The sequence below is a fragment of the Candidatus Accumulibacter propinquus genome (assembly GCF_056856495.1).
In genome coordinates this window covers 1263684-1379026 of sequence record NZ_JBSEHC010000003.1, presented here as the reverse complement: position 1 = coordinate 1379026, position 115343 = coordinate 1263684, and the positions used below count along the sequence as shown (strand labels likewise).

The window sequence follows — 115343 nt, the reverse complement described above, 5'->3', positions numbered from 1 at the left end:
ACCGGTTCGGACCCATGCTCCAGGACGCGCAGCCGCAGGCAACACCTGCGCCATGCCTTGGAGCCCTGTCGGCTGCCTCAAGGACTATCGGCGTTGCCGGGCAGCGGTCGATCAAGCCCCTGGTCAATCAATGAAACAGGATCCTCCAGCGGCTCCAGGTGGGTCGTCACGTGCGCATTTGGCAGACAATGGCGAATCTCCTCCTCGATACGCTCCGCCCAGTCGTGACCTTGCTGCACCGTCCAGTACCCCGGCACCAGGACGTGCACGATCACGAAGGTACGACTGCCGGCCTGGCGAGTGCGTAGAGCGTGGAAGGCCAAACCCTGCTGGCGGTACACCGCCAGCAGGGTTTCGAGTTGCGCCAGCTTGTCCGCGGGCAAGGACGCATCCATCAAACCGGCAGCCGAACGACGCATCAGATGCCAACCGGTCCAGAGGATGTTCGCCGCAACGAGCAGGGCGATGGCTGGATCCAGCCACAGCCAGCCAGTCGCCCAGACCAGAGCAACGCCGACAATGACTCCTGCGGAGGTCCACACGTCGGTCATCAGGTGCTGCGCGTCGGCTTCCAGGGTAATCGAATCGTGCTCGCGGCCAACCTTCATCAAGGTCCGGGCGGTGGCGAAATTGATGATCGAAGCGGCCATTGAAACCAGCAACCCCACTCCCACGGCTTCGAGCGGCTGCGGATCGAGCATGCGCACAATCGATGCATAGCCGATGCTGACGGCCGCCAACAGGATCAGGAAGCCCTCGAAGGCGCTGGAGAAATACTCGGCCTTGCCATAGCCGTAAGCATGTTCGTTGTCCGCGGGCAACGCCGCCAGCGTCAGCATCCCCAGCGCCATCAGTGCCCCCGCGAGGTTCACGAAGGACTCGATGGCGTCGGACAGCAGTCCGACCGAACCGGTCAGCCACCACGCCACGCCCTTCAACACGATGGTGGCAAGGGCCGCCGCGATGGATAACCAGGCGTAGCGGGTCAGTGATGTGGCATGCATGGCAAGGTGTTCCATTCCTCAGACAGATCAATGATGGTGAAAACCAGCGGCTTCCGGAACACTCATTGGTCAGGACTTGGCAGGTCAGAGACTCCTGACGTCACGCCTTGTGATTGAACCAATCGGCGAGGTGCGCAATGGTCAGCATGGTGTGCTCCGGATTCATGCCGCCTTCCCATCAGTTGGGTGGTCGAACCAGATTCGCTGCGGTCACTCATGACCACCGCGCTCCTTGCGGCCGTGCTTCCCCTCACGCTTGCCTGCACCTTCGCCGTGGCCGCCCTGAATATCGTGTTTATCGCCACTTCGGTGACACTCGACGCAGTTATCGAAATTGCGAATGCCTTCGTCGATATGCTCGCGACGGATGTTTGCCAGCGAGTGCTCGTGGCAACCGTAACAGGTGTAGCGGCTGTAGTCGTTGCTCAGATGACAGGTCACACAACGTGCGTTGTGGTCGCGATCGAGAACAAAATACTTGTTGTGGTCGAAGCTTGCCGGCGCCCATCTTTCCTGGCTGTGGCACTGACTACAGTTGCCGGTAATCTGCTGGTGCAGGGCGTCGGCAGGAGACTTGTGGCAACCCTGGCACTGCAGGAGCGTGTCCTTCTTCAGCAGGGCATGATTGAAACGCCTTTGCTGGCGAAAGCGCTTCACGCCGGCATGATCACTATGGCACGCGACGCAGTCCTGACTGACGAGTTGCTGGTGAAAGGGGATCGTGGACAGCGGTTTATTGACCGGCAAGCCGGTCGTTGTCAAGCGACCGATATCACCTGGCTTGTGACAGCTAGAGCAGCGCTCGGAACTGACACCCCGGAGAGGCGCGTGACAGGCAAAGCAATCGGCGTCCAGTTGCCTGTGGCCAGGAATCAGCTTGCCGGGCCCGACCATCAGATGCGGATAGACGAAAGCCAGAACCGCCAGCACGATCAGATTGGCCGCCAGGAGGATCTTGAAGATGCGGCTCATACCCAGCCCCAGAACAGGAAGGTGCTGATGATATGGCCCAGTGACAGTACGGCGAAAACGATGAAGATCGGAATATGCACTTTCCGCCACTGGTTCATGGTATCAAGCGTCACGGCATCCCAGAACACGGCCTGCTCCGCCTCTTGCCGCGACAGGCCTCGCAGTTGAAAGCGGTCGCGCTGACCCTGCACATGGCGGCGTGCGCGATTCAGCAGCAGCTTGCCGACCATGCCGCTGATCACATTGATGCCCATGGCCACGGTCGCCAGCCAGGGCAGGATGGCGTTGAAATGGATGCCGGCATGGAGCAGTACCATCAGCGAGCCGAGCCAGGCGCCGATTTCATGCAGGTGAAGCAGGGATTTCGCGCTTCCCGTCGTGATGTACTTGCGCTTGCGCAGCGAATAGACTAGCGAGCCAATAATCAGGATGGTTCCCGGAATGCCCAGATAGCGGCCGACCCAAACCAGATTCAAGCGGTGGAGAAAGTAGTCGCCTGCAAGGGTAGCCGCCGCCAGGAGACCCAGCAGCGCAGTGAAGGGAAGGATGTGCTGGCGCCAGAGCGAGGTCATCGATTACACCTCCAGAGTCACGTTGGCCCGGGGCACGCAAACGCACAGCAGGCAGGTGCCGGGTTCAGGATCGTAATCCGGTGATTGACGGTAGGCCACCTCGCCCACCCGGATAGTCGTCTGGCAAGTGCCGCAGCCGCCGGCCCGACAACCGGAATCGACGGCAATACCATTCGCTTCGGCGAATTCGAGCAGGCTGCCGGCAGCGGGTTGCCACGGAAACTGCTTGCCGGACTGCGCGAACGTCACGACGATGCCGGCATCCTCTGCCCCGTTCTGCGGAATCGTCGCTGGGCTTGTCGCGGCTCGCCTTCTTTTGATTGATGCTGGGCCGAAGGCTTCGAAGTGGATATGGGCGTCCGGCACGCCCCAATCTTCGAGCGCTGGTACCAGACTTTCCATCAGCGTGGTGGGGCCGCATATGTAGAAGTGGTAGGGCTTGAGTGCCAGTTCCATGCGCAACAACCGTACATCGATACGGCCCCGGTGATGATCGGCGCTACGGGCCGATTCTTCCGCACGAGGTCTGCTGAAGCAGAAGCGCAAGTGGAAGTTGTGGTGAGCCGCAGCCAATGCTTCGAGGCGGGCTTGCATCATCAACTCGCTGCCGTCACGCACGCCGTAGAATAGCCACACCTCGCGTGCCGGCTGTTCGTTCAGGCACCAGCTGAGCATGCTCAACATCGGCGTGATGCCGATGCCGCCGCCGATCAGAACAACCGGCGCATCGCTGCGATCGATATGAAAGTGTCCGGCCGGTGCCCGCACCTGGAGGAGACTGCCGACATCCACGTGGTCGTGGAAAAAACCGGAGGAGCGTCCTGGCGGAACTTGGCTACCGACGGGTGGTAGTAACCGCTTGATCGAGACGCGGTAGCCGTCGGGACGAGGCGCATCCGACAGCGAATAGCAGCGGACGATCTGTTCGGTACCTCCCGTCGCCGTCGGCAGGTCAAGGCGGAAGGTCAGAAACTGTCCTGGCCGGAAGGGCGGTAGCGCTTGTCCATCTTGCGGCATCAGGTAGAAAGAACAAACCGATTGCGCGGCATCTTCCACGACCTTACGCTCGACCCGAAACGTCCGGAACGCCGGCCAGGCAGCAGCAGGAGTGTCGCCTGCCTCGACAGGCGGAAGGGGGGCGACCGGCAGGTTGAACTCCGCGGCACGATGGCGCAAGGCCTGATAGTCTTGCCAATGGCGCCAGAAGCCGATGCCCAGATAGATCGCCAGTTGCAGCACGATTCCCGACACAATCCAGAGGAGCAGAGCGAGCGAGGTCATTTCACCATGCTCGCGATAGACGATCCGCAAGCCTCGCCGCAATGTCGGTCACACCACCAATACAACTGGATACCCGAAACACTGTGCTCTCCCTCGCTGGCCGACGGCACCCAGTTTAACAACCTCAGGTTAACAGGGGCTGAACGAACGAGAGCATGCTGTACGCGAAATCCGATTGGGGGGTTTTCGGCAACGCGCCGGTCGACGCACAGCGCTTACCTCTCAAAGCCTCGGCTTCACTGATCGACCGCTCACTCCTGCCAGTGCTCGGCGGCCTGATCGTCAGCCGCGCGGGCGTCGACCCAGCGCCCGCCGGCCGGGGTCACCTCACGCTTCCAGAACGGTGCACGGGTTTTCAGAGTGTCGATGATGAACTGACAGGCGGCAAAGGTTTCACCACGGTGTACACCGACGACCGCCACCAGGACGATCTGGTCGGTCGGCAACAGCCGACCGACGCGGTGAATCACCAGCGCATCGAGGACCGCCCAGCGTCGACGCGCTTCGCCGACAATTGCCTCCAGCTCGCGCTCGGTCATTCCCGGGTAGTGCTCGAGGGTCATTTCGGACACTCCGGCGCCTTCGTTCATCTCGCGCACGAGGCCGACAAAGGCGGTCAACGCGCCGATCTGCGGATCGTCCCGGCGCAGTGCGGCCAATTCGGCGCCGACTTCGAAATCCGCTTCCTGAACGCGAACGACCATCTCAGCCGCCGGTCACCGGCGGGAAGAAAGCCACTTCGTCGCCGGCCGCGACCGGCGTATCGAGCCGCGCCATTTCCTGATTCACCGCGTAGCGCAGGTTCCTCCGCGTACGCAGCACTTGCCACTTTTCATCCCGCGCCGCCAGGAAAGCCATCAGGCCGGCAATGTCGGCCACTCCGGCCGGCAACGCCACTTCCTCGCCGCCGCATCCGAGCGCTTCGCGCAGGCTGGCAAAATAGAGAATCTTCAACTGCCCTCCTTTAACCGAGCAACTCGGAGAAGGGGAGAAAACGAACCCCATCTCCACGCCGGATGACCTGTTGCGGAGGGACGTCGACCAGGCCGTTGCCCCACACGGCCGAGGTCAGCACTCCCGCACTCTGCTGGGGGAACAGTTCCAGGCCGCCATCGGCACGGGTTCTGGTACGCAGGAACTCGCGCCGCGCTCCCGGCTGCAACCAGTCGAAATCCGCGCGCAACAGGTAACTCGTCGGGGCGACCTGGCCAACCCCCTGCATCTTGAGCAGGAAAGGCCGTACCAGCATCACAAAGGTCACGAAAGTCGACACCGGGTTGCCGGGCAAGCCGATGAACGCAACGTCGCCGCCGGGCGAACTGATCTGCCCAAAAGCCAGCGGCTTTCCGGGCTTGATGGCGATCTTCCACATTTCCAGCCGACCTTCCGCTTCGACCGCCGCCTTGACATGGTCTTCGTCGCCAACGGAAACGCCACCCGAGCTGAGGATGAGGTCATTGTCGTGCGCCGCCTCGCGCAACACCTGTCGCGTTGCGGCCAGATCGTCGGGCACCTGACCATGGTCACTAACCTCGCAGCCGAGACGTTCGAGCAGACCCGTCAACAGGAAGCGATTGGTATTGTAGATCGCCCCTGCCGACAGCGGTTGACCAGGCATGCGCAGTTCGTCGCCAGTAAACAGCACGGCCACTCGCAAGCGGCGGAAAACCGACAGCTGCGCGATCCCCACCGATGCCGCCAGAGCCGTATCCTGGGGCCGCAAGCGCTGACCGGCCGCGAGAATCTCGCTGCCGGTGGCGATATCACTACCGGCGCGACGGATGTGGTCGCCCACTTTCGGCTGGTGATTGATCAACACCGCGTCGCCCGTGTGTTGGCACAACTCCTGCATGACCACCGCGTCCGCTCCGGCCGGGATCGGCGCACCGGTAAAGATGCGCGCGGCGGTTCCCGGTTGCAGCGTCGTGCCGACACTACCTGCCTGAATCCGTTGCGAGACGGGCAAGCGCGCCCCCGGGCAAGGTACGTCGGCGACAGCGAGCGCATACCCGTCCATCGCCGAGTTGTCGAGCGGCGGGGCGTCGATCGTGGCCCGCTGTGCCTGCGCCAGGACTCTGCCATCCGCAGCCAGCGTCGGCAGCCAATCGACTTCGGCAACCGGTGCTGCGCTGCGCAGCAGACCTGACAACGCCTCATCAACCGACAGCATGTTTCCCTCTCCGAGCTTCCAGCATCGTCATTTACCGTGTCTCCAGTATGAAACGGGCTATCGCCTCGGCGTCGTTGAGATCCAGCCAGACCGGGTCTGCCGGACCTCTCTCCGACGGCGGTTCGTCGCTCGCGACCGCCACGACATGCGGGTCACCCGGCCATAGCGGCGGCTTGCCGTTGGCCCGCCGATAGACTTCCAGTCGCGGAATCGCTTCGTGCTTGAAACCCTCGACGAGCACCAGATCGCAGGGCGAAAAGTGCGCGGCGTATTCGGCGAGCGACGGTTCGACGGCGCCGCGCAACTCGCTCATCAATACCCAGCGTGCGCTGGAAGCGAGCAGCACCTCGGCGGCACCCGCCTGGCGGTGACGAAAGGAGTCCTTGCCCGGCCGATCGATATCGAAATTGTGATGCGCGTGCTTGAGTACCGAAACACGCAGGCCGCAGGCAGCAAGGCGCGGCAACAGCTTCTCCAGCAATGTCGTCTTGCCGGCACCGGAGTAGCCGGCGATACCGAACAGTCTCATCGGCAGTTCCCCGCTTGAAGCTGACAGGATACCGGAAAGACGGCCGCAAAACCGCCACCCGGAGTCCGGAAGTTGGTCGTCTGCCCGCGGTACAGGCGCGCCGAAACAAGTTGTACGGCACCGCGATATACATAGTTGCGCAGATCGAGCTTGAAGTCCTGCTCGACGCCATCGATCCGCAGGCGCCGCTCGGATGGGGCGACCACCGCCTGCGCGACGTATCCACCACGCGATACTTCCTCGAAAACCCGCCGCGTCAGCTTGTCGCCGCGGTACGTCGCCTTGCTGCCGAAACCGGCTGCCGGTTTGAAGAACCATTGCTTGCGGCCTTTCCAGAAAGCTTCTGCCGTTTCCGGGAAGACCTCTTCGGTACGCGGAATGCTGCCGGCCAGCAAGCGCCGGTCTTCATCCTCGACGCCGATGCTTGCCAACCACTCGTCGTCGCCGAGGGCCACCAGATTGCGTTTGTCGGCAAACAGCGCGTGCTGCTGCGGGTGCGGGGTGAGGACCACGGCATCGGCCAGATAGGCCATGCGCAGGGCGGCATGCTGCGGTTCTGCCAGCGCGAAATCGGTCAGCCGGTTGTAAACCAGGTCGATGCTCAGTCCTCGACACGACAGGCACATGCCGTCAAACGTCAGCTCGGCCGGGTCGGCGATCATCGCCACAATGCCGTTCGCTTCGAATAGCCGGCGGAAGAGTTCGAACTCCGGCGCCAGATACTGCTGTTCCGGCAAGGCATCGACAATGGCGATACGCGCCAGTGGCCGGTCAACGCAACCGCGGCGAGCCAGGCGCCACTCTTCGCGGAACATGGCCACCAACGCCGCCTCGACCGGCGTCTCGACCGGCAGCATCTGCGCCACCGACGCACAACACGCACGCTGTGCGCGCAACAGGCATGCATTCAACAGCGCCCCGCCGGCATTGGAATTGATTTCGATCAGTTGCGGACCGTCAGGACCGAGATGGAAGTCGTAACCCAGGAAGACACCCGCGGCAAGCGGACTGTGACGGGCCACCGCCGGGGCATGGGCCAGCACCCTTTCGCGATAGGCGGGCATTGCCACCAACCTTTCGAGCACCTCGACCACTCGGGCCATGCGTGCAAGATGTTCGGCGCTGACGAAGACCATGCTGTCCGCAAACAGGTGTGGTCGGGTTGCCAGCAGTTGCGCGTGTGACAGCGTCCCGTCCCCGGCTTCGAGCGCCCGTTTCAGCGATTCGTGATCGACGGAGATGCTGGCGCAGCCGCGGTTGAGCACTTCGGCCGTCGTACGGCAGTCCAGCGGCAAGCGGTCGGGAACAGGCTGAAGCAGGCTGTGCATGCGTTTCAGGCCGTCGATCCAGCGGTGAAGAAAGCCAGCGCTTCGGCCAGTTCGCGCGTCCGTTTCATCGGCGGCAGGCTGCGCCAGATCCGCTTGCCGTAGGGTTTGCTGACCAGACGCGGGTCGCAGATCATCAGTACGCCACGGTCTGTCTCGTCGCGGATCAGTCGACCTGCCCCCTGTTTGACATTGATCACGGCGCGCGGCAACTGATATTCCATAAAGGCGTTACGACCTTGACCCTTGAGCCGCTCGATGCGCGCCGAGAGCACGGGGTCGTCGGGCGGCGCGAACGGCAGCTTGTCGATGACCACCAGAGACAAGGCTTCGCCACGCACATCGACGCCCTCCCAGAAGCTCTGGCTGCCGATCAGGATGGCGTTGCCGAGCCGGCGAAAGCGCTCCAGCAGTTCGTTCTTGCTGCGCTCGCCCTGCAGCAGGACAGGCAGTTCGAGACCCTCACGTGCCAGCCACTCGACAAGCAATGCATGTGTTCTGCGCATCGCGCGCAGCGAGGTACAGAGAAAGAAGGCCCGGCCACCACTCGCCTTGAGCACCGGAAATGCAGCCCTGACGACCGCTTCGGCATAGTCCGCGCTGTTCGGATCTGGCAGATTGCGGGGCACGTAGAGCAAGGCCTGTTGCGCGTAGTCGAAGGGACTCTCCCAGCGCGCCGAGCAAGCACCGACGAGTCCCATCTCGGCACAGTAGTGCGCAAAATCGTCCTGCACGGCAAGCGTCGCCGAGGTGAATATCCAGGCCCGCGGGTGCCCGCTCATCTGCTTCTGCATGATCTCCGCTATGACCAGAGGCGTCGCGTTGAGCTGTAGCGAATGGGTGTGCGTCTCGCCCCAGCGAACGAAATCGCCATTGGCACCAGCCTGCCAGGATTGCAGGCGGGCGAGCAACTCGGTCGCCCGCCGCCAGCAGCTTTCGAGGCCCTCGGCTCGCTGCGCCTGCGTTTCCAGCATTGCGGCGAGAGCTTGCAGTTCGTCGATGACGCGCAGCATGCCCGGCGCGAAACCCGGCCGCGCTTCGAGTTGCAACAGCGCATAGCGGGCCGGCTCCACCGGTAGTGTCAAGCGCAATTCGCGCGCCGCCTTTTCCAGCGCGCCACACACGTTGGGCAGATCGAGGCAGTCGCGCGCCGACGCGCGCGCTTCCAGTTGCGTATCGCGTGTCAATTCGAGAAGCTGCGCCGTCGACAGGCTGTCGCCAAAGAACAGACTGGCAACTTCCGGGAGTTGGTGCGCTTCGTCAAAGATGACGGTATTACAAGCCGGCAACAGCTCCGCCGTACCTTCATCGCGCAGCATCACATCGGCGAAGAACAGGTGATGGTTGACCACCACCAGATCGGCTGCCAGGGCCTCGCGACGAGCGGTCAGGACAAAGCAGTCCTTGTGCCGAGGACAGTCCTGGCCCAGACAGTTGTCACGGGTAGAGGTGACCATCGCCCACACCGCCGCATTCTCCGGGACGTCGGCGCACTCCGCCTTGTCACCGCTGTCGGTCTGTCTGGCAAAACGTGCGATACGCTGCGCGTAGGCGGCGTCATCGCGGGAAAGAAAACGGCCGTCCGCCAGCGAACGTTCGAGGTGGTGGTGGCAGACGTAATTGGCTCGCCCCTTGAGAAGGGCCACCTTGACCGGCGACTTCAGCGCCTTGCGGATGGTCGGAATGTCGCGTGTGAAGAGCTGGTCCTGCAGATTCCTGGTACCGGTCGAAACGATCACCTTGCCGCCGGAAAGCAGCGCCGGCACCAGGTAGGCGTAGGTCTTGCCGGTACCGGTACCGGCCTCGGCGACCAGAACGCGATAGTCGTTCATCGCAGCGGCGATGTGCTCGGCCAACTCAAGCTGCTGCGCCCGCGGACGATAACCGGGAATAGCGCCCGCCAGGGGACCATCGGCAGAGAAGACTTCGCAGAGCAGGGCGGTCATCGAGGTTTCGTCGGAAGCAAAGCGAATGCTAACAGAAGCTGGCGAAGCCAAACCTGCCGCCACCGCCACCGGGCGCAAATAATCCCGCCAACCGCAGTCGTAACTTCGCCTGCACTACCGAGGAACGCGCCTGCGTCTCAAGTGCCTGCACCTGTCCTGCAGGCGCCAGAGAAAAGCCCAACCCGACCTTGCTCGACTACGGGCCCTTCTGCATCAGCTCGCGCAGGAAGCGTACGGGAATGGCAAAACTGATTCCCGAGGGCTTGCTGAGGATCGACTCCTTGTTCTCCTTGACGAACACCATGTTGATGATGCCGATCACTTCGCCCCGGTTCACCTCGTACAGCGGGCCACCACTGTTACCCGGGTAAGCCGTGGCGTCAAGCTGATAGATATCGAAGCTGCCACTTCTGATCTGCTGGACGACCCTCGCGTTGAGCTGGCGCGCATTCGCACCGGGCAAGACGATCGGCGTGATCGACGAGATGATGCCGCGATGCGTGACCGGCGACAGGCCCAGCACGCCGCCGATCGGAAAGCCTGTAAACGCCACCGACTGCCCCTCTCTGACCGGTTCCGAATCATGCAGGGTCAGCGCCGGCAAGGCCTGGCCATCGAGTCGTAACAGGGCCAGATCATGCGCCTTGTCGACCGTAAACTCCCTGACCCGGCGTTGCTGCGTCGCCGCTGCGGACACACGCGCCACCACGACCAGCATCTCACCCGCCGCCGAATCCAGCGTCTCCTGGATCACGTGCGCATTGGTCGCCACCTCGTGACCGTCGCCAACGACGAAACCCGTACCCCGCATCACGAACTGTGGGCTGCGCGTGAGCTGATAGGTGCCAACGACAACCACAGAAGGTTTCACCCGTTCGATGACCTCGGGCAAGTCGGCCTGGACGGGTGCGCCAAACGACAACAAGCCGACCACCAACATCATGCCGACAAACAGCCGCCGCAAGCGCAGGATCACCGGCGCAGGCATCTGCCAACGCGCGTTGAACAGCAAAAACCAGAGTCGCACCTGGGTTCCCTCGAACGATGGTCGAACAAAAGCGTGGATGCCCGCCCGCAAGACTCTCGAACCGTGGCGGCAACCACCAGTGCTATGGGCGGCGCAAGAAATGCGCTCGCCCACTGCCTTCAGCCAGGCTGGCAAAGCCACCAAAGCCCTATGATCCCTTGGTCAAACGGATACGCTGCAGTTCCGGAGACGGCGTGGTCACACGCGCATCGTAGGGATGGTCGTCACGCTTGAAGAGGCTCATGATGCGCTGCACGTAACCACGCGTCTCGGCATAGGGGGGTACTCCGCGGTAACGATTCACCGCTCCCTCACCGGCGTTATAGGCGGCGGCCACCAGACTGACGTCACCTTCGAAATAGGCCAGCAGCCAACGCAGATAGGCCAGACCACCACGCAGGTTCTGCTCCGGGTCGAAAGGCTTCTTGACGTTGAAACGCGCCGACGTATCCGGGATCAACTGCATCAGGCCCTGAGCATTCTTGTTCGACAGGGCCATCGGGTTGAAATTGGACTCGGCCCGGATCACCGCCAGCGCCAGACGCGGACTGACACCGTACTCCGGCGCCAGTTGGTTGACCAGACCGAGGACCTTCTTCTGGGCTTCGCTGCTCGGCACCATGACATCCGGCGCCTCGTCGACAAAGACCACGGCGCGCATGCACTCCGGCACCGCTGATCCGGGTTCGCCGACAAAACGCTGCATCCTCTGCGACGGCGCATGCCCCTGCTTCGCCGCCAGGCTAAAGAAATACGCTGCCCGCGCATCGTCCCGTTCGATGCCGCGCCCGTTGGCGTACATCCACCCGAGACTGAATTGCGCCTCGGGATCGCCAAGGCGGGCACCATCGCAATACAGCTTGGCCGCCCGGGCGTAATCCCTGGGCACACCCTCGCCATGCTCGTGGGCCACGGCTTCCTTGCGCAAGGCCAGCAGACGCTCGGCATCCGCTTCCCTGGGAATCTCCCCGGCGACCAGCATTGACGCGCTCAACACCCCGAAAAAGACGACGCCCCCCCGCAGCAGCCGTGCCGAATAGTGAATAAACGAACGCTCCATCAACTGGCTCCCTCGACCACGGCGAACCGTGACACGTACCACGGCATCGCTGCTCTGATTCCGGCTTCGAGCCGGTGGCTCGGCAGATATCCAAGCAAGCGGCGGGCTTTCGCGATATCAGCCTGCGAGTGCCGCACGTCGCCCGGCCGAAAATCCCCGTACACCGGCCGCACGTCACGCAGGTCCGGCCGGAATTCGGCGAGCTCGTCGCGCAGAAGTTCGAAGAGCCGGTTCAGTGAGGTCCGGTCATCGACCGCGACGTTGTACACCTGATTGAGTGCCGCCGCATCGTCGATGGTTGCTGCCAGCAGGTTGGCTTGTACGGCGTTGTCGACGAAGCAGAAATCACGGCTTGTTTCACCGTCGCCATGAATGGTCACTTCCTCGCCGAGCAACATGGCGCGGGTCCAGCGGGGAATTACCGCGGCGTAAGCGCCCTCGGGGTCCTGGCGGGCACCGAACACATTGAAATAACGCAAACCGATCGACGGAAAGGCATAACAACGCGCGAACACCTCGGCGTAGAGTTCATTCACCAGTTTGGTCACGGCATACGGGGAAAGGGGCCTGCCAATGTGGGCTTCGACCTTGGGCAGAGCCTGATGATCGCCATAGGTCGAACTTGATGCGGCGTAAACGAAACGCTTTACGCCGGCATCGCGTGCCGCTACAAGCATGTTGAGAAATCCGTCGACGTTGGCCGCGTTGGTGGCCACCGGATTGGCCAGGGAGCGCGGAACGGAACCCAGCGCCGCCTGGTGCAGGACGAAATCGACCTCGCGGCAAGCCTCGCGACAAGCCCCCAGATCGCAGATATCGGCCTCGATGAAACGGTGACGACGCCACTGCTCGCGACTCACCAAAGATCGCACCTCATCGAGATTCCGCCGATGGCCGGTGGCAAAGTTGTCCACACCGACAACCGTCTGACCCCACCCCAGCAAGGTCTCCACGAGATGCGAACCGATGAAGCCGGCACTGCCGGTGACCAGCCAGCGTGCCGGCTGCGCCGACAACCGCTCGCCGAGCGCCGCCAGAGGATGGGGCAATGCGGAACTCAAAGACGCCACACCGTCACTCCATGCGAGACCAGTTGCGCTTCGTCGAACATGCTCTTCACGTCGGTCAGAACGCCGCCCTTCTGCAGTTTGCCGACGAAATCGCTCAAGGGTCGTTCCTTGAACTGGCGATGGGAAACGGCAGCGACAATTGCCGCTGCCGGTGGCAATTGCTCCCAGGCCTGCACTTCGACTCCGTATTCATGCTTGGCCTCACCCGCATCGGCAACCGGATCATGCACCAGCACCCGCGCGCCATAGGTCTCGAGTTCCCGGATCACGTCGATGACCCGCGAATTGCGGAGGTCCGGGCAGTCTTCCTTGAAAGTCAGGCCGAGCACGATGATCGGCGCATCCTTGACTTGCCAGCCATTGCGAATCAGTTGCTTGACGGTCTGTTCGGCGATGAACTTGCCCATCCCGTCGTTGATCCGGCGTCCGGCGTTGATCACTTCCGGGTGATATCCCAGCATCTCCGCCTTGTGCGTCAGGTAATACGGATCAACGCCGATACAGTGCCCACCGACGAGGCCGGGCCGGAAGGGAAGAAAGTTCCATTTACTGCCGGCCGCTTCCAGGACCTCGACAGTGTCGATGCCGATGCGATCGAAGATAATGGCCAGTTCGTTCATCAGGGCGATGTTCAGGTCGCGCTGGGTGTTCTCGATGACCTTGGCCGCCTCGGCCACCTTGATGCTCGAGGCCGGATAAACGCCGGCAGTGATCACACTGCCATAGACCTGGCTGACCCGTTGCAGCGTTTCCGGTGTATCGCCGGAAACCACCTTGACGATCTTCGTCAGCGTCCGCTGCTTGTCCCCAGGATTGATCCGCTCCGGGGAGTAACCGACGAAGAAATCCTTCTTCCATGTCATGCCCGAATACTTCTCGATGATCGGAATACAGATCTCCTCGGTCGCGCCAGGATAGACCGTCGACTCGAAAACGACCGTCGCGCCACGCTTCAGATTCCTGCCAACGGCTTCCGAAGATCCGATCAGCGGTCCAAAATCAGGCTGATGCGCCTGGTCGACGGGCGTCGGGACCGCGACGATCAGGAAATCCGCCTCAGCCAGGGCAGCCGGATCAGTGCCGACCTGCAAGTGAATCGCAGCCTTGAGATCGGCACTGCTGACCTCGCCGGTCGGATCGACGTATTGCCGATAGTGGGCGACCTTGCTTTCCGAGAGATCGAAGCCGATGGTTCGGCGCTGCTTTCCAAACTCGACTGCCAGAGGCAGACCCACATAACCCAGACCCACCACAGCAACAATAGTCATCAACTTCCCATCCTCTGAGTGTCATTCAATTTTCAGCCACAACTGCGTCCTACAGCCCCTTCAGCAGTTGCCCGACCTCCGCCTGCGCCGGGAATTTGTCACCCAGCTTCGCCAGTTGATCCAGCTCGCTCCGAGCCTCTGTCTTCTGCCCGGCCTTGAGCAGCGCCTTGGCATAGTTGAGACGAATCTGCGAGGCCTGCGGCGCCAGATCCAGAGCCTTCTTGAGCAGATCCAGCGCGCGCGCGCTATCTCCCTTGTCAAGCAGCAGGACGGCGAGCGTATCCATCACCGCAGGCTGATTCGGCGCCAGCTTGTTGGCCTTCTCGGCATACTCGATGGCCTTCGGATCCTTCATCTGTCCGGCAACCCACGCCAGATTGTTGAGCACCGCCGCGTTTTCCGGCTGCGCTTCGAGCAGAAGGCGATATTGCTTGGCAGCGCCGGCGTAGTCCTTGCGCGCTGTCGCCAGTTCCCCCAGCTGAAGGCGGAAACGGGCATCCTTCGGATGCTCCTTGAGCCAGGTCTCGGCAAACTTCTCGGCCTCGGCGGTATTGCCGCCACCCAGCAGTGCCGAGTACAGCTTGCCCGCCAGTTCGCTCACCGGGACCTCCTTGAGTCCGGCCCGATAGGCTGCGGCGGCATCCGCCCAGGCATTCTTGGAGGCGTGAGCGTCACCCTCCAGGCTGTAGCCGATGGCTTCCTTGGGTCTCTGTCTTTGCACCTCGCGGGCCACCACCAGCGCTTCCTTGACGCGACCGGCGTCGAGTTCGAGCATCATGATGCCGCGCTGAGCCTCTACCGAATCCGGCTTGACCTTCAGTGCCTTGCGCAGACTCTGCAGCGCCGCTTCCTTGTTGTTCGACGCCACCTCGATCTCGGCCATGCGCAGGAGGGGTATCTGGGAGTCGGGCTTGAGTGCTGCCAGCTTGCCATAGGTGGCGAGTGCCTGATTGTAGTCGCCTGCCGCCTGCTGGGCACGTCCGGCGGCATCGAGGATCTCCGCCCGCTCCGGCAGCACGGCGACGGCCTCCTGGGCCGCGACGAGCGCGCTCTTGACCTCCTTCTTGCTCAGATACATGCCGATCAAGGCCAGACGGGGTGCCGGATCGCTCGGACTTGCGGCAATCGCCTTGCCGATCAGCCCGGCCACCTCCTCGGTCGTACCACCCGCCCTGGCACGCAGGTCGGCAACCGCAAGGAGCGCCTGCACATTCTTGGGATCCTTGGCCAGAACCCCCTCGAAGCGCTTCCTGGCATCGTCGGGCTTCTTGTCGGCAAGATCCAGGCTGGCCAGATTGGCTGCGGCCGGGAAATAGGCCGGGTTCAAAGCCAGAGCCTTTTCAAAACTCTTCCGCGCCGCCGCCATATCCCGCTTGCCGAGCAGCGTTGTGCCCCGCAGGTTATGCGTCAGCGGATTATCCGGCTGTTTTTTCTCGAGCGCGGCGATGGCCTTCAATGCCTGATCGTACTCGCGTCGTTGCATGTGCGCGGCGATCAGCGCCAGATCGGCGCGGGTCCCGGTATCACCCGACGCCACCTGTTCCAGATCACGAAACGCCACATCGCTGTCGCCTTTCAGCATGTTCACCATCGCCAGGGAAGTACGTTTGCCGGCGTTCTTGGGGTCGAGTGTGGCGGCCTTCGCAAAGTACTGACCAGCTTTGTCGACCTGGCCATTCTGCAGATACACCTGACCGGCAAGCGCCAACATGTTCGAGTCCTTGTCGATCTTGTCGAGCACCGGCTCCAGGATTCCCAGCGCCTTGCCCGGCTGCGAGTCGCGAAGATAACTGGCAATCAGCACGCGGCGCGTGATACTCAGGGGCGGCGTCCGCGGAAGTGCCTTCAGCAGGTACGCCTCGGCCTGGGGATACGCCTTCACGTCGTACTCGATGAGCCCGGCCAACTGCAGACCGAGAGGACTCTCCGGATAAAACTTGAGGTGCAGCAGGATGGAGTCCCGGGCCGCCGCGTAATCCTTCTTCTGATACGCATACATCGCCTGCAGGTAGTGTGTTTGCGGATGGTTGGGAGCAGTCTCCTTCAACAAGTCGATCTGCTTGCCGGCCTCGTCGAGTTTGTTGTCCGCCAGCAACATCCTGATGATTGCCGAGTGTGCCGGCAGGTACTCGGGCTTGACTTCGAGGACCTTGCGATAGGCTGCCATCGCCCCCGCCGAATCACCGTTGGTAGCCAGCATGTCCCCCTTGAGCTGCAGGGCATCATGGAGTTTCGGCGATTTTTCCAAAGCCGCGTCAAGCAGTGCCACGGCGCCCGGCAGGTCGCCCCGGCTGGCTTGCAGCCGAGCCTGGCCCAGCAGTGCGGGCGCGTAGGCGGGTTGCGCGACCAGCGCCGCCGCGTAAGCGGCCTCCGCCCGGCTGTCCTTTTCCTGCATCAGGTAGGCCTGCCCGACCGAAGTCAGCAAGTCAGCCCTGGCTTCCGGCGTACTGAGTTCGGTCGTGGCCAGTTCATCGGTCACCTTTTGAGGCTGACCAAGCATGAGCATGGTCCGCGCCAGCAGCGGGGTCACCTGGTCGGCCGAATACTTCAGGTCGCGCGCCTTGCGCAGCTCGACCTCGGCGCCGGTCGGATCACCGCCTTCCAGCAGAGCCTTGCCGAGCAGGAAACGCGCTTCGGCCAGTTGCGGTTCCTTCTGCAAGACGTTCTTCAACTGGATGGCTGCCGCCTTGTGGTCGTTCTTGACCAGATATTCCTTCGCCGAGGCGAGCATGGCTTCCGGTTTTTCTCCACCGCAACCGACCAGGAGAAGGGTAGCCAGCAATGCCGAAACGCCTGCCCTGCGCAGTTTGTGCAGCGAGTTGCGAGTATTCATAAGGGTCCTCACGGAGTCGATAAATCGTCTTGGACAGGCGCTACTTCAGTCCAAACCTATGCATCATATCGTACAGAGTCGGTCGGCTGACGCCAAGCAGCTCGGCAGCCTTGACCACGTTGCCGTCGGCGCGCGCCAGGGCGGTGATGACCACCCGCCGCTCGGCGTCATCGCGCGCATGTCGCAGGTCCAGCACCGCCTCGTCTGCCGGCGCCGCGCCGGCAAGGCCGATGTCATCGGCCGTGATCTGGTTGCCATCGGCCATGATCACCGCCCGTTTGAGGCAGTTCTCCAGTTCCCGAACGTTGCCCGGCCAAGGATAGGCTTCGATCGTCCGCAAGGCATCCTCGCGCAGGGTCATCCCGCCGCGATTGTTCTCAGCGGCAAAACGCCGCAAGAACGCATGCGCCAACAAGTTGGCGTCGCCCGAGCGCGCCCGCAGGGGCGGAATGTTCACGACAATCTCCGCCAACCGATAAAACAGGTCCTCACGAAAACGTCCCTCGCTGATCAGGGTCTTGAGATTCTGGTGCGTCGCGCAAACGATCCGGACGTTTACCGGGATCTCCTGCCGCCCGCCGATCCTCTCGATGACCCGCTCCTGGAGGAAACGCAACAGCTTCGCCTGCAGCGAATGCGGCAGGTCGCCAATTTCGTCCAGCATCAGGGTGCCGTTGTTCGCCGTTTCGATCTTGCCCGGGGTGGTTCTCGCCGCACCGGTAAAGGCCCCCTTCTCGTAGCCGAAGAGTTCGCTTTCCAGCAGGTTTTCCGGAATGGCCGCACAGTTGATGGCCACGAACCGCTCGCGGCGACGCGGCGACGACTCATGCACTCCTCGCGCCAGCAGTTCCTTGCCTGTCCCGCTCTCGCCGAGCAGCAACACCGTCGCATCGGTCACCGCCACCCGCTCGATGGTACGACAGACGCGCAGCAGCTCCGGGTCTCGGGTAATCAGCCCGGCCAGCACGTCGGGATGCTGCATAGACTGCAGCCGCTCGTTTTCCTTTTGCAGTTCATAGAGACGGTAGGCACGCTGAATCGTCAGGCCCAACATGTCGATTTCGAACGGTTTGGCAAAAAAATCATAGGCGCCGAGGGCAATCGCACGCAAAGCGTTGGCGCGGTCGTTCTGTCCGGTCAGGACAATGACCTTGGTATCCGGCGCCAGGGTCAGGATCTCTTCGAGCAACCTGAAACCTTCGGAGACCGAGTCGGCGTCGGGCGGCAAACCGAGATCCATGGTGACCACCGGCGGCTGATAGCGCCGGATCAGCACCAGGGCGCTCTCTCGATCGTCGGCGGTCAGGGTCTCGTACTGGTCGAATGCCCAGCGGATCTGTTTCTGCAACGCTCGATCGTCCTCGACGATGAGCAGGTGCGGCAACTTCTCGGAATTCATGCCGACTCCTTCGGTGTCTCTGTGGGCTTCATGCCATGGCCGGTATCGAATAGGGGCAGCAGCAACGCCACTTGCGTGCCGACATCGACTGCGCTATCGACCGACAGTTTGCCGCCCAGTTCGTGAACATACTGGAAACTCTCGTAAGCGCCGATACCCATTCCTGTCGGCTTGGTCGTCTGGAAGGGCTTGAACAGCCGTTCGCGAACAAACTCTGGACTCATCCCATGCCCGGTATCGCCTACTTCTACCAGAGCATGCGTCCCCTGACGTGCCACCCGGATCCAGACACGCCCGCCCTGCTCGGTGGCATCCAGCGCATTCTGCACCAGATGACCGATCACTCGCTCAATCCGGTCTTCGTGCCCGCGGGCGACGACCCTTTCGTCGACCGTCAGTGCGACCTCCCGCCCCTGCCCAGCCTTGGCCGACTGGATCCGCCGCAGGACGTCAACCAGATCGATTCCCCTGGGACCGTCAAGCGGTGTAGCTCCTTCACGCAACTGCATCATCAGTTGCCGCATACGCTCGACAGAGTGTTCGACGGTCATCAACATGTCCTTCTGGAACTCGGGGTTGTCGCGATGACGCTCGGCGTTCTTGAGCATCAGCGACAACTGGGCAATGATGTTCTTCAGGTCATGGACCACAAATGCCGACATGCGGTTGAACGAATCGAACTTCCGCACTTCCAGCAGGGCTTCGCTGGCTTGCATCTGGCCAAGAAAGGCTCCTGCCTGCCGTGCCGCCGTCTTGAGCAGGTCGTTGACCTCCCAGTTCACGTCGATTCTTGTCCGCGCCGTGGCCAGCACAACGAAAGCGATCAGTTCGCTGCCCGTCGTCAGTGGCACCACCAACCAGGCATTCGGCACTTCGACGACCCAGGCCGGGAGTTTGAGGCCATCGTAGCGACGCGGCAGGGAACGATACTCTTCCAGATTGATCACCCAGCCACTTTCAAGCAGGAACTTGCACAAGGGGCTGTCGGCATCCTCCGTGACCACTGAAGCGGGCATGTTCCAGCAGGCCGCCTGTGCAAAGAAGCGACCGGAGGGATCCTTGAGCCACAGCGCCCCGCTCGGACTCTCGACCATGTCGGCCAGACCACGCACCACGTGCCGCCCCATGCCGGTGAAGCCGCCTTGCGAGGAAAGCGTCTGGGTAAAACGCAGCCACTCCTCGCGGTAGTCGTAACGGTAGCTGAAGAAATGCTTGCCGACCTGTACCCGCAATCTGGCGCGCATCGAACCCGACAGGGCCAGCCCCGCGAGGACCAGCAAGGCCGCAAAGAGTAGCGCCAGTTGCAGCGCCCTTCCCCATTCGCCACCAAAAAAACGGACGTAATAGCCGGCGGACGCCATGAACAGAAGATAGGCGCCGACGATCACCAGGGTCGCCGACTGCAGCGCGGCTCGCTGCGACATGACCAGCCTTCTCTTCCAGTCATGGCTACGGATCGCCGACAGCGCCACCAGCGGCAAGCCCAGGGCATGCGCAAAGCCGCGAATGCTGAAGGCGTCCACATCGACCCGATTGAACAGCAGCGCGTCCGAATACAGGTACAGGTCGAACAGGAAGACGCCCCCGAGCCCAAGACACAAGGGCTTGATGCTCCAGCGAAAGTCGGGAGAAACGGTGCGAAACAACTGCTCGATCAACACCAGGCCGAACACACTCATCGCCAGCGAGGCAAACAGGACCACCCGCTGCGACGGCAGCACCAGATCGATTCCCAGTACAGCCAGCAGCTGCGCGGCAAAGCCGACCAGACAGAGCAGCCATGCGATCGCGCCCAGCCAGCCGGGACGTGGCGTCGGACGCTCGCCTTCGGTCGCTTCCGGCTTCATCAGGATCAGGAGGAAGAAGTACCAGCCACCGAAACGTGGCGCATCGGCCAACAGACTACCGGCAAGAAACACGGCCTGCCCGGTCAGCGCAAATGCCAGGCCCAGCATTCCCCACAGGGCACACAGTGCAACCGCGAGAAACATGGCACGACTGCGACCACCGGCGCGCCAGCCGGAAGCCAGGTACAGCGTCAGGAAGGCCGCAAAAACCCCCGCCAGCCCGTAACTCCAGGCGGCAACCATCGCCATCTTGCTATCCATCACGGTCTGAAATCCTCGCGCATCGCCACCGGACGGCGCTCGTCAACTCGTAGCGGACTTCTCACCGGGCACCCTTGCCAGTCAAGACCACACCAACCGTCTGAAACAGAATCACGATATCCACGAACAGGGTATGGTTCTTGACGTAATACAGGTCGTACTGCAGTTTTTGCACCGAATCGTCAACCGTCGAGCCGTAGTGATAGCACACTTGCGCCCAGCCGGTGAGCCCTGGTTTGACACTGTGGCGCACGGCGTAGAAGGGAATGTCGCGGGTCAATTGGTCGACAAAATAGGGGCGCTCAGGGCGTGGACCGACCAGACTCATGTCCCCCGCCAAGACATTGCAGAGTTGCGGCAACTCGTCGATACGCAGCTTGCGGATCACCCGGCCGACACGCGTCACCCGATCATCATTGGTACTCGCCCAGCGCGGCTTGCCGTCACTCTCGGCGTCGTTGCGCATGCTGCGAAACTTGATGACCTTGAACAGGCGGCCATCAAGACCAACCCGCTCCTGCCGGTAGAATACCGGGAACCCGTCTTCGAGGATGATCAGGAGGGCGGTCACCAGCATCACCGGCATCGCCAGGAGCAGGAGCATCGACGCCACCACGACATCAAAAAACCGCTTGATGGTGGTACGCCGCCAACTCTGCCGGAATCCCTCGCCGAAGATCAGCCAGCCGACACGCAGGGAATCGAGACGAAGCTGACCGAGGGCGCGTTCGAAGTAGCTCGCCAGATCCAGCACCCTGACGCCGGAAAGTTTGCAGTCAAGGAGTTCGCGCAATGGGAGCGCGCCACCGCGACGCTCACGCACCGCGACGATGATCTCGTCGACCTTCAAGGCGTGCGCGGTGTCAGGTAACGACATCTGGCGCGACAACACCACCTGCGAGGGAACAACGATCTCGGTGTCGGTGGCACAGGGATAGAAACCGACGATCTCGATGTCCGGGTCCGACTTGCGCAGTACTCGCCCGACATTTTCCGCCTCGTCGCCGACACCGAAGACCAGCACGCGATGTCGCATCAAGGAGCCGCTGCGACTGTGCGCCGAATGCACGCGCCGCACCAGCGTCGCAAAGAGGGCGGCCATGCCGGACAGCAGAAGAAAGCCCTGATCGACCTCTTCCACCGAAAGCAGGGAAAAGACGACGTAGGCCAGCGGAATCGCCAGGTACAGCGACAACACTGCGCGTGCGCGCGTCTCGGTGCGGGTACGGCTATGCACGCGTTGATAGATACCCAGCCAGGCGTTGAAGACGATCGTCGTCACCGCGAAGATCACCGCATAGAAAGCCACCTTCTCCACGGCGAGATGTCCCGAATGTCCAATCCAGGCAGCGGCAAACAGCACGCACGCGACAGGAAACATCAGGTCTACGGCCACCTGGGCAACGGTCTTCCGATGGAACCAATGATTGAATACCTTGATCACGATAGACTCCTTGCAAGCACGAACCTGAAAACTTTCCGTTGATGACCGATGCTTGAAGAACCGCCCTCCCAATCAGGAAAGCGCAGCAAACGTCACGAAACGAAGGCTATCACTGCGGAAAACAGGAGACCGTGACCTAATGCACAAGGAGAGGGCAATGGCTGGGGAAGCAAGCCCTGCCGGGCTCGCCGAAGACTTGGGTACTACCAGATAAAAAACTTATAACCATATGATTGAAAAACATGTTTCTCGCAAAATAGAGCAGGATTATGCCGAAATTATACAGCGTGCGGCGCCTTTCGGGGAGCCTTGAGGGATCCGGACCGAGGGTTTGACGGGGCATCAGGGGGATGCCCATCGAGAAACAGGGCAGAGCATAGCAGCAAGTAGAACAGGAAAGCTGACCTCGGCATGTCCAGTACGTTTGAAAACACAGCGACCGCAAGACAGCCGCTCAGCGCCGCCAACAGGTAGGGCGCGAGCACATGCTCGCGCCCACGGCCCCACAGCAGCCTGGCGAAAGCCATTGCCAGGAGGGTGAGCAACAGTGACAGTCCAACCGCCCCCTGGTCGATCAGCACCTCAAGAAAGAGGTTATCGACGTGCCAGGGCAGGAAGTAGTGCCGAGCGGCAAAATACCACTGCCCCAAGCCGCTGGTGAAAGAGCCATTCGCCAGGAGTTGCCTGCCCCGCCCATCCAGAAGGCCCAGATTGTCGACATCGACGAAATCCGCCCCCCCCTCCAGATGCACGGCAAGAAATCCCAGCGCGGGCACCCACCGGCGATCGGGCAACTCGCTTCGAAAATCGAGCGGCAGCGAGAAGTGGCGCCATCGCGCTTCCCCATCCGTCACGACAACGACCTGTCGCGTACACGCCGCGACATAGAGCAGATGTTGCTGGCACACGCCGACGCTGACCCGCGCGAAGCGTGGCGCGCGCAGGTCAAAATTCAGCGTGTAATTCCCGTTGACCAGCGGTACCCGTTGCAGCAGTTCGAATGCGCCGGAAAGGCGCACGCCCGGTGCCGGCCCGAACAGACGCAGGTAGCTTTCCTCAGGGTCATCGACGATCTGCAGATGACCCGGCAAGCCACGCCCCGCGACCGCCTGCGAGTAGTTTGTGGGGAAACGCCCGAGACCTCTGCCCAGCAGGAACTCCGACGGCGTGCGCAGCAGGCTCAGGCCCTCGCGCCAGTGCTGCAGGCGCCCGCCCAGATCGCGTTCGCCAGCCGCAAGCCTGGTGCTCATGAAATCGCCCAGACCGAGAACCGCCGCGCCCTCACAGACGAGGAGCACGACCAGCACCCGATTCCCCCACACTCGCCAGCGCTCCGGTTGCGGCGCATCGCCCCGGAGGTCGTACCCGGTCGCCGCAGGCGGCCAAGAACGCTGCCGCCGGCGGCCCGGCAGCAGGCAGGCCAGTACGCCCAAGGCAAGCCCGACGCCGAGATAAACCCCGCGCGAGAAAGTGGTCAGGCAAGTATAACCGGCGGCGACCGCCAACGCGGCGGCGAGTACCCAGCGCCAGGGGTTACGGGCCTGCACCAGAGCATGCACGGCAAAGGGAACCGTCAGCACGAGGAAGACATCCAGTGCTGCGCCGCCGACATGCATTTCCCAGAACAGCGCCGTAGTGCGGTACGGTGTTGAGAAATCCAGCATGCCCGGATAGGCGGCGCGCTCACAGAGCACGACCAGGCTCACCAGCCCCAGCCCCGTCGCCATGCCTGCCGATAACCGGCGTACCACCAGAGCGGGTGCAGCCTGCTGCAAGCTGCGCAAGGACGGCAACAGCAGCAGCGCCAGCAAAAGACTCTTGCCGATACGCAGACTGTTCAAGGGATCTTCGTAAGCCTGGAACCACCCCAGATCCAAGCCATCCGCATCGGCCAGGCCACGCACCATGGCCAGCACGCTGGACGCGGCCAGGGCGGCCAGGCCGATCCAGGCAAACCGGAACGGATCTCGGGCAGCCGCAGCGTCCCGGGGCGCGAGAGGGACACGATTGGGGAACGGCGACTGGCAAGCCGTCAACGGGATTTCAGCACGGACGCCGGGCCTCCTCGTTCTTCGGCCCGGCAGGTTTTGCGGTGCCGGACGGAGCAACGCTGCCGGCGCAGGCACCGGCTCGCTGGTCCGGGTTTGGCAACACCACCTCACGCCCTGCAAGGCCATGCGCGCGTAGCACCCTGACGCCGCGCCGAGGGCCAGGAGGTCGAACTCCTCGACGCCGATCCAGCCAGTCCACGCCGAAAACCCGGCGATCGGCAATGCCGCAGGCAGCACAAAAAGCCAGATCGCCGGGCGCAGGCAAACGGCCAGCCCCCAGGCGACCACAAGACAGACCAGCAACCGCGGAGCCAGAGGATGATGCAGCGCCAGAAACACGCCCAGCGTTGCGGCGAGGATCGCCAGCGTGCCATGCAGTAGCCTCACCGCGTACTCCAGCAACTCATGTTCTGCAACGGCATCACGCCGCCACTGGCCGATCCTGACCGTATTGAAACCGCTGGGCTCACGCTCAGCAGCGATTCATCCTGCCGCGTTGCGGTCATCACGGATCTGTGTCAGGCCAGCCTCCTCCGCGCACCACCTGTGCGTCACCATCGCCAGCGAGGGATTCTGTCGTCTCGCCAGAACTCTGTCAATCGACCGCCCTTGCCCGCCAGCGCCGCCCTTCGGCAACCTGACAGCCGCCGCGCGTCCGCTGTCGGCGCATGCCCGGATCGACACGCCGCGCACTTGCCAGCGACGCGCTTATGGCGTCTAATCGTCAGGCATCCCGGCCCCGAAGGTGTGCGGTTCCAGGCATACCGCTGTGCTGCCGACATCCTTCGCTTCCGGGCAGACGGAGAATCACACCATGTTTCTGGCCGAATGGTGGCACTGGATGGTGCTCGGACTGCTGCTGGCGATGGCCGAAATGGCCATTCCGGCCTTCTTCCTGATCTGGTTCGGGCTCGCTGCCGCCGGCGTCGGGATCATCCTGCTGGCCATACCCGATCTCGACTGGTCAACCCAGATCCTGCTGTGGACCGGACTGTCGGCGGCGCTGGTGGCGATCTGGTTTCGCTATCTGAGGCCACGCACGATGAGCGCGGTCGGTACTTCGGCCGCGGCACTGGCCGGCGAAGTCGGCCTGCTGGTCAGCGACATCAGCCAGGATAGCCGTGGCCAGGTCCGTTTCCAGAAACCGATTCTCGGTGCCGACGTCTGGGAGTGTTATTCGGAAACCCGCATCAAGGCCGGCGAGCGCGTACGCATCGTCGCCGTTGAAGGCAGTTACATCAGAGTGGAGCCAGCAAAATGACCGGCATGACCGTATTCTCGATCGTCCTCCTCGTCTTCGTCGCAGTCACTGTCGCCAAGGGTGTGCGCATCGTCCCGCAGGGCGAAGAATGGATCGTGCAACGCCTCGGCAAGTACCGCACCACGCTGCTGCCGGGTCTGCGCTTCATCATTCCCTACATCGACATCGTCTCCTACAAGGTCACCACCAAGGACATCATTCTCGATGTCCAGGAGCAGGAGGTGATCACGCGCGACAACGCCGTGATTCTGGTCAACGCCATCGCCTTCATCAAGGTGACCGATCCGGTAAAGGCCGTCTATGGCGTACAGGATTACTCGGAGGCGATTCGCAACATGATCATGACCACCCTGCGTTCGATCGTCGGCGACATGGAACTCGACCAGGCGCTGTCGTCCCGCGACACCATCAAGGCCCGCCTGAAAGCCGGGGTCGCCGACGAAGCGCTGGACTGGGGTCTGACCGTCAAATCGGTGGAGATCCAGGACATCAAGCCCTCGCAGTCGATGCAACGCGCGATGGAAATGCAGGCTTCGGCCGAGCGCGAGCGGAAGGCCATGGTGACCCGCGCCGAAGGCGAAAAACAGGCCATGATCCTGACTGCCGAAGCCCGCCTCGAATCGGCGAAACGCGATGCCGAGGCACAGGTCACGCTCGCCGAAGCCTCATCGCAGGCCATCAGCAAGGTCAATAGCGCTTTTGGCGACAACGAGTTGCCGATGCTCTACCTGCTCGGCGAGAAGTACATCACCAGCCTCGGCCGGCTGGCCGAGTCCGACAACGCCAAACTCATCCTCCTGCCTGCCGACCTGCAAAGCACCCTGCGCGGCCTGTTCCAGCGCGTGACCAAGAACGTGCAGGCGCAACCTTTTTCGGATCGGGACGTGCCATGAACGCGGGCTGGATCATCTTTGTCATCTGCATCATCTTCGTCCTTGGCGCCGCCATTCCCCTGGTCAGGGATCGTGGTGCCGGCAGGAATCCACCCTTGCCGCGCAAGGAAACGCTACGCGACTGGCGCAGCGAAGAAAGGCAGCGCCAGTCGCGCGACGAGCAATGAACCTGGCGCGGCACCTTCGGAGAGCCATGCCAGGACATCGCCGCCACTGGCACGACTGCCGGCCGGGCCATCAGTCGGCACAGTCCGCCTGCAAGCGATCGCGGATCAACGCGAGAACATCCACCCGCTCACGGTGTTGCTGGTCGGCCAGTACCGGCATCGCGGGCCAGCCGGAATCAAGCCACTCCAGCCCCGCAAACCGACGGCCGGCCGGATAGCGGGGAATGACGTGGAAATGCACGTGCTTGTCGACCATCATCAACATCAGGTAGTTGATCGCCTCGTAGGCAAACGCAGACTGGAGCGCCTGCTCCAGTTTCGTCAGCAAGGCGACGAGGTCGGCCATTTCCGCCGCGGTCACATCGGAAAACCGGGCGGCGTAACGGTTCAATGACAGGATCCCGGCGCCCAGAGTCGCCTGCGCGGGTCTGACGGACCACGACCAGGCGGTGGTCCTGAGCACCAGTAACTCATCTACCTGAAACTTTGCCCGAAAGCCACTTAGAATCAGCGATTCCTTCGTCTCGTCCATGCCTTCTCCAACAAGTTTTTGTAGAATTGCCAAGGTAACAGAAGGCACCGAGCACGTGAACCCATCAACACCCCGGCAAGACACGCACAGGGAATGACCATGACCAGATACGGTTTCGTCGCCTCCGGTGGCGGCTATCGAAGCTTCTATACCGCAGGTGTGCTGGTCTGGTTGAAGCAGCACCAGCAGTCGGTGGTACATCTCAGCTCGACCAGCTCAGGCAACAACATCGTCATCGACTACCTGCTGTGGGACTCGCAGAACGAGGAATTGCCGCCGGTCCTGACGCGCACGGTCAGGCTCAGCGTAACCGACATCTTCCATATCTTCTCCAACTTTCTCGGTTTACGTCCGCAGTTGTTACCGAGCGGCACGCATCTATTTACCGTCGACCGGGACAGTTGCCGCAAGTCGCTGCTGCTCGACGACCAGCGGCGCCGCGAGCTATTGGCCGAGAATCTGAAGCACGTGCGCTGGGACATTCGCGCCACCAATCTGAGCCAGCGGCGGGGGCGCTTCTTCAACGTCAATGAAATCCTCAAAAACATCGACGATGGCAGTCTCGACGTCTTCATGGACGCCTTCCTCGCCGGCATCACCACCATCCCGTATTTCAAGGCGATCACCATCGATGGCGACTACTACATCGAGGGCGGCTATCTGGACAACACGCCGCTGCGCACGCTGTTCGAAGACGATCAGGTGGACGAGATCATCGCCGTGGATTTCACCGACTACGACTATCACCGCGAGCTTGACAAACTTTACCGCTCGAAATCGTTCACTCTGCCGTTCAACAGCATCGATACCCACCTGCTGGTCAGCGACATGCAACTCACGCTGCCGAACACGCGTATCTTCGCGCAGGCGACCCTGATCAACGAGATGCTCAAGGCGATGGGCAAACAGAATGCCGAGATCGGCGGCAAGCGTTTTTTCGCCAAGCCCTTGCACGTGCTGCGACCGAAGGACCTCGAAAGCATGACCATTTCGCTCAAGGACAGCAGCGCCCAAAAGCGTTATTTCGAGCTCGGCCAGCAGGAAGCAGCGGCGATGTTCACCGCCGACCAGCGGATGGACGACGCAGGTGCTGGCTGATTGGCAGCTGGGCGTCTACGGAGCACACTCCCGTGACCGGGACTTAAAAGCTGTCGAAAAAACTTACAGTCGACCGGGCCAAGCTCCGCAGGCAATCGCTATGCATCAGCTTTAATTGGCTAAAACTTAACTGGCACACCTCTTGCTATATAATTTACACAAGGTTTTGAAAGTGTGCGGGCTCACCCCGAAACCCGCGGCCAAGTGCCTTGACTGAATGGGCGCAACGAGGGGCATGACCTGCGAGTCCTGATCGACTCACCCCCTGATGTTGTTTCGCCAAGTGCGCAGCAGTCTGATCGAATATGTCACACTACTTTTTGGAGATCCTCATGAACAAGAAATTGAGTTCCACCGCAGTACTCTTGCTGGGCGCTCTGGCGCTCGCCGGCACCGTCCAGAACGCGACTGCCGCTGGCGCAATCTTCGGTGCCACTGGCGCCACCATCGACGCAGGCGGTCCGGGTTTCGGGTCTATTGCCGACACCTTCAACCAAGCCGGTCTGTCTGCGGGTTACACCAGCGGCGTAACCAGTTTTGATGCTTACGTGCCAGGGACCACGCACACCTCCATCTTCGCCGGCTTTGAATGGTTCGGCAATTCAGGCACCACCACTGCCACTGTCACCTACGATCTGGGCTCGGTCCGTTCCTTCGACCGCCTGGCGCTGTGGAACGAAGAATCCTCGGGTATCGGCCTGCTCGACCTGTGGACCTCGATTGATGGCACCACCTTCACGTCACTGGCCAGCGGTCTGACCCCGTTCGACAACCCCCTGGCCGATTACCTAGCCGAAGTGTTCTCCGTGGGCGCGACGGCACGCTACGTTCGTTTTGACATGTCGCGTTGCCCGCAGTCCGATCCCGGTACGTTCCCGGCCTGCGCGATCGGCGAAGTCGCCTTCCGCGACAGTGCCGACGTCCCCGAGCCCGCCATGCTGGGTCTCCTGGGCCTTGGCCTCGTCGGACTGGTGGGCAGCCGCCGCCGCAAAGCCGCGTAATTTGTAGTCTGCGGGTATACGGCCGGACTGAAGACCGGGCTGCTGCGACATGGTCGCTGCAGCCCGGTTTTTGCTTGTGCGACAGGTTCAGGCCGAAGCGGTCGCCGGTGCACCAGCAGCCACACCGGCGACCTCATCGGCCATTCGCCACCCAACGGTTGAAGCAGGCACGCGCACTGTCGATCAGTTCGCCGGCCGTCAGCCCGATTGGCCCATAGCCACCGGCGACACACTCGTCGGCGGCTGCGCCGTGCAGATGTACGGCGGCCAGTGCCGCTTCGACCGCCGGCCAGCCTTGCGCCAGCAGGGCCACGACGAAGCCGCTGAGCACGTCGCCGGTGCCGGCCGTGGCGAGACCGGGATTACCGCTGGTGTTAACGAACCAGCGACCCGCCGGTGTGGCGATGATGCTGCCGCAACCTTTCAGCACCACCAGGGCCTGATACCGGGTGGCAAGCTGCAGCGCCGCACCGGCACGGTCGGCCTGCACCAGTGCCGTATCGCAGCCCAGCAAGCGCGCGGCCTCGGTCGGATGTGGCGTCAGCAGCGTACAGGCGCCGCGCCCTTGGCGTGCCGGTACCACCTGCTGCAAGGTGTGATCCGCAGCCAGCAGGTTCAATGCGTCGGCGTCGAGCAGCAACGGGATGTCGAGCGCGCACGCGCGCTCGAGCAGGGCGGGTGCTTTCTCGCCGCTGCCCATCCCTGGGCCGCAGGCCAGCGCGGTCAGCGCCGTAACCAGCAGGGCGTCGGGCTGCCGCAGCATCAGTTCGGGCTGCAGTGGGTCGATCGCCTGCGCCTGCCAATCGAGCAGCCCCAGGTACACGCGACCGCTGCCGAGCCGCAGCGCTGCGCGTCCGGCCAGAAACGCGGCGCCAACCATGCTGCTCGCGCCCCCGATGATGCCGGCGCTGCCGTTGCTGCCCTTATGACTGTTCCTGCTGCGCGGACGCAGCCAGTCGATGAACAGGTCACTGCCGACTGTCCGGGCACTGGCCGTCGTCAGGCGCTCGGCGTCGACGTCGAGCGCGGCCAGCGAAATGATGCCGCAGTGATCGGGACCGTCGGCGGTGTGCAGGCCCGGCTTGCCGGCGATGAAGGTGATCGTGTGGCTGGCCCGAATCGTCGCGCCACAGAGTCTTCCGGTATCGGCGTCGAGCCCGCTGGGACAGTCGAGGGCCAGCAGCGGGCAGCGATCGCGGGCGGCAAGCGCGTTGGCGGCCAACACGAATTCGCCGTAACGTCCGCTGATCGGCCGTTGCAGACCAATTCCGAAGAGGCCGTCGATGATCAGCGCCCAGCGCTGGCCCGTAGGTATGCTCTCGAGCACGCTGCCGCCATCGTCGATGAAACGCTTGTACGCGGCGGCAGCATCCTTCGGCAGGCGACTCCCCTCACCGGCAAAAACGACATACACCGCGAAACGTCGTTCGCGCAGGTGGCGTGCGGCGACGAAGGCATCGCCACCGTTGTTGCCCGGCCCGGCGAAGATCAACAGCGGCGCCCCCTGGACACGACAAAGGGCCGTCGCGAGATCGGCCGCCGCCAGCCCCGCGCGCTGCATCAACGGCTGATCGGCGGCGGCGCTCTCGATGCTGCGCAACTCGGCGGCACGGTAGAGCGCTTCTGATCGGAGAGCTGTTTTCATTGCCGGATCCTAGCCCAACGGGCTCGACTTTGCATGCCCTTTGCGTCGGCTATAATCGCCCCTCACCGTTGTTCCCGCCAACGCAGCTCAGCCTGCCCTTCTCTGCAGCCCACCATGGCCGATATCCTCTTTCTTCGCGGCGCTCCCGCCGTTTCGTCCTTCCGCCTGCAGAGCCTGCAGCAGGCGGTGGCCATTGCCGTTCCCGGAGCGCGCATCGCTGCCGCCGACTATTGGCACTTCGCCGCCTGCCGGCGGCCGCTCAGCGAAATCGAACGTCGCCAGCTTGCGGCGCTGCTCGAAGAGCGCCGGGAAGACGAAACGGAAGGCGGCGAACTGTTTCTGGTCACCCCGCGTATCGGGACGATCTCGCCCTGGTCGTCGAAAGCCACCGACATTGCAGGCCACTGCGGCCTGCGCGCCATCATCCGCATCGAGCGGGGCATTGCCTACCGGCTGCACGCACCCAGACGTCATTTGTCGGCGACCGAGCAGAGCCGCGTCGCTGCCCTGCTGCACGACCGCATGCTCGAATCCGTGCTCGGCGACTTTGCTCAGGTTGCCGAGCTGTTCCGTCACTTTGCACCGAAGCCGCTGAGCAGTGTCGACCTGCTGGCCGGCGGTCGTGCAGCGCTGGTTGACGCCAACAAGCGCCTGGGGCTGGCGCTGTCCGAGGATGAAGTCGATTACCTCGTCGATCTCTTCCTGCAGGCGCAGCGCGACCCTACCGACGTCGAACTGATGATGTTCGCACAAGCCAACTCCGAACATTGTCGGCACAAGATCTTCAACGCGTCCTGGATCGTCGACGGACAAATGCGCGACGAAACCCTGTTCGGAATGATCCGCGAGACACACCAGGCACACCCGGCGGGCACCATCGTCGCCTATTCTGACAATTCATCGGTCATCGAAGGGGCTCTGGTCGCACGCTTCCATCCCGGTGCCGACGGCTGTTACGGCTATCGGGAAGAGCAGACGCACATACTTGCCAAAGTCGAGACACACAACCACCCGACGGCGATCTCGCCTTTCCCCGGAGCGGCGACCGGATCGGGCGGCGAGATTCGCGACGAGGGTGCCACTGGCCGCGGCTCCAAACCGAAGGCCGGCCTTTGCGGTTTTTCGGTCTCCAACCTCAGGATCCCGAATTTTCCACAGCCTTGGGAAATGCCAAGCGCCGCGTATGGCCGTCCGGGACGCATCGCCTCGGCGCTGGCTATCATGCTCGAGGGACCGATCGGCGCGGCCGCATTCAACAATGAGTTCGGCCGCCCGAATCTCGCCGGCTACTTCCGCACCTATGAACAGTTCACCGGCCACGGCGACGATCAGGTCATGCGCGGCTACCACAAGCCGATCATGCTCGCCGGCGGTGTCGGCAACATCGCCGCCGGGCAGTCGTTCAAGGCCGACAAGCTGCCAGCGGGCACGCTGCTGATCCAGATCGGCGGCCCGGGAATGTTGATCGGGCTTGGCGGCGGCGCCGCCAGTTCGATGAGCACCGGCAGCAACAGCGAGGATCTCGACTTTGCCTCGGTGCAACGCGGCAACCCCGAGATCCAGCGTCGGGCGCAGGAAGTCATTGACCGTTGCTGGCAAATGGGCACACCGACCGCGGACGCTTCTGTTCCGGGCGACGGCAATCCGATCCTGTCGATACACGACGTCGGCGCCGGCGGGATCTCCAACGCCCTGCCCGAACTGGCGCATGGCGCCGGCAGCGGCGCCCGTTTTGAATTGCGCGCCGTACCGATCGAGGAACCGGGCATGTCGCCCGCCGAGATCTGGTGCAACGAAGCCCAGGAACGATACGTGCTGGCCATTGCTCCAGGCCGCCTCGCGGAATTCTCGGCGCTCTGCGAGCGCGAGCGTTGCCCCTTCGCGGTCGTCGGCGTGACCACCAGCGAAAGGCGCCTGCTGGTCAGCGATCGTCATTTCGGCAACCATCCGGTCGATATGGACCTGGCCGCACTGCTCGGCAAACCGCCGCGCATGACGCGCAGCACGGCACACCTGCCTGCGCTGACGGTGCCCTTCGATGCCACTGCGGTCGACCTCGGGGAAGCCGCCTATCGCGTGCTGCGTCTGCCGGCGGTCGCCGACAAGACCTTCCTGATCAGCATCGGCGATCGCAGCGTCGGCGGCCTGACCGCGCGTGACCAGATGGTCGGCCCGTGGCAGGTGCCTTGTGCCGACGTGGCGGTGACCCTGATGGGGTTCGACACTTACCTTGGCGAAGCCTTCGCGATCGGCGAGCGCACGCCGGTCGCCGTCGTCGATGCCCCGGCTTCAGGCCGCATGGCAGTCGCCGAGGCGCTGACCAATATGGCCGCCGCCGACATCGCGACGCTCGGCGATGTCAAACTCTCAGCCAACTGGATGGCCGCCGCCGGCTTTCCGGGCGAGGATGCACGCCTGTTCGACACCGTCCGGGCAGTCTCCGACCTCTGCCGGCAACTCGGCGTCGCGATTCCGGTCGGCAAGGATTCGCTGTCGATGCGCAGCGCCTGGCAGGAAACCGATGGCGAGGAGCGGGGCCGCCAGAAACAGGTGGTTTCACCCCTCTCGCTGGTCGTCACCGGCTTTGCGCGCGTGCAGGATGCGCGCCGCACGCTGACCCCGCAACTGGTACTCGACGCCGGGGAAACCGACCTGCTGCTGATCGATCTCGGCGCTGGCCGCAACCGCCTCGGCGGTTCGGCGCTCGCACAGGTCTATAACGCCACCGGCAGCGCCGCGCCCGACGTCGACGATCCGCAGCGCCTGCGCGCCTTCTTCGCCGCGCTGCGACAACTGGCCACCGAGGATCTGCTGCTCGCCTACCACGACCGCGCCGACGGGGGTCTCTTTGCGACCATCTGCGAGATGGCTTTTGCCGCCCACTGCGGTGTTTCGATCGATACCGACGGACTGTGTTTCGACCCGCTGGTCAACGACGTCGACGGCAATGAGAAGCGCCCCAATCTGCTCGGCGGCCGTTCCTTCGAACTGCTGATGCGGGCGCTGTTCTGCGAGGAAGCCGGCGCCGTCGTGCAGATTAGACGTAGCCAACGCCACCGGGTCATGCACCTTCTGCGCGCCGTCGGACTAGGCGCCTGCAGCCACTTCATCGGCGCTCCCAACCCCTGGGATCAGATCCGCGTCATCCGCAACGCCAGGGCCGTGCTCAACGAGAAGCGCATCGATCTGCAGCGCGCCTGGTCGGAGACCAGTTTCCACATGCAGCAGTTGCGCGACCACCCACAATGTGCGCAGCAGGAATACGACCGCATTCTCGACACCACCGACCCGGGGCTGTCGGTGACGCTGAGCTTCGACCCCGCCGTCGACGTCGCCGCCCCGTTCATTCACACCGGCGCCCGGCCGCGCATGGCGATCCTGCGCGAGCAGGGCGTCAATGGCCATGTCGAGATGGCGGCCGCTTTCGATCGCGCCGGGTTCGCCGCCATCGATGTGCACATGAGCGACATTCTCGCTGGCCGCGTCGCGCTCGGCGATTTCAAGGGCGCCGTCGCCTGCGGCGGTTTTTCCTACGGTGATGTGCTCGGAGCAGGTCAGGGCTGGGCGAAGACCATCCTCTTCAACGAACGCGCACGCGACAACTTCGCGGCTTTCTTCGACCGCCCGGACACCTTTGCCCTCGGGGTCTGCAACGGCTGTCAGATGATGAGTGCCCTGAAAGAAATGATCCCCGGCGCCGATGCCTGGCCACGTTTTGTGCGTAACCGCGTCGAGCAGTTCGAAGCGCGCCTCTCGCTGGTCGAACTCCCTGTCTCGCCATCGATCCTCTTTGCCGACATGGGCGGCAGCCGCCTGCCGGTCGTCGTCTCGCATGGCGAGGGGCAGGCGGTATTTGCTTCGCCGGCACAGCAAGCCGACGCGCTGGTCAGCGTGCGTTACGTGGACCACCACGGCCAGGCAACCGAGGTCTATCCCTACAACCCGAATGGTTCGCCGGCCGGCGCTAACGGGTTCACGACTCCCGACGGTCGTTTCACGATCATGATGCCACACCCCGAGCGTGTCTTCCGCAGCGTGCAGATGTCCTGGCACCCGGCCGACTGGGACGCGCGCGGCTGGCACGATTCGCCATGGCTGCGCATGTTCCGCAATGCGCGGCGATGGGTGGGGTAAACGATGGCCACGGGCGTTGCAGCGGCGTCCACTGCTAACTGGGTACGCGCTCGGGTACCTTTCCGAACATCCGTCGGGCAAGTTCTTCGGCCGGTTGCGGGCGACCGAACAGATAACCCTGCAATTGATCGCACCCGTGCTTCACCAGGTAGTCGCGCTGCGCCTCTGTTTCAACGCCCTCGGCGACGACTTCGAGCTTGAGTTCGTGCGCCATGGCGATGATCGCTGCGGCCAGCCTGGTCGTTTCCCCTTGCTCACCGATCTGGCAGACGAACGAGCGGTCGATCTTCAGGGCATGGATCCGGAACTGGTTCAGATAGGCCAGCGACGAATAGCCCGTCCCGAAATCGTCGATCGCCGTCTCGACATGCATGTCGTGCAGCGTCTGCAGAACGGCTGCCGCCTGGCTCGCGTTGCGCATCAGCAGCGACTCGGTCAATTCGAGTTGCAGCAACTGCGGCGGCAGGGCGTATTCATCCAGAACCTTCGCCACCATGTCGGGGAGGTCGTTGCGGGCAAAGTGCTGTGCCGAAATATTGACCGCCACCGGCACGGCAGCCAACCCGGCATCGATCCAGGCGCGCTGCTGAGCACAAACGTTTCTGATCGCCCAGTCACTGAAGGCACTGATCAGGCCATTGCCTTCAGCCAGCGGGATGAAACGGGCAGGCGAAATCATCCCTTGTTGGCGATGGTTCCAGCGCATCAGCGCTTCCGCTCCAACCAGTTCGCCGCTTCCGGCAGCGACCTTCGGCTGGTAGAGCATCAGCAATTCGCCACGCTCCTGCGCACCGTAAAGATCATGTTCCAGCAGGAGATCTCCCAGTGAAGCCGTGTTGGTCTCCGCACTGAAGAAGCGGAAGGTGTTACATCCTTCCTCCTTGGCCCGATAGGTGGCTGCGGCAGCCTTGCGCAGCAGGTCGGACACCGTCTCGCCATCCTCCGGGTAAAGCGCGATACCGGCACTGGCAGTAACCGTCAGCGCGTGCCCCGCCAGCTGGTAAGGCTGGCGCAACACACCCAGCAGCTTGCGCGCCACAGGCACGACGTCCTGGCTGCGCTCAAGTTCGGGCAAGACCACGACGAACTCGTCTCCACCCTGGCGAGCCAGCGTGTCGCTGCCGCGCAGTGCCGACAAGCTGCGCGCCGCGGCCTGGGCCAGCAGTTCGTCACCGATGGCATGACCGAGCGTGTCGTTGATGTTCTTGAAACGATCAAGGTCAATGAAGATGACGGCCATCGCACAATTGCAGCGCTTTGCCTTCAGTAGCGCCTGACCCATGCGGTCTTCCATCAACAGCCGATTCGGCAGTCCGGTCAGCGCATCGTGGTAGGCAAGGTGCTGAATGCGCGCTTCGTTCCGCTTGCGCTCCGAGGTATCGGTAAACACGCCGATATGGTGGGTCAACAAGCCGTCGACCCCGCGCACGGCCGCTACCGACAGCCATTCGGGGTAAACCTCGCCATTCTTGCGGCGGTTCCAGATTTCTCCCTGCCAGTGCCCGTGGTCGGTCAGGCTCCTCCGCATTTCACGGTAGAAGGCTTGATCGTGCTCTGTGGACCGCAGCATGGCCGGAGTATGTCCCAGGACTTCGCTGGCCGAGTAGCCGGTAATCGTACAAAAAGCAGGGTTGACCGCGACGATGCGTGCCTCGGCATCGGTAATCATCATCCCCTCTGTAGCGTGGGTAAACACCGTGCCGTACAGCCGCAAGTTCGCTTCGGCCCGTTGCTGCGCCGCATAGCGTTCGGCCAGGTCGACCAGGGCGACAGCCAGTTTGCGCCGACCACGTTCGACGCGCAGCAAGGCGTAGACGGCGTGCGCCACCAGCAACATCGAAACCACGTACAACCATTGGCGGTACTGGTCCGCGCGGTGCAGGGCTTCCTCGTGCCCCTCGACATAGGTGCCGGTCAACTCTTCAAGCAGGCTGGTGGTCGATGAACGCATGATCTGTTGCACCAGCGCATTGACCTGCGGGCGGCGTTCGACGATCAACTCGGCGTGCACCAGCAACTGCGCGACCGACAGAGGCGCCGCGACGGGCAGCTCCAGTTGGCTCAGACGGGCCATCTGCGCACGCATGCTCTCGTCACCTGGGAGATTGGCTCCGCGGCCGAAAGCCAGCATCTGGCGCACGAAACGCTCAAAGTCGGCGTTACCTCGCACCGACACTTGCCGCAGCAGGCTCTCGGCAGCCTGCGGGAAATAGAACTCCGAATTGCGCAGGACGGAGTTGCCGCGCTGGAAGCGATCGACCTCAACCTCCTTGAGCTGCTGCGCAGCGACCAGGGCTTTCACCTGCTTCGCCAGACGTTCCCGGTAACTCGCCGGCAGCGACATGGGCAGGTCAACGATACTTGCCCGCTGCCTGCGTATCTCCTCAATGTGGCGAACCATCGGATCGTAATTCTGCAGAATATCTGCATAGCTGGCGACGACCGCGGCATTCAGCTCGACATCGGCCTGCTGCGTCCGACGCAGCGCCTGCATGTAGCGATAATGCTCCTCCGGTGACCCCTTGTCGGCCTGCAGGAAGAGCCAGGTGACCAAAGCCATCAGCGCGGCAAGCGTCAGCCCCAGGATGGCCCGCCGATTGTCCTCGCCCAAACGATCCTGAGAGGTCATCGGGGCGCTGCTTCGGGCAGGCTGCCGGTCAGGGTCTCCAGAAAAGCGACGATCGATTCGATGTCCTCTCCCGACAACTCGCGCCCGAGTTGGTAGCGGGCCATCACGGTAACCGCCTGCTCCAGGGTCAAAGCAGCACCGTCGTGAAAATAGGGCGCGGTGAGCGCCACGTTGCGCAGGCTGGGCACCTTGAATACGTGTCGGTCCTCGTCGCGTTTCGTCACGTTGTACCGCCCGAGATCTTCCCGGGTCGTCGTGCGGTCGGCAAAGTAATCGCCGAGAACACCGAACTTCTGATACATGTTGCCACCAACCAATACGCCCTGATGGCAACTGATGCAACCGAACTCCCGAAAACGCCGGTAGCCGTCTATTTCGAGCACGGTGAGGACTTGCCGCTCGCCGCGCAGGTAACGATCGAAGCGCGAGTTTACGGTGACCAGCGAACGCTCGAAGGTCGCTATCGCATTGGCAATGTTGTCCGCCGTAAGCCCATCAGGGTAAGCATTGGCAAAGCGCTCGAGCAAAGGCGCATCCGCACCCAGACGCTGCAGCACCTGCGCCCAGTTCGAACCCATTTCAAGAGGATTGTGAATCGGCCCGGCCGCCTGCTCTTCCAGGCTGGCTGCCCGGCCGTCCCAGAACTGAGCAAAGCTGAAGCCACTGTTGAATACCGACGGGGCATTGATGCCGCCAATCGCCCCACCGATGCCGACCGAAAACTGCCGGCCGTCGACGCCACCCCGCCCGAGGTCGTGGCAGGAAACGCAGGCCAACGATGAATCGGCTGACAGCCGCTTATCGCGGAAGAGCTGCTCACCCAGCATCACTCGTTCGGGTGGCAGACCCGCGAGCGGCGTCAGCAGCAGGATGGGCGACAAGCCCTCTTGTGAATTCCCACTGGTCGTCGGCACCCCGGGCGATGGCTGGGCCGGCTTGCCCGCTGGAAAGGACAGCCATATGACGCCGCCGAGGAGCACGCCAAGAACGAGGTACAGACTCAGGTGAAACCGACGCATCCCGGAACCATCCTACGATCCCGCTTCAGCCAACCGCGGACACGCCTCCCTGCACCTGTCGTTGAAACGTGCCCGGATTCGCCTGCGGCTTGCAATGCTTCTTCCAAGTCGACCGGCAATGGCAACGACGCCGCGCGGTGCAGCGCCTGTGCCGTTGCGGCTGCGGGTCCTAATCGACCTTGGCCTTGCTGCGCAGTTCGCCGACGAATTTCTGCAGTTGCTCCTGCTGCAGGCGCTGCGCGATCTGTTGCTTGATCTGGTCAAACGGCGGCGGGGTCAGCGGGCGGCTGTCCTCAAGCAGGATGACGTGATAGCCGAAATCGGTCTTCACCGGGGTTTCGGTGTACTTCCCTTTGCCCAGACTACCGACCGCATCGCCGAACGGCTTCACGTAGTTGGCAGGGCTGCTCCAGCCCAGGTCGCCGCCCTTCTCCCGCGAACCTGGATCCTTCGATTGCTTCGCCAGGTCGTCGAACTTGGCACCCTTCTTGAGGTTGGCGATGATCGTCTTGGCGTCATCTTCCTGTTCAACCAGGATGTGACGTACCTTGTACTCGGTGTTGCCCATCTGGGTTTTCATCTTGTCGTACGCAGCCTTGAGCTGTTCGTCGCTGATCGGATGCTTCTTGACGAAATCCTGGACGAATGCCCGAATGAAGATTGCCTGCCGTGCCAGGTCAGCCTGTGCCGCCACATCGGGGTTCTTGTCGAGGCCCAGCTTCTTGGCTTCCTGGACCAGCAACTCGCGACGGATCAGTTCTTCGCGGACCGCCTTCTTGAGTTCCGGGCTATCCGGGGCGCCCTGTGCCTTCTGCTCGGCGACAAAAGCATTGGCGATGCTTTGTGGAATGGCAACCCCATTGACGGTGGCTACGGTCCCGGTCGCCGCGGGCTTGGCTTTTTCGGCAGCCATCGCCGGGAGCGAGATGAGCGCGCCGAGCAGCAGGGCGCTGGCCAGTTTGGAGAGCTTGTGCATGTCTGGTTTTCCTTCTGTTGGAGTGGGTATTGGGGTACAGCGGTCGAGCATTCTGATCAGGAAACCGTCGCGGCCGTCGATGCAACTTCCGCTGCGGTCAGCGCCTGGATACTCAGGGCGTGAATCCGGGTCTGCAGCAGGTCGCCAAGCGCGGCATGGATCAAGCGGTGACGAGCCAGCCGAGCCTGGCCGGCAAAGGTGGCAGCGACGATCAGCAGACGATAGTGCCCGCCGCCGCTTTTGGCACCTGCATGGCCCGCGTGCCGAGCCGAGTCGTCGATCACTTCAAGTCGAATCGGATCGAGGACCGCGAGACGTTGCCGGATGATCGTTTCGACGTTGCAGGCTGTGCTCCCCGCGTGCTTTGCAGTCACGCCGGAAGCACTTTCTTGAACGGCTTCACGGCAACCGTCGCGTAAACTCCGGCGGCGACATAGGGATCGGCATCGGCCCAGAATCGGGCGGCCTCGAGTGAAGCGAACTCGGCAACGATCAGGCTTCCCGAAAAACCTGCAGGCCCGGGATCAGGAGAGTCGATGGCCGGAAACGGACCGGCAAGCAAGAGACGGCCCTCTTCCTGCAACGCCTTGAGACGCTCGACGTGCGCCGGCCGGGCGGCGAGGCGCTGCACCAGCGAGTCCAGGCGATCCTCACCGACGATGGCGTAGAACATCATTCTTTCTCCTCGATGTACTTCTGCAGCAGCAAGCCTTGCGCGAGAACAAAAGCCAGCATCAGCCCGGTGGCACCGAACAGTTTGAAGTTGACCCAATCGTCGGTGGAAAAGTTGAAAGCCACGAACAGATTGGCGATCCCCATGAAGACGAAGAAACCGATCCACGACCAGTTGACCTTGGCCCATGCGACGTCAGGCAATTCCATCTGTTCAGCCAGCAGCACACGCATCAGGTTTTTCTTGAAGAAGACGGTGCCGCCAAACAGCACCGCCGCAAACGCCCAGTAAAGCACCGTCGGCTTCCACTTGATGAAGTCCTCGTCCTGCAGAAGCAAGGTCAAGCCACCAAAGACGGTGATGATCACCAGGCTGACCCAGAGCATGGTGTCGATCTTCCGACCCCTGAACCACAGCCAGCCGATCTGGGCAAAGGTCGCCGCCATGGCCACGCCGGTCGCCGCGTAGATGCCGGCAACTTTGTAGGCAACGAAAAACAGGATGACGGGGAAAAGATCGAAGAGGAACTTCATGGCAGGGGCGGTGGACAGATGGCGCGATTATGGCCGATTTGACAGGGCGCTGTCCATGCCGAAGCGTGACGGACAACGGATCACAAGGCGCCGCAAAGGAGAGAGGGCGGCATCCTGCAGGATGCCGATCAGCGCCCTGCAGAATGGCCGGTACCCTACTCGACCTTCTTCCAGCTGGCATCCGGATTGAAGCTGCGCATCCTGATCGCCTCCACTTCGGTGGCTTTGCCCAGATTCTTCTGGAAAACCGTACCGTCGTGGTTGACGATGAAGGTCATCACACCCGAGATCCCATACTTTGCCGGATACGCGACGACAGCAAAACCGCCCACCAGCCGATCCCTGACCAGATAGCTGTAGGCGCCGCCCGGGGCGTCCTTGCCCTGCGCAGTCAGCATGCGATAACGATAGCCGTGATAGGGCTGCGGCTGGCCACCCTTCTTGCCATAGCCCTCGCGCGTCGCGGCGCCGACCAGCGGCCCCAGGGGGCTTGGCGGCTCGTCTGCCTCGACCGGCCAGAAGAGGCCGTCCCTGGTCCCTTCTGACGACACGAAGCGCCGGGCGTAGTCCGCCGATCCATTGCCGTCGGGGTCAGTCGCGGCATACTCGCGTTGGGCATCGACGATGGCCAGCAGGGTCTGGATCGCATCCAGCTCATTCCGGCCGACCCGGCGGTTGATGACTTCCTCGCGACCCGCCGCAGAATCGAAAACCCAGCCATCACCCTGGCGCACCAGAGGCGCCGGGAACGGCCAGTCACCGTCGCCGACCAGCAGGATCGCCCGGCCATCGGCCACCTGGCTGATGCTGTGCTTGCGATCGTAATCGACCAGGAACTTCCGCCAGCTTTCCCGATCCGCAACCTCGTCACCGCTCGATAGCCAACTCCGGGATGCCGGGCCAACGACGTTCAGGAGCAATTTGACGTCTTGCGCACGCACCGCGTCCGCCAGCGCGCGTGCGGCATCTTCAGGCGTGGCAAAACTCTGGTGCACGACCGTCTGTGCCGCCGCTGCCGGCGGTGCCGCGTTGATCGCTGGGGCCATCGTGATCAGCAGGGCGGCCGCGATCGCCTTCATCGTGTTCTTCAGTTTCATGATCGTTTCTCCGCAGAAAGTGATGGTCAAAGGGGATTAACGGCCGCCACGCCCGCCGCCACCTCGGCCACCGCCACCTCCCCCGAAGCCTGCGCCACCGCCACCTCCCCGGCCGCCGCCACTGCCGAAACTGGCTCCGCCACCACCTCCCCGACCGGCCCCCCCACCGCCGAAGCTTGCGCCACCGCCTCCCCGACCGCCTGCATCCGCCCGGCTGGCACTGCCGCGCTGACTCGCCTCACGCGTCGACGCACCATTGCCCACCCCGGAGAAACCTCCACCAGCCGAACGGTCGTGCATGCCGGCGGCACGATTCTGCGCGCCGCCAGCGTCGCCGCGGTCTCGCCCCGATGCACCGCTGCCACGTTCGCCATTCTGCATGCGGTTGCTCACTTCACCGCGATCCCTGCTCCTGGGCTCGGCTCGACCGGCATCAGCCCGCCCCGCATCGCCTCGGCCACCCAGGTTTTCCCGTGCTCCGCGATCGGCGTCCTTGACGCGGTGGTCGAGTTCGCCCCGATCCATGCCCTTGAGTTCCGAACGTCCGCTCTCGGCGCGGCCACGAAAATCCTCGCGCGCCTTGGCGGCCTGTGCATTGCTGCCGCGGTTGTACTGGCGGGCAACATTCTGGTCCCGATAGGCCACCCCACGACGGTGCTCGACATTATGATTCCAGTTGCTGCTGCTGATATTCGTGCGGTTGAACGAGTTGTAGCGATTGACATTGATGTCAACGTTGCTGCGCCCCCAACCCCAGCTGCAGGCACCCCAGATCGCCGCGCCGACGACAACGCCGGTCGCGAATGCGAGGCCGGGTGGATAGACATAGGCCGGCGGGTACACGGCGTATGGCGGTGTCGGATACCACCAGGTCCCATACACCACCGCCGGATTGTAGGTCGGCACATACACCACGTCCGGCTTTGGCGATTCGACGACGTAGATCGTCTGGCTACCCTGTTTCTCGGTCTTCACCACCTGCTGCGGCGAGGACTTCAGATTGCCGGCGGCATCGGCTCTGGCACGCAGACCCTGCACCGTGTTCATCACGTCCTGCTGCTGCGCAAGGAACGCGTCTCCCAACTTCTGGGTCCAGTCGAGATTCTCGTTCATCTGCTGCAGCACCTGCGGCACGGTGGCCAGCGACTTGACGGCAGGATCCCACGACTGCCTGGCCATTGCATCCTCGAGCGCCTTTCCGGTGACCTTGGGATTGGCCTTGGCCCAGCGAGCCGCCTCGACGACCTCGAGGGGATAAGTCGACGCCATGAGCACCTGCGCCAGCAAGGGATCGGGATACAGCGCAACCGGGGCCAGCAGGCGATCGAGTTCCTGCTGCGAGAAGGTGTTCGCTGCCGGACCGCCGGCGGCCGACGCGGGCGAAACCGTCGATGGGGATTGCTGCGCCGCAGCCGGCGACAAGGCAAGCATGAGTGCCATGAACAGCGCACAGGATCGGGCAGGTGTTGATGTCATCAATCATCCTCGAACACAGAAAGAAGCTTCACAAAATGAACTGACCGCCAAAAGACGAATCCTGGTGGCAGGATCCGGGTCAATGCTGGTCAAACAGACCTTCGGGCTGGAATCCACAGCCGCCCACGCCGGGGGTCGTGGCCCCTCGGCTGACCTCACCTCAGGCGGCACTCAGCGCGCCTTCGCTGCTTACCGTCTGCTGCAGGATATCGCGCAGACTCCGGCCGATCTGGGCGAGCGCTCCCACCTGCAGGACCAGCCGCTCCTCGACATGGGCGAGTTCCTCGATGCGTTCTTCCAGCGTGTCGGTCGCCTGGTGGATGCGCTTGATGCTTTCCAGCCGCCGTTTGAGCTGGATCTGGTGCTCGCGGATCTGAATTTCCATCGGTGCCATGATCGCCTTCAGCCACGATTCGGCGTCACGGTTGGCGTGTTCGAAGCTCTTGCGCACCTGCACCGTCACTTCCTCGAAGAAGCGCTGCGTCAACTGGCTCTTTTCGTGTGTCAGCAACTGGAACATGGTGTTGATGTGGGTATCGCACCATTGCTCGAGACGGTCGATTTCCTTCTCGTAACGCAACAGCGAAAAACCGATCGGCGATCCGAGCTTGAGGCCATGCTCAACCGCGAACTTCTTGTAGATGGCTTCCATCATGGCCAGGATTTCGGTTACTTCACCCTCGGATCTCGCGAGGTTGCCACGCGCGACGTCAAAGAAATGCGCCATCGCCCCCGACAAGGTCTTCGAGAAGGTGGCGTTGACCATCGCCTCACGCGTCGTCGTCGTCAGCAGACGCAGCGAATCGAGCCCGAGGTGAGCAAAGAGGTTGTTCGTCAACTGCGAGAAAACACTGCGCACGGCGTAGTAGCGCTGCAGGCCGGATTCGAACTCCTCCTTTTCAACCCGCACCTTGCCCATCATGTACTCGACGACGCCCTTGTTCTTGCCGCGCAGCTCGGTGAGTTCGGTCACCTGTTCGCGCAGATTGACCAGGCGCGACTCAAGCAGGCTGCGCGCGCGCTGGTAGCAATCGGCAAACTCGGCGTCGGTATTGTCACGAACGATTTCCTGTTTGGCCGGGATCAGTTCTTCGGAGAGCGCGAACTCAAGTTCCGACAGGCGGCTGCGTTTCAGCAGTTCGGCATCGCCGTTGATCTTGGCAACCAGCGCCTTCTGGGCCGAAACCGGGAACACCTGGTCTTCCGGCAGTGCCAGCGTCCAGGCGCAGGTATCGACCTGCCGGGTAATCTCGGCGTCGATTTCCTCTGCCGATTTGAGTTCGTCCCACAGGCTGTCGATCTTGTTGAGCACGACGATACGCCCCTTCCTGCGGCCACCGGTGTTGCCGATGTGTTCGCGCCAGACGGTCAGGTCGGACTGCGTGACACCCGTGTCGGCGGCCAGAATGAAGAGTACGGCATGCGCGTTCGGAAGCAGCGACAAGGTCAGTTCGGGTTCCGTGCCAATCGCGTTCAGACCGGGCGTATCGAGTATGACCAGTCCCTGCTGCAAAAGCGGATGCGGGAAGTTGATGACCGCATGACGCCAGCGCGGAATCTCGACGCACCCGTCGGCGTCTACGCGAAACAACGCGTTATCGCCATCAGCAATCGCAAAACCCAGCTTCTCGGCCGTCGCTGGGTCGACGCGAATGACGTCACTGACGTGTCGAAGCGTTTCCTGCATGGACTCGGCCGAGCCCGTGGCGAGCGGCACAACCTCCCATTCCTCGGGAAAGCGTTTGTACTCGCTGATACTGGCGTTGGATTCGCGGCTGCCGATCGGCAGCAGTTCGATCGACGGCGCCTTGGTCCGATCGAACATCAGCTCGGTCGGGCACATCGTCGTGCGCCCCGCGGTCGAGGGCAGGATCCGGTTGCCGTAACCGGCGAAAAATATGGCATTGATCAACTCGGACTTGCCGCGTGAAAACTCGGCGACGAAGGCCACATGCAGGCGATCTTCGCGCAGTTTCTCGAGCAGTTGAGTGATGCGCCGGTCGGTCTGGGCGTCGCTCAACTCGTTCTCGACGAGCCAGGCGGCAAAATTGTCAAGCACCCCGGAGAGCTGAGCACGCCATTCGCTGTAGGCGGCAAAATGTTGGGCAAGCGTCATGGCAGGTTCCGGCACAAGGTACAGGTTTTCACTCTATCACAAAGATTCTTCCAATCAGCGACATGGACCTGATCCTCAGCGCTGGCAGCGGGGGCAGTAGAAAGTCGATCGCCCCGCCTGGCGAATCACGCGCACCGGCGCGGCGCAAGTCGGACAGGCTTCACCGGCCCGGCCGTAGACCGCGCAGGAAAGCTGGAAGCAGCCTGCCCCCCCGTCGCTATGCACGTAGTCACGCACACTGCTGCCACCGGCAGCGATCGATGCGGCGAGGGTCGAACGGATGGCATCGGCGAGCACCAGGTAGCGCCGGAGGCTGATCCGATCGGCACTACGCTGCGGCGAAATGCCGGCGTGGTGGAGACTTTCGGCGGCATAGATGTTGCCGATGCCCACCACCAGGCGGCTGTCCATCAGCAGCGGTTTGATCGGCATGCGGCGGCGGTGTGCCGCCGCGTACAGCCAGTTCCCGTCGAAGTCCTCGGACAACGGCTCGATGCCCAGATCGGCCAGCACCGGATGACTTTCGACGCCGATGCCTTCGTGCCAGAGCAGCGCTCCGAAGCGACGTGAGTCGCGAAAACGCAGAACGGTGTGCTTGAACAGCAGGTCGACATGATCGTGCTTCTGGGCGGGCGTATCCGGCGGCACCAGCCGCAGACTACCGGACATGCCGAGGTGGAGGAGCAGCCAGCCGCCGCCGCAGGTGCTTTGACAGTCCAGCAGCAGATATTTGCCGCGGCGCAGGATCGCGTCTACCCGCAGACCGGCAAGCCGCGCATCGAGACCGGCTGGAATCTCGTGACGCAGCCTCGGCGTGCGCACCACGGCGCCGACGATGCGTTGCTCCGACAGGTAAGGAAGCAATCCTTGCCGGCTCACTTCGACTTCGGGAAGTTCTGGCATTGCTGCTACCGCGAAAAGTCCATAACATGCGTGAAAAACAATTATGACGCAATCTCCCCGTCAGTTCCTGCAACGTTCTGCAGCAGGCAAGGAAACCATGAAACCGATCAAGAACATTCTCCTCTGCGCAGCGTTGGCGCTGGCCTTCGGCATGCCGGCACTGGCCGCCGGCAACGGCAAGCCACAGCAGGCTGCGCCGCGGGAAAGCAAGCGCAGCACGCCGGACCCGGTCGCCGCACCACGCGCCGACGAGAAGGACTACAAGGAACTCAGCGGACAGGTGGTGTATCAGGTGTTGCTCGCCGAAGTTGCGCTGCAGCGTGGCCGCAACGAGTTCGCCAGCCAGGCCTACGCCGACCTGGCGGTGCGCACTCGCGATCCGGGAGTGATCGAGCGGGCCGTCGAGGTCGCCGGCTACGCGCGGCGCATGGACGTAGTGCTCGACATGGCGAATTTGTGGGTTCAGGTTCAACCGGATTCGAAGCGCGCGCAACAGGTCATGGTCGGCGTACTGATCATGTCCAACCAGCTCGATGGCCTTGCTCCACGATTGATTCGCATGCTTGAGGCGGACCGGGAGTCGCTGCCCGCCAACCTTCTGGGGCTCAACCGAATGTTCGCCCGCAGCCCGGATCGTCGCGCGGTTCTGCAGTTGATCAGCAAGGTCTGCGCGCCCTTCTTCGGCCTCGCCGAAGCACACTATGCGGTTGCCGTCGCCGCCACTTCGGCTGCGGAATCCGAGCGCGCACTCGCCGAAGTTCGGCAGGCCCTCGAATTGCGCCCGGACTGGGAAGCGGCCGCCCTGCTGCAGGCGCAGATCCTGGCCCCGAAGTCTTCCGCCGAAGCCATCGCCTCGCTGCAGCGCTTTGCCGACCGCAATCCCAATGCGCGCGAGGTACAGCTGCATCTGGCGCGTGCGCTGGTCGGCGAAAAACGGTATGCCGAAGCCAGGCGTCTCTTCGAACAGTTGTTGCTCACCTACCCGAACAACCCGGACGTCGTCTTCCCGGTGGCCATCCTCGCCCTCCAGGAGAACGACACGGTGCTCGCCGAAGCACAACTCAAGCACCTGATCACGCTCGACATTCCGAACAAGAGTGCGCCCTATTACTATCTTGGCCAGCTTGCGGAAGAAGGCAAGCGCAGCGACGAGGCTCTGACCTATTATCGGCAGGTCGGTACAGGCGAGCACTATCTGCCGGCACAGATTCGCAGCGCAAATCTCCTGAGCAAGGCGGGCCAGCCTGAGGCAGCCCGCAGGCAACTGCACGAAGCCGCCGAACTGGACCCGAAACAGGGCGTCCAGTTCCTGATCGCCGAAGCTGCCTTGCTGCGCGACGCCAGGCAGACCGAGGCCGCTCTCGATTTGCTTGAACGCGCGCTGAGCAAGCAACCCGAGCAGCCCGACCTGCTCTATGAGTCGGCCCTGCTGGCCGAAAAGCTCGGACGCGTGGAGTTGCTGGAAAGCCGACTGCGCAAGCTGATCGAATTGCAACCGGAGAATGCACAGGCCTACAACGCGCTCGGCTACTCTTACGCCGATCGCAACATGCGCCTCCCCGAGGCCCGGCAACTGATCGAGAAAGCGCTGCAACTCGCTCCGAACGACCCCTTCATCCTCGACAGCATGGCCTGGGTCCTCTATCGACAGGGAGATCTCGAAGGTGCGCTGAGCCTCCTGCAGCGCGCGCACGGCCTGCGCCCCGACCCGGAAATTGCGGCACACCTCGGTGAGGTATTGTGGATGCTTGGCCGCAAGGATGAAGCGCAACGCAGCTTGCGCGAGGCGCAGCAGAAGAATCCCGCCAACGAGGTCCTGACCGAAGCCGTCAGGCGGTTTGCCCCCTGAGCACAAGGCACGCCGTATTGGGCACCTGCCTGTACCTGTTCAGTGGGGGTCGCTCGCTCGCGCGCCTGCTCGGCGCGCTTGGGCTGAGCGCCTGCACGGCCCTGCCGCCGCCGGCCGGCGGCGCGCTGCCCATGACGCGCGCCGGCTTGCATGATTTTGCGCTGAGCGGGCGTTTCGCACTGCGCCAGGACGGCCAGAGCCATGTCGGAAGGCTGAACTGGCGCCATGACGATAGCCGCAATGAACTGCTCCTGTCGTCACCGCTGGGGCAGGGCATGGCCGAGATGGTCAGCGACGCCAGTGGCGCGCGTCTGATCGCCGGCGATGGCAGGACCTATGCGGCGGCGAACGCCGACGAACTGCTGCAGTCGGTACTCGGCTATCCCTTGCCCCTGAGCAGGCTGGTGGACTGGCTACGCGGCAACAATCCGGGTGGCGGCAGGATGACGCTGGACGGGCATGGGCGTCCGCTGCGCCTGCTCGACGAAGCCTGGCGCATCGACTACGAGTACGACAGCGACGACCCACAGGCCCTGCCCGGTCGTCTGTTCGTCGAGCGCGAGGGCGGCTTCGAGTTGCGTCTGCGCATCGACGAGTGGAGCACCCTTTCCCCCGCGAACTGAGCCCGATGAATACCACCAGTCAGACCTGGGGCTGGCAGAGCGCGTATCCGGCGCCGGCCAAGCTCAATCTGTTTCTGCATGTCGTTGGCAGGCGCGCCGATGGCTACCACCTGCTGCAGACCGTCTTTCGCTTTCTCGGACATGGCGACAGCCTGTACTTTGCACCGCGCGCGGACGGCGCGGTTCGCCTGGCCACGCCGCTGCCGGGGGTTCCGGCCGAAGACGATCTGACGGTTCGCGCCGCCAGCCTGTTGCAGACGGCGACGGGTTGTCGCGCCGGCGTGGACATCCGCATCGAAAAACACCTGCCGCTCGGAGGCGGCCTCGGAGGCGGCAGTTCGGATGCGGCGACGGTATTGCTGGCCCTCAACCATCTCTGGCGCCTTGCTTTGCCCCGTTCGCGCCTGCAGGAGATCGGCCTCGCCCTGGGTGCCGATGTGCCGGTCTTCCTCTTCGGGCACAACGCTTTTGCCGAGGGCATCGGCGAAACACTGCAGGCTGTCGAACTGCCGCCGTGCTGGTATGTCGTCCTTGAGCCACCCGTACAGATCCCGACGGCAGCAATCTTTGGTGCCCGCGAACTCAAGCGCGATTCGCTCCCGATCGCGCCCCGCGATTGGCGCCCGGGTTTTGGTGGCAACGACCTCGAAACTGTGGCCTGCGCCCGCTTTCCGACCGTTGCCGAACATCTGGCCTGCCTGTCGGCGCTTTCGCCGGCCCGGATGAGCGGGTCAGGAGCTTGTGTTTTCGCCGAGTTTGCCAACCGCCGTCAAGCCGAGGCAGCGCTGCGGCAGTTACCCAAGGGCGTACGTGGCTGGGCGGCCGCCGGCCTGGCGGAGCATCCCCTGCTCTGCCTCTCGAACTGACTGCGCCGACGGCATCGCCGGATTTGTTCACCGCAAACGGCACTGGAGCTTCTTTTCCTGAAAAATCCCCGGTATAATGCGCGCCTCGTTCGCTATCAAGGCGATGCGAGCGACAGCTGGGGAGTCGCCAAGTTGGTTAAGGCACCGGATTTTGATTCCGGCATTCGAAGGTTCGAATCCTTCTTCCCCAGCCAGCCATTCCATTTCTGTCAAAGCGGGCAGGCGTCCTCTGACCTGCCCGTCTTGCTTTATACGGCGCTGATTCTCCAGCCGCCACGGGAAGCGCACCATGGCCTATGACAGCCTGATGGTATTTACCGGCAATGCCAACCCTGCCCTGGCTGCCGACGTCGTCAAGCGGCTCAACATCTCGCTCGGGCGAGCGCAGGTCGGCCGATTCTCTGACGGCGAGATCAGCGTCGAGATTCAGGAACACGTACGCGGCATGGACGTGTTCATCCTGCAATCGACCTGTGCGCCGACCAACGAGAACCTGATGGAACTGTTGGTGATGGCCGACGCGCTCAAGCGCGCCTCGGCGGCCCGGATCACCGCCGCCATTCCCTATTTCGGCTATGCCCGTCAGGATCGCCGCGTGCGATCGGCGCGCGTGCCGATCGCTGCCAAGCTGGTTGCCGATCTGCTGACGGCATCGGGAGTCCACCGGGTGCTGACCATGGACCTGCACACCGAGCAAATCCAGGGTTTCTTCAACATCCCGGTGGACAATATCTATTCCCTGCCGATCATGCTCGGCGACGTCTGGAAGCGCAACTTCGACCACCTGATGGTCGTTTCGCCTGACGTCGGCGGCGTCGTCCGGGCGCGGGCGCTGGCCAAGCGCCTCGAATGCGACCTGGCGATCATCGACAAACGTCGTCCAAAAGCCAACGTTTCCGAGGTGATGAACATCATCGGCGAGGTCGAGGGGCGAACCTGCGTGATCATGGACGACATGGTGGACACCGCCGGAACGCTGTGCAAGGCCGCAACGGCACTCAAGGAACATGGCGCGCAGCAGGTCCTCTCCTATTGCGTACACCCGGTGCTTTCGGGCAATGCCGTCGAGCGGATCAATGCCTCCGATCTCGATGAACTGGTCGTCACCGACACCATTCCGCTACGCGAGGATGCGCAAAAGTCGCCGCGCATTCGCCAATTGTCGGTGGCCGAGGTAATGGCCGAAACGATCCGCCGGATCAGCAACGAGGATTCGGTGTCCTCACTCTTCATCGAGTAAGACGCCGCCCGCCTCGGCAATCTCTTTTTCAACCCCCCGCCTGGTCGCGGGCGGGGTTTGTGTCAACCCAGGAGCTGTCCATGAAGTTTCAGATTGAAGCGCGCAAGCGCACTTTGCAGGGGTCCGGAGCGAGCCGCCGCCTGCGCCGCGAAAAAAGAGTGCCGGCCATCGTTTACGGCGGATCGGCTGCACCGCAGTTGATCGATATCGATCACAACGAAATCCTGCTGAACCTCCGCAAGGAAGCGTTCCATGCTTCCGTCCTGACGCTGAACATCGAGGGTGCGATCGAAAGCGTCGTGCTGCGTGACACGCAGAGACACCCGTGGAAGCCGCTGGTCCTGCACATCGACTTCCAGCGTGTCGACGCGGTTCATGCCATCCATCAACGCGTACCGCTGCACTTCATCAACGCCGACATCGCGCCGGGCGTCAAGATCAGCGGCGGCAACGTCGCGCATGTGCACAACGACGTCGAGGTGAGCTGCCTGCCGCAGGACCTGCCGTCCTATATCGAAGTCGACCTCAAGGACCTCGAAGCCGGCCACTCGATCCACGCTTCCGAGCTGGTTTTTCCGCCAGGTGTCGCGCCGGTGGTGCACGGCGAGGATTACGTGGTGGTCTCGATTCCCGCCAAGAAGGCAGGTTCCGGCACCGACGCCGCCGAGGGCGAAACCGCCGCGAGCTGAGCGCTGCCATTTCGGCAATGACCGTGCCCGCATCGCAAGCCTCACCGCCCGTCCTGCGGTAGCCGAGGCGACTGCCAGGGCCAGCCCGCACGCCATTCCAGGCCGCCGTTGGGCACCCGTTGCCCACGGCGGCTTGTTCTTGTGAACCTGTCATCGAGCTCATGTCATCACCCCGCCTGATCGTCGGTCTCGGCAACCCCGGCAGCGACTACGCCGACAACCGTCACAACGTCGGTTTCTGGTTCACCGACCAGCTCGCGCGGCGCCTGCAGGCACCGCTGCTGCCGCAGGGCAAGTTTCTCGGTCGGGTCGCCCGGGTCGGTGAGCTGTGGCTGTTACAACCGATGACCTACATGAACCTGTCCGGGCAGGCGGTGGCCGCACTCGCCCGTTTCTACAAGATCGCCGACCACGAGACACTGGTGGTGCATGACGACCTCGACCTGCCGCCGGGCAGCATCCGGCTCAAGCAGGGTGGCGGCAACGGCGGGCACAACGGCTTGAAGGACATCCAGGCCCGCCTCGGTACGGCAGACTTCTGGCGGCTGCGGCTGGGGATCGGCCATCCCGGCGAGCGTGCCGAAGTCGTCAACTACGTCCTCAAGGCACCGAGACGTGAAGAGCAGGAACTGCTGGATGGCGCCATCGATCGCTGTCTGCTGGCCTGGCCCTTGCTCGCCGCCGGCGATTACGCTGCCGCACAACGGCAATTGCACCTAAAAACTGTTTGAGTATGGGAATCTGCGCATGAGCCTCCAATGCGGTATCGTCGGGCTGCCGAATGTCGGCAAGTCGACCCTCTTCAATGCCCTGACCAAAGCTGGAATCGCGGCCGAAAACTACCCCTTCTGCACCATCGAGCCGAATGTCGGCATTGTCGAGGTGCCGGATCCGCGCCTCCAGCAGCTTGCCGTGATCGTCAAGCCGCAACGCATCCAGCCGGCGATCGTCGAGTTCGTCGATATCGCCGGCCTGGTCGCCGGGGCCTCGAAAGGCGAAGGCCTGGGTAACCAGTTCCTGGCCAATATCCGCGAAACCGATGCCATTGTCAGTGTCGTGCGCTGCTTCGAGGACGAAAACGTCGTCCATGTCTCCGGACGCGTCGACCCGCTGGCCGACATCGAAACGATCCTCACCGAACTGGCGCTCGCCGATCTGGCCGCCGTCGAGCGCACGCTCAATCGCGAAAGCAAAAAGGCCAGGGCGGGTGACAAGGATGCCCAGAAGACGGTCGGCGTTCTCGAGCGTCTGCTGCCCCATCTCAACGACGGCAGACCCGCGCGCACGCTGTCGATGTCCACCGAAGAAAGGGCCCTGCTCAAGCCCCTTTGCCTGCTGACCATCAAGCCGACGATGTACGTCGGCAACGTCCTCGAAGACGGGATGCAGAACAATCCGCACCTCGACCGCCTGCGCCAGCATGCGGCCACCGAAGGGGCGCCGGTGGTCGCCCTGTGCGCCAAGATCGAGGCCGAGCTCGCCGATCTCGACGACGAGGACAAGGCCGTCTTCCTCGCCGACCTCGGACTCGAAGAACCCGGACTGAATCGCCTGATTCGTGCCGCCTACCAGCTACTCGGCCTGCAGACCTATTTCACCGCCGGCGTCAAGGAAGTCCGGGCGTGGACCATTCACGTCGGCGATACCGCGCCGCAGGCCGCAGGCGTCATCCACACCGACTTCGAAAGAGGTTTCATTCGTGCACAGACCATCGCGCTCGCCGACTTCCTGGCCTGCAAGGGCGAGCAGGGAGCCCGGGAGGCCGGGAAAATGCGCGCCGAAGGCAAGGAATACGTCGTCAAGGACGGCGACGTGCTGAACTTCCTGTTCAACGTCTAGAGCCCGTACAGTGGGATCAAGGCATCCCATTGCACCCTGAGAAGCGGGAAGCCCCGTAAATCCCTCTGTTTACGGGGTTGTTAGTGGGTACGGTCCAGAAACTGCTGCGTTGCTTGTCCATACCGGGTTTTCCTTTCTTTGATTCGGTGAAACGTGGGTGCTCGTGCATCGGCGGGTTCCATGCGCCGATGCCAGGCCAGAGTTTGCACCATCGCCATGCGAAGGCCGCGCAGGGGTGAGTAATAGCGATTGCCAGCCAGCATGCGTCTTGCGCAATGCGGCGTTTGCCGTAGCGAACCAGATTCTCTAGGAACCCGAGGCCACCCCGGTGGCGTGTCCTCCGGACCGGTTCCCTAGCGACACCGCGAACTCGTTCCCCATCGCCGGCTTGACTGGCAACACTCGTTCCGCGACAGAAGCGCAACGCTGTTCACGCAGGCCGTGGCGCCGTACCGACGTACAGCCCGCCCACGGCTGACCAGGGTCAGCGCGTGAGTGCGAAGGGAAGGAACTGGCCCCATGGTCAAGCCATGGGGCGCTGACCCTGGCAATGAGGTTACAGCCGACGACTGGTGCGTGACGCTGACCACTTGCCCAGCCAGTTGGCAGCCATGGTATAGCCTGACTTCCTCAATGCCCGCATGGAGCGAACAATAGGCTTTGCAATGTACCGGCCCTCTGATACATTGCTACTCCATGAAACGCCGTGATGTGGGACTTCAAAGAGATCAAGTAGACCAACTCGGGCTCCAGCGTGCTGAAGCCTGAGGGGCGAGGCCGTCTGTCTGCCGTGCTGCGAGGGGGGCGGACATTGATCACTGTCGACGATGCCACGCAGGCTCTCGGGATAAGCCGCAGCGCTACGGCAAAGATTCTCGCGCGATGGCAGCGGCAGGGCTGGATTACGCGCGTTCAGCGCGGCTTGTACGCCCCCGTACCACTGGCTTCCACGCCCGGTGATCAGGTTGTCGAAGACCCATGGACACTGATTCCCGAGTTGTTCGGCACCGCCTATGTCGGCGGCGCCAGCGCCGCCCATCACTGGGACCTGACCGAACAGCTGTTTCGCAGCGTCTTTGTCTGCACTACCCAGCCCGTCCGCCGCAAGTCGCACATCGTCCACGGCACGACATTCGTCCTCCGGCATTTGGCCGAGGACAAGTTATTCGGCACGCGCGTCCTCTGGCGCGGGACCACGAAACTCCAGGTGTCCGACCCCCACAGGACCGTCATCGACATGCTCGACGACCCGGCATCGGGCGGCGGTATCCGCCATATCGCCGACTGCCTTCAGAGCTATTTGAGGCGACCCGATGCGTCACCTGAGACGCTGGTCGACTATGCCGCACAAATCGGCAACGGCGCGGTGTTCAAGCGCCTGGGTTTTCTCGCAGAGCGTGCCGGCGCGCCGAATGCGCTGATCGCAGCTTGCGCCGAGCGGCTCACCATGGGCAACGCGAAACTCGATCCCGCGCTACCTTGCCCGCGCCTGATTCGCCGGTGGCGGCTGTGGGTTCCGGAGAGCTGGAAACAGGAGGCCGCCGATGATTGATCGGTCGGAGATCCTCGAAGTCGCTACCGATCTCTCGCTCGCGCCCGAAGTCGTTGAGAAGGACTACGTCCTCGGCTGGCTTCTGGCTGGCATCTTCCGTAATGAGGAACTGGCCGGCGCCTGGACCTTCAAGGGCGGGACGTGCCTGAAGAAGTGCTATTTCGAAACCTACCGGTTCTCGGAAGACCTGGATTTCACGATCGCTGCGGAAGCGCAGATGAACGGCGGCTTCCTCAAAGCCGCTTTCACGCAGGCCGCCGAAGCTCTGTATGACGAGGTGGGCCTTGAGATTCCGGTGGACCGACTGCGTTTTGACGTCTACCGCAACAAGCGCAACGGACTGAGCTGCGAAGGCCGCATCTACTATCGTGGGCCCCTTCGCCGTTCGAGCGACCCTGCTCGCGTCAAGCTGGACCTGACGGTCGACGAGGTGCTCGTTCTACCACCAGTCGAGCGCCAGGTCGGCCACCTCTACAGCGACATGCCCGAGGGCGGCATCACCGCGCGCTGCTATGCTTACGAGGAAGTCTTCGCCGAGAAAATCCGCGCCCTCGCGGAGCGCACTCGGCCGCGCGATCTGTACGACGTGATCAACCTGTTCCGGAATGGCGGGTTCCGGCCGGCGGCGCATGCCGTCCTCGATGTCCTGAGAAGCAAGTGCGCCTTCAAGCGCATCGAGGTGCCGACCTTCGCGAGCCTGGCCGGTGCCACTGACGAACTGCTTGGCGACTGGCAGGCAATGCTTGGCCATCAACTGCCAATGCTGCCGCCATTCGAAAGCTACTGGGCCGCACTGCCAGAGTTCTTCGATTGGCTGCAGGGCGGAGCACTTTCGGCCGAACCCGCCACTGCGCCGATCGCGGCCGAAGAGATGGTGTTCAGGCCGGCCGTCGGAACTCTGCGGCGCCAGGGCCTGGCCGGATCGTCGCACCTGGAAATTATCCGCTTCGCCGCATCCAACCATCTCTGCGTCGATCTCGGCTACCAACGCAGCATCCGCCGTATCGAGCCGTATTCGCTGCGGCGCACGCAAGCCGGCGACATCCTGCTGTATGCAGTCAAGACCGATACCGGCGAGCCGCGCAGCTACCGACTCGACCGCATCGAGAGCGCGCAGGCGACGTCGCAAGCCTTCACGCCGCGTTACGCCGTCGAACTCACTCCGACCGAGACGGGGCTGATTCCGCCTGCAGCGCGAAGCGGGGGCAGCAGCGGGATTCGCAGCACGCAGACAATCCGATCCGCTACTCGGGCATCTGCCTTCCAAGCGCATGGGCCGACGTTCATCTATCAGTGCGGGGTGTGCGGTCGCAAGTTCGAGCGCAAGACCTCCGACTCGACGCTTAGGCCGCACAAGACCGAGCAGGGTTGGCCGTGTTCAGGACGGACGGGTTGGCTAGTGGAAACCAAGTACCAATGAAGGTCGCACGAGGTCATGCTCCGATGCGCCTACGGCGCGACAAGAAGCAAGGAGGCTAGGTTTGAACGTCTTCGATTTCCGCCAGCACATCGTCAACGAGTACTCGGAGTTCACCCGCAGTTTCACGCGCATTAAGGCCGAGGACATACAGTCGTACGTCACTAAGGCGTACGACTCGCAGAAGTACTGGCCCGAGCCACTGATCCAGGTCAATCCGAATTTTAAGCCGGGCGGGACCGTTCAACAACTCGTAAAAGCTGGGCAGTTACACCCTACGTGCGCGGAGATTTTCCGCCTGGGCAAGAGCGAGTCATCCGTCGGGGTTCCGCTGCCCCTTCACACCCACCAGCAAGAGGCCATCAGCCTCGCCGCAGCGGGTGAGAGCTATGTGATAACCACCGGCACTGGCTCCGGCAAGTCTCTTTCGTATTTCATTCCCATCGTCGACGCTTGTTTGAAGGCGAAGCAGGTCGACGTGGAGCGTCGGACCCGTGCCATTGTCATCTATCCGATGAACGCGTTGGCGAACAGCCAGTTGGAGGAATTGAAGAAGTTCCTCGGCAGCGAGCCCGGCAGGCGACCGGTCAGCTTCGGCCGTTACACCGGCCAGGAGGATGAGGCAGAACGCGAAGCAATGGCGGCCAATCCGCCGGATATCCTGCTGACAAACTTCATGATGCTTGAACTGCTCATGACGCGGCAGAACGACATCGACAAAGCGGTGATGCGCAATGCCAAAGGGCTGCGCTTCCTCGTTCTGGACGAACTGCATACATATCGCGGGCGGCAAGGGGCCGATGTGGCCTTGCTGGTTCGCCGTGTTCGCGAGGCCCTCGGGGACAAACTGGTGTGCATCGGCACCTCTGCGACGATGGCGACCGATGGCACCGAGATGGAGCGCAACACTGCGGTAGCCAGAGTCGCCACACGGCTTTTCGGAACCGCCATTCCCAGCCACAACATCGTCACGGAAACTCTGCAACGCGTGACACCAGCAGCGGAGACGCTGAAGACAATTGCTCCCGTGTTGGCTGCTGCAATCGATGCCGGTGTACCGTATATCTCCTTCGACGCGTTGGCCACACACCCCGTGTCGGTCTGGGTTGAGCTGACGCTTGGCCTGGACTACGAAAGTGGCAAGCCGAGGCGGGCGCGTCCAAAGACGCTGAAGCATGCGGCGATTCTCCTGGCCGAGACATCGGGGCGGCCTGAGGATGTATGCCGGGGATATCTGGAGCGGTTCCTGCTGCGTGCCTACGGTGTCACCGATGACGCCGGCAAGCCGCTATTCGCATTCAAGCTGCACCAGTTCATCTCTGGTGGCGGCAAGGTCTATGCAACCCTCGAGGCCGCTGGGAAACGCGACATCACCCTCGACGGCCAGCAGTTCGTAGCCGGCGACCGGAGTCGCCACCTCTACAACCTCCATTTCTGCCGCGACTGCGGCCAAGAGTACGTGCCCGTTTGGGACGTCGACGGGCCGGAAGGGCGCACCTTCGAGCGACGAAGCATAGACGAACGCCAGCACGAGGATGATGGAGTGAAGTTCGGCTTTCTAATGCCGGACGCCGCGGGGATCTGGAACGACGCCGATATTGACCGTTACCCGGAAACTTGGGTCGAGGAGCGCGCCGACGGCGAGTGGCGCATCAAGTCGAGCTACCGCAAGTACGTACCACAAGCGGCAAAGCTGCGGCCGGATGGAGTCACGACATCTGAAGGCGGGCTGCGCGCTTGGTTTATTCCGGGGAGCTTCCGCTTCTGCCTCGGCTGTGGCACGACCCACGCGACCTCGGGGAAGGACTCGTTGCGATTGACGTCGCTATCCGGAGAGGGTCGGAGCTCGGCAACTACGATGCTCACCTTGGCATCGCTGCGCTACCTGTACGAGCAGGACGAACACCTCGGTGCCGAGGCCAAGAAGGTCTTGGGCTTCTCGGACAACCGCCAGGACGCGGCGCTTCAGGCAGGCCATTTCAATGACTTTGTGCAAGTCCTGCTAACGCGTGCTGCGCTGCTGGCGGCCTTCACCAAGGGAAACGGTCAGGCCCTGTCGGAGAAGGAGGTGGCCAATGCCGTGTTCGAGGCGCTGGGCTTTGACCGTGATGACCCGGCGGTTCGCGCCGAATATATGCAGCAGCCGGATGTCAAGGGCAATACCCGGCGCCAGGTGCAGGATGCCATGCGGGCAATCCTGGGCTATCGGAGTTTCTTCGACCTGCGCCGCGGCTGGCGTTTCAACAACCCCAACCTCGAACAACTCGGGCTCGTCCGAATCGCCTATCAGGATATCGACGACCTCGCGGCAGACGCCGACGAATGGGCCAATGCGCCTCAGGTGCTTCAGGCCGCCACTGCGCAAGAACGCGCTGCAGTCTTGCGCGTTCTTTTCGAGACCATGCGCCAGGGCTTGTGCATTGCCAGCCGCTACCTCGATCGGACTGAACTCGACCAGTTACGCACGCAGAGCTACGCCAACCTTCGTGAACCCTGGGGATTCACAGAGGATGAGCGACCCGTTCCAGCGCGCTGGTTCGTCACACGCCGACCGAAAGACGAGGTGGGTCCTCGTGGTCGGAAGCTCAACCTCGACGATTTCCTGGTCATTGGATCGAGCCGCTCCCGCATCGGGCGCGAACTGAAGAAGCCCAGCACCTGGGGCGGCGGCAACCCGTATGTGGGCCAGATCAAGGACGACACCTACCCGAAAGTCATTGATGCACTGCTGAAGGCAGCCGAGAGCTACGGCCTCGTTCGGCAAGAAGAAACGGATGTGGGTGTTACAGGCTGGCAGCTGAACGGCGCTGCTCTGCTTTGGACCCCGGGTGACGGCGTCAGTCCGAAGCAATCGAATGACAATAGATTTTTCCGCAACCTGCACCGAAACATCACAGGTATGCTTACCAAGCCCGAGCACCAGCTCTTCGATTTCGAGGCGAGGGAGCACACGGCGCAAGTCGAGCAAGACGACCGCCTCGAGCGCGAAGCGCGTTTCCGCTTCACCGACAAGGACCGCAAGGAGTGGCGCGACAAGAAAGGTAGCGAGCTCGAATGGCTGCCCGTCCTGTTTTGCTCGCCGACCATGGAACTGGGTGTCGACATCTCGTCGCTCAACACCGTCTACATGCGCAACGTGCCACCCACACCCGCCAACTATGCCCAGCGCAGCGGCCGAGCCGGGCGAGCAGGTCAGCCGGCGCTGGCGATTACCTACTGTGCGGCGCAAAGCCCGCACGACCAGTACTACTTCCGTGACCCAGTGCGAATGGTCCATGGGCAGGTCCATCCGCCGACTCTGGACCTCGCCAACCGCGAACTCGTGCAGAGCCATATGCATGCCATTTGGTTGGCCGAGACCGGCAAGAAGCTCGACAGCAGCATTCGTGGCCTGCTCGACATGAGTCACCCGGATGCCTTGCCCATCCTGGAGGATCTGGCTGCCGACCTGGACAAGCCCGGGGCAAAGAAGCGCGCTCATCTGCGTGGGCTGGCCGTCCTGGATATGCTCAAGGAGGAGCTCACTCCGCAGCGCGCACCCTGGTTCACCGAGACATGGCCGGAGACCGCTTTCCAGTGCGCATACAAGGAGCTCGACGAAGCCCTGAAGCGCTGGCGCGATTTGTATCGCGCCACTGCGCGACAGATCGAGCTGAATTTCAAGATCGAGAACAACCCGGCGGCCAGCGAGCGCGAACGTCGAGAGGCGCAGCAGCGTCACAACGAAGCACGCAAGCAGCGCGACCTGCTGCTCGCCGGCGAGAGTGCCTTCAACTCGGACTTCTACACCTACCGCTACCTGGCGAGCCAGGGCTTCCTGCCCGGCTACAACTTCCCTCGCCTCCCTCTGCTGGCCTACATCCCCGCGCGCCGAGGCAACATCGGCCGCGAGAGCTTCCTCTCCCGTCCGCGCTTCCTGGCGCTGGGCGAGTTCGGTCCGTACAGCCTGATCTATCACGAAGGCAGCCAGTACCGGGTCACCAAAGCGCTACTCACCATCACCAGCCAGGACCAGGTCACCGAGGGCGCCCGCCTGGCCACGGAGGTGGCACGTCTGTGTCCGTCCTGCGGCTATGGTCACTTCCGTTCGCAACGCGATGCCGACCGCTGCTTCTCTTGTGGTGCCTCGTTGGCGGCTGCCGAGGAGGTCAAGCATCTTTATCGCATCGAGAACGTGTCCACCAAGCGCGCGGAGCGCATCACCGCCAACGAGGAAGAGCGGGTGCGCCAAGGCTACGAGATGCAGACCACCCTGCAATTCGCCGAGGCGGACGAGCGGTTGCAGAAGCTCACTACCGAGGTACTGGATTCCCAGGGTCCGCTGCTGGAGCTTCAGTACGGCCCGGCGGCCACCGTCTGGCGCATGAACTTTGGTTGGCGCCGCCGCAAGGACAAAAAGGTGCTGGGGTTCATGATGAACCCGGTTACCGGCCACTGGGTCGGCGGCGTCGATGATGCCGGAGAAGAGAGCGGAGACGACGCGCCGCCGGACAAGACGCCGCCGCAGCGCATCGTTCCTTACGTCGAAGATCGCCGCAACATCCTCATCATCCGACCTCACCACGGTCTGGGCGAACTGTCGGCATCCACGTTGGCCACGCTGCAGTTCGCGCTCAAGCGCGGCATCGAGTCCGTTTACCAACTCGAAGAGAGCGAGCTGATGGCCGAGCCCTTGCCGACGCGAGACAACCGGCAATCCATCCTGTTTTATGAAGCGGCAGAGGGCGGTGCCGGCGTCCTGACCCGCCTCGCAACCGAGCCCAAGGCACTGGCGGCCGTGGCCGCCGAAGCGCTGGAAATCATGCACTTCAAACGCCCGGCCGAAGGACAGCCGTGGGTCAAGGCTGCGCTCGACGAGGAGTTGGATGACGACGGCCAGCCCATATGCGAGGCGGGCTGCTACAAATGCCTGCTTTCCTACTACAACCAGCCCGACCACCCGCTCATCGACCGACAGGACGAGGAGGCCGGTGGGTTGGTGCTCGAGATGCTGTGCCGCCTTACGCAGTCCGAAGCCAAACTCGGTACGCACGGGCGGGCGCCCGAGCAACACAGCGCCGAGTTGGCTCGTACGGCAGGCAGTTCGCTGGAGCATGCCTGGCTGACCTATGTCGAGCGGCATGGCCACCGCAATCCCGACCGCGGGCAGCACACCATCACCTCGGCGCAGACCTGCGCAGACTTCTTCTACGACGAATACCAGCTGGCTGTCTTCATCGACGGTCCCCACCACGAAGCCGAGGATCAGCAAGCCAAGGACGATGCCATCACCCGGCACCTGGAGGAGCAAGGCTACCTGGTCGTTCGCTTTTCGCGGATCACCAGCGAATGGCCTGCTGTCTTTGCCGCCCACGCCGACCTGTTCGGTGCCAGCAAGAACGAATAACCGATGAGTTCACCGACCCCCGAGTTCTATCCCGGCAGCCTAGTCTCGGCCCGTGGCCGTGAATGGATTGTCCTACCCGAGTCCGACATGGACACCCTGCGCTTGCGTCCACTCGGTGGTGGCGAGAAGGACGAATCGCTCATCTACCTGCCGCTTGAGCGGCAGCCTGTTCGACCCGCCACTTTTGCTTGGCCGCGTGTCGACCAGGCGCGCAATCATGCGGCCAGCCAGCTCCTGCTTGATGCGCTGCAGCTCAAACTGCGCAATGGGGCCGGACCGTTTCGCAGCTTCGGCAATATCGCGGTCGAGCCGCGCGCCTACCAGCTCGTACCGTTGCTGATGGCGCTCAAGCAGGCGACGGTCCGCCTCTTGATTGCCGACGATGTGGGCATCGGCAAGACCATCGAAGCTGCCCTGATTGCACGGGAGATGCTGGACCGGGGGGAAGTCCAGCGCATGACGGTGCTGTGCCCGCCGCATCTGTGCGAGCAGTGGCAGCGCGAGCTCGCCGAGCGCTTCCACATCCATGCGATGGTGGTCCGCACGGCAACCGCCGCCCGGCTGGAGAAGGATTTGCCTCCCGGAACGTCGCTTTTCGATGCCCACCCGTTCACCGTGGTCAGCCTCGACTACATCAAGTCCGAGAAGCGTCGCGAAGCCTTCCAGCGTTTCTGTCCGGAATTCGTCATCGTCGACGAGGCACATACCTGCACCCACGGTGGTCACGGGCGCCAGCAGCGTTACCAACTGCTCAAGGGGCTGGCTGAGAATGAGGACCGTCACCTGGTACTGCTGACGGCGACGCCCCACAGCGGCGACGAGCATGCGTTCTACAACCTGCTGGGGCTGCTTCAGTCGGAATTCACCACCCTAAAGGATCTGCCCCCCGGCGCCCGGACCGACCTGCGCGACGAGTTGTCCCGTCACTTTGTACAGCGTCGCCGGCCGGACCTCGCCGAGTGGCAGGACAGCTCGATGTTCCCGGACCGCAAGACCACCGAAGTCACCTACCGGCTCACGGGAACCTGGGGCCAACTCTTCAACGACGTGCTGACCTATGCCCGGGAGCTGGTGGAGCGGGTCGAGGGCCGCGCCTTGCGCGAGCAACGCATGAACTGGTGGGCGGCCCTGGCGCTTCTGCGCTGCATCTCGTCATCGCCAGCCGCTGCCGTCAACGCCCTGCGCACCCGCTTGAACGGCGCAATCGCACCGGGCGACGACCGCGAGCTGACGCTGGAGGACATCGACCAGCAAGGTGAGGAGCGTGTGCTCGACGGCCTCGAGGATGCGTTGTCCACCGACGACATCGAACCAGCCGCCCAGACCGAGGATACCGCCCGTTTGCAAGAACTCATCGCCGCCGCCGAACGGCTGGCGGGCCCTGGCAACGACCCCAAGCTCGAGAAACTGCAGTCTCATCTCCAAAGCCTGCTCAAAGAGGGGTTCCTGCCGGTTGTCTTCTGCCGCTACATCGCTACCGCCCATTACCTCGCTGACTTTCTGCGCACCAAGTTCAAGGACGTCACCATCAAGGCCGTCACCGGCGAATTCACGCCCGGCGAACGCGAGGCGGCCGTCGAGGATCTGGGGGACAGCGACAAGCGCATCCTGGTAGCGACCGATTGCCTGTCCGAGGGTATCAACCTCCAGAGTCTGTTCACCGCCGTCGTTCACTACGACCTGAGCTGGAATCCGACACGTCACGAACAGCGGGAGGGCCGCGTCGACCGCTTCGGGCAAAAGGCCCGCGAGGTCCGCAGCACCATGCTCTACGGCGAAGACAACCCGGTCGACGGCGCAGTGCTGCAGGTCATCCTGCGCAAAGCTGAAAGCATCCGCAAGGAGTTGGGTGTGCTGGTGCCCATGCCCGATGATGAAGGCAAGCTCACGCAGGCGCTGCTCAACGCCGTGCTGTTGCGCAAAACCAACCACATCGGCAAGGCTTCGCAGGCCAGCTTCGATTTCGGCGAGCCGGCCAGGGAAATCGAAACGGCCTGGCAAAGCGCCCGCGAGAAGGCAGCGCGGAACCGCTCCATCTTTGCCCAGCGCCGCCTGAAGCCCGAAGACGTCTTGCCGGAATGGCGCAAGTCGGCTGCCGTGTTGGGCAGCGAGGACAATGTCGCCCGTTTCGTCGCTCGGGCGGTGGCAAAGCTCGGCGTGCCCCTGGAAGATATCCGACGGCCCGCAGGGCTGGGCTCAGCCCAGCCCGCCCCCCAAGGTGGTCAAGAAAACTTGGGGCGGCCCGGCGTTTTCTTGGGAGGCCACCACAAGCTGAATATCGACTACCTCCCGCTGACGGTGCGCGAGCGCCTCGCCGCCGATGGCTTTATCGGCACGCTGCGCGTCAGCTTCCACCAGCCGCCCGCCGCAGGTTCGCTCTTCATCCATCGCACCCATCCCATCGTCGCTGCGCTGGCCGACACATTGCTTGAGCGCGCACTCGATGAGGCCGCCGACGCCAGCGACGCCGATGCCGTGGCGCGCGCGGGTGCCACCTTCGTTGGCAATGTCAGCCTCAGAACGACAGTGCTGCTCTTGCGCCTGCGGCATCAGCTTGCTGTGACCCGCGGCACCGCGACGCGCCTGATGCTGTGCGAAGAGACCGTTGCCGTGACCATCGCCGGATCGGGGAGTCCGGAAGTGTTGGCACCCGATGCCGCCCAATCGCTGCTCGGAACCGAGGCAGTTCGGAACATGCCGCCGCCCATCCGGGATCGCCACCTGCAGCAAGCGCTCGACCTGCTCCCCGCTTGGACGCCGCAACTGGAGGCGATGGCGAAGGAACGCGCTCAGGCTTTGCTGCAAGACCATCGGCGCGTGCGTGAGGCGGCCGAGGCCAAAGGCTCATACCAGGTCACCGCGAGCCTGCCAGTGGATGTGATGGGCATCTATGTGCTCGTTCCTGCGGTGGGGGTCTGAGCCATGGCCCATCGCAATGCAACACACCTTGCCTACCAGGCCATCCGCATCGAAGGCGGCCTCGTCCCCGCCGATGAACTGTCGCGCTTGACCACGCTCGCCGACGCGGACAAGACCGAGCAATCCGAACGCCACTACCGCACCCCCAAGGGCCTGAAGCTGCGCGACGAAGTCGGTCGCTACTGGAAGATTGCGCTCAACCTCTGGCTGGAGTTCCAGCGCCTGCGCGAGCGTAAGGACGTCGACGCGCATGCGGTGACGGTGCGCGAGTTCCTTGTCCCCTTGTTACGTGACGTGCTGGGCTTTGCCGACTTGGACCGGGCGCCCGCCATCGAGCAGGCAGGTCACCGCTATCAGATTGGCCATGCTGCCCTAGGCGGAAAGGTTCCCTTGGTTTTCGCCGCCCACAACCAGTCGCTGGACGTGCCTGCAGAGCGCTTCGGTGATCCCAATCCCGAAACTGGCAAGGTCCGTCGGCGCAGTCCCTTCATGCTGGCGCAGGAATCGCTGAACGCATCCGATACCAGTCTCTGGGCCATCGTCGTCAATGGCTTGCAGCTGCGCATTCTGCGCGACAACCCCAGCCTGACCCGCCCCGCCTATGTGGAGGTGGATCTGGAGGCCTTGTTCAGCCAAGAGCTGTATGCAGACTTCACTGCCTTCTGGCTGCTCGCCCATGCTAGCCGCTTCGGCCCCGCGAAGGGTGAGAAACCCGGCGAACCCGAAGATTGCCCCTGGGAGCGTTGGCGCGTCGCCGGGCAGGAAGCCGGCGTCGCCATCCGCCGCAACTTGCGCTACCAAGTGGCCGAGGCCTTGCGCGCCCTCGGCACCGGCTTTCTCTCCCATCCGGACAACGTTGGGCTGCGCCAATCAATACAAGCCGCAGGGGAAGCGGGCAAACAGGCCTTCTTCGAGGAACTGCTGCGACTAATCTATCGCCTCATCTTTCTGGCAACAGTCGAAGACCGGCTAGACTCGGCGACGGGCGTCAAGCTGGTGTTCGCGCCGGCGACGCCCGCGGACATCCAGCAGCGCTATCTGACCGGCTATTCGTTGACCTGGCTACGCGAGCGAGCAACTCGGCGCAGCCAGCACGACCGGCACGGCGATCTCTGGCAGGCGCTGGGCATCACCTTTGGTGCGCTCGCCCGAGGTGAGCCTGCTTTGGGACTGCCGGCCCTGGGCGGCCTGTTCGACGCCGACCAGTGCCCACGGCTCGGCGGCGCGCAATTGGAGAACCGTTGGCTGCTGGCCGCCGTTTTCCAGTTGGGGTACTTCCGCGACACCACCGGCCTGCGCCGCGTCAACTACCGGGACATGAAGTTCGAGGAGCTTGGCAGTGTCTACGAAAGCCTGCTGGAGCTGGTACCGGACCCCCAGGGGCTGGCCCACCCCGCCCATGCCCGGCTGGCCTTCGTGGGCGATGACAGCGACAGCGACGCCAACAACCGTGGCAACACCCGCAAGCTGACCGGCTCTTACTACACGCCGGACAGCCTGGTTCAGGAACTCATCAAGTCGGCGCTCGAGCCAGTGATCGCCAACACCGTCAAAGCCAATCCCGAGCGGCCGGTCGAGGCACTGCTCGAACTCACCATCTGCGACCCAGCCTGCGGTAGCGGTCACTTCCTGGTCGCCGCCGCACTGTGCTTGGGCGACGAGATCGCCTTGCAGCGCGCCGTCATCGAGCGCGATGGCGGCGCCCCCACACCTCTCGACTTCCGGCACGCACGGCGCGATGTCGTCAGCCGTTGCATCTTCGGCGTCGACAAGAACCCCATGGCGATCCAGCTCGCCAAGACCGCCCTGTGGCTCGAAGCCTACACACCGGACCTGCCGCTCTCATTCATCGACCACCACCTGCAGGTGGGTGATGCGCTACTGGGCGTGCTCGACCCCAAGGTGCTGGGGAACGGTATCCCCGACGAGGCCTATGCTGCGCTCTCCGGCGATGACAGGGCGGTGGCTTCCGCTCTCAAGAAACAGAACAAGGCTGATCTGAAGAGCTGGAAGGCCATCGCTGCGGGCGACTTGTTCACCCGGGCCGGTCTTGCCGAACAAGCCATGGAGGTCGATCGGCTCGACGCCGACACGCCCGAACAGGTGGCCGCCAAGCGCCAAGCGTGGCAGCAGGCGCTTGGCGCGGCGCAGCGTTCGGTGCTGGCGCGGCTGGCCGATACCTACCTGGCCGCCTTCCTGGCCCCGAAGCTGGCCGACGCGGGCGCAAGCGTACCGCTCTCGGGTTACCTGTGGGGCGTACTCAGTGGCCATCCGACCAACGATGAAATGGAGGACACCGCCCACGCCCTGTGTCGCAAACACAGTGTCTTCCACTGGTGGCTGGCCTTTCCGCAAGTCGCGGCCAAGGGCGGATTCTCGGTCATGCTCGGCAATCCCCCATGGGAACGCATCAAGCTACAGGAAGAAGAGTTCTTCGCCGCCAAGAGCCCGCTAGTGGCCGCGGCCAGGAACAAATTCGAACGTGGCCAGCGCATCGAATGGCTGCGCGACGGCGTGCTGCTGCACAACCTCAATCCCGACCTCGAAGCCGCCGAGGGGCTGTCGCCGCCAAACCGGGTCGAGATGGCCTTGTACGAGGCTTTTGTCGCCGCGCGTCGGGGCGCCGAGGCCGCGAGTCTCTTCGCTCATGCCGGCGGGCGCTTTCCGCTCACCGGCGTGGGGGATGTCAATACCTACGCCTTGTTCGCAGAAACCTTTCTGCAGGCCACGATAGATCACGGGCGCGCGGGCTTCATCGTCCCCACCGGCATTGCAACCGACGATTCCACCAAGGCCTACTTTGGCCACATCGCTGCCTGTGGGCATCTGGTCAGCATGTTCGACTTCGAGAACAGCGAAGCGGTCTTCCCTGCGGTCCACCGCAGCTACAAGTTCTCACTACTGACCCTCGGCACCGCGCTTGCGGCTGAGTTTGTTTGCTTCGCGACCCAGGCCAGCCAACTGGGAGATTCTCATCGCCGTTTTGCGCTGGCCCCCGACGAGTTCTCGCTCATCAACCCGAACACCCGCACCTGCCCCGTGTTCCGCAGCGAGCGCGACGCCGAGTTGACCAAGAAGCTCTACCGGACCGCGCCGGTGCTCATTGAAGAAGAGGCCAAAGACGCCAACGGCAAGGTGCTCAAGCCTGAGGTTAATCCGTGGGGTATCAGCTTCCAGCGAATGCTGGACATGGCCAACGACAGCGGCCTGTTCCGCAGCGCGCCCAATCCTTCCGACACACCCAAGCGCCTGCCGCTGTACGAAGCGAAGATGATTCACCAGTTCGACCACCGCTGGGCAACCTACGTCGATGCCGACGGGAAGCCGGGCGAGGTCGAAACAGCTGACGTGAGCGTGGCGCAGAAGGCCGATCCGGCGTTCGCCGTGCGCCCGCGCTACTGGGTGGATGAGCGTGAGGTGCTGGCGCGCATTGCCCGCGTTCCCTCGCGTATCGCCAAGGCTTGGCTGGCACTGCATGCCGCTACCCCGCGTACGGTGGACGACGCCTTGTCCGACCTGCTGCTGGCCCTCGCCGCCTGGGTGGCTGGCGAGCTCTTCAGCCGCGCTGCCGGCGAGTCCGACGGCTCTGACGGCTCTGACGGCTGGACGCAGCAGCGCAGTTTGCCGCATATCGCGCCGACCGAGGCGCAACTCAAGGCGCGCTTCACCCCGCTCGCCCAGGCGCTACTGGGCAGCGGCCTCACCACCCGCAAGGCCCTCGTCGAGTTCCCGAAATGGGCCGCGCAGAACCAGGACACGCGCCTGTCCGACCTGGAACTTGCCGACCTCGCCACCGCCTTGGAGAGCGCCGAACTGGTGCCAGCACTGCTGGCCCTGTTGGATGCCTGGATGGACGCCCGCAGTCCGCGCTGGCTGATGGGCTGGCGTGACATCTGCCGCAGCACAGACGAGAGGACCGTTATCGCGTCTGTCGTGCCGAGGGTAGGCACTGGCGACACCCTGCTCCTGATGTTTCCGGACCCTGCACTTGGCGCTCGTCTGGCAGGTCTGCTTGCCGATCAGTGCAGCCTTGTGCACGACTTCGTCGCGCGCCAAAAGGTCGGCGGCACCCATCTCAAGTATCATGTCAAGAAACAACTCGTTCACCTACCGCCTGAACACTACACGCCGCAAGCCATCGACTTCATCGTCCCTCGCGTCCTCCAACTCACCTACACCGCCCACGACCTGCGCGCCTGGGCCGAGGATTTGGACCACCGCGGCCCGCCTTTCCCCTGGAACCCCGAACGCCGCGCCGAACTACGCGCCGAGCTCGACGCCTACTATGCCCGCCTCTACGGCCTGACCCGCGACGAGCTGCGCTACATCCTGGACCCCGCCGACGTGATGGGCGCCGACTACCCCTCCGAGACCTTCCGCGTGCTCAAGGAAGGTGAAATCCGAGCATGCGGTGAATACCGCACCAGACGGCGGGTGCTGGAAGCGTGGGACCACCAGACAACAGGAGCCTGAGTGCTGACTCATCTCAAACTGAACAACTTCAAGATCTGGCGCAGCACCGGCCAGATGCCCCTGGCGCCGCTGACCTTGCTCTTCGGGACAAACTCCTCGGGCAAGTCCAGTCTGATCCAAAGCCTCTTGTTGCTGCGACAAACGGTAAAGGCGCGTGACCCCAATCTGGACCTGAACTTCGGTAACCCGGACGCAGGCGACTCGGTGACGCTGGGTCAATTCCGGGATGTGCTAAGCAGGCGTAGTGCCGCCACCGAGGTCGTCAAGGCGAACCAGATCGGCATCGAGTTTGGATGGCGCGGCAGTGAGGACAGGCTATCGGTCGGGGTGTTCTCCGCCCGCTATGAACAGGGGCAAGGCGGTAGCGCGGACTTGGCCTATCTCCGTATTGGCCAGGGGAACCAGGGATTCACCGCGCAACGTGGCAGAAACGGGGCCTACAAACTTTGGGCTGCCGATGCCAGGCGGGCGATAGGGCAGTCGCCGGCTTTCAAGCCTCATCGGTCCTTTGCATTTTCCGGCGCGGCCGCTGAAGCTCTCGGCGCGCAGGCGGCCCCCGTGTTGTCCGTAGGTCCAGCCTTGTTGGCGGAGCTGAGCCGCATCATCTACCTCGGCCCGGTTCGCCGTTTGGCTCAGCGCGACTACCTGTGGAGCGGCCGTTTCCCGGGCTCGATCGGCGATGACGGCGGGCAAGCCGTCGATGCGCTAATTGCAAGCGGAGTAGCAAAGGAGGAAGCGCGCCGGCGCCGGCTGCCGACCTCAAGCGCAGCCCGGCTCTTCGACGAGACCGCTTATTGGTTGCACAGCATAGGATTGGCTGATGATCTCAAGGTGCGCCAATTGGGGCGCTCGGCCCGGTATGAACTGCTAGTGGTCAACGGCGATGGTGCGTCGAACCTCAAGGACGTAGGCGTCGGGGTCTCTCAGGTCCTGCCCGTGATTGTCGCGGCGCTGTTCGCGGAACGAGGCCATATCGTTATCGTTGAAGAGCCGGAAAGCCACCTTCATCCATTGGCACAATCCCAACTAGCCGAACTTTTCATTCAGGTCAGCCGGGAGCGTGGCGTTCAGTTCATCGTCGAGAGCCATTCCGAGCATTTTCTGAACCGTTTGCAGCGACGCGTCGCCGAAGGTGTTGTGTTGCCTGGGAATTTGGCCGCATATTTTTGCCAGCGTTCCGGCGCGGCTGCCGAACTGGAGCCGCTTCGACTGGACGAGTTCGGCGAGATTGAGAACTGGCCCGAGAATTTCTTCGGCGACGAGATGGCCGATATTGCCGGCCGAACCATCGCAGCGATGCAGCGCAAGCGCGCGGCGAAAACCGGCGGTGCCGAATGAGGGTGGTGATCGATACGAACGTGCTGCTTGTCGCCAGCGGACAGCACGAGGATGTTTCGGAAGGCTGCGTGATCGAGTGCGTGAGGCGACTGCAAACGGCGCAAGCGTCGCAGGTAGTCGTGATCGACGATGCATATCGCATTCTTGGGGAGTACCAGAAAAAGACACAACTCAACCCGGCGAAACACCCGGGTGACGTGTTCCTTAAATGGCTGTTGCGGCATGCCGGAAATTCCCGACACGTTGAACAAGTCGTTCTGACCGAAACCGTAAAGGATCAATTCGCTGAGTTCCCGGACCCGGCTTTGCAGTCGGTGTTCGACGCGCCTGACCGCAAGTTCGCGGCCGTCGCCGCCGCGCATCCGCAGAAACCGCCGATCTGGCAGGCGGCCGATTGCAAGTGGCTCGATTGGTGGTCTGCTCTGGCGGCCCATGGCATTTCTGTCGATTTCCTCTGTTCAGCGGATGTCTGCGGTTTCTATCGGAACAAATTTCCTGGCCGTATGGTTCCTGCGTTGCCCCGGATCTGAAGCGTGGACGATTTTTTCCGCTTTCCCCACACTCCGCACCTCGCCTGGCTGGGAACCGGGGAACCACGCGATGACAAAGTCTTGTCAGCGGTCGAGGCGAATGCGCTGCTCAGCGCCGACGTCGTGGTGGAGGAAAAGCTCGATGGTGCCAACCTGGGGCTGTCGGTCAGGGTCGACGGCCACCTGCAGGCACAAAACCGGGGGCAGTACCTGAAGCCACCCTTCGGCGGCCAGTTCGCCCGCTTGGGAGCGTGGCTAGCCGCGCACGAGGACGCTCTGTTCGACGCCCTCGATAGCCACTTGATCGCGTTTGGCGAGTGGTGCGCAGCGCAGCATTCGCTGGACTATACGGCGCTGCCCGACTGGTGGCTGGTGTTCGATATCTACGACCGGCGTGAGGGCCGCTTCTGGAGCACTCGACGCCGCGATGCTTGGGCATGCGATCTGGGCCCGCCGACGGTACCCGCGCTGTTGCGCGGTCGGACCGATCTGCCGGCTTTGAAGAGCCTGCTGAACCAGCACCGCAGTCGCTACCGCGATAGCACCATGGAAGGCGTTGTGATTAGGTCGGAGGATGATCGCTGGCTACACCAGCGCGCCAAGCTGGTCCGAGCCGAGTTCACGCAGCAGATCGAAAGCCACTGGCGCAGCCGCGCACTGGTGTGGAATCAACTCGAACGGACGACGTGAGCGGCATTGACCGATGACACCGCTTGACCGCACCCGCATCGAGAAGGCCGCCGCCGACTGCGGCTTCGATCTTGCGCCAGAAGCGCAGGAAGACAGCCTGCTCCTACGATCAACTGCCTTTCCCGAAACCATGACAGTCCGGCTGACCGGTGACGGCCGCTTCGAGGTGCATGCGAGCGATTCGACTTTGCTGGAAGGCCTACCACTGGCACGAGAGGGCTGGACGCTCGCGGATGGAATCCCGACGCTGTACGCAGCGCTCGAGCGGGCCGCTGCGACAGCTCGAACAATGCCGAATCGCGTCGCTGCAGAGTTCGATCGGGCGACGATGGCGCTGCCGCGATCCACCGAAGCGGAGCGCCTCGTGGTTCAGCGCGTGGGGCAGGATCTATTCAGACGGGCGTTGCTGGACTACTGGCGGGGCCGATGCTGCGTCACCGGCCTCGCCTTTCCGGAACTGCTGAGGGCCTCCCACATCAAGCCTTGGGCGTCGTGCGACTCGGACGTCGAGCGACTCGATGTGTTCAATGGCCTCTTGCTCGCCCCACATCTGGATGCGCTCTTCGACGGCGGATGGGTGAGCATCGATGACGCGGGTGAGCTGCTGGTGTCGACCATGCTGCCTCATGAGGCGTTGGTCTTGTTCAACCTTCAACACTCTCTTCGTGTCGGTTACTTGACCTCGCAGCACCAGCGCTACATGGGCTTCCATCGCGCCGAAGTGTTCAGGCAGTGAGGGCTCGATGAAGGAAGACACAAAATCGATGGAGGAAATTCATGGCGCGTAGAAGAACCAGCCCTGCCGAAGACTTGATGGACGTCGTGGCCATGCTGCCTTGGTGGGCTGGCGTGGCGCTGGCTGTAGTCTCGTATCTCGTCCTGCATCGTATGGCCGTCCAGGAGGTGGTCGCGGCCACCAGACTGGGTGAGATGGAAACCATGGTCACACAGACTCTCTGGAAGACCTTGGCAACTTTCGGGCAATACCTCTTGCCGCTGATTTGCGTGGCGGGTGCAGGCATCTCGGCATGGCGCCGGCGAGAGCGCCGCAAGCTCATCACGGATGTCGGCCAGAGCTACGCGGCCGAAGCACTTGAGGGCATGAGCTGGCGCGAGTTCGAGATGCTGGTGGGCGAGGCTTTCCGGCTGCAGGGCTACGGCGTACTTGAAACGGGCGGCGGTGGCGCCGATGGCGGTATCGATCTGGTGCTCTCCAAGGGCACCGAGAAGTACCTTGTTCAATACAAGCAGTGGAAGGCTTTCAAGGTCGGCGTGGACGTGGTGCGCGAACTCTATGGCGTGATGACCGCCAAGGGCGCGGCCGGCGGCTTCGTAGTGACCTCGGGGCGGTTCACCGAGGATGCGGTTGGCTTCGCCAGCGGACGCAATCTGAAACTCATTGACGGGCCGTTGCTGCAAGACTTGATTCGTCAGGCTCGGAATTCGAGAGGGCAGACACCTGCACAGCAGAGCGGGCCATCGCATATGCCGGCGGCTCCGGCGGGCACACCATCAGTGCCAGACTGCCCGACCTGTAGCAAGCCCATGGTGAAGCGCACGGCGAAGCGCGGAGCCAGCGCGGGCGAGGAGTTTTGGGGCTGTTCGGCTTATCCGGCTTGTCGTGGCACGAGGCAAATAGGATGAAATTTTTCCGGCGGCCGTGCGATGGGTTGGCGGTCGAGTTGAAGGTGGGCGACTTCAATGCCGCCTACAAAGGCCAGAGGGAGTTCTATCTGCGCTGGCTAGACAAGTTCGAGCGTGAGGCTGGCAAGGAGCCGCCGCTGGGCATCATCTTGTGCGCCGGCAAGCAGTGCGAGCCGATCGAACTGCTGGAACCACCCCCAATAATGTCGCAGGACGCAGGGCAGAACGGGCGCTCAATGACTACAGCCATCCCAGGAGCGGGTACGCAATGAAGACTGAAAAACCACTCTCCAACACTGGTGCTGCTCGCCACCCGTACTGTTGTTCAACGTCTAGGGCGCCCGCTCAGAAGCCCCGCCAGGCCATGCCTAGGCCCAGCGATCCCCGGCGGCAGGAATTCGTCGCCGGCATGCGGGACACCTTCCCGCTGCTGCTCGGTGCTCTGCCGTTCGGACTGATCTACGGCGCCCTCGCCGCGACTTCGGGCCTGTCGATGGCGGCGGCGATCGCCATGTCTGCGCTGGTTTTTGCCGGATCGTCGCAGTTCATCGCCGTCGGTCTGGTGGCGGCTCAGACACCGGTCGCGATCATCGTGCTGACGACGCTGATCGTCAACCTGAGGCACATGCTCTACAGCGCCACCCTGCTGCCCTACCTCAGGGATCTGCCGCAGAAATGGCGGATTCCGCTGGCGTTCTGGCTGACCGACGAAACCTTCGCCGTCACCGTGCATCGCTTTCAAAAGGACGATGCCTCCGCCTTCAAGCATTGGTACCAGCTCGGCTCGTCGATCGCCATGTATCTCAACTGGCAGTTCTGGTGTTTTATCGGCCTGGTGCTGGGAAACCGCATTCCCGACGCCCAGAGCTGGGGGCTCGACGTGGCGATGCCGGTTACCTTCATCGGCATGATCATCCCGTTTGTCAAGACCATCCCCGTCGCGGTCTGCGTACTGACGGCCGGCGCCGCCTCGCTGCTCACCCTGAGCCTGCCCTACAAACTGGGGATCGTCGTTTCCGCGTTTGCCGGCATCACCTCGGGCCTGCTCGCGCAGCGCCTCGCGAAGACAGGGAGAATCCGGAAATGAGCGCCAGTGAAGCGTGGATGCTGGCCGGGATGATGATCGTCACCTTCGGCATTCGCTATTTCCTTTTTGCCCTGGCCGACCGATTCCGAATGGCGCCGTGGATCGAAGGCGCGCTGAAATTCATTCCGCCGGCGGTGTTGACGGCGATTACCCTGCCCGCTGTTCTCTTGCCGAAGGGTGAATGGTTCCTGTCGTGGGAGAACCCGTATCTGGTCGCCGCCCTGCTCAGTCTGGCTGCCGGGGTTCTGACACGGAATCTGCTGGCGACCATCGCCATCGGCCTGGCCAGCTTCTTTGTGCATCGGCTTATTCTGTGAATCGCCGACCGCCGGCCGGTTCACCGATCGAGCAGATCCACCAGGCAATTCGGCCATCAGCCGCCGACCATTCTCACCAGCAGACCCGCGACCGCGCAGGCGGCGATGACCGGAATGACGTTCAACCTGTAGCGGAAGAGTGCGACGCCCGCCGCCAGAGCGATCAGCGCCGACACCCAGTCGAAGGTGCCTGACAGACCCGCTGGCCACAACACATGGTAGCCGAAGAACACCGCCAGGTTGAGGATCACGCCGACGACCGCCGCCGTGATCGCGGTCAGCGGCGCGGTAAATTTCAGATCGTTGTGGGTCGACTCGACCAAAGGCCCGCCGGCCAGGATGACCACGAACGACGGCAGAAAGGTGAACCAGGTCACCAGCGACGCCGCCATAGCCCCGGCAAGAAACAGCGACTCCGGGCCGAAGAACGCCTTGCCGTAGCCGCCGACGAAGCCGACAAAAGCCACCACCATGATCAGCGGCCCCGGCGTCGTTTCACCGAGGGCCAGGCCATCGATCATCTGCGTCGGCGTCAGCCACCCGAAATGCGCCACCGCGCCCTGGTAAACATAGGGCAACACCGCATAGGCGCCGCCGAATGTGAGGAATGCCGCCTTGGTAAAGAACCACCCCATCTGGGTCAGAGTGTGGCTCCAGCCATGGACAGCGGTGAGCATCGCCATCGGCGTCAGCCACAGCAGCGCGCCGACCAGCAGCACGCGCATCAGGCCCAGCCAACGGAAGCGGGCATGCGCGGGCGTCGGGGTATCGTCGTCGATCATCGCCGCACCGAATGACTTGCCGGCCGCGCCATGCCCGCCGCCGGCCGTGAAGCGGTCCGGCGCGACCCGCCCGCCGATATGGCCGACCAGAGCGGCGCCCAGAATGATCGCCGGGAACGGCAGATCGAGCACGAAAATGGCGATGAACGAGGCCGCGGCGACCGCCCACAACAGCCGGTTCTTCAATGCCCGTGCGCCGATGCGCTGCGCCGCCTGCAGCACGATGGCGGTGACCGCGGGCTTGATGCCGTAGAACAGGCCGGCCACCAGCGATACTTCACCGAACGCCACATAGACCCACGACAGGCCGATCAGGATGACCAGCGAAGGCAGGACAAACAGCACGCCGGCAGCGATGCCGCCCCAGGAACGGTGCATCAGCCAACCGATGTAGGTGGCAAGTTGCTGTGCCTCCGGACCGGGGAGCAGCATGCAGTAGTTCAGTGCATGCAGGAAGCGGCGCTCGGAGAGCCAGCGCCGCTTCTCCACCAGTTCCTGATGCATGATCGAAATCTGTCCGGCCGGGCCACCAAAGCTGATCAGGCCAAGCTTCAGCCAGAAGCCAAACGCCTCCCTGAAACTCACGGCAACGGGTGGCATGATCGCCGCGGCATCGCTGGTGGGTCCGGCTTGTCGCATCGGCATTCACTCCTTGGTTCGCAGCCCCTGGGCAGGCCTGCAGGATACTCGGTGCAGCCGCGTCATTCTACTGCCGCGGCGCGGCGCCGCCCTGGCCAGGCCTGCGCTGAACTCCCGGAATGCGCTCTACCTCTTGCTTGCCGGCCGGAATTCGCTATAATGCGCAGCTTCCACGGCACGCGGGCAGCAGCAGCCAGGAGTGGAAAGCGGCATGGCCGCAGTTGTGTCAAAAGCACGGAGTGGTAGTTCAGTTGGTTAGAATACCGGCCTGTCACGCCGGGGGTCGCGGGTTCGAGTCCCGTCCACTCCGCCAACCCTTTCGTAAATCGTTGTTTTTGACGACAAGTCTCTGGATTACGACGCGTCAGCGAAAGTTTACTTTCGTTCGTCTCTCTGATCCTTGCCTGCTTGAGGTACGTCCTCGACGCTTTGACCCCAACGCTCACCACCACGACTCTTGACCGCAGCAGCTTGGGGTGGTTCGAGGCTCGCTCCTGAAAGCCGACCCCCGGCGATGTCTTCGATGGTGTTGCAGTCGGAGAGGACGGCGGCAATGGCAATCACGAGAATCTCAAGGAAGTCATGCAGCGTCCTGGATCGTCAACTCCACCGTAACCGCTTACCAGGCTGACCACCTTCGTGTTGGTCATTTCTCGTGCATCATGGGAGGTGCGTAGACCAGCTTTCTTGCGGGCTTACAAGAGCATGTCATAACACCATGAATGTTTGAGGCTTTTCATTCCTGAGAAATGACCATGACGAATATGGCATGCGAGTGACGAGGCCCTGAGGGTGTCCCGCGGGAATCGCAGGAAGCAAGGTCGCCAGCACTTCAGGCTTTGCGGAGGCTTGGTTGCTTTGATGGCTCAGCGCAAATGAGATCCCGCGCATGGGAACTGATTACCCCCATTCCAGGATACGTTCTATGTCGCCGCTAGCAGCCTGTCGGACTTGGAGTAGGGGAAACCGCCAGATTTCACGATGCGGAATGAGCAGGCTGCATTTTGTCGCTTTTCCGACCTTTTGTACGGTTTCCCCCTCGTTTTTCCCTACTGCGGGCGCAATTTGGCCATCAGCTTCAAGTTCCACGCGAGGCAGACCAGCGTCCACTCCCCCGTGACGTTCTTCAAGCCGCGCAGCGAGAACTGGCGAAAGCCCATGACCGATTTGATGATGCCGAAGACCGGCTCGACGGTCTGCTTGCGCAAAGCATAGAGCGCTCGTCCCGTTTGGGTTTTCAAACGATGAGACAGGGCCTGTACGGGTGTCGCGTTCTTCGGTAGCGGTGCCGGTTCGCTGTGCCGTTCCCGCCAGCCCGGATGGTGCTCATCGCGAGCCACCGCGATCACCGGATCGATGCCGGCCGCCTCGCAGGCCTTGATGTTCTTCTCGCTGCAGTAGCCCGTGTCGGCGATCAGACTGTCCACGGGGCCCAGCACTTCGGCTTGTGCCTTGAGCGTCGCCAGCATCGGCTCGACCTGCTCTTTGTCATTGGTGGCTTGCGTTACGCCGACGGCCACAACCAGCATCGTCGCCACATCCACCCCGGCTTGGGCATTGTACGCTTGCTCGAAGCCGCCACCGGCCACCGGCATGATGCGCGATTCTTCGTCGGTCAGATTGATCTGGTCCGTGTCCCGTGCGCCGGGCTCGGGGGCTTTCGGCGGTTTGCCGCCCAACTTCTTGCCGGTCGCTTCTTCCTTGGCCGTGCGCCGGGCCATCTTCTCGTCGTACTCGGCTTTCTCTCGCTGATAGCGCTCCTCGGCCCGGGCCGCAATCTTGGCCTTGGCCACCGCCATCGCCGCCAGGCGATCTTCGCGGCGCTTGATTTCTTCGGGCAGGCTGACGCCGTCTGGAACGTCCGCTTGATCCGCCTGTTCCGCCAAGGCGAACAGTTCCTGCACCTCGGCCTTGAGCTGGGCTTCCAGCTTTTCGATGTGACCGTGCGAGAGCGCACTGTGCCGTGACGCGTTGGCTTCGATCTTTGTGCCGTCAAGACAGACATGGCCCAGCCTGAGCAGTTTCATTTCCCTGGCCATCTCCAGGACCTGCAGGAACAGATCACTCAGCTCGTCAAGAAAACGCCGGCGGAACGTCGCCAGGCTGTCGTGATCGGGATGGCTACCGGCAGCAATGTAGCGGAAGGCGACCGAATCGTAGGTCGCCCGCTCCAGCTTGCGACTGGAGAAGACTCCCGTCGCGTAGCCATAGACCAGAATCGCCAGCAGGGTCGCCGGATGGTACGCCTTTGATCCACACCCAGCGTACTGGCGCGTCAGGTTCGACAGATCAAGCTGGTCGACCACCTCCACAATGAATCGCGCCAAGTGATCCTGGTTCAGCCAATCGTCGAGTGACGGCGGCAGCAGGTAGTCGGTCTTGCGGTCGGTGACGATGAACTTGGACATGCCAGACCTCGGTCGCTTGAATAGCTATGATTATAGCATATTCGGCAGCGGCAGGCCTATAGTCCGACAGGCCGCTAGCGCCTTGCCATCAGACGTATTGCTGAAATTGGAATAGGCTGCGAAAAGCCTGGTTTCGAGTTCGATTGCCTCCTCTTCGATTTCCCTCATCCTTGTCATGAACTCGATGGCAGCGGGGGAATGCGTCCTATCCTTCCTGGAAATGAAACCGTATTGGTAACGCATCCAGGGCGCCGTGAAATCGAGAATGACGAGATCCCCAGATTCCAACTCGCGAGCAATACAGCCCGGTGTTATCGGCAGGAGGGCATCACAGCCCAGGGCAATATTCCTCGCTGCGGACAGCGAATCAACGGTGATGGCCGGGTGAAAATTCTTGGTGTCCTCGTTTACACGCCCTGCCGCATGGCCCCGGGACAGGAGAGCGGCCAGTGCAGGTGGCATGACAGTGCCGACGATCGGAAAATTCAGAAGGTCGTCGAGCGACAGCGAGCGTCTGCCAGCAAGCGGGTGTCCCCGACGGCAACAACAGGCGATTGCATGCTCGAACACAAACTCGACGGTCAGGCGGGCGAATTCCTCGCAGTGACGGATGTCTGCGACGCCGATATCGATGTCGCCAGACAGAACCCGATTGACGATCGCTGGCGCACTATCCTTGTCAATTCTGATTTGTAGATTCGGGTTGCGGGTGATCAACCTTGCGACCGCGTGGCTGACGGAGATTTCAAAGGGAAACGGCCCTGCACCAATGGACAGTTCGCCAACTTCGATGCCCTGAATCAAAAGAATCTCGCGGCGAAGTTCTCTTTCCTTCTTGAGAATATCTTGACCACGGTCAATGACCGTCTGCCCGCATTTCGTCGGCTCGACGCCGCCTGACGTTCGATCAAACAACTGCACGCCGAGAGATTGCTCGAGCCCGGCAATGCTGCGCGACAGGGCGGGTTGAGAAATATGCAGCGATTCGGCGGCTCGGGCGAAATTCCGGTGTTTGCTCAAGGCGAGCACCTGGCGCAGGAGGCGGATATCAATCGTCATGCACCTAGATTATCACGTCAATCAAAAGAATGCATTGGACGCATACCGAGGACACTGCTCTACTTGAAAAATTAGGCTAATTGACTCCGGCGGACTGTTCGGAAGCGGCCTATTTTCCCACCGAAGATGCACATTGAATCAAGGAGACTTCTATGTTTCACACCAAACTGGCGCTGGGGTTGCTGACGCTGGCGCTCGCTGCGCCATTCGCGCACGCTCAATCAGCCCCGCCTGTGCCTGCGAAATCTACTGCCAGTGCCATCGACCCGGGATCGATCCAGGCGCTCAAGGACATGGGCGCCCATCTGCAGACGATGACGCGCTTCAAGGTGTCGACCGACCTGACCGGCGAGCGGGTTCTTGCCGACGGCCAGAAACTGCAGCATTCAGCGACAGCGGATATCGACGTCCATCGACCTAACATGCTGCGCGCGAAAATGGTCAGCCCCCGGGCCGTCCGTGAGATTTTCTACGATGGTAAGCTGGCGACCATCGCCATCCCGGCTCAAAAGTCCTACTCGACCGTCGAATTCACAGGGAACCTCGGCGAACTGGTCAGCAAGCTGGAAGACCGCTACGGCGTCGAGATGCCCATGGCCGACATGTTCCTCTGGGGCACGCCGGCGGCGCCTCTCGACAAGATCGAGTCGGCAATGAATGCCGGCCAGGATTTCATCGACAACGACCTTTGTGACCATTACGCATTCCGCCAGGGCAATGTCGACTGGCAGATCTGGATCACCACCGGCGACAAGCCGCTGCCGCGCAAGCTCGTGATCACCAATCGCAGTGACGAAGCGCGTCCGCAGTCAGTCCAGTATTTCGACTGGAACCTCAAGCCGACATTCAAGGACAGTGTTTTCAATTTCACGCCGCCCAAAGGCGCGACCGCTGTTGAACTTCGTTCGCTGGAAAATAAGTAAAGGAGCGCCAAAATGAAAAAAACATTCAGCAAGTTGTTTCTGGCACCCCTGACGATTCTCGTTCTGGCCAGCTTCGCCATGGCGCCGGTCGTAGAGGCACGCGGTGATGGTGGTGGTCGAGGCGGCGGTGGGGCGCGAGGCGGCGGCGGGGGTGGTGGCAGCGCCAAGCAGGTCAATCACGCCAATCGCGACGTGCGTGCCAATAATGTGCGCAGCACCAGTGTAAACAACGTCAGCAACCGGAACACCAACATCAACGCCAACAGGAACGTCAATGTCAATGTCGATAACCACCGGGGTGGCGGCTGGGACAACGACTACCACCCGGTCGCAACTGCGGCGGCGGTAACAGCCACTGTGGCCGTTACCGCCGCCGTCGTCGGCTCGATGGTGCGTACCGTTCCAGCCGGCTGCGTCCCGGTCAACTACGGCGGCATGATCTATCAGCAGTGCGGTTCGACCTGGTACCAGCCTCAGGGCACTCAGTACATCGTAATCAATCCGCCCTACTGAGAAATTGCCGCAAGGGGGCCGTCGACCGTAGCTGGAGGCGGCTTTTTTGTTTTCCTGGCACCAGGCGAACCTTTCGCTTCAGGTGTCGCCTCCCATTTCTGTCCGAAAGTGAATACATGGACACTATTCTGCGTATCCGCGTGCTGGCGTCCCTGTTTTTCGGCCTGGCTGCCTGCGGCGTCACCCACGCCGTCGAGGGCGGTAGCAGCAACTATCTTCTCGGCATGAAGGGGCCGCTTGCGGCGTTCGTGCCGAAACCGGGCGTGTACCTCACCAACAATGTTTACCACTACGACGCCGGCCGCAACAACCTGACGCCGCTCGGCAACCGCCTTGTCGGCGATGTTTCGGCTCAGGTTCTGATGAACATTGCGCAGTTCTCCTGGGTAACGGAACAGACTCTGGGGGGCGGTCGCCTGGCTTTCAGCGGCGTGTTGCCCTACGGCAACGTGGACGTCGCTGGCAGTGTGTCGCGCGGTGGTTTCAGCGTCCATGATTCGGACAGCGTGACGGCCTTCGGTGATCCCGTGGTCGGCGGTTCGGTAGGCTGGAAAAGTCGCGATGGCGACGAATTCCGGGCCTGGAGCGTTTACGGATCGGTATTCATCCCGGTTGGTGACTATGAGCTTGGACGCCTCGCCAACCTCGGCAAGAATCGTTGGGCATATGACGTCGGCGGCGCGTTCACCATGGCCAATTTCAAGAGTGGGCGTGAATTCTCGGCAGTCCTCGGATTCACCTTCAATGGCGAGAACCCCGATACGAAATACAACTCCGGCAATGAAATGCACCTCGAAATGGCCGCCAAGCAATACCTGCCCAACCATTTATCGCTGGGCATCGTCGGCTACTGGAACCAGCAACTCACTGCGGACAGCGGCGGTCCGGCGGTGCTCGGTGATTTCAAGGGGCGAGTGTTCGCTATCGGACCGGAACTGTCGTACCAGTTCGCCGGGGGTACAAAACATCCGGTGACGCTCGATTTGCGCTGGTATCACGAGTTCGGCGCGCAGAACCGCGTCGAAGGAAATGCCGTTTATTTCACACTTTCCATACCGCTCAGCATCACGAGCAAGCCGCCGGCAGGTGTGGACTGGTCGGCTGCCGAGCGAGCATCGAAAACAGGAGGATCACCATGAATACTCAACCGCTCCCTCGTCACCCGAGATTGATGCCCGGCCTTGGCCTCTTGCTGGGCGCCCTGATCGCGACTGCCGCCATCGCGCAGGAAGTCCTGCCGTTCCCGCCCACACCCTCCGCTTCCAGGGCGGGCCTGACGATTCAGGATTCTACCTACCAGAAACGCGTTGAACCCAGGCGCCTGCCGGACGGCGCGCCAAATATCCTGATCATCCTGATGGACGACGTGGGACCGGCGACGCCCTCGACCTACGGTGGCGAGATCAATACCCCGACGCTTGATCGTGTGGCGAAGGCTGGGATTTCGTACAACCGTTTCCATTCGACGGCAATGTGTTCGCCGACGCGAGCCGCGCTACTGACCGGGCGCAATCACACCAATGTCGGCAATGGGCAAATCGCGGCCATCGCCAACGACTTCGACGGCTTCAGCGGGGTAATCCCCAAGTCATCGGCCACCGTCGCCGAAGTACTCAAGAACTACGGCTACAACACCGGGGCCTGGGGCAAATGGCACAACACGCCGGAAGAGCAGATCACCTCCAAGGGGCCATTCGACTACTGGCCGACCGGCTATGGCTTTGAATACTTCTACGGGTTCCTGGCCGGTGAAGCTTCGCAATATGAGCCGACCCTGACCCGCAACACCTCGCCGGTGACCGATCACAAGCCGAAGGGCTACCACCTAAGCGATGACATCGCGACCGATGCCATCAAGTGGCTGCGCGAGCAAAACGCCTACGCACCGGATAAACCCTTCCTGATGTATTGGGCGCCGGGTGCCTCGCACGGACCGCACCAAGTGATGAAGGAATGGGCGGACAAATACAAGGGCAAGTTCGATTCGGGCTGGGACGCCTATCGCGAGCGTGCCTTCAAGAACGCCAAGGCCAAGGGCTGGATTCCGGAAAATGCCCAACTGACGCCGCGCCCCGCTTCAATGGCGTCCTGGGATTCGATTCCAGAAGCCGAGAAACCATTCCAGCGCCGCTTGATGGAAATCTTTGCCGGTTTTACCGAACACGCCGACTACAACGCGGGGCGGGTGATCGACGAGATCGAGCGCCAGGGCAAATTGGACAACACGCTGATCTTTTATATCTGGGGCGACAACGGCTCTTCGTCCGAAGGGCTGAATGGCACGATCAGCGAGCAATTGGCGCAGAACGGCATCCCGACAACGATCTCGCAACATCTCAAGGCTCTCGATGAACTCGGTGGTCTGCCGGCGCTCGGCGGCCCGAAAACCGACAACATGTACCACGCCGGCTGGGCCTGGGCGGGCAGCACCCCTTATCAGGGCACCAAGCTGATGGGCTCCTACTTCGGCGGCATCCGTAACCCGATGGCCATTTCATGGCCAATAGGAATCAAGGCTGATCCGACCGCGCGGCCGCAGTTCCATCATGTGATCGATGTTGCGCCGACGATTTACGAACTAACCAAAATCAAGACACCGCGCGTTGTGAACGGGTTCGAGCAGGACCCGATAGACGGCGTCAGCATGGTCTACACCTTTACCGACCCGAACGCGAAGGGTACGAGAACGACGCAGTTTTTCGACATCATGGCCAGCCGTGGCGTTTATCACGAGGGCTGGTTTGCCAGCGCACCGGGGCCACGCGAACCGTGGGTCGGCGGCATACCGAAGGGTGTCAAGGAATGGTCGCCCCTGACTGACAAGTGGGAACTTTACAACATCGACGAGGACTGGAGCCAGGCCATCGACCTCGCCGCCAGAAACCCGAAGAAGCTGGAGGAAATGAAGGCGCTGTTCATCGAGGAATCCAAGAAGTACAAGAACTTGCCGATTGGCGGCGGTCTGTGGTCGACCGCACTGTTCCACCCGGAAGATGCGCCGGCGCCGACCCTGACCGAATGGACGTTCGATGCACCAATCACCCTGATGCCGGAATCCGCTGCGCCCAAGCTGGGCAAGGTGAGCAGCCTGGTCAACATGGAAGTGGATGTGCCGAAGAAGGCCAACGGCGTGCTCTACGCGCTGGCTGGCTTCTCCGGCGGCATTACCTGCTACATCAAGGATGGCTACCTTAATTACGAGTTCAACCTGTTCGAAGTCCAGCGTACCAAGCTCAAATCAAAGGAAAAGCTGCCGCAGGGCAAGGCCATGATCGAAGTGGAATCGAAGCTCGTCGACAAGATCGGCGGCCCGATGGATGTGGTGATGCGAGTCAATGGCAAAGTCGTCGGCCAGACCCGCGTACCGGCGGCAATGTCGCTCCACTTCACGTCAAACGCCACTTTCGATATTGGCACTGACCTCGATTCGCCAGTGTCGCTTGATTACTACGACCAGGCGCCCTTTGCCTTCAACGGCAGCATCGGCAAGACCAAAATCACCTATCTGAAAAAATAAGGAGATGCATATGAGCGCTGCAAAACTGCTTTCCCTGTCCGCTCTCGCTTCCGGTTTGCTGGTTGCGGTCAGCTTTTCGGCGCTGGCTGGCCCACTCGATCCCGACTGCACGCCGGAAAAGGCGGCCAAGAGCGCTGCCGCCAAATCTACGGTGGGTGTCGGCGGACGTTGTTCGGCCGGCGAGGCTGCCAAGGATTCCGCCAAACGTGCTGCTGGCGTCGAGGACAAGGGGCCGCTGAAAAAGAAGGGCAAGGATGATTCGGGTCCGGTCAAAGGTGCAGTGAAAAAGGCTGTCGACTAAATCCGCCGTGCCGGCTTTCTGAGGAGAATGTAGAAAATGGCTAAATTGACACCATTTGCCTGGATCGCGGCGGTAGCGGCAGGGATTTTGTCTCTTGCTGGGCACCAGGTATCGGCTGCTGCGGTCGACGGTTCGGAATTGCCATTTCCGCCCGTCCCTTCAGCGAGCAAGGCCGGCCCGACACTGCAGACTTCGGTTCATCATCGGCGCGCCCAGCCCAACCATCTGGCGAAGGATGCGCCGAACGTCCTGATCATCCTGATCGACGATGTCGGCTACGGGCAGGCCAGCACCTACGGTGGCGAGATCAATACGCCCAATCTGACGCGCATTGCGCAATCCGGCATCAGCTATAACGCTTTCCACAATACCTCGATCTGTTCTCCGACCCGGGCCGCGCTGCTGACCGGGCGCAATCACCAGCGCGTCGGCAGCGGAACCATCGCCGAGCGCGCTGTGGATTGGGACGGCTACACCGGCGTGATCCCCAAGACCTCGGCTACCGTCGCCGAAGTGCTGAAGAACTACGGCTACAAGACGGCCGCCTTCGGCAAGTGGCACAACACTCCCGCCGACCAGACGACGGCCATGGGTCCCTTCGACAAATGGCCGAACGGCTATGGTTTCGAGTATTTCTACGGCTTTCTCGCCGGCGAGACCAGCCAGTGGGAGCCACGCCTAGCTGAAAACACCAGTATCATCGAGCCGCCCAACACGCCCGGCTATCACCTGACCGAGGACCTGGCCGACCACGCCATCGGCTGGCTGAAGAAACACCAGTCCTACACGCCCGACAAGCCGTTCTTCATCTACTTCGCTACCGGCGGCGCACATGGACCGCACCATGTCGCACCGGCATGGACGGCCAAGTACAAGGGCAAGTTCGATGATGGCTACGAGGCGATGCGCGAGCGCATCATCAAGCGCCAGAAGGAATCTGGCTGGGTACCACAGGCTACGGAATTGACCCGGCGAGTCGAGTCGATGCCGGCCTGGGACAGCATCCCGGCATCCGAACGCCCATTTCAGTTACGCCTGATGGAAACCTTCGCCGGCTTCGTCGAGCATACCGATGCCCAGGTTGGTCGAGTCATCGACGAGCTGGAGCGTACCGGCAAGCGCGACAACACCATCATCATGTACATCTTCGGCGACAACGGGGCGAGCGCCGAAGGCCAGCGCGGTTCGATCAGCGAACTACTGGCCCAGAACAACATCCCGAACACGGTCGACCAGCAGATTGCCGCACTCAACAAAATCGGCGGGCTGGATGCCATTGGTAGCCACAAGACCGACAACATGTACCACGCCGGCTGGGCCTGGGCGGGCAATACGCCGCTCAAATCAACCAAACTGGTCGCTGCCCACTTTGGTGGCACCCGTTCGCCGATGGCGATCTCCTGGCCGGCGAAGATCAAGCCGGATGGCACGCCGCGTGCGCAATTCCACCACGTTAACGACATTGCTCCGACCCTGTACGAACTGATCGGCATCAAGCCACCAAAGATGGTCAACGGCTACAAGCAGGATCCGATCGATGGCATCAGCATGGCCTACACGCTCAGCGATGCCCAGGCCAACACCCGCAAGAGGGTCCAGTATTTCGAGAACAGTGGGAGCCGCGGCATTTACAAGGACGGCTGGTTTGCCGCAGCATTCGGGCCATTCGTGCCTTGGGATTCGGCAGGTTCCAGTGCGGGTATCGCCACTTGGGATTCGGCGCAGGACAAGTGGGAACTCTACAACCTGAACGACGACTTCTCGCAGGCGCGCGATCTGGCGGACAAGAATCCGAGGAAGCTGGTCGAACTGAAGAAGGAGTTCGATCGGCAGGCCAAGGAAAACAAGGTCTGGCCGGTCGGGGCCGGCGCATGGTTGCGCATCCATCCTGAAGACCGTCTGGCATCGCCTTACACCAGCTGGACATTCAGCGACCAGACGCGGCGCATGCCGGAATTCACCGCACCCGGCCTGGGTCGCCAGAGCAATCGCGTGGTCATTGATGCCGAACTGGGGGAAAACGCCAGCGGCGTGCTCTACGCGCTGGGCGGCGCGGGCGGTGGCCTGGCGTTCTACATGGACAAGGGCAAGCTGGTCTACGAGTACAACATGATGCTGATCGAGAACTACAGGGCCGAATCGGGCGTGATCCCGGCCGGCCAGCACCAGATCATCGTTGATACCCAACTGGAAAGCGCAAAGCCGATGGCGCCCGCCACCGTCACTGTTACGGTCGACGGCCAGGAAGTGGCCAAAACCGTGGTTGCCCGTACCGTCCCGGGCGCCTTCACGGCCAGCGAGTCCTTCGATGTCGGCGTCGATCTCGGGGCGACGGTGTCGCTGGTCTATGACGAGCGCCGGCCGTTTGCCTTCAGCGGCAAGATCAATCGGGTCAGGGTGGAACTAAAAAAGTAACGGGTGCTTCTAGCGCGAGAGGCATGCCGAACCGAAGGAGACTGCAAGGATGCGCCAATGAGCAATCCCTCCCTTGATGGAAATGACAGGCCATGGGCCGTCTCGCTGGTCCGTGGCGACCTGTTGTTCCGTTTTCAGCGCAAGATCGGACTGATTCCAGAACAGGGTCTTGGCGTTGCCCGACGCGCCCTGTTCTGGTCGCTTCTGGCGTGGTTGCCGGTCGCCGCCTGGGCCTGGAAAAATGGCTTTTTTCTGCCGCTGGAGGGGAACGAGCCGCTACTGGCCCACTTCGGCATCAATGCCCGCTTGTTGCTGTGCGTGCCGCTGTTCATCATCGCCGAGGGCATGATGCAGGGCACATTGACCGCCTTGCTGCCACGCCTTGTCAGCTCCGGCGTCGTCCCGCCCGGGCAACTGGATCGCCTGCGTTCTATTCTCGGCGACATCGCCAGGCTGCGCGATTCTGTGCTGCCGTGGATCGCCATCTTCGCCGGGATTGCCTCGTTCTTCCTCCTTTCAAGACCCAGCGAAGTCCCGCATGAACTCTCCTGGGCAAGAGAACAGGCGGATGGCGCCGGAATGGGGCTCGGTATCTGGTGGTATCTCTACGTCGGGCGAACCATTTTCCTGACCCTGCTGCTGGCCTGGTTGTGGCGGCTGGCGCTCCTGTTCATTCTGTTCAAGCGGATTGCCGGATTGGAGTTGTCGTTGGTGCCAACGCACCCGGATCGTTGCGCTGGCCTGGGGTTCATGGCGCGGATTCCAGTCATGTTCGTGCCCGTTGTCCTTGGTATTTCCTCGGTCTTTGCCTCCGGTTGGGCACATCAGGTGATTTATCACGATGTGACCATTGCTTCCCTTCGCCTCGAGATCATTGCCTTCGTCGTGATCGTGCCGCTTATTTTTCTCGCGCCATTTGTTTCGTTCCTCGGCTTGATGCTGCGCACGAAGAAGCAGGGTTTGCTGGATTACGGTGACCTGATCGGCCGTCACGGCCGCCTCGTCCGGGAACGCTGGATCGACGGCAAGCCGGTAGCGGACGCCCAAATTCTCGACGCACCGGAACTTGGCCCGATAGCCGATACCGCAGCGCTTTACGAGTTGATCGGCAGGATTCGTCCCTTGCCGCTGACGGGGGGTTCCCTGGTTCCCCTGCTCGGCGCCGCCGTCCTGCCAATGGTGGTACTGGCAGCGCTGGACTTGCCGCTGAAGACGGTCCTCAAGACAGTCCTGAAAATAATCGTCTAGAGGCGAACCGGAGAATGACGCAACAGGCTTCCAGTTCCAGAGTCGCATATCTGGCCAGCTTGCAAGCGATTGAAGGATGCGATTTTCCTGACGACGACATAATGTTAACGTCACAAATATTAGAGTTTCCAACCTGAGACCGTCGCATGGACCCGTTGCCCAGAAAATCCGCCACTTTTCGTCCCCGCATGCGCCCCCTGGCTCTGGAGCCGCGCATCCTGTTCGATGGGGCGGCCGGCGTCGCCGTCGAACAGCAGGCGGCCGAGGCGCCCGCCCCGGAGGCCGCCGCCCCCGCCGCCGAAGCCCCGCCGCGCACCCTGGTGCTCATCGACACCCGGCTGAACGATTATCAGAGACTCATGCAGCAGGCCGCCGCCGGCGCCGAAGTCATCCTCGCCGACGCCTCGCAGGACGGCCTCGCCGCGATCTCGGAGCGCCTCGCCGCCAGCGCGCCGGTCGCCTCGATCCAGATCCTTTCACACGGCGCCGTCGGCCAGTTCACGCTCGGCAGCCAGACCGTCTCTGCCGACAACGTCGCTGCCCTCAGCGACACGCTGCGCACCTGGGCGCCGCAACTCGCCGCCGGTGCCGACATCCTCATTTACGGCTGCCAGGTCGGCGCTGGCGACGCCGGGCGCGCGCTGGTCGACCGACTCGCCGAACTGACCGGCGCCGACGTTGCTGCTTCGGACGACGACACCGGCAACGCGACCGCGGGTGGCGACTGGCTTCTCGAAACGGCAAGCGGCGCCATAGAAACCGGCTTCACCGCCGACACCTATGCCGGCCTGCTGGCCGACGCCGCACCGACTGTCACCCTCTCCGGCACGGCGACCGAGGCGCTGCTTGGCGGCACCTTTAGCTTCACCGCCAGCTTCACCAACCACGCTTCGACGCAGGCCGGCTACGCGCCCTTCATCGACCTGATCCTGCCCGCCACCGGCAAGGACGGCGCCAGCGCGGAAATCGACGACGGCATGACCTTCGTCTCGGCGACCTACCTCGGCCAGACGGTCAAGTCTTTCGTCATCACCTTCGACGCCGCCGGCAACGCCGCCCACCCGCTGGCAAAGGACAGTGCCGGCGTCCCGGTCATCGTCAACGCGGCCACCTACGGCGCGCGCGCGGGCGACCAGCTGGTCGTGCTGCAACTGCCCTACGCCAGCGTGCTCAATGGCCAGCCACCGATCGACGTCGTCGTCACCGGCCAGTTGAGCGCCCTGGCCGACACCACCGACTCGCCGCAGCTCATGCTCAAGGCGCGCGGCGGATTCCAGTTCGGCAACGATTCCGCCGACAACCCGGTTACCGACCCCACGCTGTTCGAGGCGAGCTTCGACGATTTCGTCGTCACCCCGTCCGGCCTGAAGCTGACCCAGTCGATCAACATGCCCGAGGGCGAAACCGTCACCGGTCCCAACTTCGAGCGTAGCCATACGGTGACGGCCACCCCGCCGCCTGGGCAGACGCTGAGCAATGTCGACATTTCGCAAAACCTGCCCGACAACATCCGGGTGGCTTCGATCACGCCGGGGGCGAGCGGCACGATCGTTTCCCTCTCCCTGGTTAATGGCAGCACGATCAGCGACCCGGTGCTGATCAGCCTGGCGTTGACCCAATCTCCGTTCCTGTCTTCCTACACGGTTCGTTACGCCAGCCTGACCGCGCCGACCGACACGGTGGTTCGCTTCTATGTGCCGGAAAAGAATGCTGCCGGCGATGACGTTCTTGATCCGGTGACCGGCAATGACGTTTCGATCACCATCGGCCAGCCTACCGCGACCGGCGAGTGGTTGCCGCTCGATCCGCGCGACCAGACCGTCGTCGATCCCGGCCCGCCGCCAGTGGTAGAGCCAAGCGTCATCACCGCGAACGGCAACGACGCCACTTTCGTCGCCAAATCCGTTGCCCTGCTCAAGTCGGTGACGATTGCCAGCAACGCCGGCAGCGCCGGCCTGTCACCAGGCGACGAACTGCAATACACGCTGAACGTCGATCTCTCCGACTATTTCGCGATCGGCAAGACCCTGTTCAATCAGGGCAACCTGACCATCACCGACCAGCTCGGCGACGGCCAGTCGCTTGCAGGCTTGCCGGTGCTCACGATCTACTTCGAAGGCGTCCAGTACAACATTGCGCTGGTGACCTCCACGGTGGTCGATACGAGTACCGGCGTGACTACGCTGACTTTCGACATTGCCCAGTCGCTGGCCAATTCCAGCGCAATTTTCGGCGGCGCCCTGATCGGCGACATCGCCTTCGACGGAGACCTGGAGGGTCCTACCCGCGCAGTCATCACCTATCGCTCGACCGTCGCCCAGGCCTACACCACGGTCCACCTGCAAAGCGAGATCAACGAAGGCGACAGCATCGGCAACAACGCCACGGTCAGCGGCACCCTCCTTGCCAATAACATCTCGGTGACGGGCGATACTGAAACTGACACCTCCGCCGCCTCGCTGACCGTACCGACCCACACCGTGGCGACCTCGATCGTCACCGTCAATGGCATTGCACCGCCGGCCAATGTCGAACTGAAGCCGGGCGACATCGTGACCTTCAAGCTCGCCTACGACCTGACCACCGGCGACTACGAGAACTTCAAGCTCACCGCCTACCTGCCCTTGCCGCTGTTCGATCTCGGGCCGACAGGCAGTTTTGCCGGCACCTGGACCTACGGCAGCGGCGACACGAATGCCGACATCGTCGACTCGGTGACCGTCGGCGCCGGCAACTCGCTGGTTTTCGGCTTTGGCAACCACATCAATAATCCTGACATCAACGGCAAGCGCATCGAGGTGCAGTTCACCCTGACCGTCGGCAACCAACCCTTCGGCGACAATCGTTCTTTGACGGTTCTGGGGCAATCCGACCAGTTGACCACCATCGCCCAGGCGCACCTGGCTTCCAGCGGCGTGGTCAATATCGCTTCCATCGCCGAGCCGGTGCTGGCCATCAAGCATGGCGTCGTCGCGCTGGGCGCGGGCAGCGCCGGTGTCGTCAGCGGCACCACCGGCGCCTGGGCAGCCGCCGGCAGCACCGGCCAGCCGTTCACCGGCAGCATCACCGACCTCGCTGCCGTCGACGGCAGCGTCACCAAGATCGATGGCGGCGACCTCGTTCGCCTCGCCACCGCCATCGAGAACACCGGTGGCCTCGGCGCCTTCGACGTGGCGACGGCCATCACCCTGCCGGCCGGCTTCGCGTTCGCCGGGGGCAGTCTGGCAGCGGCCAACCTGGCCATCTACCGCGGCGACGGCACGGCGCTGGTGCTCGGCACCGATTACAGCGTTTCCGGCAGCACCATCACCTTCCTCGACGCCGCCGGCCAACCCACACTGCTGCCCGGCCGTGCCGGCACGGCCGCAGACACCAGCGGCGCCAATGTGGTCGTTGTCACCTGCGACGTGGTCGCCAGCGCCAGCATCGCCGCCAGCGCGAGCCTGCAAACCAGCGCGGCCCTGACCCACTACAGCAGCGTCGATGGCGGGCCGGATTTCACGCCGGACGTGAATCCGCAGGACACTGCCGACCAGACCATCGCCGCGCCGGTCGTCACCAAGGTCTTCGCCAACGGCATCCTGACCAACGACGATTCCAGCGCCGCCCATACGGCCGGTGCCGACCTGGTCATCGGCGAGAGCATGCTCTACGACATCGTCGTCACCCTGACGGAAGGCACGACGCAGAATCTACGGGTGAACGACCTCATCCCCGCCGGCATGAGTCTCGACACCAGCTTTGGCAGCGGTGGCTACCAGATCATCACTACCGTGGCGGGGAGCGACGCGCTCGCCGCCGACTTTAACGGCGCGGTCACCGTCGGCAGCGCCACCAACGCACCACCGGGCGGCGACGGCGCCGACCTTGGCCTGACGCTCACCGCCGCCTCGGCCACTGCCGACAACAATGCCGGCAACAACAGCTTCGTCGTTCGCGTGCGCCTGATCGCCAGCAACGTCGCCGGCAACCAGGCCGGCGTCACCCGCCCGAACAGCGCCCAGGCGATCTACAGCGACCCTGATGGTGATACGCCGAATGGCAGCACTCCCGTCGACCGGATTGTCGCCCTCAGCGGCAGCCAGCCGTCGGTGAGCATCGTCGAGCCGACCCTCACGGTGACCCAGACGCAGACCAATAATGGTGGCCCGCTGGGCGTCGACCGCAACGATGAAATCACCTACACGATCACCATCCGCAACGACGGTGGCATCAATGCCTTCGATATCGGCTTCCTCGATACCGTACCGTCACAGCTGATTTTTTCGGAACCCGGATTCGGCCTGCAGTCGCTGACCTATGCCGGCGGCGCAAGCAATAACGGCGGGCCGGATTTTGTGGTCGGCGGCAGCGCCATCGCCAGCGACCCGGCGGCCAACATCGACATTCCCACGGGGGGTTCGATCACCCTGGTACTCAAGGGGCGCGTGCGCTCCGAACTGGGCAGCATCAACGACATTGTCAATACCGCCACGGTGGAATGGACCAGCCTCGACGGCGCGACGGTCGTCCCCGCCACGGGCGAGCGCAGCGGCGTCGACGGCCTGCTCAACAGCGGCGTGCTCAACGACTACCGGACATCCAGCACGAGCACGGTCCCGGTCGCCGCCGGCGCCACGATCAGCCACGTTGGCCTGCTCGCGGATACGCTGGTGCCGACGCCGGACACCAGCCACCCGGAAACGGTCGCGGTTGGCGAACTGATCTACTACCGTGTCGCCTTCCTGGTGCCCGAAGGCGACACGGCAAACGCGAGCGTGGTGATCTATCTACCAGAGGGTCTGTCTTTTGCCGGCGACACCCGCGTTGCGCTGGTAGATGGCGGCACGCCGCTGGTGAATTCCGATGTCCTGGGCGGGCTAACGGTAATTCCCGGTGCCGGGCGTGTCGACCAAGACATCACCGATCTCGAACAGAGCCTGCTGGCGGCAGATCTTTCCAATGCAGCTACTGCCGCGTTGAGAACCTCGCTGATAGACACCAGCGACGCTAACGCGATCAAGATTACGCTGGGCAATGTCAGCAACCAAAACAACGACGCTTTCTTCCAGATGCTCTATCTGGATTTCTTCGTCCGCGTCGACAATATCGCCTCGGTGGATACCGCCGACAACTTCAATGTCTCGGCCGATTTCTTCAGCGGCACGCTCAAGCAGACCAGTACCCCGTTGGCAGTCGAGAACATCGTCGAGCCGAGCCTGCGCAACCTGCAGAAAACTGTCACCGACTTCAATCCGAACACCGCCGGCGCCACCGGCACCGCCACGGTCACCCTGGCCTTCAGCAACGGTGGCGACGGCATCGCCCACGACGCGCGCCTGACCGACAGCGTGACCGGCGGCTCCAACTACGCCCTGAGTACCGTGGTAATCAACGGCACTTCCTATGCGCCGGGCAGCCTGCCAACCGGTGTCACGGTATCGACAGCGGGAGGCATCGCAGCCGACTTTTCCACAGTGGCGATCGGGAGCAGCATCAAGCTGATCTACACTGTCGACGTACCCAATGGCGCCGCCATCGCCTCGACCAACGCGACCCTGAACTGGAGCAGTCTGCCGGAATCTTTCACCGACGGCAGCGCGGTAGCCGGCGGCAGCGTCGTCACAGTCGGTGCAGACGGCACAGTCAGCGGCGAGCGCGACGACGGTGGTACGACCGTGCCCAACACGGCACCGAACACCTACGTGGTCAGCGAAGGCGCCGGCCTCGGCATCATCAGCGGCACCCTGTGGGACGATACGCTGACGCCCACCACCAGTACCGCGCCAGATGGCACCCGGATCGCCGGTCAGACCGTGACCCTGGCCTGGGCCGGCGCCGATGGCGATCTGGCAACGACTGGCGACAATCGCACCTACTCCGCCATCACTGACAACGCTGGCAACTATCACTTCGGCGTGCTGCCTTCCGGCAATTTCCGCATCGACGCGGCCACCCCGATGATCAACCATGTATTCGGTGGCGACACCGACAACGCCGCCGCCCGCATCGACAGCGACGGCGGCACCCTGGGCAGCATCACCATTTCCGGCCTCGGCGAAGGGTCGACCGCAACCGCCGGCGTCGGCTACGTGCGCGACAACGATGCGCCGGTCAACACCTTGCCGGCGGACCAGGTCATGCTCGAGGACGCCACGCTCAACATCAAGGGCATAGTCATCTCCGACATCGACGCCAGTGCTGGCGATCTCACGGTGACGCTGACGGTCAAGCATGGCACCCTTTTTCTGACGACCGGCGGGACCACGGGGGTCACAGTCGTAGGCGGTGCATTGGACACGGCCACGGCCACCATTCAAGGAACAACACTCAACATCAACACGGCGCTCGACAGCCTGCTGTACACGCCGACCGCCAACTACAACGGCACCGATACCCTGACCGTCACCACCAACGACCGGGGCAATACCGGCGACGCCAATGGCAATCTGATGCCCAATGAATTGGCCGATGCCCTGACCGACACCGACAAACTGACCATCACCATCACCCCGGTCAACGATGCGCCAGTGGCCAACAATGATGCCGTCAACGCCCAGGAAGCGGGCGGCTGGTTCAACGACATCGACGGCTTGCCTGGCGTGATCAATGTCCTGAGCAACGATACCGATGTCGACCTCGCCGACAATCCATCGGTAGACAAGCTGTCGGTCTCCCGCATCGGGCTGGGTTCGACAACGACGACCGACGTGGGCCCAATAGGCAACACCACGGTGGTTGGCGCTTACGGCACGCTGAAGATCAATTCCAACGGCAATACCACTTACGTCATCGACGATGACCATCCTGCCGTTCAGGCGCTACGCCTGAGCGGCAACACCCTGACCGAAACCTTCACCTATGAAATGCGTGACCTTGACGGGACGCTCAAGCCGACCGCGACCCTCACCGTAACGATACGCGGCGCCAACGACACGCCGCTCGGTGTCGACGATGAAGGTACGGTCTACGAGGCCGGGGGGGTGAAAAACGGCACACCAGGAGCCCCGTCCATCCTGCCCAACGTGCTGGGCAACGACATCGATGTCGACAGTGTGGCCAATGGCGAAACCAGGAATGTGACCGGTATCCGTTATCGCAAGGAGTCTTCCACCGTCGGCGTCTTCACCGGTGTCGATGCGACGAACCCCGGCATCGTCGCGGGCAACTACGGCACGCTGACCATGAATTACGACGGCAGCTACAGCTACGTCGTCGACCAGGATGCCACGGCAGTCCAGCGCATGGTGCCCGGCGATACGCTGATCGAGTATTTCAGCTATGTGGTCACCGACCAGTTGGGCGACGAGGACATTGCCCAGATGAGGATCACCATCAACGGCGCCAACGACAACCCGGTGGCCAGCGACGACCAGGCGGCGGCACAGGCACAGGCCATCGCTGGCGGCACCGAATCGGGCGGGGTTGTGATTGGCGGCACCGAGCAGGGGTCCGAAGTGAATCCGACCGGCAATGTCATCCTGTTCCAGAGCCGCCCGGGGGCCGTTGGCCCGGCCCCGGGAAATGGTATCGATACGGATGTCGACCGCACCGACCAGCCGAACAGCAATCTCGTCGTGACCGGCATCCGCACCGGCGTGGAGAGTGGCGGGGACACGACGATTGCGGTCACGGGGGCGACTGTCATCTCCGGCAGCTACGGTACGCTGACCATCAATCCCGACGGATCGTTCAGCTACGATGTGGACAGCAGGAATGCCACGGTGCAAGGGCTGAACGCAACCCAGACACTGACCGACACCTTCACCTACAAGATCGCAGACACCACCCTTCCGACCGGCCTGACCGACCTCGCCGTGCTGAACGTCATCGTGCGCGGCGTCAACGATCCGCCGGTAGCCAACGACGTGTTCGCCACGGCCGTCGAAGCGGGCGGCATCGCCAATGGCAACGCCGGTGTGAATCCGTCTGGCGACGCGACCGCCAATGACATCGACCCGGAAGGCGACCCGATTGCCGTGGTCGCCTTCCGCACCGGAACAGAATCGGGAAGCGGCACCGCCGGCATCCTCGGGAGCGCGTTGCAGGGCACATACGGCTCGCTGACGCTGAATGCCAACGGCACCTACACTTATGTGGTCGACAACAACAACGCCGCCGTGCAGGCGCTGCGTACCGCTGCGAACACGCTGAGCGAGTCCTTCACCTACCAGATCGCCGACAACGCCACGACAACGGAAACCGAACTGGGGCAGATCGTCATCACCATTGAGGGGCGTAACGACAACCCGGTCGGTTTGGACGACTCCGCCACCGCCGTCGAGGCTGGCGGCCTCAGCAATGCGGTTTCCGGCACCAACCCGACCGGCAATGTGCTGACCGACCCAGTCACCAGCGACACCGATGTCGATTCGGTCGCCAATGGCGAAACCAGGACCGTTTCGGCCGTCCGCACCGGCGCCGAAACCGCGACCGGCACCACCGGCACGGTCGGCATCGCGCTGGTCGGCAGCTACGGCAGCCTGACGCTGAATGCCGACGGCAGCTACCAGTACGTCGTCGACAATGCCAATGCCGCCGTCCAGGCCCTGCGCACCAGCGGCAATACATTGACCGAGTGGTTCACCTACACGGTGAGCGACACGGACGGCGCCGCCGACCTCGCGCAACTGACCCTCACCATTCGTGGTGCCAACGACACGCCGCTGGCCAACGCCGATGCGGCGACCGCCGTCGAGGCTGGCGGGTTGAACAACAGCGCCGCCGGAACGAATCCCGGTGGCAATGTGCTGACCAACGACAGTGATGTCGATGCGGCGGTCAACGGCGAAACCAGGACCGTTTCTGCTTTCGCCAACAGCGCGAGCGTCGCCGGCACCCTCGGCAGCACGCTGGCCGGGACCTACGGCAGCCTGACCCTGAATGCGGATGGCAGCTACACCTACGTCGTCGACAACACCAACACAGCAATCCAGGGGCTGCGTACCAGCAGCAACACGCTGACCGACACCTTCACCTACACCATGCGCGACGCGGCCGGCGCGACATCGAGCACGACGCTGACCATCACCGTCCGCGGCGCCAACGACAACCCGCTGGCGAACCACGACACCGGCACGGCGGTCGAGGCCGGCGGCCTCAACAACGGCACCCCGGGCAGCCAGGCCACCGGCGACGTGCTGCTCAACGATACCGATGTCGACAACGTGGCATACGGCGAGACCAGGACCGTTTTGGCAATCCGTACCGGCACCGAAGCCGGCAGCGGGACCGCCGGTAGCGTCGGCAGCGCGCTGACCGGCACCTACGGCGCGTTGACGCTGAACGCCAACGGCACCTACACCTACGTCGTCGACAACACTAATGCCACGGTTCAGCAGTTGCGTACCCCAGCCGATACGCTCAGCGAGACCTTCACCTATACGATGCGCGACACGGCCGGCGCCACCGACATCGCGCAACTGACCATCACCCTCCAGGGAGCCAACGACACGCCGCTGGCAGTCGATGACAGCGCATTCGGCTGGCCGCCGATCGTCGGTTCGCCCGGCTCCGGGCGCCATCCGACCGGCAACGTGCTGCCCAACGACAGGGACGTCGATTCCGGCGACGGCCAGTCGGTCTCCGGCATACGTACCGGCACCGAGCTTCCCGGCGGCGACCCGCTGACGGCAGTCGTGCCCGGCACATCGAGCGGCAGCGGGGTGCGCATCGACGGCACCTGGGGCTGGCTCAACATCGGCGCCGACGGCAGCTACCTCTACGAAGTGGACTTCGCGCGGACCGCGAGCCTGGCCCCCGGCGTTGTCGTTCAGGATTATTTCACCTACGAACTCAGGGATACCGGCGGTCTGACCGACCTCGCGCAACTGACCGTCAACATTCGCGGCAGGAACAATCCCCCGATCGCCGTACCGAACCTGCCGATCGCCGTCGAGGCGGGCGGCATCGCCAACGGGTCGCCCGGCATCGATCCCGCCGGCGACATCACCGCCAACGACTTCGACTTCGAGGGCGACCCGCTCAGCGTCGACGCCATCCGCACCGGCCCTGAATCGGGCAGCGGCACGGCCGGCACCATCGGCAGCGAACTGGCCGGCACCTACGGCTGGCTGACCCAGCAGGCCGACGGCACCTTCTCCTATCGCGTCGACAACGCCAATCCGCTGGTAGAGGCCTTGCGCAGCAGCGGCGATACGCTGACCGACTTCTTCACCTACACCGTATCGGACATCTATGGCGCAGCCGATCAGGCAACGATCGCCGTCACCATCCGCGGCGCCAACGACAACCCACTGGCGACCCACGACACCGGCACGGCGCTCGAGGCCGGTGGCCTCAACAACGGCACCCCGGGCAGCCAGGCCACCGGCAACGTGCTGCTCAACGATACCGATGTCGATGCTGCGGTCTACGGCGAAACGAAGGCCGTTTCCACCTTCGCCATCGGCGGCGCGGCAGCCCCAGCGGGCAGCGCGCTGACCGGTGCCTACGGCACGCTGACGCTGAACGCCGACGGGGGCTACACCTACGTCGTCGACAACTCCAACACCACGATCCAGGGGCTGCGTACCAGCAGCAACACGCTGACCGACACCTTCACCTACACCATGCGCGACGCGGCCGGCGCGACATCGAGCACGACGCTGACCATCACCGTCCGCGGCGCCAACGACAACCCGCTGGCGAACCACGACACCGGCACGGCGGTCGAGGCCGGCGGCCTCAACAACGGCACCCCGGGCAGCCAGGCCACCGGCGACGTGCTGCTCAACGATACCGATGTCGACAACGTGGCATACGGCGAGACCAGGACCGTTTTGGCAATCCGTACCGGCACCGAAGCCGGCAGCGGGACCGCCGGTAGCGTCGGCAGCGCGCTGACCGGCACCTACGGCGCGTTGACGCTGAACGCCAACGGCACCTACACCTACGTCGTCGACAACACTAATGCCACGGTTCAGCAGTTGCGTACCCCAGCCGATACGCTCAGCGAGACCTTCACCTATACGATGCGCGACACGGCCGGCGCCACCGACATCGCGCAACTGACCATCACCATCCAGGGAGCCAACGACACGCCGCTGGCAGTCGATGACAGCGCATTCGGCTGGCCGCCGATCGTCGATTCGTCCGGCTCCGGGCGCCATCCGACCGGCAACGTGCTGCCCAACGACAGGGACGTCGATTCCGGCGACGGCCAGTCGGTCTCCGGCATACGTACCGGCACCGAGCTTCCCGGCGGCGACCCGCTGACGGCAGTCGTGCCCGGCACATCGAGCGGCAGCGGGGTGCGGATCGACGGCACCTGGGGCTGGCTCAACATCGGCGCCGACGGCAGCTACCTCTACGAAGTGGACTTTGCGCGGACCGCGAGCCTGGCCCCCGGCGTTGTCGTTCAGGATTATTTCACCTACGAACTCAGGGATACCGACGGTCTGACCGACCTCGCGCAACTGACCGTCAACATTCGCGGCAGGAACAATCCCCCGATCGCCGTACCGAACCTGCCGATCGCCGTCGAGGCGGGCGGCATCGCCAACGGGTCGCCCGGCATCGATCCCGCCGGCGACATCACCGCCAACGACTTCGACTTCGAGGGCGACCCGCTCAGCGTCGACGCCATCCGCACCGGCCCTGAATCGGGCAGCGGCACGGCCGGCACCATCGGCAGCGAACTGGCCGGCACCTACGGCTGGCTGACCCAGCAGGCCGACGGCACCTTCACCTATCGCGTCGACAACGCCAATCCGCTGGTAGAGGCCTTGCGCAGCAGCGGCGATACGCTGACCGACTTCTTCACCTACACCGTATCGGACATCTATGGCGCAGCCGATCAGGCAACGATCGCCGTCACCATCCGTGGCGCCAACGACAACCCGCTGGCGACCCACGACACCGGCACGGCGGTCGAGGCCGGTGGCCTCAACAACGGCACCCCGGGTAGCCAGGCCACCGGCGACGTGCTGCTCAACGATACCGATGTCGACAACGTGGCATACGGCGAGACCAGGACCGTTTTGGCGATCCGTACCGGCACCGAAGCCGGCAGCGGGACCGCCGGTAGCGTCGGCAGCGCGCTGACCGGCACCTACGGCGCGTTGACGCTGAACGCCAACGGCACCTATACCTACGTCGTCGACAACGCCAATGCCACGGTTCAGAGGTTGCGTACCCCAGCCGATACGCTCAGCGAGACCTTCACCTATACGATGCGCGACACGGCCGGCGCCACCGACATCGCGCAACTGACCATCACCATCCAGGGAGCCAACGACACGCCGCTGGCAGTCGATGACAGCGCATTCGGCTGGCCGCCGATCGTCGGTTCGTCCGGCTCCGGGCGCCATCCGACCGGCAACGTGCTGCCCAACGACAGGGACGTCGATTCCGGCGACGGCAAGTCGGTCTCCGGCATACGTACCGGCACCGAGCTTCCCGGCGGCGACCCGCTGACGGCAGTCGTGCCCGGCACATCGAGCGGCAGCGGGGTGCGGATCGACGGCACCTGGGGCTGGCTCAACATCGGCGCCGACGGCAGCTACCTCTACGAAGTGGACTTTGCGCGGACCGCGAGCCTGGCCCCCGGCGTTGTCGTTCAGGATTATTTCACCTACGAACTCAGGGATACCGGCGGTCTGACCGACCTCGCGCAACTGACCGTCAACATTCGCGGCAGGAACAATCCCCCGATCGCCGTACCGAACCTGCCGATCGCCGTCGAGGCGGGCGGCATCGCCAACGGGTCGCCCGGCATCGATCCCGCCGGCGACATTACCGCCAACGACTTCGACTTCGAGGGCGACCCGCTCAGCGTCGACGCCATCCGCACCGGCCCTGAATCGGGCAGCGGCACGGCCGGCACCATCGGCAGCGAACTGGCCGGCACCTACGGCTGGCTGACCCAGCAGGCCGACGGCACCTTCTCCTATCGCGTCGACAACGCCAATCCGCTGGTAGAGGCCTTGCGCAGCAGCGGCGATACGCTGACCGACTTCTTCACCTACACCGTATCGGACATCTATGGCGCAGCCGATCAGGCAACGATCGCCGTCACCATCCGCGGCGCCAACGACAACCCACTGGCGACCCACGACACCGGCACGGCGGTCGAGGCCGGTGGCCTCAACAACGGCACCCCGGGCAGCCAGGCCACCGGCGACGTGCTGCTCAACGATACCGATGTCGATGCTGCGGTCTACGGCGAAACGAAGGCCGTTTCCACCTTCGCCAGCGGCGGCGCGGCAGCCCCAGCGGGCAGCGCGCTGACCGGCGCCTACGGCACGCTGACGCTGAACGCCGACGGGGGCTACACCTACGTCGTCGACAACTCCAACACGGCTGTCGAAGCCCTGCGCACGCCGGCCGAGACACTGGGAGAGATCTTCACCTACACCGTGGTCGATGCCGCAGGTGCCACGTCGACCGCCACCCTGACCATCACCATCCAGGGAGCCAACGACAACCCGGTCGCCGCCGACGATGTCGGCCTGGCCACCGATGCTGGCGCCGCCCCGGTCACCAGCGGCAACGTGCTGCCCAACGACACCGACATCGATGCCGGCGACACCAGGACCGTGGTCGCCATCCGCACCGGAGCGGAGGCGGGCAGCGGCACCGCCGGTAGCGTCGGCACCCCGCTCGCCGGCAAGTATGGGACGCTGGCGTTGAATGCCGACGGCTCGTGGACCTACACCATCGACACCACCAACCCCGACGTGCTCAACGCCGCCGGTGCCGGCCGCATCCTCAGCGAGGTGTTTACCTACACCGTGCGCGACACCGCGGGCGGCACCGACCAGGCGCAACTGACCGTCACCCTCGACATGGTCGTCCCCTATCAGGAGTCCTCGGCCGGTCCCTGGTTCGAAGACCTGTCGCCATACGGCGCGCCACTCACTCGCTTGCCGGATGTCGATCCGGCGATATTCATCCACCCGGTCGTCGCATCCGTTGAAAGGCAACTGCGGCTCTCGAACACGCGCGATGACGGCACCGATATCCGCCTGGAAGCACCGCTGGAAATCCAGTCCATCACGCTGGGTTCCCGGCTCGCCGGCGACCCCACCGAGTTCGTCGGGCGCACGGTGCAGGCCATCCGGATGTCCGGCAAGCTCGACCAGATGCAGGTGGACGCCCGCCAGGGTGTCGTCTCGCTGTCCTCCGACGGCCTGCTCCCCGACCCTTCGGTCTTCACGCCCGACCCGCGCCAGATGGTGAAGGCGCCGACCGAAGCACACGATGTGCCCAAGCAGGGTTCGATGCGTACGCCGTCTTTCGGCGAGCAGTTGAAACTGGCAGCGCAGCGTTTCAAGCCGTTGGCAGTAAACTTCCACGCCAACCGGGTTCCGGTTGAGACCCCTCACAATCCATGACGCGTGCCGAAATTCGACATGCTGCCGCGCCCCGTTGCCAACGCCGGCCATGTCGGCCGCAACAATATCGCGGACGGCATTTCCGAAGGCATCGACATCGCCACCGTGCAGCCCGATGGCACCGTCAGCTTGCGCCCTTCCACGGCAACCGGGGACAACCGCCGCCATGCTATCGTGCAACGTGCTCGATTTCTTCCTGCGTGGCCTGGACGAGTTCGGGAAACTTCGTCACGTGATCTGCGACAGCCGCTGGCGAAAGTCCCTGAGCAGCGCATAGCCCGGATCGTGGTGCTGCTGGAGCAGGCTGTTGAACAAGGCTTCTTCCGGCGTGCGTCGGTCCTGACGCACTTCCAGTGTCCCCAGTTCGGCAAAGCTCATTTGCACCGGGGTTTCGTCTACCCGGATCAGCGCCGGCGCCCGGCCAGCGGATGGTGGGTGACCTGACGCCCCGGCGGTAATTCGATCCGCCCCGTGCAATGCAGCATCATCCCGCGGCGCCTTCCCCCTCCGGCACCTGCCGGGCGACGACCCCCGCACTTTCCTGGTGCGATTGCAGTCCACCTCGTTGGCGTGGTTGTTCTATAATTGCCGGCTTGCAGTTTCATCATTCGACCAGGCGATCCTCAACAACGGGGATGAACTGGCGCCCACCCGAGAACAGGACGTACGGATGACGCCACGAATCGCGTTCGCAGTTGTTTTTGCTTTTGCCTGCGGTGCTGCTTCGTCCAACGACGCAGCGAGCCAGGACCTTGGTTCCAACCCTTCAGCACGACCCAATTCCCTTTCCCCGCAGGCCGACGCCATCCAGCCAGGCCTGCAGGCCGACACCAACTGGGCACTGCCGGTAATCGAACTCGTCGCACCGACGCAGTTACCGGAGACCATCGATCTCACGTCCGAGCCCGAGGAGCTTTTCCAGCGCATGCGCCAGGGCTTCTCGATGCCGAACATCAACAACGCGCTGGTCCTGCACCATCAGCAGTGGTATCTGAATCACCCGGAGTCGCTGCGCCGGATGGTCGAGCGCAGCAGTCGCTACCTGCATCACATCGTCGAGGAAATCGAAAAGCGTGGCATGCCGATGGAGCTTGCCCTGCTGCCGATGGTCGAGAGTGCCTACAACCCCACCGCCTACTCGCGCAGCCATGCTTCCGGCCTGTGGCAGTTCGTGCCTTCAACCGGCAAGCAATACAAGCTCGAACAGAACTGGTGGGTTGACGCGCGTCGAGACATCGTCGCTTCGACGGCGGCGGCGCTCGATTATCTGCAATACATCTATGATCTGCACGGCGACTGGCACCTGGCGCTCGCCTCGTATAACTGGGGCGAAGGCGCCGTCGGTCGCGCGATCAACAAGAACAAGGCCAATGGTCTGTCAACGGACTATCTGAGCCTGACGATGCCCGAGGAAACGCGCAACTACGTGCCCAAGTTGCAGGCACTGAAGAACGTGTTCAGCAATCCGAACGTTCTGGCCAACCTCAACATCCGCGGCGTCCCCAACCGGCCCTATTTCGCGACGGTCACCAAGACCGCCAATATCGACGTCAAACTGGCCGCCAAACTGGCCGAAATGCCCGTCCAGGAATTCGTCGCCCTGAACCCGGCACACAATCGCCCGGTGATCAAGTCCGAAACACCGATGGTGATCCCGGCCGACAAGGTCGATACCTTCATCAGCAACCTCGAAGCACACGAGGAGAGCGAGAAGCCGCTCTCCTCGTGGCAGGCTTACACGGTAAAAACGGGCGACAAGCTCGAACAGATCGCTCCCCGCTTCGGGATGACGGTGGCCAACCTCAGGGCGGTCAATGGCATCAACGGCAAGATCAAGGTCGGTCCGGGGCTGACCCTGCTGGTCGCCGGCCAGGAGGGAACGGAGCCGGCCGAAGACGCCGCTCTGGCTGAGCAGCAGACGCTGGTGGTACCACCGCCGCGCCTCGCGCAGCCCGAACCGACAGTGGTGGCAACGCCGGTTGCGGTCACACGCACGCACACCGTGCAGAAAGGCGAAACGCTGGTCAAGGTGGCGCAGCGCTACGGCATGACCCTCGCCGAGATCAAACAACTCAACAAGCTGCGGGCCGAGCACGTCAACGCCGGCACCCGGCTGACCGTGGCCGCGGCCGCGACCGCGGCCGAGACCGGCAGCAAACCAAACAGCGCGGGGCAGCGCAATACGCTGGTGGAGGTCGAGAACAAACACGCCGAAGCACGCAGCGAAGCGGTGGCCAGTGCCGCAACCCGCAGCCACACCGTCCGCAAGGGCGAGACGCTGGTGCAGGTTGCCAGTCGCTACGGGATGACGCTGACCGAGTTGAAGCAACTCAACAAACTGCGTGCCGACCAGGTCAACGCCGGTACCAGGCTCGTCGTGGCAGCACCCGAGGCAGGCAGCAAGTCGGCGGCGGCGCCGCGCAGCGTCCTGGCCGAAAACGACGGCAAGCACGCCGAGCCGCGCGGCGAGGCCGTGAACAGCAGCACGACGCACAGCGTACGCAAGGGCGAAACGCTGTTCCAGGTCGCCAGCCGCTACGGCATGACGCTGGCCGAACTGAAACAGCTCAACAAACTGCGTGCCGACCAGGTCAACGCCGGCACCAGGCTGCTGGTAGCAGCGCCGGAAAGCAGCAACAAGCCCACGACGACCGCGTCGCGGAGCACTCCGGCTGATGCCGCCGACCCCAAGCAGAACGCAGCACGGGCCGAGACGGGTCCGGTCGTCGCCACGCGCAGCCACACCGTGCAGAAGGGCGAGACGCTGGCCCAGGTCGCCAGCCGCTACGGCATGACCGTGGCCGAGCTGAAGCAGGCCAACAAGCTGCGTGCCGACCAGGTCAACGCCGGTACCAAACTCGCCGTCGCGGCACCCGAAACCGCCAGCAAGCTGCCGCCGGCGCGGTCGCGCGTAGACGTCGCCGAGGTCGAGAGCCGGCAGGGCAAGGGATCCGACAGCCGCCAGACGCTGGCCAAGGCGGAAACCAGACCGGCCAGCAGGAAAGCCGACGAATCGGCCAACGAGCACGCGCGCCAGGGAACCAGAAAACCGGCCAAGCTGGCGCAGTACACGATTCGCCGTGGCGACACGCTGGTCTCGATCGCCAAGCAGTTCAAGGTCGAGAAGGATGACCTGTTGCGCTGGAACCGCATCCAGAGCAACGACATCAAGCCGGGGCAGACGCTGACCATTCAACTGGTGCAAAACACGCTCTAGGGCACACCGCGCTTCAACCAGCAAAACGCCGCCTGCGGGCGGCGTTTTGCTGCGCGCGAAGCTAGCCGTACAGGTGGCAACGCACGCTGTGCGTCGTCGACACGCTGGTCGCCTCGGGATAGCGCTCGCTGCAGGCGGCGATGGCCTGCCGGCAACGCGGATGAAAATGGCAACCGGTGGGCGGTCTGGCCGGCGAGGGAGTTTCACCCGGCAGACGGATGAACTCCGGCTGCGCATCGAGGTGCGGGCTGGGGACCGCCGACAACAGGGCGCGCGTATAGGGGTGCTGCGGCGAACGCAGGACTTCGTCGACCGTCCCCTGCTCGACGATCCGGCCCAGATACATCACCGCCACCGCATGCGCCAGATGGTCGACAACCGCAAAGTTGTGGGTGATGAACAGGTAGGCCAGCCCAAGGTCGGCCTGCAGGCCGGCCATCGCCCTTGTCGTTGACGGACCACGCCACGCCGAGAAGCAGGTAGCCACCAGCGAGCCCCGGCTCGTTGGCGAATGCAATGACGGATTGCATCGCCGACTTGCCCAGCTCGCTGGCTCGCTTGGCCTCGATCCGTGGCGACTCGTCCACCGCATTGAGCTCTTCCAGCGTAAGCGTTCAGCCGATCCACCTATAAAAGAGCCGATAGGTGGAGCAACCTCCCGGTTTTCGACAGGAGGAAGAGATGACCAAAGGAGGGGAACTGGAAGCACGCTGGCGAAGGCATGTTGACGCCTGGCGGGCGAGCGGGGGCACACAAACTGCGTACTGCAAGGAGCACGGGCTGAGAAGTTATTCGCTCAGTTACTGGCACCTGCGCTTTTCGGGGGAGTCAGGCTCAAGCGGGACGAGGGGAGGAGGCACGCTGACCCTGGTTCCGGCGGCCCTGGTTGCCGGTCCCGTGGCGTCTACACCCAGTCTGTCGCTCCACAGCCCTGAAGGCTGGCGACTCGACTTTGCCGCCCTGCCGCCTGCCGGGTGGCTGAACACCTTGTGGGCAGAGCGCTCATGAGCCCGTCTTTGGGAGCGGCGCCCGAGCGTATCTGGTTGGCCGTCGAAGCGGTGGACATGCGTCTGGGCATCGATGGGTTGTCGGCCCGCATTCAGGCCAGCCTCGGGCGTACGCCCTGTGACGGCACCGCCTACGCCTTCACCAACCGGCGACGCAGCCGGCTCAAACTGCTGGTCTGGGACGGCACCGGGGTCTGGCTGTCGCAACGCCGGTTGCACCGGGGCGCCTTCACCTGGCCGCGCGCGAGCGACCCGGTCTTCGCCCTCACCGCGGCGCAATGGCGTTGGCTGATCGCTGGCGTAGACTGGCAACGCCGCGACGTTCCGGCACCCGCCCATTGGCAGGTTTAGCCGGATCCCATCGCTAAAAAAGCATGTCGAATCCGCCACTTCGCTGTCTTTCAGACCCGCTTCACGGTATAATGCCGAATGGATTTGGCCAGCGAACTTGCCCCCTTCTCTCCCTCGCCGGAACTGCTGTTGTGGACCGAAAATCGGGTCGGCGGACTGCTCGAAGAACTCAAGACTCGCGAGACCGAAATTCACTGGCGCGATGCCAAGATCGAGAAGCTCACCCTCGAACTGCTCTATTTGCGGCGGATGAAATTCGGCGTGAAGAGCGAGTCTCTGGCGCTGCCCGAACGGGACCTCTTCGAAGAAAGCCTGACCGCCGACCTCGCCGCCTGCGAAGCCCACCTGGAGCAGGAGCGTCAGGCGGCCGACATGGGGCCGCCTCTGCCGCCCGCCGAGAAGCCCAAACGCGAACGCGCCGGCCGTCAGCCCCTGCCGGTGCAGTTGCCGCGTGTCGAGCACCGGCACGAGCCCGACAGCTGCACCTGTGGCCAATGTGGTCAGGCGCTGGTGCAAATCGGCGAGGACGTGACCGAAAAGCTCAGCATCGTCCCTGCCGAGTTCTTCGTCGAGCGTCACCTCTACCCGAAATACGCCTGCCGTCCCTGCGAGACGATCACCGCCGTGCCGGCTGTGGCTTCGGTCATCGACGGTGGTCTGGCAACGCCGGCGTTGCTGGCCTGGGTCATGGTCAGCAAGTACGTGGATCATCTGCCGCTCTATCGCCTGGAACGCCAGGCCGCCCGCTCGGGAGTGATCCTGTCCCGCTCCACCCTGGCCCGACTGGGTGGGCCGTATCGGCGTCGCCCTGGAACCGCTCTGGCAGCGCCTCACCGAGCTGCTGCGCCAGTGCACGGTGCTGCATGCCGATGAAACCCCGGTGCAGCAACTCGATCCGGGCCGGGGAAAGACCAAACGGGCCTATCTGTGGGCGTATCGCAGCAATGCCCTGGGAGCCGATCCGCCGATCGTCGTCTTCGACTACCAGCCCGGCCGGGGCGGAAAGTACGTGGTCGAGTTCCTCGGCAACTGGCACGGTGCGCTGATGGTCGATGAGTTTGCCGGCTATCAGGGGCTGTTTCGCGGCGAGGTGATCGAACTCGCCTGCATGGCTCATGCCCGGCGCAAGTTCTTCGACCTCCATCAGGCGAATGGGAGCCCCATCGCCGCCGAGGCGCTGCGCCGCTTCGGCGAGTGGTATGCCATCGAGGCGACGATCCGGGAGAAGAGCGTAGAGGAGCGGGCCCGAAGACGAAAGGAAACCAGTCAGCCGTTGCTCAAAGCCTTTCATCTGTGGCTCCTGAGCACCCGCCAGTCGGTTGCCGACGGGGGCGCGCTGGCCAAGGCGATCGACTACAGTCTGCGGCGCTGGTCAGCCTTGGCCCGTTATGCCACCAATGGCTTCTACCCGATCGATAACAACCCGATCGAGAATGCCATTCGTCCCATCGCCATCGGAAGGAAGAACTGGCTGTTTGCCGGTTCCGAGGCCGCCGGCCAGCGCGCCGCAGCGATTCAGTCCCTGCTCGAAACCGCACGCATGAATGACATCGAGCCCATGGCCTGGCTGACCAACACCCTGGAAAAACTCCCCTCCTGGCCGAACAGCCGCATCGACGAGTTGTTGCCTCTCAAGCCGCTCAACAATCCAGCGTGATCCTGCTCCTCCAGAGGTGGGGGCGCTGAACGCTTACCTTCCAGCAACTAGGCGGCGCTACGCATCGGGCGCTTCGCTTGCATGCAGGCTGTCCAATGTTTCCACCAGCACGTCCGTCTGCTGAGAGAGCGCACGCCCGTAGGCTTCCCACCGGTCCCAAGCTGCTCGCAACGACATGGAACCTGTGGTTTTGTCGTTGGCGGCATTTACGGTGATGCGCTTCACGTAAAGCGGGATCGAAAGGTTGGCCGACTCCCAGAGATGGCTTTCGAGGGTGCTGAGTTCCATGCCGGGATTATTGTGGAAATGCGGCTCTTGCGGGAGGGATCGTGAGCATGGATGGTTTGGTAGATTCTTGCGCCAAGAGTGCCGGTCACTTCCGAATTGGCACTCGGCTCGCCGCCTGGGCAACAGGTCAGTCTGGATTCATCGCAATCTCCTCCGGATCAACCACTACCGTCGCCAGCACCACCCACCATCGCGGCATCTTGTCGAGATGCGCATATTTGGGATCGGATTGACTGTGTAGACGGCGCATCAGAGCTTCGACAGATACAGCCACGACCTTTCCTTGTGGGAGGACGGCGCCTTTAGAGAGCCGGCCAACCACGGTGCCATCGCGCCGGCTGCGCAGTTCGCTTCGCGGGCCATCGGCCACAAGGTCGAGCGCTTCGCCGTAGTCGAGCTGTTCCACGGCGCGGTGGAAGGCGGTGCCCTCGGGCTGTCGCGCGCCGTAACCCAAGTCCACATCAGCCAGGCCCAGGCTTTTGTATTTCCAGCCCAAGTGCTTGGGGCGGTCGGTGAAGTGGGGGGACTCCGTGCGGACGACGGCTTCGCTCACCAGAGGCGGGGAGAACGGGTTGGGTTGGCGCGAAGACTGGCACAGGACGAGGTTTTCTTGGGCGCGGGTCATACCTACGTAGTAGAGGCGGCGCTCGGCCTCGGAAGGATCACGCCAGTCGCGGCCGTCGAGAATCACTACATGTCGGAACTCGCGCCCCTTGGCGGCGTGCACGGTGGAGAGCGTCAGCCGGTCGCGGTCGCTGCGGGCGGCGTCGGCGCCGAATTCGTGGAGTTCCTCGATCACCGTTCGGCTCGGCATTGGGATCGTGCCCCACACGCAATCCATCTCGGCGATGAATTGATGCAGTAGCGCGAGCCAGGGGTTTTCCTGTTGGCTGCCGCCGAAGCGGCAGTTGAACCATCGGGCAAGCAGTCCGGGGCGCAGGCGGCGGGCGGGCTTGTGGCGCAACATGTCCAGCAGCCCGCAGGCTTCGCGCGTCTGGTGGAACTTCGGTCCGGCGTTGTCGCGTTCGGAGAGCTGGTAGCGGACGTCTTCGTGCTGACACCATGCGCGGACCGGGTCCAGGGTCGCGCGATTGCGGGCCAAAACGGCGAAGTCGGAGCAATCGGCCGTGGGGTCAAGAGCCTTGAGGCGCTTCACCTCCGCCATGGCGGCCATTGCCTGGCCGATGGCGTCGTCCGGCACCGAGATGATCTGCACGCGCCCCTGGCCCAGGCCGTCAATCTTTTGCCAGCGGCCGCCAGGCGCATCGTGCTGCCGTGCGTGGTTGATGCGGATCGGGTGTTCGCGCTTCAATCGGCCCAGATGCGGTTCGATCACGGCGTTGGCGGTGTGGATGATGTTGGCCGTCGAGCGGTAGTTGTCGACCAGGTATTCCACGCGCGCCTGGTAGTCCTCCTGAAATCGCTGGATGAAGGTGTTGCTGGTGCCGCGGAAGGTGTAGATGTTCTGGTCATCGTCTCCCACCGCAAGCAGGGTGAGCTTGGCGTCGCGGTCCTGCATCTGCCGGCCGGCCAGCGCACTGATGAGGTCGTACTGGCGCTGGTCGATGTCCTGATATTCGTCGACCAGAATGTGCCGGTAGCCCGCGAGCAGGCGCTCGCGCAGTTCGTCGCCGTCTACGTCACTGCCGCTCACATCCGCCTTGCCTTGGAGAAGCGCGATGGCCTGGTCGATGATGCCGTCGAGCGCCCCGGGGTTGAGCGGCTCGTTCGGCTGCCCGGCCAGGGTAGCCAGGCTGGTGCCTGTGAGCCGCAAGGCGAGTGAGTGATAGGTGAGGACGGTGACGGCTCCCGCCTCGGCTTCGAGCAGGTTGCGCAGGCGCTGGCGGATTTCCCATGCAGCGCCTCGGTTGAATGTCAAAACAATGATGCTCGAAGACGGCTCGCGCAGCACCCGGCACAGGTAGGCCACGCGGTGGACGATCAGGCGGGTCTTGCCGGAACCGGGGCCGGCTAAAACCAGCCGGTTCACGTCCGGCCGCTCGGCGACCAGCCGCTGCTGCAGCGGATGGCGCAGGCCCTCGACGATGCGCCGGTACGACTCCTCGGTGGTGGCGCGATCGAGCATTTCGCGCCGGCCCGCAAAGTAGCGGCGGATGAACTCCAGCTTCGGCAGGGTGAAGTAGGCGAGAACGAAGCGCAGCGCATCCGAGAGCTTGCTCAAGCCCAGCTTGGCGTACTCGTGGATGACGTGGATCTGGAAGTTCTTCTCGTTGTAGTGCTCCTTCAGCGGCTCGAAATCGGCGCTGCTGAAGCCGCGTTTCTCCTCCGGATGGAGATGGATGGTCATGGCCGCACGGAAAACGGTTTTGCCGCGGTCGAGAATCAGCACGCCGTTGTCGTGCAGGTAGAGCAGGCCCGCGTCGATGGCCGTCAGTTCGTCCTTGAGTGTCGGCGCAACGTCGATATCCGCATTCAAGGCACGGGCGAGTTCGCCGAGCTTGCATTCCACCCGCAGGTCCACGCCGCGCGCGCGATCGGTGAGCTTGGCCAGCAGGGTATGCAGCAGCACGTCCGCGACGGCGCGGCGCTTGGCGGCGATGTCGCCAATGTTGCCCCAGCCGCGCAGCAGGCGCACCTTGAGGATCTGGCGCTGCACCAGACGCACGTCGAACAGGGCGCGGCGGTGCTTGGCATCGTCACCGAACGGGCGCCCGAGGGAGTGCAGCAGCTTCATCAGGTCGTCCGGGACGAATTCCGTGCCGGTACGGACTTTGAGTTCCTGGCACAGGCTGCGCAGGTTGACGTCCTGCCAGTCCTGGCCGTAGGCGTCCGGGGCCAGTTCCGGCAGCAGATCGAGCAGCGCGCTTTCCAAGGCCGCGAGCGTCCTCAGCCGGTCGGCGGAAGAGCTCCTGACCCCGCTGCGCAACAGCACGGTGAGCGAGATGTCGTTGGTGAGGACGTCGAGCCGTTCCAGTTGATGCAGCATGCGAATGACTTCGTCGCTGGATACACCGACGGCGGTCATCAATTCGTCCGTGCTGACGCCTTCGTCGTCGCGCGTGTTCATCAGGCAGGACACCAGGCTCAGGTACTTCTGCTGCATCCCGTCCGATAGGTCGGCCTTGCGCAGAATGGCCGCCGCCGCTTCCACCGAGCCAACCTTCAGGCTGCCAGGAAACACCCGGGTGTGGTTCTCGTTGCGCTCCAGAAATCGGGAACGTTCCAGCCAGGAGACGGCGGTCCGCACTTTGGTGTCGGCATCTGGGTTCTCGGCCTCGATGCTGATGTCGAGTTCATCGTCGGCCAGGATCTCCCCGGAGGTGACGACGATCTCGGTGCTCTTGGTCTTGCTGGCATGGCGGCGCAGGGTGCGCAGGATGCCGGCGATGTCCTGCCGGGAGAGGCGCGAACGGGCCGAGAGACCGAACTGCGCTTCGACGTCGTTCTCGTCATAGAGCAGTACACAGCGTGAGTCCTGAAGGTCGCGCCCGGCGCGGCCGGCCTCCTGCAGGTAGTTTTCGAGCGAGCCGGGGATCTCGGCGTGGATCACCATGCGCACGTCTGGCTTGTCCACCCCCATGCCGAAGGCGTTGGTCGCGACGATGATCTTGAGTTCTCCGGTGATGAAGGCCTGCTGGATGTCCTTCTTGCGCCCGGGTTCCAGGCCCGCGTGGAAGTGCGAGCACAACCAACCTATGTCGCGCAGGAAGCCGGAAATCTCCTCCGCGCTCTTGCGCCGCGCCGCGAAGATCACCGCACCGCCCGCGACGCGGGGTGTGGCGGGCGGCCCGAATTCAGACTCCAGCAGCCGCTGGATGGCGAAGTGTTTTTCCGCCTTGGTTACCGACATCACCTCATAGTGCAGATTCTCCCGCTCGTGGCCACCGTCGAGCACGCGCAACTCGATGCCCAGCGATTCCTTGAAGTGAGTGCGGATGTCTTCGACGACATCCTGCTTGGCGGTGGCCGTGAAGCAGCTCACCGGCGCCGGAGTCTCGCCGCTTTTCGCGTAGCGCTCGCGGATGAAGCGAGAAACGTAGAGATAGTCCGGCCGGAAATCGTTGCCCCACTTCGAAAGGCAATGCGCCTCGTCGAACACCCAGGCGCCGATCTGGCGAAAGCGGATCGCCTCGGTCAGCGCCTTGTTGCGGAATTGCTCCGGAGACACGAGCAGGATGCCGATGTCGCCCAGGCGGATCTTGTCCAGCACGTCGCGGCGCTCGGGCATGGTCAAGAGGCCGTTCAACGCCGCCGCGCTGTAGATGCCCGCTTTGATCAGGTTGTCTACCTGATCCTTCATGAGCGACTGCAAGGGCGAGACGATGACCGTGAGGCTGCCGTTGCGCCAATGCCGCGAGAGGGCCGGAAGCTGGTAGCAGATCGACTTGCCACCCCCGGTGGGCAGGATCGCGAGGATGCTTTCGCTCGCATAGCCGGCGCGGACGATGTCTTCTTGCAGCGGCCCGCCCTCGGCGTTCTTGGGTTCGCGGCGGAAGGCCGGGTAGCCGAAATAGCGTTCGAGTTCGCGGCGCGGATCGAGATGTACCGAGCAGTACGGGCACGCGGCATCGCCGCAGGGTGTCTCGCGCAGTCGGCGAATCTGGTGGCTCGTTTCCGGATATTGCAGGCGTACCCATGGCGGCAGCACGGAATTGCCGCCGCTTACGCGCAGCCAGGCCAGCACGTAGGAAAACGCGCGTCCGGACTCGGCGTCCGCCAGTACGTCGTCGAGCAGCCCATGCAGTTGGTTGGGGCAGGCCTTGGTGTTGACGAGCGTCGGGATCGACTGCCGCACCTGGCTGGCGGTCGGCGGCAAGGCGCCGCGAATCCGGGCGAAGAAGCTTCCAACTCCGCCCATGACGCCCCGTGTCAGCAAGAAGTGCTGGCAGGCCACCTCATCCGGCGAGGTGGCTTTCAATTCCTCGAAGGCGGCGTACTGGTCGCGCCAAAGGCGCAGGGCGAGTTGCGCGTCCTTGAGGGGATCGTTGCGCGAATCGCGGACGAGTTTGTAATCCTTGACGAGGCTGTGATACGGGTTGGCCGGAAACGCGATCGGCGAGAGTTCCAGTGTATCGACGGCGTCGAGCCGGGTGAGTTTCAGCGAAGGGAATAGCTTGGCGAGGACCGGCAGGTCGTGCCGCACCACGTTGTGGCCCAAGACGAAGGCGGCGCCCTCGGAGAGCGCGTCGATGCGATCGACCGAGGCGCCGATCTGGGCGCCCGACAGGACGATGCTACCCAGCGTGTCGGGGCGCCAGACGGCGAACTTGTGAACTTCCAGCGCATTGTCCGCAGCGGTCTCGATGTCGATGCAGATGCACCGCGGAGCGAAGGCGGGGGCGCTCATTCGAGGATCGGGCAGGTCGACACACGGAATTGAACCACGATCCGGGCAAGGATAGGAGATCCAACGCCACTTCCGCAAGTGTTCCAGGCTCTAATAGGCCCTGACAGCAGTCGTGAGTCGGGAAAGCGTGCCGACGGAGCCTGAAAACCTCGCCAGAACCGCAGCACGAGGATGGCCATGGGTCGCCGCGGTGGCCGACGAGGCTGCCTCGGCGACCCATGGTGCAAGCGATCCCTGACGAGCCCGATCGGATCGTCTTTGTGCGGCCTTTACCAGGCGATGCGCTGATCGAATGGGTAGTCCGGTGCCGGTTGAGCTGGCGGGTCGAACTCGCCCTGCTCGGCATCGGTCATCTCCCACAGCGGCGGGCCCCGGGCCGGCGCGATAGGCGGCGGTGACGTCGGCTCGCCCAAGTGCGAGAGGATCTCGCGCACGGCGCAGGCGTCGGTGATGAAGGCGATGATTCGCATCTCGCCGCCACAGCGTGGGCAGACGAGCGGAAAGACCTCATAGGTCCGCGCGAGCAGCAACGCCCAGGCGTAGCGGGCCGCGCGACGCAGGAGCGCTTCCTCTGCCTGCTCCTCGCTGTGGGACGACGCGCCTGGGGCGGTGATTCGCGCCGCGATTGGCTCAGTCTCCGTCGCTGTAACAAGCGGCGCGGTCGGACTGTCTGGCACGCCGGCAAGCGCGGTGACCTGTGCGCGTAGCGGTGCGCTGGGCGCCA

At 63.2% G+C, this 115343-nt stretch carries 75 protein-coding genes, 2 tRNA genes and 4 pseudogenes (1 of these 81 only partly in view); 42 read left to right on the top strand and 39 right to left on the bottom strand.

All coding sequences use genetic code 11. From position 1 onward, the window contains the following. Positions 1–77 precede the first annotated feature (77 nt). From AC15MQ_RS12100 to AC15MQ_RS12010, 19 genes are all read right to left on the bottom strand, one after another. Positions 78–1004, bottom strand: coding sequence for a cation diffusion facilitator family transporter (locus tag AC15MQ_RS12100; RefSeq protein WP_483080253.1), 927 nt, complete (start codon positions 1002–1004; stop codon positions 78–80). 210 nt (positions 1005–1214) lie between these two features. Continuing rightward, entirely contained in the window at positions 1215–1976 is a 762-nt protein-coding gene (locus AC15MQ_RS12095) for a class III cytochrome C family protein (protein WP_483080252.1), read from the bottom strand. Continuing rightward, entirely contained in the window at positions 1973–2548 is a 576-nt protein-coding gene (locus AC15MQ_RS12090) for a hypothetical protein (RefSeq protein WP_287652537.1), read from the bottom strand. The genes AC15MQ_RS12095 and AC15MQ_RS12090 overlap by 4 nt, the downstream gene beginning before the upstream one ends. A gap of 3 nt (positions 2549–2551) precedes the next feature. After that, complete coding sequence (locus tag AC15MQ_RS12085) at positions 2552–3829, bottom strand: 2Fe-2S iron-sulfur cluster-binding protein (protein ID WP_483080251.1); 1278 nt, start codon at positions 3827–3829, stop codon at positions 2552–2554. A 251-nt stretch (positions 3830–4080) separates the two neighbouring features. Continuing rightward, positions 4081–4533 (bottom strand): molybdenum cofactor biosynthesis protein MoaE, encoded by a 453-nt coding sequence (locus AC15MQ_RS12080; protein ID WP_483080250.1) that lies wholly within the window; start codon positions 4531–4533, stop codon positions 4081–4083. A gap of 1 nt (position 4534) precedes the next feature. Beyond that, positions 4535–4834 carry a molybdopterin converting factor subunit 1 gene (gene moaD, locus AC15MQ_RS12075; RefSeq protein WP_483080249.1) on the bottom strand — a complete coding sequence of 100 codons (300 nt, stop codon included), beginning with the start codon at positions 4832–4834 and terminating at the stop codon, positions 4535–4537. Continuing rightward, a complete protein-coding gene (locus AC15MQ_RS12070) occupies positions 4794–5999 on the bottom strand; it encodes a molybdopterin molybdotransferase MoeA (RefSeq protein WP_483080248.1) in 1206 nt (401 codons plus the stop codon). Before AC15MQ_RS12070 ends, moaD begins: the two co-directional genes overlap by 41 nt. A 31-nt stretch (positions 6000–6030) precedes the next feature. Then, a complete protein-coding gene (mobB, locus tag AC15MQ_RS12065; RefSeq protein WP_287668654.1) occupies positions 6031–6528 on the bottom strand; it encodes a molybdopterin-guanine dinucleotide biosynthesis protein B in 498 nt (165 codons plus the stop codon). Further along, on the bottom strand, positions 6525–7856 hold the full coding sequence (locus tag AC15MQ_RS12060; RefSeq protein ID WP_483080247.1) for a hypothetical protein: 1332 nt from the start codon (positions 7854–7856) through the stop codon (positions 6525–6527). The genes mobB and AC15MQ_RS12060 overlap by 4 nt, the downstream gene beginning before the upstream one ends. A 5-nt stretch (positions 7857–7861) precedes the next feature. Continuing rightward, entirely contained in the window at positions 7862–9799 is a 1938-nt protein-coding gene (gene yoaA, locus AC15MQ_RS12055) for a DNA repair helicase YoaA (protein ID WP_483080246.1), read from the bottom strand. Between the two features lie 196 nt (positions 9800–9995). Continuing rightward, positions 9996–10742, bottom strand: coding sequence for a S1C family serine protease (locus AC15MQ_RS12050; protein WP_287652638.1), 747 nt, complete (start codon positions 10740–10742; stop codon positions 9996–9998). Between the two features lie 232 nt (positions 10743–10974). Further along, on the bottom strand, positions 10975–11808 hold the full coding sequence (locus tag AC15MQ_RS12045) for a lytic transglycosylase domain-containing protein (protein ID WP_287652637.1): 834 nt from the start codon (positions 11806–11808) through the stop codon (positions 10975–10977). Between the two features lie 77 nt (positions 11809–11885). After that, complete coding sequence (locus AC15MQ_RS12040; protein ID WP_483080245.1) at positions 11886–12935, bottom strand: SDR family oxidoreductase; 1050 nt, start codon at positions 12933–12935, stop codon at positions 11886–11888. Positions 12936–12943: 8 nt separating this feature from the next. Beyond that, the gene (locus AC15MQ_RS12035) at positions 12944–14224 is read right to left on the bottom strand and encodes a nucleotide sugar dehydrogenase (RefSeq protein ID WP_287652526.1); all 1281 of its coding nucleotides are present in this window, start codon (positions 14222–14224) and stop codon (positions 12944–12946) included. Between the two features lie 49 nt (positions 14225–14273). After that, entirely contained in the window at positions 14274–17057 is a 2784-nt protein-coding gene (gene prsT, locus AC15MQ_RS12030) for an XrtA/PEP-CTERM system TPR-repeat protein PrsT (protein ID WP_287652525.1), read from the bottom strand. A gap of 40 nt (positions 17058–17097) precedes the next feature. Next, positions 17098–18456, bottom strand: a complete 1359-nt coding sequence (gene prsR / locus AC15MQ_RS12025; protein WP_483080244.1) for a PEP-CTERM-box response regulator transcription factor — start codon at positions 18454–18456, stop codon at positions 17098–17100. Further along, a complete protein-coding gene (gene prsK / locus AC15MQ_RS12020; protein WP_332336958.1) occupies positions 18453–20564 on the bottom strand; it encodes an XrtA/PEP-CTERM system histidine kinase PrsK in 2112 nt (703 codons plus the stop codon). Before prsK ends, prsR begins: the two co-directional genes overlap by 4 nt. Positions 20565–20625: 61 nt before the next feature. Beyond that, a complete protein-coding gene (locus tag AC15MQ_RS12015) occupies positions 20626–22008 on the bottom strand; it encodes a TIGR03013 family XrtA/PEP-CTERM system glycosyltransferase (protein WP_287652522.1) in 1383 nt (460 codons plus the stop codon). Between the two features lie 278 nt (positions 22009–22286). Further along, entirely contained in the window at positions 22287–24446 is a 2160-nt protein-coding gene (locus AC15MQ_RS12010) for an O-antigen ligase family protein (protein ID WP_483080243.1), read from the bottom strand. Between the two features lie 427 nt (positions 24447–24873). On the opposite strand from AC15MQ_RS12010, the gene AC15MQ_RS12005 reads away from it, so the two are divergent. From AC15MQ_RS12005 to AC15MQ_RS11995, 3 genes are read left to right on the top strand one after another with little or no spacing between them, the layout of a single operon-like run. Then, positions 24874–25320, top strand: coding sequence for an NfeD family protein (locus AC15MQ_RS12005; RefSeq protein WP_287652520.1), 447 nt, complete (start codon positions 24874–24876; stop codon positions 25318–25320). After that, a complete protein-coding gene (locus tag AC15MQ_RS12000) occupies positions 25317–26213 on the top strand; it encodes an SPFH domain-containing protein (RefSeq protein WP_287652519.1) in 897 nt (298 codons plus the stop codon). Before AC15MQ_RS12005 ends, AC15MQ_RS12000 begins: the two co-directional genes overlap by 4 nt. After that, positions 26210–26380, top strand: a complete 171-nt coding sequence (locus AC15MQ_RS11995) for a hypothetical protein (protein ID WP_287652518.1) — start codon at positions 26210–26212, stop codon at positions 26378–26380. The genes AC15MQ_RS12000 and AC15MQ_RS11995 overlap by 4 nt, the downstream gene beginning before the upstream one ends. Before the next feature lie 70 nt (positions 26381–26450). Here AC15MQ_RS11995 and AC15MQ_RS11990 read toward each other — a convergent pair whose 3' ends face one another. Then, positions 26451–26912, bottom strand: a complete 462-nt coding sequence (locus AC15MQ_RS11990; protein WP_483080242.1) for an HIT family protein — start codon at positions 26910–26912, stop codon at positions 26451–26453. Between the two features lie 99 nt (positions 26913–27011). On the opposite strand from AC15MQ_RS11990, the gene AC15MQ_RS11985 reads away from it, so the two are divergent. Both AC15MQ_RS11985 and AC15MQ_RS11980 read left to right on the top strand, forming a co-directional pair. Then, entirely contained in the window at positions 27012–28010 is a 999-nt protein-coding gene (locus AC15MQ_RS11985) for a patatin-like phospholipase family protein (RefSeq protein WP_483080241.1), read from the top strand. Positions 28011–28342: 332 nt separating this feature from the next. After that, positions 28343–29011 (top strand): discoidin domain-containing protein, encoded by a 669-nt coding sequence (locus AC15MQ_RS11980; protein WP_483080240.1) that lies wholly within the window; start codon positions 28343–28345, stop codon positions 29009–29011. Between the two features lie 133 nt (positions 29012–29144). On the opposite strand, the gene AC15MQ_RS11975 is transcribed toward AC15MQ_RS11980, so the two are convergent. Next, positions 29145–30656 (bottom strand): NAD(P)H-hydrate dehydratase, encoded by a 1512-nt coding sequence (locus AC15MQ_RS11975; RefSeq protein WP_483080239.1) that lies wholly within the window; start codon positions 30654–30656, stop codon positions 29145–29147. Positions 30657–30770: 114 nt separating this feature from the next. Here AC15MQ_RS11975 and purL point away from each other — a divergent pair, with 114 nt between their 5' ends. Continuing rightward, complete coding sequence (purL, locus tag AC15MQ_RS11970; RefSeq protein WP_483080238.1) at positions 30771–34790, top strand: phosphoribosylformylglycinamidine synthase; 4020 nt, start codon at positions 30771–30773, stop codon at positions 34788–34790. Positions 34791–34824: 34 nt separating this feature from the next. Here the strand turns inward: purL and AC15MQ_RS11965 are convergent, their stop codons facing one another. From AC15MQ_RS11965 to mutM, 10 genes are all read right to left on the bottom strand, one after another. Beyond that, positions 34825–37419, bottom strand: a complete 2595-nt coding sequence (locus AC15MQ_RS11965) for an EAL domain-containing protein (protein WP_483080237.1) — start codon at positions 37417–37419, stop codon at positions 34825–34827. Continuing rightward, the gene (locus tag AC15MQ_RS11960) at positions 37416–38438 is read right to left on the bottom strand and encodes a cytochrome-c peroxidase (RefSeq protein ID WP_332336964.1); all 1023 of its coding nucleotides are present in this window, start codon (positions 38436–38438) and stop codon (positions 37416–37418) included. Before AC15MQ_RS11960 ends, AC15MQ_RS11965 begins: the two co-directional genes overlap by 4 nt. A gap of 169 nt (positions 38439–38607) precedes the next feature. Further along, a complete protein-coding gene (locus AC15MQ_RS11955) occupies positions 38608–39414 on the bottom strand; it encodes a peptidylprolyl isomerase (protein ID WP_287652510.1) in 807 nt (268 codons plus the stop codon). A gap of 56 nt (positions 39415–39470) precedes the next feature. Continuing rightward, on the bottom strand, positions 39471–39788 hold the full coding sequence (locus tag AC15MQ_RS11950; RefSeq protein ID WP_287652509.1) for a BolA family protein: 318 nt from the start codon (positions 39786–39788) through the stop codon (positions 39471–39473). Then, the gene (locus AC15MQ_RS11945) at positions 39785–40087 is read right to left on the bottom strand and encodes a YciI family protein (protein WP_483080645.1); all 303 of its coding nucleotides are present in this window, start codon (positions 40085–40087) and stop codon (positions 39785–39787) included. The genes AC15MQ_RS11950 and AC15MQ_RS11945 overlap by 4 nt, the downstream gene beginning before the upstream one ends. Further along, complete coding sequence (locus AC15MQ_RS11940; RefSeq protein ID WP_287652508.1) at positions 40087–40620, bottom strand: septation protein A; 534 nt, start codon at positions 40618–40620, stop codon at positions 40087–40089. The genes AC15MQ_RS11945 and AC15MQ_RS11940 overlap by 1 nt, the downstream gene beginning before the upstream one ends. Before the next feature lie 155 nt (positions 40621–40775). After that, a complete protein-coding gene (locus AC15MQ_RS11935; protein ID WP_483080236.1) occupies positions 40776–41717 on the bottom strand; it encodes a DUF2950 domain-containing protein in 942 nt (313 codons plus the stop codon). 36 nt (positions 41718–41753) lie between these two features. Beyond that, on the bottom strand, positions 41754–43193 hold the full coding sequence (locus AC15MQ_RS11930) for a DUF3300 domain-containing protein (RefSeq protein ID WP_287652506.1): 1440 nt from the start codon (positions 43191–43193) through the stop codon (positions 41754–41756). Positions 43194–43353: 160 nt separating this feature from the next. Continuing rightward, the gene (locus AC15MQ_RS11925) at positions 43354–45309 is read right to left on the bottom strand and encodes a dynamin family protein (RefSeq protein ID WP_287652505.1); all 1956 of its coding nucleotides are present in this window, start codon (positions 45307–45309) and stop codon (positions 43354–43356) included. A 75-nt stretch (positions 45310–45384) separates the two neighbouring features. Beyond that, entirely contained in the window at positions 45385–46212 is an 828-nt protein-coding gene (gene mutM, locus AC15MQ_RS11920) for a bifunctional DNA-formamidopyrimidine glycosylase/DNA-(apurinic or apyrimidinic site) lyase (protein ID WP_332336967.1), read from the bottom strand. A 43-nt stretch (positions 46213–46255) separates the two neighbouring features. Between mutM and AC15MQ_RS11915 the strand changes: the two genes are divergently transcribed. From AC15MQ_RS11915 to AC15MQ_RS11810, 22 genes and pseudogenes are all read left to right on the top strand, one after another. After that, the gene (locus AC15MQ_RS11915) at positions 46256–48061 is read left to right on the top strand and encodes a tetratricopeptide repeat protein (RefSeq protein WP_483080235.1); all 1806 of its coding nucleotides are present in this window, start codon (positions 46256–46258) and stop codon (positions 48059–48061) included. Between the two features lie 17 nt (positions 48062–48078). Continuing rightward, on the top strand, positions 48079–48684 hold the full coding sequence (gene lolB / locus AC15MQ_RS11910) for a lipoprotein insertase outer membrane protein LolB (RefSeq protein ID WP_483080234.1): 606 nt from the start codon (positions 48079–48081) through the stop codon (positions 48682–48684). Between the two features lie 5 nt (positions 48685–48689). Next, on the top strand, positions 48690–49550 hold the full coding sequence (gene ispE, locus AC15MQ_RS11905) for a 4-(cytidine 5'-diphospho)-2-C-methyl-D-erythritol kinase (RefSeq protein WP_483080233.1): 861 nt from the start codon (positions 48690–48692) through the stop codon (positions 49548–49550). A 117-nt stretch (positions 49551–49667) separates the two neighbouring features. Then, positions 49668–49744, top strand: a tRNA-Gln gene (locus tag AC15MQ_RS11900). 95 nt (positions 49745–49839) lie between these two features. Continuing rightward, complete coding sequence (locus tag AC15MQ_RS11895) at positions 49840–50790, top strand: ribose-phosphate pyrophosphokinase (protein ID WP_287652500.1); 951 nt, start codon at positions 49840–49842, stop codon at positions 50788–50790. Positions 50791–50870: 80 nt separating this feature from the next. Beyond that, complete coding sequence (locus tag AC15MQ_RS11890) at positions 50871–51479, top strand: 50S ribosomal protein L25/general stress protein Ctc (protein ID WP_483080232.1); 609 nt, start codon at positions 50871–50873, stop codon at positions 51477–51479. 161 nt (positions 51480–51640) lie between these two features. Beyond that, positions 51641–52210 (top strand): aminoacyl-tRNA hydrolase, encoded by a 570-nt coding sequence (pth, locus tag AC15MQ_RS11885; RefSeq protein ID WP_287652498.1) that lies wholly within the window; start codon positions 51641–51643, stop codon positions 52208–52210. A gap of 16 nt (positions 52211–52226) precedes the next feature. Continuing rightward, positions 52227–53318 (top strand): redox-regulated ATPase YchF, encoded by a 1092-nt coding sequence (gene ychF, locus AC15MQ_RS11880; RefSeq protein ID WP_287652497.1) that lies wholly within the window; start codon positions 52227–52229, stop codon positions 53316–53318. A 754-nt stretch (positions 53319–54072) separates the two neighbouring features. After that, positions 54073–54240: pseudogene (locus tag AC15MQ_RS11875) on the top strand (type IV toxin-antitoxin system AbiEi family antitoxin domain-containing protein); the annotation flags it as partial. 75 nt (positions 54241–54315) lie between these two features. Beyond that, positions 54316–54870 carry a type IV toxin-antitoxin system AbiEi family antitoxin domain-containing protein gene (locus AC15MQ_RS11870; protein WP_483080663.1) on the top strand — a complete coding sequence of 185 codons (555 nt, stop codon included), beginning with the start codon at positions 54316–54318 and terminating at the stop codon, positions 54868–54870. Further along, positions 54863–56290 carry a nucleotidyl transferase AbiEii/AbiGii toxin family protein gene (locus tag AC15MQ_RS11865; protein WP_483080231.1) on the top strand — a complete coding sequence of 476 codons (1428 nt, stop codon included), beginning with the start codon at positions 54863–54865 and terminating at the stop codon, positions 56288–56290. The genes AC15MQ_RS11870 and AC15MQ_RS11865 overlap by 8 nt, the downstream gene beginning before the upstream one ends. Positions 56291–56351: 61 nt before the next feature. Then, positions 56352–61673: a DEAD/DEAH box helicase gene (locus AC15MQ_RS11860; protein WP_483080230.1), complete on the top strand. Its 5322-nt coding sequence runs from the start codon at positions 56352–56354 to the stop codon at positions 61671–61673. Positions 61674–61676: 3 nt separating this feature from the next. Further along, positions 61677–64592 carry a helicase-related protein gene (locus AC15MQ_RS11855; protein ID WP_483080229.1) on the top strand — a complete coding sequence of 972 codons (2916 nt, stop codon included), beginning with the start codon at positions 61677–61679 and terminating at the stop codon, positions 64590–64592. 3 nt (positions 64593–64595) lie between these two features. Continuing rightward, positions 64596–69065, top strand: coding sequence for an Eco57I restriction-modification methylase domain-containing protein (locus AC15MQ_RS11850; protein WP_483080228.1), 4470 nt, complete (start codon positions 64596–64598; stop codon positions 69063–69065). Continuing rightward, positions 69066–70403 carry an AAA family ATPase gene (locus AC15MQ_RS11845; RefSeq protein WP_483080227.1) on the top strand — a complete coding sequence of 446 codons (1338 nt, stop codon included), beginning with the start codon at positions 69066–69068 and terminating at the stop codon, positions 70401–70403. Continuing rightward, positions 70400–70933 carry a hypothetical protein gene (locus AC15MQ_RS11840; RefSeq protein WP_483080226.1) on the top strand — a complete coding sequence of 178 codons (534 nt, stop codon included), beginning with the start codon at positions 70400–70402 and terminating at the stop codon, positions 70931–70933. Before AC15MQ_RS11845 ends, AC15MQ_RS11840 begins: the two co-directional genes overlap by 4 nt. Before the next feature lie 3 nt (positions 70934–70936). Further along, positions 70937–71623, top strand: a complete 687-nt coding sequence (locus tag AC15MQ_RS11835; protein WP_483080225.1) for an RNA ligase family protein — start codon at positions 70937–70939, stop codon at positions 71621–71623. Positions 71624–71636: 13 nt separating this feature from the next. Next, positions 71637–72359, top strand: coding sequence for an HNH endonuclease (locus AC15MQ_RS11830; RefSeq protein WP_483080224.1), 723 nt, complete (start codon positions 71637–71639; stop codon positions 72357–72359). 41 nt (positions 72360–72400) lie between these two features. Continuing rightward, positions 72401–73267: a restriction endonuclease gene (locus AC15MQ_RS11825; protein WP_483080223.1), complete on the top strand. Its 867-nt coding sequence runs from the start codon at positions 72401–72403 to the stop codon at positions 73265–73267. Positions 73268–73293: 26 nt separating this feature from the next. After that, positions 73294–73539: pseudogene (locus tag AC15MQ_RS11820) on the top strand (PDDEXK nuclease domain-containing protein); the annotation flags it as partial. Positions 73540–73631: 92 nt separating this feature from the next. Next, the gene (locus tag AC15MQ_RS11815) at positions 73632–74354 is read left to right on the top strand and encodes an AzlC family ABC transporter permease (RefSeq protein ID WP_483080222.1); all 723 of its coding nucleotides are present in this window, start codon (positions 73632–73634) and stop codon (positions 74352–74354) included. Further along, on the top strand, positions 74351–74671 hold the full coding sequence (locus AC15MQ_RS11810) for an AzlD domain-containing protein (protein ID WP_287652487.1): 321 nt from the start codon (positions 74351–74353) through the stop codon (positions 74669–74671). The genes AC15MQ_RS11815 and AC15MQ_RS11810 overlap by 4 nt, the downstream gene beginning before the upstream one ends. Positions 74672–74727: 56 nt before the next feature. Here the strand turns inward: AC15MQ_RS11810 and chrA are convergent, their stop codons facing one another. Beyond that, positions 74728–76092, bottom strand: a complete 1365-nt coding sequence (gene chrA / locus AC15MQ_RS11805) for a chromate efflux transporter (RefSeq protein ID WP_483080221.1) — start codon at positions 76090–76092, stop codon at positions 74728–74730. Positions 76093–76328: 236 nt separating this feature from the next. Here chrA and AC15MQ_RS11800 point away from each other — a divergent pair. Further along, a tRNA-Asp gene (locus tag AC15MQ_RS11800) sits at positions 76329–76405 on the top strand. A 736-nt stretch (positions 76406–77141) separates the two neighbouring features. On the opposite strand, the gene AC15MQ_RS11795 is transcribed toward AC15MQ_RS11800, so the two are convergent. Next, entirely contained in the window at positions 77142–78500 is a 1359-nt protein-coding gene (locus tag AC15MQ_RS11795) for an IS1182 family transposase (RefSeq protein ID WP_483080220.1), read from the bottom strand. Positions 78501–78530: 30 nt separating this feature from the next. Further along, on the bottom strand, positions 78531–79559 hold the full coding sequence (locus AC15MQ_RS11790; RefSeq protein ID WP_483080219.1) for a LysR family transcriptional regulator: 1029 nt from the start codon (positions 79557–79559) through the stop codon (positions 78531–78533). 179 nt (positions 79560–79738) lie between these two features. Here AC15MQ_RS11790 and AC15MQ_RS11785 point away from each other — a divergent pair, with 179 nt between their 5' ends. From AC15MQ_RS11785 to AC15MQ_RS11740, 10 genes are all read left to right on the top strand, one after another. Further along, positions 79739–80482: a DUF2092 domain-containing protein gene (locus AC15MQ_RS11785; RefSeq protein WP_287655602.1), complete on the top strand. Its 744-nt coding sequence runs from the start codon at positions 79739–79741 to the stop codon at positions 80480–80482. A gap of 12 nt (positions 80483–80494) precedes the next feature. Beyond that, positions 80495–80995 (top strand): hypothetical protein, encoded by a 501-nt coding sequence (locus tag AC15MQ_RS11780; RefSeq protein WP_287655604.1) that lies wholly within the window; start codon positions 80495–80497, stop codon positions 80993–80995. Between the two features lie 116 nt (positions 80996–81111). Next, the gene (locus AC15MQ_RS11775; protein ID WP_483080218.1) at positions 81112–82134 is read left to right on the top strand and encodes a SphA family protein; all 1023 of its coding nucleotides are present in this window, start codon (positions 81112–81114) and stop codon (positions 82132–82134) included. 32 nt (positions 82135–82166) lie between these two features. Next, positions 82167–84512, top strand: a complete 2346-nt coding sequence (locus AC15MQ_RS11770; RefSeq protein ID WP_483080644.1) for an arylsulfatase — start codon at positions 82167–82169, stop codon at positions 84510–84512. A gap of 10 nt (positions 84513–84522) precedes the next feature. Continuing rightward, positions 84523–84813 carry a hypothetical protein gene (locus AC15MQ_RS11765; RefSeq protein WP_483080217.1) on the top strand — a complete coding sequence of 97 codons (291 nt, stop codon included), beginning with the start codon at positions 84523–84525 and terminating at the stop codon, positions 84811–84813. Positions 84814–84849: 36 nt separating this feature from the next. Continuing rightward, entirely contained in the window at positions 84850–87228 is a 2379-nt protein-coding gene (locus tag AC15MQ_RS11760) for an arylsulfatase (RefSeq protein ID WP_483080216.1), read from the top strand. A gap of 57 nt (positions 87229–87285) precedes the next feature. Beyond that, positions 87286–88476: a hypothetical protein gene (locus AC15MQ_RS11755; protein WP_483080215.1), complete on the top strand. Its 1191-nt coding sequence runs from the start codon at positions 87286–87288 to the stop codon at positions 88474–88476. A gap of 146 nt (positions 88477–88622) precedes the next feature. After that, positions 88623–102791, top strand: coding sequence for a VCBS domain-containing protein (locus AC15MQ_RS11750; RefSeq protein WP_483080214.1), 14169 nt, complete (start codon positions 88623–88625; stop codon positions 102789–102791). Between the two features lie 3 nt (positions 102792–102794). Continuing rightward, on the top strand, positions 102795–103235 hold the full coding sequence (locus AC15MQ_RS11745) for a hypothetical protein (protein ID WP_332336980.1): 441 nt from the start codon (positions 102795–102797) through the stop codon (positions 103233–103235). A 226-nt stretch (positions 103236–103461) separates the two neighbouring features. Next, complete coding sequence (locus tag AC15MQ_RS11740; protein WP_483080213.1) at positions 103462–106008, top strand: LysM peptidoglycan-binding domain-containing protein; 2547 nt, start codon at positions 103462–103464, stop codon at positions 106006–106008. Positions 106009–106069: 61 nt separating this feature from the next. On the opposite strand, the gene AC15MQ_RS11735 is transcribed toward AC15MQ_RS11740, so the two are convergent. Together AC15MQ_RS11735 and AC15MQ_RS11730 are read right to left on the bottom strand one after the other, a co-directional pair. Beyond that, positions 106070–106354 carry an oligopeptide/dipeptide ABC transporter ATP-binding protein gene (locus AC15MQ_RS11735; RefSeq protein WP_483080643.1) on the bottom strand — a complete coding sequence of 95 codons (285 nt, stop codon included), beginning with the start codon at positions 106352–106354 and terminating at the stop codon, positions 106070–106072. 70 nt (positions 106355–106424) lie between these two features. Further along, positions 106425–106613 (bottom strand): annotated as a pseudogene (locus AC15MQ_RS11730) (RNA-binding domain-containing protein); the annotation flags it as partial. A 76-nt stretch (positions 106614–106689) separates the two neighbouring features. On the opposite strand from AC15MQ_RS11730, the gene tnpA reads away from it, so the two are divergent. The 3 genes and pseudogenes from tnpA to tnpC all read left to right on the top strand — a co-directional run bounded on the left by tnpA (position 106690) and on the right by tnpC (position 109023). After that, positions 106690–107016: an IS66 family insertion sequence element accessory protein TnpA gene (tnpA, locus tag AC15MQ_RS11725; protein WP_483080212.1), complete on the top strand. Its 327-nt coding sequence runs from the start codon at positions 106690–106692 to the stop codon at positions 107014–107016. Further along, positions 107013–107366 carry an IS66 family insertion sequence element accessory protein TnpB gene (gene tnpB, locus AC15MQ_RS11720; protein ID WP_287652092.1) on the top strand — a complete coding sequence of 118 codons (354 nt, stop codon included), beginning with the start codon at positions 107013–107015 and terminating at the stop codon, positions 107364–107366. The genes tnpA and tnpB overlap by 4 nt, the downstream gene beginning before the upstream one ends. Before the next feature lie 78 nt (positions 107367–107444). Then, positions 107445–109023: pseudogene (gene tnpC, locus AC15MQ_RS11715) on the top strand (IS66 family transposase). Between the two features lie 57 nt (positions 109024–109080). Here tnpC and AC15MQ_RS11710 read toward each other — a convergent pair. From AC15MQ_RS11710 to AC15MQ_RS11700, 3 genes are all read right to left on the bottom strand, one after another. Continuing rightward, positions 109081–109311 (bottom strand): hypothetical protein, encoded by a 231-nt coding sequence (locus tag AC15MQ_RS11710; RefSeq protein WP_483080211.1) that lies wholly within the window; start codon positions 109309–109311, stop codon positions 109081–109083. 127 nt (positions 109312–109438) lie between these two features. Further along, positions 109439–114619 (bottom strand): RecQ family ATP-dependent DNA helicase, encoded by a 5181-nt coding sequence (locus AC15MQ_RS11705; protein WP_483080210.1) that lies wholly within the window; start codon positions 114617–114619, stop codon positions 109439–109441. A 269-nt stretch (positions 114620–114888) separates the two neighbouring features. Beyond that, positions 114889–115343, bottom strand: the 3' end of a protein-coding gene (locus AC15MQ_RS11700; protein ID WP_483080209.1) for a transposase. 772 nt of this gene lie beyond the right edge of the window; the window shows 455 of its 1227 coding nt (coding positions 773–1227); the start codon falls outside the window, past its right edge; the stop codon is at positions 114889–114891.

Coding starts and splice junctions, on each gene's coding strand:
- prsT (WP_287652525.1), bottom strand. CDS start 17,057: ATGAATACTCGCAACTCGCTGCACAAACTGCGCAGGGCAGGCGTTTCG.
- AC15MQ_RS12085 (WP_483080251.1), bottom strand. CDS start 3,829: ATGACCTCGCTCGCTCTGCTCCTCTGGATTGTGTCGGGAATCGTGCTG.
- AC15MQ_RS11710 (WP_483080211.1), bottom strand. CDS start 109,311: ATGGAACTCAGCACCCTCGAAAGCCATCTCTGGGAGTCGGCCAACCTT.
- AC15MQ_RS11750 (WP_483080214.1), top strand. CDS start 88,623: ATGGACCCGTTGCCCAGAAAATCCGCCACTTTTCGTCCCCGCATGCGC.
- AC15MQ_RS11705 (WP_483080210.1), bottom strand. CDS start 114,619: ATGAGCGCCCCCGCCTTCGCTCCGCGGTGCATCTGCATCGACATCGAG.
- AC15MQ_RS11760 (WP_483080216.1), top strand. CDS start 84,850: ATGGCTAAATTGACACCATTTGCCTGGATCGCGGCGGTAGCGGCAGGG.
- AC15MQ_RS11850 (WP_483080228.1), top strand. CDS start 64,596: ATGGCCCATCGCAATGCAACACACCTTGCCTACCAGGCCATCCGCATC.
- chrA (WP_483080221.1), bottom strand. CDS start 76,092: ATGCGACAAGCCGGACCCACCAGCGATGCCGCGGCGATCATGCCACCC.
- AC15MQ_RS11740 (WP_483080213.1), top strand. CDS start 103,462: ATGACGCCACGAATCGCGTTCGCAGTTGTTTTTGCTTTTGCCTGCGGT.
- AC15MQ_RS11930 (WP_287652506.1), bottom strand. CDS start 43,193: ATGACATCAACACCTGCCCGATCCTGTGCGCTGTTCATGGCACTCATG.
- AC15MQ_RS11810 (WP_287652487.1), top strand. CDS start 74,351: ATGAGCGCCAGTGAAGCGTGGATGCTGGCCGGGATGATGATCGTCACC.
- AC15MQ_RS11980 (WP_483080240.1), top strand. CDS start 28,343: ATGAACAAGAAATTGAGTTCCACCGCAGTACTCTTGCTGGGCGCTCTG.
- AC15MQ_RS11795 (WP_483080220.1), bottom strand. CDS start 78,500: ATGTCCAAGTTCATCGTCACCGACCGCAAGACCGACTACCTGCTGCCG.
- AC15MQ_RS11840 (WP_483080226.1), top strand. CDS start 70,400: ATGAGGGTGGTGATCGATACGAACGTGCTGCTTGTCGCCAGCGGACAG.
- AC15MQ_RS11985 (WP_483080241.1), top strand. CDS start 27,012: ATGACCAGATACGGTTTCGTCGCCTCCGGTGGCGGCTATCGAAGCTTC.
- AC15MQ_RS11895 (WP_287652500.1), top strand. CDS start 49,840: ATGGCCTATGACAGCCTGATGGTATTTACCGGCAATGCCAACCCTGCC.
- moaD (WP_483080249.1), bottom strand. CDS start 4,834: ATGGGGTTCGTTTTCTCCCCTTCTCCGAGTTGCTCGGTTAAAGGAGGG.
- AC15MQ_RS11790 (WP_483080219.1), bottom strand. CDS start 79,559: ATGACGATTGATATCCGCCTCCTGCGCCAGGTGCTCGCCTTGAGCAAA.
- ychF (WP_287652497.1), top strand. CDS start 52,227: ATGAGCCTCCAATGCGGTATCGTCGGGCTGCCGAATGTCGGCAAGTCG.
- AC15MQ_RS11960 (WP_332336964.1), bottom strand. CDS start 38,438: ATGCGTCGGTTTCACCTGAGTCTGTACCTCGTTCTTGGCGTGCTCCTC.
- AC15MQ_RS12095 (WP_483080252.1), bottom strand. CDS start 1,976: ATGAGCCGCATCTTCAAGATCCTCCTGGCGGCCAATCTGATCGTGCTG.
- tnpB (WP_287652092.1), top strand. CDS start 107,013: ATGAGCCCGTCTTTGGGAGCGGCGCCCGAGCGTATCTGGTTGGCCGTC.
- AC15MQ_RS11865 (WP_483080231.1), top strand. CDS start 54,863: ATGATTGATCGGTCGGAGATCCTCGAAGTCGCTACCGATCTCTCGCTC.
- AC15MQ_RS11975 (WP_483080239.1), bottom strand. CDS start 30,656: ATGAAAACAGCTCTCCGATCAGAAGCGCTCTACCGTGCCGCCGAGTTG.
- AC15MQ_RS12045 (WP_287652637.1), bottom strand. CDS start 11,808: ATGCTGGTCGCCGGGGAGATTCCCAGGGAAGCGGATGCCGAGCGTCTG.
- AC15MQ_RS12060 (WP_483080247.1), bottom strand. CDS start 7,856: ATGCACAGCCTGCTTCAGCCTGTTCCCGACCGCTTGCCGCTGGACTGC.
- purL (WP_483080238.1), top strand. CDS start 30,771: ATGGCCGATATCCTCTTTCTTCGCGGCGCTCCCGCCGTTTCGTCCTTC.
- AC15MQ_RS11915 (WP_483080235.1), top strand. CDS start 46,256: ATGACGCAATCTCCCCGTCAGTTCCTGCAACGTTCTGCAGCAGGCAAG.
- AC15MQ_RS12000 (WP_287652519.1), top strand. CDS start 25,317: ATGACCGGCATGACCGTATTCTCGATCGTCCTCCTCGTCTTCGTCGCA.
- AC15MQ_RS12100 (WP_483080253.1), bottom strand. CDS start 1,004: ATGCATGCCACATCACTGACCCGCTACGCCTGGTTATCCATCGCGGCG.
- AC15MQ_RS11775 (WP_483080218.1), top strand. CDS start 81,112: ATGGACACTATTCTGCGTATCCGCGTGCTGGCGTCCCTGTTTTTCGGC.
- AC15MQ_RS12090 (WP_287652537.1), bottom strand. CDS start 2,548: ATGACCTCGCTCTGGCGCCAGCACATCCTTCCCTTCACTGCGCTGCTG.
- AC15MQ_RS11945 (WP_483080645.1), bottom strand. CDS start 40,087: ATGTTCTACGCCATCGTCGGTGAGGATCGCCTGGACTCGCTGGTGCAG.
- AC15MQ_RS11755 (WP_483080215.1), top strand. CDS start 87,286: ATGAGCAATCCCTCCCTTGATGGAAATGACAGGCCATGGGCCGTCTCG.
- AC15MQ_RS11815 (WP_483080222.1), top strand. CDS start 73,632: ATGCCTAGGCCCAGCGATCCCCGGCGGCAGGAATTCGTCGCCGGCATG.
- AC15MQ_RS11940 (WP_287652508.1), bottom strand. CDS start 40,620: ATGAAGTTCCTCTTCGATCTTTTCCCCGTCATCCTGTTTTTCGTTGCC.
- AC15MQ_RS12080 (WP_483080250.1), bottom strand. CDS start 4,533: ATGGTCGTTCGCGTTCAGGAAGCGGATTTCGAAGTCGGCGCCGAATTG.
- AC15MQ_RS12005 (WP_287652520.1), top strand. CDS start 24,874: ATGTTTCTGGCCGAATGGTGGCACTGGATGGTGCTCGGACTGCTGCTG.
- AC15MQ_RS12050 (WP_287652638.1), bottom strand. CDS start 10,742: ATGATGTTGGTGGTCGGCTTGTTGTCGTTTGGCGCACCCGTCCAGGCC.
- prsR (WP_483080244.1), bottom strand. CDS start 18,456: ATGAATTCCGAGAAGTTGCCGCACCTGCTCATCGTCGAGGACGATCGA.
- yoaA (WP_483080246.1), bottom strand. CDS start 9,799: ATGACCGCCCTGCTCTGCGAAGTCTTCTCTGCCGATGGTCCCCTGGCG.
- AC15MQ_RS11825 (WP_483080223.1), top strand. CDS start 72,401: ATGGCGCGTAGAAGAACCAGCCCTGCCGAAGACTTGATGGACGTCGTG.
- AC15MQ_RS11925 (WP_287652505.1), bottom strand. CDS start 45,309: ATGACGCTTGCCCAACATTTTGCCGCCTACAGCGAATGGCGTGCTCAG.
- AC15MQ_RS11990 (WP_483080242.1), bottom strand. CDS start 26,912: ATGGACGAGACGAAGGAATCGCTGATTCTAAGTGGCTTTCGGGCAAAG.
- mobB (WP_287668654.1), bottom strand. CDS start 6,528: ATGAGACTGTTCGGTATCGCCGGCTACTCCGGTGCCGGCAAGACGACA.
- AC15MQ_RS11830 (WP_483080224.1), top strand. CDS start 71,637: ATGACACCGCTTGACCGCACCCGCATCGAGAAGGCCGCCGCCGACTGC.
- AC15MQ_RS11965 (WP_483080237.1), bottom strand. CDS start 37,419: ATGACCTCTCAGGATCGTTTGGGCGAGGACAATCGGCGGGCCATCCTG.
- AC15MQ_RS11770 (WP_483080644.1), top strand. CDS start 82,167: ATGCCCGGCCTTGGCCTCTTGCTGGGCGCCCTGATCGCGACTGCCGCC.
- AC15MQ_RS12035 (WP_287652526.1), bottom strand. CDS start 14,224: ATGACTATTGTTGCTGTGGTGGGTCTGGGTTATGTGGGTCTGCCTCTG.
- ispE (WP_483080233.1), top strand. CDS start 48,690: ATGAATACCACCAGTCAGACCTGGGGCTGGCAGAGCGCGTATCCGGCG.
- AC15MQ_RS11955 (WP_287652510.1), bottom strand. CDS start 39,414: ATGCACAAGCTCTCCAAACTGGCCAGCGCCCTGCTGCTCGGCGCGCTC.
- prsK (WP_332336958.1), bottom strand. CDS start 20,564: ATGGATAGCAAGATGGCGATGGTTGCCGCCTGGAGTTACGGGCTGGCG.
- AC15MQ_RS11890 (WP_483080232.1), top strand. CDS start 50,871: ATGAAGTTTCAGATTGAAGCGCGCAAGCGCACTTTGCAGGGGTCCGGA.
- AC15MQ_RS11780 (WP_287655604.1), top strand. CDS start 80,495: ATGAAAAAAACATTCAGCAAGTTGTTTCTGGCACCCCTGACGATTCTC.
- AC15MQ_RS11735 (WP_483080643.1), bottom strand. CDS start 106,354: ATGTATCTGGGCCGGATCGTCGAGCAGGGGACGGTCGACGAAGTCCTG.
- AC15MQ_RS11855 (WP_483080229.1), top strand. CDS start 61,677: ATGAGTTCACCGACCCCCGAGTTCTATCCCGGCAGCCTAGTCTCGGCC.
- AC15MQ_RS12070 (WP_483080248.1), bottom strand. CDS start 5,999: ATGCTGTCGGTTGATGAGGCGTTGTCAGGTCTGCTGCGCAGCGCAGCA.
- AC15MQ_RS11935 (WP_483080236.1), bottom strand. CDS start 41,717: ATGAAACTGAAGAACACGATGAAGGCGATCGCGGCCGCCCTGCTGATC.
- pth (WP_287652498.1), top strand. CDS start 51,641: ATGTCATCACCCCGCCTGATCGTCGGTCTCGGCAACCCCGGCAGCGAC.
- tnpA (WP_483080212.1), top strand. CDS start 106,690: ATGACCAAAGGAGGGGAACTGGAAGCACGCTGGCGAAGGCATGTTGAC.
- AC15MQ_RS11765 (WP_483080217.1), top strand. CDS start 84,523: ATGAGCGCTGCAAAACTGCTTTCCCTGTCCGCTCTCGCTTCCGGTTTG.
- mutM (WP_332336967.1), bottom strand. CDS start 46,212: ATGCCAGAACTTCCCGAAGTCGAAGTGAGCCGGCAAGGATTGCTTCCT.
- AC15MQ_RS11995 (WP_287652518.1), top strand. CDS start 26,210: ATGAACGCGGGCTGGATCATCTTTGTCATCTGCATCATCTTCGTCCTT.